This window comes from Bradyrhizobium sp. TM239, from assembly GCF_036247985.1.
In the GTDB taxonomy this organism is placed as follows: Bacteria; Pseudomonadota; Alphaproteobacteria; order Rhizobiales; family Xanthobacteraceae; genus Bradyrhizobium; species Bradyrhizobium ottawaense.
Genome location: NZ_BTIR01000002.1, coordinates 55192 through 167422, shown reverse-complemented (window position 1 = coordinate 167422; position 112231 = coordinate 55192). Strand labels below are relative to the sequence as shown.

At 64.2% G+C, this 112231-nt stretch carries 114 protein-coding genes (2 of these 114 running past the window's edge); 78 read left to right on the top strand and 36 right to left on the bottom strand.

What is annotated here, in order from left to right:
- The 3 genes from AABA84_RS05070 to AABA84_RS05060 all read right to left on the bottom strand — a co-directional run.
- Positions 1 to 340, bottom strand: partial view of a glycosyltransferase family 2 protein gene (locus tag AABA84_RS05070; protein WP_212249031.1) — the 5' end (the start) only. The gene continues 422 nt to the left of window position 1, outside the view; only the first 340 of its 762 coding nucleotides appear in the window; the start codon lies at positions 338 to 340; its stop codon lies beyond the left edge, outside the window.
- Between the two features lie 143 nt (positions 341 to 483).
- On the bottom strand, positions 484 to 990 hold the full coding sequence (locus AABA84_RS05065) for a hypothetical protein (RefSeq protein WP_338311540.1): 507 nt from the start codon (positions 988 to 990) through the stop codon (positions 484 to 486).
- 9 nt (positions 991 to 999) lie between these two features.
- On the bottom strand, positions 1000 to 1506 hold the full coding sequence (locus AABA84_RS05060; RefSeq protein ID WP_212249029.1) for a hypothetical protein: 507 nt from the start codon (positions 1504 to 1506) through the stop codon (positions 1000 to 1002).
- A gap of 156 nt (positions 1507 to 1662) precedes the next feature.
- Here AABA84_RS05060 and AABA84_RS05055 point away from each other — a divergent pair, with 156 nt between their 5' ends.
- Complete coding sequence (locus AABA84_RS05055; protein ID WP_445083400.1) at positions 1663 to 3333, top strand: hypothetical protein; 1671 nt, start codon at positions 1663 to 1665, stop codon at positions 3331 to 3333.
- On the opposite strand, the gene AABA84_RS05050 is transcribed toward AABA84_RS05055, so the two are convergent.
- The 19 genes from AABA84_RS05050 to AABA84_RS04960 form a co-directional block, all read right to left on the bottom strand.
- The gene (locus AABA84_RS05050) at positions 3323 to 4357 is read right to left on the bottom strand and encodes a Gfo/Idh/MocA family protein (RefSeq protein ID WP_338311538.1); all 1035 of its coding nucleotides are present in this window, start codon (positions 4355 to 4357) and stop codon (positions 3323 to 3325) included. The genes AABA84_RS05055 and AABA84_RS05050 overlap by 11 nt on opposite strands.
- Before the next feature lie 13 nt (positions 4358 to 4370).
- On the bottom strand, positions 4371 to 5564 hold the full coding sequence (locus tag AABA84_RS05045; protein ID WP_338311537.1) for a class I SAM-dependent methyltransferase: 1194 nt from the start codon (positions 5562 to 5564) through the stop codon (positions 4371 to 4373).
- Entirely contained in the window at positions 5557 to 6774 is a 1218-nt protein-coding gene (locus AABA84_RS05040; protein ID WP_338311536.1) for a class I SAM-dependent methyltransferase, read from the bottom strand. The genes AABA84_RS05045 and AABA84_RS05040 overlap by 8 nt, the downstream gene beginning before the upstream one ends.
- Before the next feature lie 281 nt (positions 6775 to 7055).
- The gene (locus AABA84_RS05035; protein WP_338311535.1) at positions 7056 to 9281 is read right to left on the bottom strand and encodes a hypothetical protein; all 2226 of its coding nucleotides are present in this window, start codon (positions 9279 to 9281) and stop codon (positions 7056 to 7058) included.
- A gap of 48 nt (positions 9282 to 9329) precedes the next feature.
- Entirely contained in the window at positions 9330 to 11618 is a 2289-nt protein-coding gene (locus tag AABA84_RS05030; RefSeq protein ID WP_338311534.1) for a hypothetical protein, read from the bottom strand.
- A 28-nt stretch (positions 11619 to 11646) separates the two neighbouring features.
- Positions 11647 to 12624 (bottom strand): lysylphosphatidylglycerol synthase transmembrane domain-containing protein, encoded by a 978-nt coding sequence (locus tag AABA84_RS05025; protein WP_338311533.1) that lies wholly within the window; start codon positions 12622 to 12624, stop codon positions 11647 to 11649.
- Between the two features lie 61 nt (positions 12625 to 12685).
- Entirely contained in the window at positions 12686 to 13261 is a 576-nt protein-coding gene (locus AABA84_RS05020) for a WbuC family cupin fold metalloprotein (protein ID WP_212249023.1), read from the bottom strand.
- Positions 13239 to 13904 (bottom strand): class I SAM-dependent methyltransferase, encoded by a 666-nt coding sequence (locus AABA84_RS05015; RefSeq protein WP_212249022.1) that lies wholly within the window; start codon positions 13902 to 13904, stop codon positions 13239 to 13241. Before AABA84_RS05015 ends, AABA84_RS05020 begins: the two co-directional genes overlap by 23 nt.
- Positions 13905 to 13932: 28 nt before the next feature.
- The gene (locus AABA84_RS05010) at positions 13933 to 14325 is read right to left on the bottom strand and encodes an LIC12192 family sporadic carbohydrate cluster protein (protein WP_212249021.1); all 393 of its coding nucleotides are present in this window, start codon (positions 14323 to 14325) and stop codon (positions 13933 to 13935) included.
- On the bottom strand, positions 14318 to 15124 hold the full coding sequence (locus tag AABA84_RS05005) for a sporadic carbohydrate cluster 2OG-Fe(II) oxygenase (RefSeq protein WP_212249020.1): 807 nt from the start codon (positions 15122 to 15124) through the stop codon (positions 14318 to 14320). The genes AABA84_RS05010 and AABA84_RS05005 overlap by 8 nt, the downstream gene beginning before the upstream one ends.
- On the bottom strand, positions 15121 to 16239 hold the full coding sequence (locus AABA84_RS05000; protein ID WP_212249019.1) for a DegT/DnrJ/EryC1/StrS family aminotransferase: 1119 nt from the start codon (positions 16237 to 16239) through the stop codon (positions 15121 to 15123). The genes AABA84_RS05005 and AABA84_RS05000 overlap by 4 nt, the downstream gene beginning before the upstream one ends.
- The gene (locus tag AABA84_RS04995) at positions 16229 to 17335 is read right to left on the bottom strand and encodes a DegT/DnrJ/EryC1/StrS family aminotransferase (protein ID WP_212249018.1); all 1107 of its coding nucleotides are present in this window, start codon (positions 17333 to 17335) and stop codon (positions 16229 to 16231) included. The genes AABA84_RS05000 and AABA84_RS04995 overlap by 11 nt, the downstream gene beginning before the upstream one ends.
- Positions 17336 to 17343: 8 nt before the next feature.
- Complete coding sequence (locus tag AABA84_RS04990; RefSeq protein WP_338311532.1) at positions 17344 to 18303, bottom strand: transketolase family protein; 960 nt, start codon at positions 18301 to 18303, stop codon at positions 17344 to 17346.
- A 10-nt stretch (positions 18304 to 18313) separates the two neighbouring features.
- Positions 18314 to 19162 (bottom strand): transketolase, encoded by an 849-nt coding sequence (locus AABA84_RS04985; RefSeq protein ID WP_338311531.1) that lies wholly within the window; start codon positions 19160 to 19162, stop codon positions 18314 to 18316.
- Positions 19137 to 20174, bottom strand: coding sequence for an aminoglycoside phosphotransferase family protein (locus tag AABA84_RS04980; protein ID WP_338311530.1), 1038 nt, complete (start codon positions 20172 to 20174; stop codon positions 19137 to 19139). Before AABA84_RS04980 ends, AABA84_RS04985 begins: the two co-directional genes overlap by 26 nt.
- Positions 20171 to 20782, bottom strand: coding sequence for a hypothetical protein (locus AABA84_RS04975; RefSeq protein WP_246550384.1), 612 nt, complete (start codon positions 20780 to 20782; stop codon positions 20171 to 20173). The genes AABA84_RS04980 and AABA84_RS04975 overlap by 4 nt, the downstream gene beginning before the upstream one ends.
- A gap of 5 nt (positions 20783 to 20787) precedes the next feature.
- Positions 20788 to 21789, bottom strand: coding sequence for an NAD-dependent epimerase/dehydratase family protein (locus AABA84_RS04970; RefSeq protein ID WP_038973056.1), 1002 nt, complete (start codon positions 21787 to 21789; stop codon positions 20788 to 20790).
- Between the two features lie 27 nt (positions 21790 to 21816).
- Positions 21817 to 23382, bottom strand: a complete 1566-nt coding sequence (locus tag AABA84_RS04965) for a PfkB family carbohydrate kinase (protein ID WP_212249013.1) — start codon at positions 23380 to 23382, stop codon at positions 21817 to 21819.
- 82 nt (positions 23383 to 23464) lie between these two features.
- Positions 23465 to 24481 (bottom strand): SDR family oxidoreductase, encoded by a 1017-nt coding sequence (locus AABA84_RS04960; RefSeq protein WP_338311529.1) that lies wholly within the window; start codon positions 24479 to 24481, stop codon positions 23465 to 23467.
- 165 nt (positions 24482 to 24646) lie between these two features.
- Here AABA84_RS04960 and AABA84_RS04955 point away from each other — a divergent pair, with 165 nt between their 5' ends.
- The 14 genes from AABA84_RS04955 (at position 24647) to AABA84_RS04890 (ending at position 45936) form a co-directional block, all read left to right on the top strand.
- Positions 24647 to 25234 carry an SIS domain-containing protein gene (locus AABA84_RS04955; RefSeq protein ID WP_338306314.1) on the top strand — a complete coding sequence of 196 codons (588 nt, stop codon included), beginning with the start codon at positions 24647 to 24649 and terminating at the stop codon, positions 25232 to 25234.
- A 12-nt stretch (positions 25235 to 25246) separates the two neighbouring features.
- On the top strand, positions 25247 to 26266 hold the full coding sequence (locus AABA84_RS04950; protein WP_212249010.1) for a lysylphosphatidylglycerol synthase transmembrane domain-containing protein: 1020 nt from the start codon (positions 25247 to 25249) through the stop codon (positions 26264 to 26266).
- An 85-nt stretch (positions 26267 to 26351) separates the two neighbouring features.
- On the top strand, positions 26352 to 27620 hold the full coding sequence (locus AABA84_RS04945; RefSeq protein WP_338311528.1) for a class I SAM-dependent methyltransferase: 1269 nt from the start codon (positions 26352 to 26354) through the stop codon (positions 27618 to 27620).
- 365 nt (positions 27621 to 27985) lie between these two features.
- Positions 27986 to 28177, top strand: a complete 192-nt coding sequence (gene secE, locus AABA84_RS04940; protein WP_026202711.1) for a preprotein translocase subunit SecE — start codon at positions 27986 to 27988, stop codon at positions 28175 to 28177.
- Positions 28177 to 28731 (top strand): transcription termination/antitermination protein NusG, encoded by a 555-nt coding sequence (nusG, locus tag AABA84_RS04935; protein WP_008136441.1) that lies wholly within the window; start codon positions 28177 to 28179, stop codon positions 28729 to 28731. Before secE ends, nusG begins: the two co-directional genes overlap by 1 nt.
- A 135-nt stretch (positions 28732 to 28866) precedes the next feature.
- Entirely contained in the window at positions 28867 to 29295 is a 429-nt protein-coding gene (gene rplK / locus AABA84_RS04930; RefSeq protein ID WP_006611824.1) for a 50S ribosomal protein L11, read from the top strand.
- Between the two features lie 6 nt (positions 29296 to 29301).
- Entirely contained in the window at positions 29302 to 29994 is a 693-nt protein-coding gene (gene rplA / locus AABA84_RS04925; protein ID WP_014494487.1) for a 50S ribosomal protein L1, read from the top strand.
- A gap of 90 nt (positions 29995 to 30084) precedes the next feature.
- Complete coding sequence (locus AABA84_RS04920) at positions 30085 to 31038, top strand: 2-hydroxyacid dehydrogenase (protein WP_338311527.1); 954 nt, start codon at positions 30085 to 30087, stop codon at positions 31036 to 31038.
- Between the two features lie 582 nt (positions 31039 to 31620).
- On the top strand, positions 31621 to 32139 hold the full coding sequence (gene rplJ / locus AABA84_RS04915; protein WP_212249007.1) for a 50S ribosomal protein L10: 519 nt from the start codon (positions 31621 to 31623) through the stop codon (positions 32137 to 32139).
- Between the two features lie 54 nt (positions 32140 to 32193).
- A complete protein-coding gene (rplL, locus tag AABA84_RS04910) occupies positions 32194 to 32571 on the top strand; it encodes a 50S ribosomal protein L7/L12 (protein ID WP_091957455.1) in 378 nt (125 codons plus the stop codon).
- Positions 32572 to 33056: 485 nt separating this feature from the next.
- Positions 33057 to 37175, top strand: coding sequence for a DNA-directed RNA polymerase subunit beta (gene rpoB / locus AABA84_RS04905; protein WP_212249006.1), 4119 nt, complete (start codon positions 33057 to 33059; stop codon positions 37173 to 37175).
- Between the two features lie 128 nt (positions 37176 to 37303).
- Positions 37304 to 41500: a DNA-directed RNA polymerase subunit beta' gene (rpoC, locus tag AABA84_RS04900; protein ID WP_212249005.1), complete on the top strand. Its 4197-nt coding sequence runs from the start codon at positions 37304 to 37306 to the stop codon at positions 41498 to 41500.
- 191 nt (positions 41501 to 41691) lie between these two features.
- On the top strand, positions 41692 to 43752 hold the full coding sequence (locus AABA84_RS04895) for an FAD-dependent oxidoreductase (RefSeq protein ID WP_338311526.1): 2061 nt from the start codon (positions 41692 to 41694) through the stop codon (positions 43750 to 43752).
- Positions 43753 to 43884: 132 nt separating this feature from the next.
- Positions 43885 to 45936 carry an ABC transporter ATP-binding protein gene (locus AABA84_RS04890; RefSeq protein ID WP_338311525.1) on the top strand — a complete coding sequence of 684 codons (2052 nt, stop codon included), beginning with the start codon at positions 43885 to 43887 and terminating at the stop codon, positions 45934 to 45936.
- Here AABA84_RS04890 and AABA84_RS04885 read toward each other — a convergent pair.
- On the bottom strand, positions 45858 to 47102 hold the full coding sequence (locus AABA84_RS04885; protein WP_338311524.1) for an FAD-dependent oxidoreductase: 1245 nt from the start codon (positions 47100 to 47102) through the stop codon (positions 45858 to 45860). The two genes, AABA84_RS04890 and AABA84_RS04885, sit on opposite strands and share 79 nt — an antisense overlap.
- A 685-nt stretch (positions 47103 to 47787) precedes the next feature.
- Here AABA84_RS04885 and rpsL point away from each other — a divergent pair.
- The 34 genes from rpsL (at position 47788) to AABA84_RS04715 (ending at position 69959) form a co-directional block, all read left to right on the top strand.
- Complete coding sequence (gene rpsL, locus AABA84_RS04880) at positions 47788 to 48159, top strand: 30S ribosomal protein S12 (RefSeq protein WP_007603006.1); 372 nt, start codon at positions 47788 to 47790, stop codon at positions 48157 to 48159.
- Positions 48160 to 48174: 15 nt separating this feature from the next.
- Complete coding sequence (gene rpsG, locus AABA84_RS04875) at positions 48175 to 48645, top strand: 30S ribosomal protein S7 (protein WP_166342284.1); 471 nt, start codon at positions 48175 to 48177, stop codon at positions 48643 to 48645.
- 30 nt (positions 48646 to 48675) lie between these two features.
- Complete coding sequence (fusA, locus tag AABA84_RS04870; protein WP_038950207.1) at positions 48676 to 50748, top strand: elongation factor G; 2073 nt, start codon at positions 48676 to 48678, stop codon at positions 50746 to 50748.
- Between the two features lie 40 nt (positions 50749 to 50788).
- The gene (tuf, locus tag AABA84_RS04865; RefSeq protein WP_008136415.1) at positions 50789 to 51979 is read left to right on the top strand and encodes an elongation factor Tu; all 1191 of its coding nucleotides are present in this window, start codon (positions 50789 to 50791) and stop codon (positions 51977 to 51979) included.
- Between the two features lie 83 nt (positions 51980 to 52062).
- Positions 52063 to 52371 carry a 30S ribosomal protein S10 gene (rpsJ, locus tag AABA84_RS04860; RefSeq protein ID WP_002712302.1) on the top strand — a complete coding sequence of 103 codons (309 nt, stop codon included), beginning with the start codon at positions 52063 to 52065 and terminating at the stop codon, positions 52369 to 52371.
- A gap of 52 nt (positions 52372 to 52423) precedes the next feature.
- Positions 52424 to 53140 (top strand): 50S ribosomal protein L3, encoded by a 717-nt coding sequence (gene rplC, locus AABA84_RS04855; RefSeq protein ID WP_018322262.1) that lies wholly within the window; start codon positions 52424 to 52426, stop codon positions 53138 to 53140.
- 1 nt (position 53141) lies between these two features.
- Positions 53142 to 53762 carry a 50S ribosomal protein L4 gene (gene rplD, locus AABA84_RS04850; protein WP_020508797.1) on the top strand — a complete coding sequence of 207 codons (621 nt, stop codon included), beginning with the start codon at positions 53142 to 53144 and terminating at the stop codon, positions 53760 to 53762.
- On the top strand, positions 53759 to 54061 hold the full coding sequence (locus tag AABA84_RS04845; RefSeq protein WP_063195096.1) for a 50S ribosomal protein L23: 303 nt from the start codon (positions 53759 to 53761) through the stop codon (positions 54059 to 54061). Before rplD ends, AABA84_RS04845 begins: the two co-directional genes overlap by 4 nt.
- A gap of 12 nt (positions 54062 to 54073) precedes the next feature.
- Positions 54074 to 54907, top strand: a complete 834-nt coding sequence (rplB, locus tag AABA84_RS04840; protein ID WP_091957434.1) for a 50S ribosomal protein L2 — start codon at positions 54074 to 54076, stop codon at positions 54905 to 54907.
- A 12-nt stretch (positions 54908 to 54919) separates the two neighbouring features.
- Entirely contained in the window at positions 54920 to 55198 is a 279-nt protein-coding gene (rpsS, locus tag AABA84_RS04835) for a 30S ribosomal protein S19 (protein WP_008136357.1), read from the top strand.
- 10 nt (positions 55199 to 55208) lie between these two features.
- Positions 55209 to 55595: a 50S ribosomal protein L22 gene (gene rplV / locus AABA84_RS04830; protein WP_008136353.1), complete on the top strand. Its 387-nt coding sequence runs from the start codon at positions 55209 to 55211 to the stop codon at positions 55593 to 55595.
- Between the two features lie 17 nt (positions 55596 to 55612).
- Positions 55613 to 56338 (top strand): 30S ribosomal protein S3, encoded by a 726-nt coding sequence (gene rpsC / locus AABA84_RS04825; protein WP_212249001.1) that lies wholly within the window; start codon positions 55613 to 55615, stop codon positions 56336 to 56338.
- Between the two features lie 30 nt (positions 56339 to 56368).
- Entirely contained in the window at positions 56369 to 56782 is a 414-nt protein-coding gene (rplP, locus tag AABA84_RS04820) for a 50S ribosomal protein L16 (protein ID WP_008136349.1), read from the top strand.
- Between the two features lie 5 nt (positions 56783 to 56787).
- Positions 56788 to 56994: a 50S ribosomal protein L29 gene (gene rpmC / locus AABA84_RS04815; RefSeq protein WP_026202715.1), complete on the top strand. Its 207-nt coding sequence runs from the start codon at positions 56788 to 56790 to the stop codon at positions 56992 to 56994.
- Positions 56995 to 57007: 13 nt separating this feature from the next.
- Positions 57008 to 57256: a 30S ribosomal protein S17 gene (rpsQ, locus tag AABA84_RS04810; RefSeq protein WP_007603028.1), complete on the top strand. Its 249-nt coding sequence runs from the start codon at positions 57008 to 57010 to the stop codon at positions 57254 to 57256.
- An 83-nt stretch (positions 57257 to 57339) separates the two neighbouring features.
- Positions 57340 to 57708: a 50S ribosomal protein L14 gene (gene rplN, locus AABA84_RS04805; protein WP_007603030.1), complete on the top strand. Its 369-nt coding sequence runs from the start codon at positions 57340 to 57342 to the stop codon at positions 57706 to 57708.
- Complete coding sequence (gene rplX, locus AABA84_RS04800) at positions 57708 to 58022, top strand: 50S ribosomal protein L24 (RefSeq protein WP_007603031.1); 315 nt, start codon at positions 57708 to 57710, stop codon at positions 58020 to 58022. Before rplN ends, rplX begins: the two co-directional genes overlap by 1 nt.
- Positions 58015 to 58572: a 50S ribosomal protein L5 gene (gene rplE / locus AABA84_RS04795; RefSeq protein WP_018322267.1), complete on the top strand. Its 558-nt coding sequence runs from the start codon at positions 58015 to 58017 to the stop codon at positions 58570 to 58572. Before rplX ends, rplE begins: the two co-directional genes overlap by 8 nt.
- A gap of 46 nt (positions 58573 to 58618) precedes the next feature.
- Positions 58619 to 58924 (top strand): 30S ribosomal protein S14, encoded by a 306-nt coding sequence (gene rpsN, locus AABA84_RS04790; RefSeq protein WP_212249000.1) that lies wholly within the window; start codon positions 58619 to 58621, stop codon positions 58922 to 58924.
- Positions 58925 to 58938: 14 nt separating this feature from the next.
- Entirely contained in the window at positions 58939 to 59337 is a 399-nt protein-coding gene (rpsH, locus tag AABA84_RS04785) for a 30S ribosomal protein S8 (RefSeq protein ID WP_027535303.1), read from the top strand.
- A 16-nt stretch (positions 59338 to 59353) separates the two neighbouring features.
- On the top strand, positions 59354 to 59887 hold the full coding sequence (gene rplF, locus AABA84_RS04780) for a 50S ribosomal protein L6 (RefSeq protein ID WP_212248999.1): 534 nt from the start codon (positions 59354 to 59356) through the stop codon (positions 59885 to 59887).
- Positions 59888 to 59898: 11 nt separating this feature from the next.
- Entirely contained in the window at positions 59899 to 60261 is a 363-nt protein-coding gene (gene rplR / locus AABA84_RS04775) for a 50S ribosomal protein L18 (protein WP_007603036.1), read from the top strand.
- Between the two features lie 44 nt (positions 60262 to 60305).
- A complete protein-coding gene (gene rpsE / locus AABA84_RS04770) occupies positions 60306 to 60902 on the top strand; it encodes a 30S ribosomal protein S5 (RefSeq protein ID WP_018322271.1) in 597 nt (198 codons plus the stop codon).
- Positions 60903 to 60926: 24 nt separating this feature from the next.
- Positions 60927 to 61133, top strand: coding sequence for a 50S ribosomal protein L30 (rpmD, locus tag AABA84_RS04765; RefSeq protein ID WP_212248998.1), 207 nt, complete (start codon positions 60927 to 60929; stop codon positions 61131 to 61133).
- 15 nt (positions 61134 to 61148) lie between these two features.
- Positions 61149 to 61634 carry a 50S ribosomal protein L15 gene (gene rplO, locus AABA84_RS04760; RefSeq protein WP_028141003.1) on the top strand — a complete coding sequence of 162 codons (486 nt, stop codon included), beginning with the start codon at positions 61149 to 61151 and terminating at the stop codon, positions 61632 to 61634.
- 150 nt (positions 61635 to 61784) lie between these two features.
- The gene (gene secY, locus AABA84_RS04755; RefSeq protein WP_028141002.1) at positions 61785 to 63116 is read left to right on the top strand and encodes a preprotein translocase subunit SecY; all 1332 of its coding nucleotides are present in this window, start codon (positions 61785 to 61787) and stop codon (positions 63114 to 63116) included.
- The gene (locus AABA84_RS04750) at positions 63113 to 64336 is read left to right on the top strand and encodes a preprotein translocase subunit SecY (protein WP_338311523.1); all 1224 of its coding nucleotides are present in this window, start codon (positions 63113 to 63115) and stop codon (positions 64334 to 64336) included. Before secY ends, AABA84_RS04750 begins: the two co-directional genes overlap by 4 nt.
- Positions 64333 to 65211 carry an adenylate kinase gene (locus tag AABA84_RS04745; protein ID WP_338306308.1) on the top strand — a complete coding sequence of 293 codons (879 nt, stop codon included), beginning with the start codon at positions 64333 to 64335 and terminating at the stop codon, positions 65209 to 65211. The genes AABA84_RS04750 and AABA84_RS04745 overlap by 4 nt, the downstream gene beginning before the upstream one ends.
- A gap of 187 nt (positions 65212 to 65398) precedes the next feature.
- Positions 65399 to 65767, top strand: a complete 369-nt coding sequence (gene rpsM / locus AABA84_RS04740) for a 30S ribosomal protein S13 (RefSeq protein ID WP_008549231.1) — start codon at positions 65399 to 65401, stop codon at positions 65765 to 65767.
- Positions 65768 to 65890: 123 nt separating this feature from the next.
- Positions 65891 to 66280 (top strand): 30S ribosomal protein S11, encoded by a 390-nt coding sequence (gene rpsK, locus AABA84_RS04735; protein WP_007603045.1) that lies wholly within the window; start codon positions 65891 to 65893, stop codon positions 66278 to 66280.
- A gap of 113 nt (positions 66281 to 66393) precedes the next feature.
- Positions 66394 to 67425, top strand: a complete 1032-nt coding sequence (locus tag AABA84_RS04730) for a DNA-directed RNA polymerase subunit alpha (protein ID WP_212248995.1) — start codon at positions 66394 to 66396, stop codon at positions 67423 to 67425.
- A 165-nt stretch (positions 67426 to 67590) separates the two neighbouring features.
- Positions 67591 to 68007: a 50S ribosomal protein L17 gene (rplQ, locus tag AABA84_RS04725; protein WP_094895374.1), complete on the top strand. Its 417-nt coding sequence runs from the start codon at positions 67591 to 67593 to the stop codon at positions 68005 to 68007.
- Positions 68008 to 68127: 120 nt separating this feature from the next.
- Positions 68128 to 68967: a c-type cytochrome gene (locus AABA84_RS04720; protein ID WP_212248994.1), complete on the top strand. Its 840-nt coding sequence runs from the start codon at positions 68128 to 68130 to the stop codon at positions 68965 to 68967.
- A gap of 203 nt (positions 68968 to 69170) precedes the next feature.
- Complete coding sequence (locus AABA84_RS04715) at positions 69171 to 69959, top strand: SDR family NAD(P)-dependent oxidoreductase (RefSeq protein WP_212248993.1); 789 nt, start codon at positions 69171 to 69173, stop codon at positions 69957 to 69959.
- 132 nt (positions 69960 to 70091) lie between these two features.
- On the opposite strand, the gene AABA84_RS04710 is transcribed toward AABA84_RS04715, so the two are convergent.
- The gene (locus tag AABA84_RS04710; RefSeq protein WP_212248992.1) at positions 70092 to 71105 is read right to left on the bottom strand and encodes a zinc-binding alcohol dehydrogenase family protein; all 1014 of its coding nucleotides are present in this window, start codon (positions 71103 to 71105) and stop codon (positions 70092 to 70094) included.
- Between the two features lie 135 nt (positions 71106 to 71240).
- On the opposite strand from AABA84_RS04710, the gene AABA84_RS04705 reads away from it, so the two are divergent.
- On the top strand, positions 71241 to 71618 hold the full coding sequence (locus AABA84_RS04705) for a winged helix-turn-helix transcriptional regulator (protein WP_212248991.1): 378 nt from the start codon (positions 71241 to 71243) through the stop codon (positions 71616 to 71618).
- Positions 71619 to 71813: 195 nt separating this feature from the next.
- Here AABA84_RS04705 and AABA84_RS04700 read toward each other — a convergent pair whose 3' ends face one another.
- Entirely contained in the window at positions 71814 to 73427 is a 1614-nt protein-coding gene (locus AABA84_RS04700) for an OprO/OprP family phosphate-selective porin (protein WP_338306305.1), read from the bottom strand.
- Positions 73428 to 73741: 314 nt separating this feature from the next.
- Between AABA84_RS04700 and AABA84_RS04695 the strand changes: the two genes are divergently transcribed.
- The 3 genes from AABA84_RS04695 to AABA84_RS04685 are packed head-to-tail and all read left to right on the top strand — an operon-like array spanning position 73742 to position 77749.
- On the top strand, positions 73742 to 75148 hold the full coding sequence (locus AABA84_RS04695; protein WP_338306304.1) for a DegQ family serine endoprotease: 1407 nt from the start codon (positions 73742 to 73744) through the stop codon (positions 75146 to 75148).
- A complete protein-coding gene (locus AABA84_RS04690; RefSeq protein ID WP_338311522.1) occupies positions 75145 to 76479 on the top strand; it encodes a replication-associated recombination protein A in 1335 nt (444 codons plus the stop codon). Before AABA84_RS04695 ends, AABA84_RS04690 begins: the two co-directional genes overlap by 4 nt.
- Before the next feature lie 52 nt (positions 76480 to 76531).
- Complete coding sequence (locus AABA84_RS04685) at positions 76532 to 77749, top strand: RluA family pseudouridine synthase (RefSeq protein WP_338311521.1); 1218 nt, start codon at positions 76532 to 76534, stop codon at positions 77747 to 77749.
- 256 nt (positions 77750 to 78005) lie between these two features.
- Here AABA84_RS04685 and AABA84_RS04680 read toward each other — a convergent pair whose 3' ends face one another.
- Positions 78006 to 78452, bottom strand: a complete 447-nt coding sequence (locus tag AABA84_RS04680) for a hypothetical protein (RefSeq protein WP_338311520.1) — start codon at positions 78450 to 78452, stop codon at positions 78006 to 78008.
- Between the two features lie 123 nt (positions 78453 to 78575).
- Here AABA84_RS04680 and AABA84_RS04675 point away from each other — a divergent pair, with 123 nt between their 5' ends.
- The 5 genes from AABA84_RS04675 to AABA84_RS04655 all read left to right on the top strand — a co-directional run bounded on the left by AABA84_RS04675 (position 78576) and on the right by AABA84_RS04655 (position 82905).
- Entirely contained in the window at positions 78576 to 79370 is a 795-nt protein-coding gene (locus AABA84_RS04675) for an ATP12 family chaperone protein (RefSeq protein ID WP_212248986.1), read from the top strand.
- 57 nt (positions 79371 to 79427) lie between these two features.
- Positions 79428 to 81029, top strand: a complete 1602-nt coding sequence (fliK, locus tag AABA84_RS04670; protein WP_338311519.1) for a flagellar hook-length control protein FliK — start codon at positions 79428 to 79430, stop codon at positions 81027 to 81029.
- On the top strand, positions 81026 to 81289 hold the full coding sequence (locus AABA84_RS04665; RefSeq protein WP_018322289.1) for an EscU/YscU/HrcU family type III secretion system export apparatus switch protein: 264 nt from the start codon (positions 81026 to 81028) through the stop codon (positions 81287 to 81289). Before fliK ends, AABA84_RS04665 begins: the two co-directional genes overlap by 4 nt.
- Positions 81290 to 81363: 74 nt before the next feature.
- Complete coding sequence (gene blaOXA, locus AABA84_RS04660) at positions 81364 to 82182, top strand: class D beta-lactamase (protein ID WP_338311518.1); 819 nt, start codon at positions 81364 to 81366, stop codon at positions 82180 to 82182.
- Between the two features lie 66 nt (positions 82183 to 82248).
- Positions 82249 to 82905, top strand: a complete 657-nt coding sequence (locus AABA84_RS04655; RefSeq protein WP_338306299.1) for a carboxymuconolactone decarboxylase family protein — start codon at positions 82249 to 82251, stop codon at positions 82903 to 82905.
- A gap of 40 nt (positions 82906 to 82945) precedes the next feature.
- Here the strand turns inward: AABA84_RS04655 and AABA84_RS04650 are convergent, their stop codons facing one another.
- The 3 genes from AABA84_RS04650 to AABA84_RS04640 form a co-directional block, all read right to left on the bottom strand.
- The gene (locus tag AABA84_RS04650) at positions 82946 to 83938 is read right to left on the bottom strand and encodes a dienelactone hydrolase family protein (protein ID WP_338311517.1); all 993 of its coding nucleotides are present in this window, start codon (positions 83936 to 83938) and stop codon (positions 82946 to 82948) included.
- Positions 83939 to 84014: 76 nt separating this feature from the next.
- Positions 84015 to 84608 carry a hypothetical protein gene (locus tag AABA84_RS04645; protein WP_338311516.1) on the bottom strand — a complete coding sequence of 198 codons (594 nt, stop codon included), beginning with the start codon at positions 84606 to 84608 and terminating at the stop codon, positions 84015 to 84017.
- A gap of 153 nt (positions 84609 to 84761) precedes the next feature.
- Positions 84762 to 85166 (bottom strand): DUF4260 domain-containing protein, encoded by a 405-nt coding sequence (locus AABA84_RS04640; RefSeq protein ID WP_212248980.1) that lies wholly within the window; start codon positions 85164 to 85166, stop codon positions 84762 to 84764.
- Positions 85167 to 85304: 138 nt separating this feature from the next.
- On the opposite strand from AABA84_RS04640, the gene AABA84_RS04635 reads away from it, so the two are divergent.
- Together AABA84_RS04635 and AABA84_RS04630 are read left to right on the top strand one after the other, a co-directional pair.
- Positions 85305 to 86837 (top strand): acyl-CoA carboxylase subunit beta, encoded by a 1533-nt coding sequence (locus tag AABA84_RS04635; protein WP_338311515.1) that lies wholly within the window; start codon positions 85305 to 85307, stop codon positions 86835 to 86837.
- A gap of 622 nt (positions 86838 to 87459) precedes the next feature.
- Complete coding sequence (locus AABA84_RS04630) at positions 87460 to 87807, top strand: hypothetical protein (RefSeq protein WP_212248978.1); 348 nt, start codon at positions 87460 to 87462, stop codon at positions 87805 to 87807.
- An 89-nt stretch (positions 87808 to 87896) separates the two neighbouring features.
- On the opposite strand, the gene AABA84_RS04625 is transcribed toward AABA84_RS04630, so the two are convergent.
- Positions 87897 to 88553, bottom strand: a complete 657-nt coding sequence (locus tag AABA84_RS04625) for a glutathione S-transferase family protein (RefSeq protein ID WP_212248977.1) — start codon at positions 88551 to 88553, stop codon at positions 87897 to 87899.
- Positions 88554 to 88683: 130 nt separating this feature from the next.
- Between AABA84_RS04625 and AABA84_RS04620 the strand changes: the two genes are divergently transcribed.
- Together AABA84_RS04620 and AABA84_RS04615 are read left to right on the top strand one after the other, a co-directional pair.
- Complete coding sequence (locus AABA84_RS04620) at positions 88684 to 88998, top strand: hypothetical protein (RefSeq protein ID WP_338311514.1); 315 nt, start codon at positions 88684 to 88686, stop codon at positions 88996 to 88998.
- 206 nt (positions 88999 to 89204) lie between these two features.
- A complete protein-coding gene (locus AABA84_RS04615) occupies positions 89205 to 89480 on the top strand; it encodes a twin-arginine translocation signal domain-containing protein (protein WP_212248975.1) in 276 nt (91 codons plus the stop codon).
- A 159-nt stretch (positions 89481 to 89639) separates the two neighbouring features.
- On the opposite strand, the gene AABA84_RS04610 is transcribed toward AABA84_RS04615, so the two are convergent.
- Both AABA84_RS04610 and AABA84_RS04605 read right to left on the bottom strand, forming a co-directional pair.
- Positions 89640 to 89888: a GCG_CRPN prefix-to-repeats domain-containing protein gene (locus AABA84_RS04610; RefSeq protein WP_026202719.1), complete on the bottom strand. Its 249-nt coding sequence runs from the start codon at positions 89886 to 89888 to the stop codon at positions 89640 to 89642.
- A 262-nt stretch (positions 89889 to 90150) separates the two neighbouring features.
- A complete protein-coding gene (locus AABA84_RS04605; RefSeq protein WP_212248974.1) occupies positions 90151 to 90849 on the bottom strand; it encodes a winged helix-turn-helix domain-containing protein in 699 nt (232 codons plus the stop codon).
- 247 nt (positions 90850 to 91096) lie between these two features.
- Between AABA84_RS04605 and AABA84_RS04600 the strand changes: the two genes are divergently transcribed.
- Genes AABA84_RS04600 through AABA84_RS04590 form a run of 3 tightly spaced genes read left to right on the top strand, consistent with a single transcriptional unit; the run spans position 91097 to position 92641 of the window.
- Positions 91097 to 91405: an NIPSNAP family protein gene (locus AABA84_RS04600; protein WP_212248973.1), complete on the top strand. Its 309-nt coding sequence runs from the start codon at positions 91097 to 91099 to the stop codon at positions 91403 to 91405.
- A gap of 24 nt (positions 91406 to 91429) precedes the next feature.
- Positions 91430 to 91780: an antibiotic biosynthesis monooxygenase family protein gene (locus AABA84_RS04595; protein WP_212248972.1), complete on the top strand. Its 351-nt coding sequence runs from the start codon at positions 91430 to 91432 to the stop codon at positions 91778 to 91780.
- Between the two features lie 51 nt (positions 91781 to 91831).
- Positions 91832 to 92641: an isocitrate lyase/PEP mutase family protein gene (locus AABA84_RS04590; protein ID WP_212248971.1), complete on the top strand. Its 810-nt coding sequence runs from the start codon at positions 91832 to 91834 to the stop codon at positions 92639 to 92641.
- Between the two features lie 63 nt (positions 92642 to 92704).
- On the opposite strand, the gene AABA84_RS04585 is transcribed toward AABA84_RS04590, so the two are convergent.
- Positions 92705 to 93097, bottom strand: a complete 393-nt coding sequence (locus tag AABA84_RS04585) for a hypothetical protein (RefSeq protein ID WP_028140977.1) — start codon at positions 93095 to 93097, stop codon at positions 92705 to 92707.
- Between the two features lie 175 nt (positions 93098 to 93272).
- Here AABA84_RS04585 and AABA84_RS04580 point away from each other — a divergent pair, with 175 nt between their 5' ends.
- Entirely contained in the window at positions 93273 to 93917 is a 645-nt protein-coding gene (locus AABA84_RS04580) for a trimeric intracellular cation channel family protein (protein WP_338311513.1), read from the top strand.
- Positions 93918 to 94066: 149 nt separating this feature from the next.
- Here AABA84_RS04580 and AABA84_RS04575 read toward each other — a convergent pair whose 3' ends face one another.
- Positions 94067 to 95290 (bottom strand): c-type cytochrome, encoded by a 1224-nt coding sequence (locus AABA84_RS04575; protein ID WP_338311512.1) that lies wholly within the window; start codon positions 95288 to 95290, stop codon positions 94067 to 94069.
- Positions 95291 to 95574: 284 nt separating this feature from the next.
- On the opposite strand from AABA84_RS04575, the gene AABA84_RS04570 reads away from it, so the two are divergent.
- From AABA84_RS04570 to AABA84_RS04530, 9 genes are all read left to right on the top strand, one after another.
- Positions 95575 to 99066, top strand: a complete 3492-nt coding sequence (locus tag AABA84_RS04570) for an indolepyruvate ferredoxin oxidoreductase family protein (RefSeq protein WP_338311511.1) — start codon at positions 95575 to 95577, stop codon at positions 99064 to 99066.
- A 912-nt stretch (positions 99067 to 99978) separates the two neighbouring features.
- A complete protein-coding gene (locus AABA84_RS04565) occupies positions 99979 to 101136 on the top strand; it encodes a thiolase domain-containing protein (protein ID WP_212248967.1) in 1158 nt (385 codons plus the stop codon).
- Positions 101136 to 101525: a Zn-ribbon domain-containing OB-fold protein gene (locus AABA84_RS04560; RefSeq protein ID WP_028154920.1), complete on the top strand. Its 390-nt coding sequence runs from the start codon at positions 101136 to 101138 to the stop codon at positions 101523 to 101525. Before AABA84_RS04565 ends, AABA84_RS04560 begins: the two co-directional genes overlap by 1 nt.
- 254 nt (positions 101526 to 101779) lie before the next feature.
- A complete protein-coding gene (locus AABA84_RS04555; RefSeq protein ID WP_212248966.1) occupies positions 101780 to 102640 on the top strand; it encodes a MaoC family dehydratase in 861 nt (286 codons plus the stop codon).
- Between the two features lie 163 nt (positions 102641 to 102803).
- Positions 102804 to 103682 carry an SDR family oxidoreductase gene (locus tag AABA84_RS04550; protein ID WP_038950419.1) on the top strand — a complete coding sequence of 293 codons (879 nt, stop codon included), beginning with the start codon at positions 102804 to 102806 and terminating at the stop codon, positions 103680 to 103682.
- 123 nt (positions 103683 to 103805) lie between these two features.
- The gene (locus AABA84_RS04545; RefSeq protein WP_338311510.1) at positions 103806 to 104759 is read left to right on the top strand and encodes a dihydrodipicolinate synthase family protein; all 954 of its coding nucleotides are present in this window, start codon (positions 103806 to 103808) and stop codon (positions 104757 to 104759) included.
- Positions 104760 to 104763: 4 nt separating this feature from the next.
- Complete coding sequence (locus AABA84_RS04540) at positions 104764 to 105579, top strand: NUDIX hydrolase (RefSeq protein ID WP_338311509.1); 816 nt, start codon at positions 104764 to 104766, stop codon at positions 105577 to 105579.
- An 80-nt stretch (positions 105580 to 105659) separates the two neighbouring features.
- Positions 105660 to 106574, top strand: coding sequence for a DMT family transporter (locus tag AABA84_RS04535; RefSeq protein ID WP_212248963.1), 915 nt, complete (start codon positions 105660 to 105662; stop codon positions 106572 to 106574).
- 120 nt (positions 106575 to 106694) lie between these two features.
- Positions 106695 to 109382: a PAS domain S-box protein gene (locus AABA84_RS04530; protein ID WP_212248962.1), complete on the top strand. Its 2688-nt coding sequence runs from the start codon at positions 106695 to 106697 to the stop codon at positions 109380 to 109382.
- Between the two features lie 9 nt (positions 109383 to 109391).
- Here AABA84_RS04530 and AABA84_RS04525 read toward each other — a convergent pair whose 3' ends face one another.
- Positions 109392 to 109745, bottom strand: coding sequence for a GrlR family regulatory protein (locus AABA84_RS04525; protein ID WP_212249165.1), 354 nt, complete (start codon positions 109743 to 109745; stop codon positions 109392 to 109394).
- Positions 109746 to 110004: 259 nt separating this feature from the next.
- Between AABA84_RS04525 and AABA84_RS04520 the strand changes: the two genes are divergently transcribed.
- Positions 110005 to 110502 (top strand): hypothetical protein, encoded by a 498-nt coding sequence (locus AABA84_RS04520; protein WP_338311508.1) that lies wholly within the window; start codon positions 110005 to 110007, stop codon positions 110500 to 110502.
- A 48-nt stretch (positions 110503 to 110550) separates the two neighbouring features.
- On the opposite strand, the gene AABA84_RS04515 is transcribed toward AABA84_RS04520, so the two are convergent.
- Entirely contained in the window at positions 110551 to 110934 is a 384-nt protein-coding gene (locus AABA84_RS04515) for a VOC family protein (protein WP_338311507.1), read from the bottom strand.
- 208 nt (positions 110935 to 111142) lie between these two features.
- Between AABA84_RS04515 and AABA84_RS04510 the strand changes: the two genes are divergently transcribed.
- Together AABA84_RS04510 and AABA84_RS04505 are read left to right on the top strand one after the other, a co-directional pair.
- Positions 111143 to 111727, top strand: coding sequence for a hypothetical protein (locus AABA84_RS04510; RefSeq protein ID WP_338311506.1), 585 nt, complete (start codon positions 111143 to 111145; stop codon positions 111725 to 111727).
- Between the two features lie 160 nt (positions 111728 to 111887).
- Positions 111888 to 112231, top strand: the 5' portion of a protein-coding gene (locus AABA84_RS04505) for a hypothetical protein (protein WP_212248959.1). It continues 124 nt past the right edge of the window; 344 of the gene's 468 nt are visible here — the first part of the coding sequence; the start codon lies at positions 111888 to 111890; the stop codon falls past the right edge of the window.

Below are 112231 nucleotides of genomic sequence, written 5' to 3'. Positions count from 1 at the left end.
TGAACATCCGGGCAATACCCTCGTTCTGGAAGGCGTGGTCGCCGGGAATGAGCGTGATGGCATCGAATTTCGCGCGCGACAGCGCGTATTCGAAGCCGGCACCGACACCTCGCGGCTCGGCGTTATGTTGCACGACGATGCGCGGCTCGCCGGCCGCGAACTCGTCCATGATCGCGCCGGTGGCGTCGGTGCTGCCGTCGTCGATCAGGAAGATCTCGAAATCGTCGAGCAGCTCGCGGGCGAGCGGCAGCACGCCGTCAATGGTGTCGGCGATCTTGTCCTGCTCGTTCAGTGCAGGGATGACGATCGTAAGCCGTTTTGCCGCCCTGGAAGGTGTCATCTTATGCCGCCCGTTGCCGGCCACTCTTTACTGGTGGAACCCCGGTGCAACTCTAGGTCATCTGGGCCAGGCGAACAATAAGGAGCCCGCAGATATGCCCTGCACAACCGTCATGAAACCGGCGATGTGTGTGTTCCCGGCAACTATTCGGAAAAATCATAGAGACTGGTATCGCCAATACCGAAGGCGCGGCGCAGCTGCCCGACGCGGCCTGCCATATTCCGGCCCGCCGCCGTCGCCGCGAAGCCGGAATCCACCGGTTCGACCAGGCCGCCGTCGACCAGGTTCCTAATTCGTCCCTGGAACAGATCTGGAACCTGCCGTTCGACGATCTCCGAAAGCGGAGCCCTCCGCTCGGGCCGGTCGACGACGCCGAGCAGAATGTCCAGGGACACCGATTTGTACACTGCGCCAAAAGCGAAGACGTAACCCATGACGCAAAAACCGAAAATCGACACGGCGTCCCAATACTGGAATTCCGGGACGACGAGGATTCCGAGCATCACGCCGAGACCATGGGTGAGGATCGCGGCGATCGCGAGCAGGGTCACGGCTCCAACCGGCCATCCGCGAGCGCGGGCCATGAGCTGCAAGGCAGGCGACAGCAGGGCGAAGGTGACGGCGGCGAGGAATCCGACAACGAAGGACATCGCGGCCTCTTACCCAAGGCCCGTTGACAGACGAACGAGTTTGACGAGACGCGCGACCGCCACGCCCTTGGCCGTCGGAGCCAGCCTGCCGTCTGCAATGGTCAACATCCCCGCGCCGACCAGGAGTTTCAGGCGGTTATGCGTGAAGGTGCCGAGATCTCCGCCCTGCATGTAGGCTACAGCCCATTGCTCCCAGGTGAGGGGACGCCCGGCCTTAACGAGTGCCGTGAGCAGCGTCAGTGTAAAGCCCCAGGCGAGCAGGCTGAACAGGATGTAGAAAAACATCATCGCGGTCGCGAGCAGGAACAGACCGCCAAGCACGTCGTCGAGATGGCGTTGACCGGGAAGCGCGATGCAGGCGATCACGTAGAGGGCCAAGATGCTGACGCAGCCGAGCCGGAAGCGGCGGCCGGATCCGCCGGTGGCGGCGATGCGCGCATAGCACAGCAACAGCAGCGGCAGCGCGACACTGAGACCAATCGCAGCGGCTTGCGCCGGGCCCGGTAGCATGTTCATTGCGGAAAATCGCCCCGGACGCCTCTCAGGCCCCAGCCAGAGCGAAAGTCTATAGGAGGTCGCATTTTTCCGGTCAAGGGAGCCCGCCATGGCCGCTCTTGCGGACGTCACGTGGGCGTGCGAATCCTTGCCGGCGCTGCCGTTCCTCCGTCCGAGATGTCCCCATTGCTGCGTGCGATAGTCGTCCTCCTCGTCGTGTTGTTGGCTGCGCATGCGCCGATGTTCCTCAACGACGGTCTCTTCATGGACGACTGGCTGGTGCTGAAGCCGCGTCCGGACTATTTCATCGACATCGATTTCCTGCTGAACGGCGCCGGTCATCCGATCTTCTACAGTTACGACACGTTCGCGAACTGGACGGGCGCCCCTGTCGTCGTGATGGTCTCGCTGGCGTTCGCCGGGATTGTCTTTGGCGCAACATCGCTCGCGCTCACCGCAACGCGTCTCGGCCTGCTCGACCGCGCCGAGGCGGTCGGTTTCGCGCTGATCGTCTGGACATATCCCGGCTATCAGCTGTGGGCGGGCAAGGCGAACGCGGTCTACGTCTTCAGCTTCGGATTGCTGTTCACCGGCGCATGGCTGTTGACGCTGGCCTTCAGCGCACGCGGCCTGCGGCGCGTGCTGCTTCGCGTGGCCTGTGCGCTCGTGTTCCTGCTGAGCTTCGCGCTCAACTCGACGATCGTGCTCTATGCCTTCGTGATGCTGGGTCTCTTCGTTGCGATTTGGCGGGGCGGGAAGGCGGCGGACGGCGTGGTTCGCCGCACATGGCTCGCAGCGTGGCGCTGTGCCCTGTTCTATCCGGAATTGATGCTGCTTCCTCTGATCTACTGGGGCACGCTCAATATCTGGTTCAAGCGGATCGGCGTATATGCGCAGCACTATGATGCCCATTTCCCGACGCTCGGCGAGTTGGCGAAGGGATGGTTGGCATTCTTCATCACCGGCTACAGGGACGTCCTGGGCCACGCGTTGCGCGCAGCGATCGCGGTCCCGGCGCTGTTCATTTTGGCCGCGGTGCTCGTCGGCATCGTCGTGCTGCTGCTGCGTTCGGGCACGAAGCCGGCCGCGTCCGGAACCGCGATCGCCTTGCCGCTCGTGCTCGCCATGGTCTTGTTCCTCGCATTGTCGTCGCCCTATCTGATCGCCGGCCTGCGGCCGTCCTCCACGCATTTCTACGAGAGCCGTCATCTGCTGATGTTCGGCGTGCCGTCGGCGCTGGCGTTTCTCGCATTCAAGCGGCTGGCCCAACGTTGGAGCAGTCCCAGTGTCGCCTTTGCGGTCATGTTCGGATCGGGCCTGATCATGTCGATCGGCATGCTGTGGAGCGACTACGTCTTCATGCAGGCGAGGACGCTGAAGCAGGAGGCCCTGACGCGCAACCTTGCCGGCCGGGCTCAGCCAGCGGCGACGGTTTATGCGCTCGATGACGGCTTTTTCGACTACCCGTCACGGCACGTGCCGTTCGGCCTCGCCGAGGTCACCGGCATGCTCCGCCTTGCCTGGGGCAATCAGCCCTTCTTCGGATTTGCACTGCGTGCCGAGCGGCCCGACATCCTGCGGGGAATGGACGAGGCGCGCACGGCGCCGGGAAGTGCATTCCATCATTTCGATCCGACGGGGCCGCAGGCGACGATCTCGTTCCAGCCGGGCCCTGGAGCGGCACCGAACCAGACCTTGGTGCGGAAGTATTACGCGTGCCGGTTGCTGGCGCGCTGCGATGTTGCAGAGTTTCTGGCTCAACTCGCGCAGGTGACGATCAAGCTTGGGCCCATCGCGGGCATTCTGCCGCTCGAGGGCGCAAGCAAGGATGTCGCGCCTAGCCGCTAGAGCGCTGTTTCCAGACGGTCTCCGCAAGCGCGATGTCGGTGATCGAATCTGCGCCGGAGGCCAAGGGTGCGGCTCGTGCGGCGATATCGGACACGAAGGCGTCGGCCTGGCGCCGGAATGCCCAGCTCGTTTCACCCGTCAGGTGCGTGCTTCGACCATCGTGATCGACAATGACCTGCGCCTCTTGCTCGGCAAAGGGCGGAGGCAATTCCAGGGTCACCGCGCCGCGCTCGAAATCGATCGTCAGCCCCTCGCGCCAGCTGCCCTCGGAGCCGTTCACGAGATCCAGCGTGCAGGCGATGCCGTCGAAGTCGAGCGCGATGCGCCCGGCACCCGAAGCCTCGATCGCGCTTTCGGCCACCGTCGGCGACGATCCGAGCAGGTAGCGCGCCAGATTGATGATATGGCTGAAGACGTTCAGAAAATTATCGTAGCCGGGACGCATCGCGCGCGGCATCCAGTCGGGACCATCCTGCCAGAGTTCGATCCCGTCCGGTCGCGCTTCGCCGGTCATCACGAAATTGTCGTGCGACCGGCCGGTGTCGCCGCCGAAGCACCAGCCTTTTGCCCGGACGATGCGTCCGAGCGACTGGTCTTCGCGCAGGCGCGTCAGCACCTGCAGCGCCCGCGCCACGCCGGCATCGTGACGCTTCATGTAGCCGATGCTGTAGACGAGGTTTTGCCGCCGCGCGGCGTCGACCAGCGAAATGGCCTGAGCCGTCGTGTAGGCCATCGGCTTTTCCGACAGCACGTGCCGGCCGCTGTTCAACGCGTCCAGGACGATCGGTCCGGTGGCGCGACGCTTGGTCACGACGACGACGGCGGACACCGCGCCGTCCGCAAGCAGCTCCCGGTGCGTGCCGTAAACCTGAGGGATGCCGAACCTCTGCGCCGCCGCGGCAGCCAAGTCCGGCCGGAGATCAGCGATTGCGACGACGCGGCAAGCGGAATTGGCAGCGAAATTGGCGAGGTGGCACATCTGACCGACCATGCCCGTTCCGATGATGCCAATGCCTGGCTTCACTGGCTATGATCCCTTAGCGCTTCCGGATCACGAGGAAATGCGCCGGTTGTCCCCACGTGTTGATGAAGGCCGGATCCGACTGGGTGAGGGCGGCGACCGTGGCCGCATCCCGCTGCCCGATCGCGGCAAAGATGCGATGGAAACTGTCGAGCGTCGCGATGATGGCGTCGATGTCGGCAGCATCGTCGGCGAGAATCTCCATGATGCGGATCGTGTCGCGCAGCGACGCAAGGCCCGCCACCACGCGCGGCAGGCTCTCGCCGAAGGGATCATCGATCATCCCGTCGACGTCGAGCACCAGCGCCTCGATCGATGCCGAGATCGCTTGCACGGTATCGGCCTTGCCGACCAGATAGAGCTTTCGCCCGCCGAGGAAGCTCAGGCGGCTGCGGTCGAGATGGCGCTTGGCGCGGTGCAGCTTGTCGTCACCGGACAGCACCTTCTTGTGCCAGTAGATGTCCAGGCTGTCGCGATAGGCGGGCCATGCCGAATGGATGTCGAACCCCTGGTCATGCGCCGCCGCGCACAAGGTGGCCGCGTCGAGGAAGTAGCGATGCCGGACGAACGGATTTTCGAGCACGTCCATCAGCCAGGATTCGAAGCTGCGGGTGTGCGGAATGCTGTTCCACTTCGCCTCGAACAGCATCTTGGCCGTCTCGAGCGCGGCGCGACCGGTCAACGCCTTGCCGGCCGCATGGATCGCCTTGAGCGCGAGCTCGAAGAAGCCGCCATAGCGCTCGTAATAGGACACGACGGCATAACCGTCCGGATTGAGCAAGCGGTGGAAGATGCCGAGCCATTTTTCGCTCGGCTGCACGGTGTAGATGAAGCCCTCGGCGTCGATGATGTCGAAGCGGCGATCGCTGCGGAAGCCCTCGACATCGGCCAATGCGAGCTCGCGAAGACGTTCGGTCAGGCTGAAATGCGCGAAGTAGGCTTCGATCTTCGGGTGCGCGAGCCGGTTCGGCTCGGCGAGCGTCATGTTCGCGCCCCAACCGGCAAACACCAAGGCGTTCTCGCCGGAATCGGGACCGAATTCGAGCACATCGGCATCGCGGAACAGCCGCGGCGGCAGCACCAGCTTGTCCGAAAACAGCTCGCGCCGCTGGCTGGCGTAGGCTTCGAGCTCGGCGGACGACTTGAAATTCCCGAACGTCGGCAGAACATCCTGACGTTCGTAATAGTTGAAGAGCTTGTCCTCAGCCATGCCGCGACCTTAGCGCCACCTCGAGACGATCGAGTTCGCTCCAGATGTCGTTCGGCGCGAAGATCGCAACGATCTCGAGCGGACGCTTCACGCTCTCGCGCAGCCGGCTGCTGACCTTGGCCTCGTTCTCCTCGTTCACGGCGAGAAGACAGACGAGCGGACCCGACTTGGCCGCGAGATCCTCGGGCGAACGGATCGGAATGCCGGTGCCGGGCAGGAACAGCCCCTGGCGCTCCTTCTGGTCGTCGACCGAGAGGTCGACGAGATCCGCCAGCTCGTGGGCGTTGGTGAAGGTGCAGGCGCGGCAGCCGGCGCCGTAGATGGCGATCTCGGCGCCGTTGGCGCGGGCTTTTTCGAGAATCGGGCGGAGACGCGCGCCATACTCTCTCGCACGCTGACCGAATTTCTCGCCAACGCCGGACGGCGCGGGCGGCGCCGTCACGGCGCCCTTGGCACGGCGGGCTGCGATCGCGAGGCTTCCGCCGCTGAAATTGTATTTCTTCACGGACACCGCCTCGAAGCCGTGGCGCGCCAGCAGCGCGAGCAGGGTCGGTTCGGTGAAATAGCTGACGTGCTCCTCCCACAGGACGGAGAGGTCTCCCTCCGTCGATCCGGGGGCGAAATCAGGCACGTCGATGAACAGCAGGCCGTCGTCGCTGAGCGCGATCTTGACGCAGTCGAAGAAGTTCTCGAAGTCGACGATGTGCTCAAGCACCTGGCGCGAGACGACGAGGTCGAATTTGCCGGACTGAGCGACAGCATCGTGGGCCATCGCCGGGCTGAGCATGTCGGCATAGACCTTGATGCCGCGCTCGCGGGCGATCTTGCCCGACACCGGATTGGGCTCGACGCCGACCATGATCTTGGTGCCGCGCTCGCGCAGCTTGTCCATGAACAGCCCGTCGTTGCATCCGATCTCGAACACGGACTGATGCTTGGAGAATTTCGCGATCGTGTCGAGCTCGTCGACCTGATGCGGTTCCGGCTTCCAGCTGCTGAAATTGTAGTTGAACTGCCGGTACAGAATCTCGGGATCGATCGGCTTGACGATCTGGGGCAGGCCGCAATCGCCGCAGGCCAGCACCTCGAACGGATATCGTTCATCCTGCTCGTTTCGGCTGTGCCGAAGCCGATGCGCAATCGGCATCAGTCCGAGGTCGATGACCGGACGCAGGTTGGTCGAATGGCAAAGGCGGCAATGGTCGGTCACGGCTTTAACTCTTTGCAGGAGCAGGTCTGGAATCGGCATTCCGAGCCATTACGGCCCGCGGCTGGCAGCCATTGTACGGCTATATAGGGCCACAGCGCGCACCTCAATTGATAAGTTGAGATCCCCCACGCTGTCCGCCGGCATCTTATCCGATCGTCGGACTCGCGAGAAAGCCCGCCGATTCGGCAGGATTTTGCGGTGACTATTCAGTGTGGGTCCGGCTTCGCGCGAAGAGTCTTGGCGCCCGCCGCGCCGCGGCGCGGGCGGAAGCGCACGGCTGCTCACTTTTCGGTAGAGTCATGCCGGGATCGCCACGCCGCAAGCGCCGCGATACCATCCCAATAGTCTTTGCCTGGACCGGTCACGCGGCTGCGGTTCCGCAGCGCGGTGATCGCTGCAACCTGTTCGTCGCTGATCGGCGCTCCCAGGCCATTCCACGTCAGCAAGATGTAATCGGCTCCGACGTGGAGAACGTCGAGATCGCGCGGCATGCTGTCGGAATCAAAAAGCGGGCTTTGCCCATGCGCCCAGAAATCCAGCCGGTCGCTCTCTATGTAAAAGGCATTCACATTGTGGCGGCGTAGGGCGACAATGCTGATTGGGGCGGGCCCAAGCAGGACGTCTCCATAATCGGGCAGAAACACCGGGTGCAAGGTATCCACGACCCGGCCAGATGGCAGGAGAGGGGATTCGGCGCAGGTCGGCAGAAAACGCAAAGCGGAATTGACGGGGAGGATGTGCCAGTCAGCTGGGACGTGACTTGAAACCTCCCGACAGCGGCGCGGATCGAGATCGTCAAAGGACGGCGAGGTGCTAACCAGGCCGATGCGACCGGTGACAAACGCCAAGGCGCCCTGCATGCGCACGCGCGTTATCTCGCCCTGCGACCTCGCAACTACAGTCGCGACAAGGGCCGCCAAACAGATCGTCACCATCGCAGAAGGCACGGAGACGAGGCGGAGTTGCAATTGACGCCGCCGAAAGAGATCGGCGAGCGGCACGATGATTGAAATGGCAATGAGCGGAGTTGCGACCGATCGGAAGGCCAGCATGCGCTCCAGACTTCCATGTGAAGTGAGTGTGATCAGGCTGATGACAGCGAGCAGGCAGAGAGCGAGGCCTACGACGAATGGGCCATTTCCTTGGGGTCGCCGCACTCTGAGCAAGGCTGCGCATGCGACAATGAAAGCCGGATATGTCCAGAAGTTCGTGCCAAAGAATAGGCTCCAGAGCACCTCCCGCAGGCGACCGACAGCGGCCACGATGTCGCGCATCGAAAATCCTGCATACTTGATGCCCTGCGCGTTGTTTACGTAGACCATGAGCTCCAGGCTCGAGATTTGGCGAAAGCGCTCCACGTTGATGAGCGGCATGAACACGCCGATCGGATTGACCTCGGCGATGCCGAGATAGATCTGGTTGACCAGAAGGCTGAGAGCCGCGGTGCAAAGTCCGATTGCGGCCACTCCGAGCGGCCGCGCGATTCCGCGCGGGCCATGAGCGAACCAGCCGGCGCCTGCTCCCGCTATCAAGAAAGCCGTGGCGATGATCGCCGCCTGGGGGACCATGATCGCGATGGACATCACGGCCGGCACCAGGGCCCGGAAGATCACGCGGGCCTTGGTGGTGGCATAGAGCGGCCCCGCCCAACAGACGAACAGGAGGAAGGCGCCGGTCTCATAGTGAAAGCGCCCCGTCTCCAATCCGATGAAGCTCGACCACATTGCGATCAGGGCCGCGCATCCCGGCAATATCCAGCCCGTTGTCAGCCGCGCCGCCATGCGATGGACCAGCGCCGCGATGGACAACAAGTAGACGACCGAGAGAACTTGATGAGCCGTCGGGCCACCGAAGCTCACGAGCAGCATGTCGGCCCCGTGGCCGCGGCCGAGCAAGAACCAGAACAGCTTCGGCTGTTCGGGGTCGAGCCAGAGGGTGTGGCGGTTCTGCAGGTCGGCGAGCAGCGGAAGATAAAGTTGCGGGATGTCGCCGCGGGTCGCGTCGAGCACGACGCCCTTCACGAGCAGAAGCACGACGGCCGACAAACCGATTAGTCCAACCAGCAGCCACTCCGCTGCCGTAGACGGTGACCAACGGCCGCGCGATGGACGTGCAAGGTGCCAGGCGATGATGCCCGTCAAGAACGGGATGGTGATCCACGCGAAGAGCAATCCCGCCGCACCGAGGCAAACGCCGATCAAGACGCACAGAGCAGCGCCGCCGAAGAACTGCAGCACGAGCAAATCGGCGGCGTCGAGGTCGCTGCCTTGGTCGAGCCGGTGAACGAGCAGGGCCCCCATTCCGACAAACGCAATAGCCACGTAGGGAGCGAGGACAGCGAGACACAAGCTGTTCCAGGCGACCAAGGGGCCACCGCTGAAAAGCTGGACCTCGGGAGGAACCTTGACCAGCAGGCCCAACGCCGCGATGAGGAATGGAGCCGTCATCAAGCCGGCGCGCACGCTTGCTCGCCAGCCTCCCCAAGACCAGCGTTTACCGGAGTGCATGTAGATCTCTCCGCTGAGGATCGCTTTCCGCCGTCAAATCAGCAACCCTCAGCGGCATTTGGACAACTGATCGAGAATCGCGAGGTCTCTTGGCTTGCCGTCTGGTGGCAACTGGCGCCTCACCACCTCAAAGGGCTCGACACCATAAGCCATTCGATAAATATCCTTCGATCTCGTCCTCAGCGTCGAGATTGCCGCTGCCGTTTCCGGAGTCAATGGCTGATCACCAGCCCGCCAGGTCAATAGCCAGTAATGCGGAGTCTCGGCGCGAACCGCAAAGCGTCTCGCCAGTTCTTCTTTCTGGAAGAGGTCTGAGAACCCATTCAGCCAAAAGTCGCAATTCTCCCTCTGGACGTAGAAGAGATTCACCCCCAACGCGCGAAGCGTGGCTTCCGCCGTATCGGCAGTCCCCAGCGCGACCTTCTTGAAATCGCGCGCGACATCGCTCTGATAGGTATGAATGACCTTGCCTCGCGTGAGGAGCGGCGAGAAATAGCATGGCACCAACGCGCGATAGCCGTTGAGAGGCAGAATGCGCTCAGCCCCCGTCGATTGCTGCAGTTCGTCACAGCGCTGCCAGTCCAGGCTGACACGGGGCAACTGGCGAAGGGGGCGCCCGGTCACAAAAGCGACGGTCCCGTCGTCCCTGAAGCTCTGCCAGGGATAGGAAAGGGTTGTCCAGGCGCAGGTGATCAGGAGCGCCAGAAGGGCCACATGAGGCGCGTAGCGCCCGGGGGACCAGGTTGAGGCCAACCGCCGCACGACGACCAGCACCCAACAGGCGATGGCCACGGTCACGAGCGGGAATAGCGCGGTGACATGAACGGATAGCCTGATCAGGCTCGGAATGTTCAGCGTCATATCCAGTAGCCGGACGCTGGCTACGTAGGCGATGATGATCAAGAGCCCCGCAGCATTGAACGACATTCGCGACTTCGAGGCGCCGGAGCGCTCCGGAAACAGCTTCGAGTCGATGTAAGCCACGGTGCAAGTCGCCGCCGCGAGAGCAATGGCAACGAGGAGAACGGACCTGACCTGCTTGAAGAAGGCGAACAACCCCGCCTTGCTGAGGAAGTCGCTGACCTCCAGCGACTGCGCCAGCACGAAATAGTCGAGAATATCGAGGCTTCCGAATTGTGAGAAACGCTCGACCGATGCGGCGCCCCGGAACAGCGAATACGGGTTGGTGGCCGGGATTCCGAGGTAGAGATAATTGACGGAGAAGGCCAGTATGCACCCGGCGATCGCTCCGACCCCGAGCAGCACGCCGGTCATGACGCCGGACAGGTCGCGCTGAAGCGCCTTGGTGAGCACTCCCAACGCCGAAATCAAGAAGACGAACGCGGCGTAGAGCGGATAGGAAGCGGCGACGGCAAAGGCGCAAATTCCGGCGGCGAGCCTGTCTCGACTTCGGGAAGAGCGGATGACGACCAGCAGGAAATAGACGAAGAATGCCGCTGTCTGAAGGTGGTACTTTCCAAACTCCATGATGTGGAGGCCGGGTGTAACGGCCGGCATCGTCCTCGGCCAAGCAAGCCCGAGAATTGCCAGGCCGAGTGCGATCGGGATCGCAGCGTCTTCGCACCGGCGTCCGAAAGCCTGGAATGGAAGAACGAGGCGGGCGAGTTCGAAAATGACAGCGCCGATCCCGACGAAATAGAGAAACGAAACGATCTGGGCGACGTGGGGCGGCAGGAACGTCGCCAGCAACAGGTGCAGCCCGTTTCCGTGACCGATCTCGAAGTCGGAGAAGATGGGATTGTCGGCCGCAAGCCAGATGCTGTGATTTCTCGCGACCTCCGCCAGATACGGGGCGTAGAGCTGTTGAACGTCGGTCGAAATGACATCGGGTATGATGGCGCGGTCGAGGAACACCGTCGCCAGAAGCCAAAGACCCAGCAGCGATGTTGCGATCAGCGGCAAAGTCACCGCGAGTTTCTGCGGCTTCCGAAAGCTGCGGCTGTCCCACAGCAGAACCGCGATCGCAAATCCGAGAACGATTTGTGGGTACAGGATGGAAAGAGCGCCTAGCCCAAATCCCGTCAAGATGAGTGTGGCCGCGCCGACAAAGAACTCGTCGACGCGCTGAGTGGGTTCGTGCCTGATGAGCGAGAACGTCAGGCGGCCGGTCGCCATGATGAACCAGCCGAGATACGGCGTCAGCACGATCCAGGCGAGGACGTAAAATCGCGTTGTCCAGCCACCGTCAAATAGCAGCGTTCGATAAGTGCCGTCGCGGTTCAGGCACCAGATGGAAAGAGCGGCCGGCGCGAAAATGAGCGCGCGCCACGACCATGTCTCGACGATGGTACGAAAACGCACCTCGGCAGATGTCATCGCCTGGTCTTGTCCGGCGTTGCCCATGCTAGACCGGCGCTGCATCGGTTCGTTCGGCGATGGCCCGCGCCTCCTCCGGGCTGAAGCCGGTGCGCTCGGGCGCGATCAGCCATACTAGCCCGCCGAACAGCCCGACGATCAGGCCGCCAAGACCCAGCAGGACCGATATCGCGAGCGCCTTGTCGGATGCGATCCCGGCGAGGCCAAGCGCAGCGACCATCGCGCCTTCGCGCACGCCCCAGCCTCCGATCGAGATGGGGACCGCGGAAGACAGGATGACGAGCGGGACCAGCACGAAGGCATCAAGTGCGGTGAGGGGCGCCTCCAGTCCAATCGCAAGGACATAGCAGGTCGCGACGGTGATCAGGTGGACGACAATGGCTGATACGATCAACATTGCCCGCCCTTCGGCCAGCAACGGAGCCCTGACCAGCATCGCGAATTGCACGATCCTGGCCGGCACGGCCGCGATCAGGCGCGGCGGCCACCGGTCCAGCGTCGCCAGGGCGATTGCGCCGAGGCATGCAGCCGCGAGAACGGTCACGATTGCGAATAGGAGTGAGTTGTCGCGGACACGAGGCAGCAGGAACGGCATTCCCGCCAGGACGATGAGGCCGAGCGCCAGCAGCGCCAGAAAGCGATCGGCCACGATGCTGCCGATCGTTTGCGACCATTGCACACCGTTCCGCCGCAGCATCCAGATCCGGACCGCGTCACCGCCCGCGGGCAGCACCTGATTGAAGAAGGTGCTGATGATCAGAATGCGCCAGCCGGCCAGCCATCGCAGGGGCACGCTCATGGCGCGGAGGATCAGGATCCAGCGGTGGCAGAGAATGAAGGTCTGGGCGAACAGCAGCAACACGGCAAGCGCCAGCATGTTCAAGTTGACGGCGAGAAGATCGGCTTTCAGGGACGACAAGTCCTGGCTGCGCAGGAGCAATACCAGAATCCCGATCGACACCGCGAACTTGACCAGGGTAAGCAGTGCTTTTGCAGGCGGCTTCATCGTCTGGTTTCGTCCTCGATCATTCACGGCGGGATCGTCGAGCAGCGAGTGTGGTCGAAATCTACCGTCGCGCCAGATGCTCCGCGGCGAGCGCGCCAATCCGTGTGACGTAGTCGTGGACCTCGGCAGCGTCGCCGCCATCGGGAGCCCAGTCGGGAAATGCGGTACGTGAGGGATCGAACGGGCCGGCGGTGGTTTCGTGGAACACCAGCCATTCCGAGGTGATCAGGATCGAGTGAAACACCTGCTCGGGCATGCGGTAATAGCAGCGCTTGCCCTGGCCGTAGGGCGCCATTTCGAGCACGTCGCGAATCCGGCCGTCATCCTCGAAGATCACCACCTGCGCGGTGCCCTCGATCACGTGAAACGATTCAGGTTTGCCAAAATGCTTGTGGGGCCGGACATAGGCCTCGCGATGATGCACGATCAGCATCTCGTGCAGGCCGGACGCGGGATCGGGGTGCGTGCACAGCCGGCTGCGCAGGCGCGGATTGCCGGCGGCGATGCGTTTCAGCTCCGCGATCGTGGCGTCGTCCGCCGTGACGATGGCATCGTCCGAATAGTACACTTCCGGATTCTGCGCGCGCAGCGACGTCGGCCGGCGCGGGCCGGCTTCATTCGAAGAAGATGAACCCATGGTCGCCCCGGTACCCGCATTTGTCGTAGATCCACGCCCAGGTTTCCGGGCCGTGGAAGCTCAGGCAAGTGAGCTGCCAGTAAAGAAGGTTGGCCTTCTCGCGCTCGTTGCGGAAGGATTCCACCATCAGATATTTCCCGGCGCCGCGTCCGACGCGCTCGATCTCGGGCACCGCCCGGAACACGTCCTCGAGCGGAAGGTTGTGCAGCACGCCGAGCGATACCACGAGGTCGAAGCTGTGATCGGGGTAGGGGAGCTCGACGGCACTGCCGACCTTCAGCTGTGGCCGCACCTCCTCCTTGGCGTTGGCGATGCCGTAGTCGGAGATGTCGATGCCGGCGATCCTGAGGTCAGGGACGAGCTGGGTGAACTCGTAGAGCAAATAGCCCTTGCCGCAGCCGACATCGAGCACGCTCATTCCCGGCTTGATGCCGTAGCGATCGATCAGGGTCTGGGCGAGCGGGCGCCAGCGTCCGTCGTAACGATAGCCGCCATAGCCGTAGCGCCGGTCGCCGTCCCAGTAGTCGGGACCCCACTGGCGCGCCACGGTGGCGGATTCCGCCTTGTCGTGCTCGACCACGCGCTGAACGTAGTTCCGCCTGGTCGACGCGTGCATCGGTTGGAGCAGGTTGATCTCGCTCATGGGGCCCAACCGGTGGTCCGCGGCATCATCACAGAATGGTCGCGTATTTATTGACCAGCAGAATGTCCTCGACGGCCTGGATGTCCTTCTGCGACGCCAGCGTGATGTCCTCGACGGCGGCGTGGAGGTCGCAGCCTTCGCGCAGCACGCGGTCGTAGATCTGTCGCCGCCGTGCCTCGTCGGGCGGCAGCATGAAGATGCTGTAGAGGATCATGCCATTCAGGCGGGGCAACTCGTCCAGGATGTCCTCAAGCACCATGTAGCTGCCGGGCATGATGTGCTCGACGGCGCTGAGCAGAAATTGCAGGTTCTTGCGCCGCGCGTAGTCGCGGATCACGATGTTCTGGACGTGCTGCGGGGTGCGGCTGCCGTTCAGCGGCCGGGCGCCGATATAGCCGCGATGGCCGGCTCGCTCAGCCATGGAAGCCTCCCGGCAGCTTGTACTGCATGCCGACCCGCGTCGCCGGACGCAGCAGGATCGGCTCGAAGAACTCGCCGAAGCGCTTGTCCGCGTAAGGCGACATGATGCTCTTGAACCGGCAGTTCATGCTCCAGCGCGTGCCGGGCTCCTCGTTGACGCGATTGCCGTGCATCAGGGTCTGGTTGAACAGCATCACGTGACCGTAGGGAATCTCGATGAAGGTCGCGTGCGGCTGGATCGTCTTGTACAGCTCCTCGGCGCTGCGCAAGCTTGCCATCCGGTCCTGCATGTCGCCGTTCAACGACGGCGGCAGCAGGTACATCGCCTTGGTGTGGTGGACGTCCACCAGCGGCACCCACACCACGACCTCGAACGGCGAGTCGCCCGACCAGACGTCGGAATGGGTGGCGAGCAGCGAGGAATCGTCGCCGGGCATCTGGATGCTGAGATTGACGCGGCGCTGCATGCAGAGCTCGTTGCCGACGATGGTCTCGATCGTCGAGCGCGCGAGACGGAAATAAGTCGGCCGAAACCACGCCTCGGCATTGAGGCCGTTGAAGACGTGCAGCCGCAGGCCGTTGAGATCGTCCACGCTCACCCGGGTGTGGATGCTGTCGAGCATCGCATAGGGATCGTTGCTGTGCGGCAGCTTGAGATAATCGGCCGCCAGCTCGGCGGCGCGCCGCTGGATCCGGTCGAGCCCGGCGCGATCGTCGGCCGGCGTGGTGACGAAGCCGTTGTCGATGAAGCGCTGCGCCAGCGCCTGCTCGTCGGCCTGAAGGAAGTCCGTATCCGTCATGCAAAATACTCCCGGGCGGTCGCGCAGATATAGCTGATATCGGCGGCCGACAGGAACTGGTTGATCGGAAGCGTGAGGATCTGATCCGCCTGCCGCTCGGTCACCGGGAACGCGCCGCGGCCTTGCCCCAGATGCGCCGCCGCCGGCTGCAAGTGGATCGGGACCGGATAGTGGATCGCGGTCTCGATGCCCTTTTCGGCAAGATATTTCTGGAAGTCGTTGCGGCGGTCGGTCTGCACCACGAAGGTGTGGAAGGTGTTGAACTCGATGTTGCGGCAGGGCGGAATGAACAGAGGCAGCCCGGCGAGCTCGGCGCGGTATTGCGCGGCGTTGCGCCGCCGCCGCTCGATCACCGAGGGCAGGTGACGCAGGCGAATGCGCAGCACCTCGGCCTGCAGCGTGTCGAGCCGTGATACGATGCCCCATTCCTGGACGTCGCTGCGGTTGATCAGGCCGTGATTGCGCAGCCGGCGGATTCTTGCGGCGAGATCGGCGTCGGCGGTGACGAGGAAACCGGCATCGCCTGCGGCATTGAGATTCTTCAGCGGATGGGCCGAGAAGCAGCCGAACGTGCCGATGGTGCCGCTCATCCGGCCGTCATAGGTCGAGCCGACCGCTTGGGCGCTGTCCTCGATCACGGCGAGCGCATGCTTGTCCGCGATCGCCATCAGCGGGGTCATGTCGGCCATGCGCCCGGTCAGATGCACCGGCATGATCGCCTTGGTGCGCGGCGTGACGGCGGCCTCGACCGCGGCCGGATCGATGTTCTGGTCCGGCAGCACGTCCGCAAAGACAGGCGTGGCGCCGACCGCGATGATCGCGGCGGTCGAGGCCACGAACGAATTCGGCGGGGTGATCACCTCGTCGCCGGGACCGATGTCGAGCGCCCGCAAGGAAAGGATCAGCGCGTCGGTGCCGGAATTCAGCGTCACGACATGGGGCGAGCCGAGATAGGCGGACAATTCCTCCTCGAGCTTTCCAACCGCCGCCCCGCCGATGAAATCGCCGCGCTGGAATACGCCTTCCACCGCCTGCATGATCTCGGTGCGCTCTTCCTCGAACTGGGCGGGAAGATTGACGTAACCGATGCGCCGGCGGCCGGTGTCAGTGTCCATGGCAGAACTTCCTGACGGTCTCGATGACGCGGTCCTGCTGTGCGCGCGTCAGATGCTGGTCGACGGGGAAGCTGATGACTTCCTTGGCGTGGCGGTCGGTGACCGGGAAGGTGCCCGGCGCGTAGCCGAGATGCTTGAGGCCTTCCTGCTGATACAGCGGGATCGGATAGTGGATCTTGGCCTCGATGCCGTTGTCTAGGCAGTATTGGTAGAGCTCGTCGCGGCGTTCGGCGAACACCATGTAGAGATGGTAGACGTGCTTCACGTTGGGCCGGCGCGGCGGGACGCGCAGGCCGGGCAGGCCGGCAAGGCCCGCGTCGTAATAGGCGGCATTCTCGATCCGGCGCCGCGTGATCTCGCTGGTCTGGCCGATCAGCCAGTTGCCGACGACGGCCTGCAAGGAATCGAGCCGCGAATTGCAGCCGAGGATCGCGATCTCGTCGCGGTTCTTCATGCCGTGGTTGCGGATCAGGCGGAGCTTCTCGTTCATGCCGTCGTCATTGGTGACGACGACGCCGGCATCGCCCCAGACGTTGAGGTTCTTGAGCGGATGCAGCGAGAAGCCGGCCGCGATGCCGTGGGTGCCGGAGCGCTTGCCGGCGAACTCCGACAGGATGCCCTGGCAGGCGTCCTCGACGACGGGGAGGTTGTGGCGCTGCGCGATCGCCATCAACTTGCCCATGTCGGTGACCTCGCCGGTCAGCTGAACCGGCATGATCGCCTTGGTCTTCTTGGTGATGGCGGCTTCGACCTGGTCGACGTTCATGCAGAAGGAATCGTCGCAGTCGACCAGCACCGGGGTGGCGCCGGTTTCCGCGATCGCGCCGACGGTGGCGATGAAGGTGTTGGCGGCGGTGATGACCTCGTCGCCATGACCGATGCCGAGCGCCTTGAGCGGCAGCTTGAGCGCGTCGGTGCCGGATCCGACGCCGATGGCGTGACGCACGCCGATCAGTTCGGCAAAGCGCTTTTCGAATTCGGCGACGGGCTTGCCAAGGGTGAAGTCTCCGGTCGCAACCAGCCGGCCGATCTCGGCCAGGATCGGGGCGGGGTCGGAGAATTGCTCGAGCAGGTAGGAATATCGAACGTCGTACATGTGACCCGTCAGGTGGAATGGAGTTGAGGAGCGGAGGTGCGCGACGCCGCGAGCGCGTGCTCGATCGAGGTCGCGATGGCGTTGGGCGCGAGGCCGTGCTTTTTCAGCAGCGAGTCCTGCGAGCCGTAATTGTGCATGAAGCGGTCCGGCAGCGACAGACGCAGCATCGCGGGCAGGCCGGAGCCGAGCTTGTCGATCAGCGTCTCCGCAACCGCACTGCCGAGACCTCCGGAGGGCACGTGCTCCTCCAGCGTTGCCAGGAGCTTGATGCCGCGGATTGCCTGCAGCAGCGCTTCGGTGTCGAGCGGCTTCACCGTATGCATGTGCAGGATGCCGGCGCGAATGCCTTGCGCGGCCAGCAGGTCGGCTGCGGCCAGCGCCCGCTGCAGCATGATGCCGGTGGTCACCATGAGGACGTCGCCCGGGGTGCGCATCAGGATGGCCTTGCCGATCTCGAAGCCGTGCTCGGCCTTCGAGACGATGGCGTCACCGCCCTTGCCGAGCCGGATGTAGATCGGTCCGGTCCAGTCGAGCGTCTTGTCCATCATGCGCGCGGCCTCGTCGGCGTCGCAGGGGCAGACCACCGTCATGTTCGGCAGCGCCCGCATGATGGTGATGTCCTCGATCGCCTGGTGGGTCGGACCGAGCGGTGCGTAGACCAGCCCGCCGCCATTGGCGATCAGCCGCACCGGCAGATTGTGCAGACAGAGATCGACGGCCACCTGCTCGTAGCAGCGGCGGGTGAGGAAGGTCGCGATGGTATTGACGTAAGGCACGAAGCCTTCCATCGCGAGACCGGCCGACATGCCGATGATGTGCGCTTCCGAAATGCCCTCGATCAGATGGCGCTTGGGAAACTCCTTGCTCATCGCACGCAGCGTGCCGGCGCCGGGATCGGAGCCGATGTAAAGCACACGCTCGTCGCGCGCGGCGAGCTTGTGGACCATGTTCATCGCGGTGTTGCGCATGGGGAGCCGATCAAAAATCGCCGACGGCGACGCGGATGGCGTCTAGCTCGCTGTCGGACAGCTTGTTCTTGTGATGCCAGTCGGCGTTGGATTCTGCGGGCGGCAGACCCTTGCCCTTGACGGTATGGCAGATCACCGCGGTGGGCTTGCCCGGAACGACAGGGACCTGCTTCAGGACGGTGCGCAGGGCGCCGACGTCGTGGCCGTTGAGCTCCTGCACGGCAAAGCCGAAGCTGCGCCATTTGTCCGCGAGCGGCTCCAGCGGCAGCACGTAGTCGGTGGGCCCATAGCTCTGGAGCTTGTTGTAGTCGATCATCGCGACGAGGTTATCGAGCCCGTGCTTGGCCGCGCCCATGGCGGCCTCCCACACCGATCCCTCGTTGATCTCGCCGTCGCCGAGCAGCACGAAGGTCCGGTAGCTGCGCTCGCGCATGCGGGCGGCGAGCGCAAGGCCGACGCCGATCGACAGGCCGTGTCCGAGCGCGCCGGTCGAGGCCTCGACCCCGGGCACCATGCCGTATTCGGGATGTCCGCCCAAGATACTGTCGGAGCCGCAGAAGCCGTCCAGCTCCGACAGCGGGAAGAAGCCGCGATCGGCGAGAAGCGCGTAGAGCGCGAGGCAACCATGTCCCTTGCTGAGGATGGCGCGGTCACGCTCGGGATCGCGCGGGTTCTGCGGATCGATCCGCAGGATGTCGTCGTAGAGCACGCGGACCATTTCGATCAGCGACAGGGCTGGACCGACATGGCCGCGTCCCGCGGAGCGGACAGAACCGAGGACCAGGCGGCGCAAATAGAGACTGCGCTCGTCCAGCGTGCAGGTGAGGGCGGCTTCAGCGTGGGGTGAGATCTGGATCACGTTGGCAAATCGTTTGATGAAGCCGGCGGGCTTTGTCGAGCTGACCGGCAAGGCGGACCGTCAGATCGCCACCTTGCGCAGCCAAGGCGCGCCGGGAGCGGCTTTCGGGCAAATAGGCATTCAGGACAATCAGGCACCAGATCGCCCCGAACACAGGATACAGTACGTCACGGCGGATCGCAAACGCGTCATCCCTAGCCGCAAAGGCTTGCGTGAGGCGTTCGATGAGGCGATTCGCGCTTGTTGCGGGCAGATCGCTGCCGGGGTGGATCGCGGTATCGGACAGCAGTTTGACCGGATCGTCCCAGCCGAAATATTCGAAGTCGATGAAGCGCAGGCGGCCGTCTTCGCCGCGCAGCGCGTTGTGCAGTCCGAAATCGGACGGGCTCAATGCGCGATGCGCGGGCAGAAGGTCCGCTGCGGGATCCCGCCCCAGTTCCGCATAGCGTTGGCGAAGCCTTCGGATGGCGACGGCCGTGCTGGGAACCAGGCTGCCGTCGATGAACGTACGCAGCTCGGGGTGATCCTGCGACTCGCGCGTCAACCCGTCGAGGCGCTGCTCGTACTGGGCGATGGCTTCCTCGGGTGAAAAGATGCTGGCTGACGCATTGCGCAAGGTCTGCGCACCTTCGGCGTCGCGCAGCTTCTGCAATCCGATCAGGAAATCGGCCAGCTGGTCGGCATCGTCGTCCCGGGGACGCAGCACCGCCGCGTCGCCGTCGAACCATTGATACAGCGCGCAGAACGCATCGGCGTCCTTTGCGATCGGCCGCGGCGTCGATGTAATCCCGTGGCGCGACAGAAACGTGAGCGCGTCATATTCCTGTCCGAGCCGATCGCGCCCGTCGGACGGATAATGCTTGAGGGCGAGGGGCGGACCCTCCGCCATCTCCAGCCGAAACACCCTGTTGTTGCCGCCGGACCGCGCCGGCTGGGCGGCCGCGACCCGGGCCCCGGCGAGGCGGCTGCCGATCGCCATCGCATCCGCTGCGCTGATGTCGGGCTCGCTCATGCCGCAAACACCTCGTCGCGGATGCCGGCCCATGTCGCGATCGGCTTGCAATGTTCGGGGTGCGTTGACTGCGAACGCGTGAACAGGATTGATCGCGTGCCCTTCGGGAAATGCGGCTGCTCGAAGACCTCGACGAGATCGTCGATGAAGATGTCCAGCTCCAGGCTCGCGAGCCTGTCGACCTTGGCGGCCATCGTGTCCTCGAAATAAACATCGCCGGTGGCCACCGCCGCTTCCGCAGCGTCGATGAGGCCGGCGCCACGCAGCCAGCCGCGTGCGGCCTCGCGCAGGTCAGTATGGTCGGGGTCCTGATGACCGAATCGGGTCTTGTGGCTGACGATGTACACCTTGGCGCCGGCCTGTCTGCACGCCACGAGGAATTCGCGAACACCCGGATAGATCTCGGCGCCGCCAATGCCCTTGCCGTAGACGAAGCCTTGCAGGCCTTGCCAGGCGAGCTCGCCACCCGTGCGGGATCGCAAGTAATCCCGCACATCGTTCTTCAGCCCCTCCCAGCCCTCCGGCACCAGGTCGCGCTGACGCGCCGCGGCGGCAAAGACCTTGTCGTAGCAAATGATCGTGTTGTCGAAATCGATGCCGATCCGCACGCCGCTCACTTCAGGCTGATGTTCTGCATCATCTTGATGTTGAAATACCGGGGATCGTTGAGCGAGTTCGGCAGGCGGCCGGACCTGAAGGCGTCCACGAGGCCGGACACGGCCTGTTCGATCGTGTGCGTCGGCGCGAATCCGAGCTCGCGGCGGATCTTCTCCGACGAGACGTGGTAGGAGCGCAGATCGTCGGTCGGCTCGACGGCGACCTCGACGTTGTTTCCGACCACCGATTTGACGATGTCGGCGATCTTCATCAGCGAGTGGTTCTCGTAGCCGATGTTGTAGGTCTTGCCGTCGATCTTCGCGTCATCCTGCTGCAGCAGGAACAGATAAGCCGCCGACATGTCCTCGATGTGCAGATTGGGCCGCTTCTGCGTTCCGCCGAACACACGGATGCGGCCGGTGTTGACCGCAAGGTTGGTCAGGATGTTGACGACGACGTCGAGCCGCTGCCGCGGAGCGTAGCCGCAGACGGTGGCGGGACGAACCGTGCAAGTGACGAAGCCTGACGCAGCCTCTTCGGCGAGGTCGGTCTCGCACATCGCCTTGAACTTGGAGTAATCCGTGAGCGGCTCGCAGGACAGTTCCTCGGTCACCTCGGCCTCGTCCTTGATGCCATAGACGCTCGACGAGGAGGCATAGATGAAGCGCTTGATGCCGGCCTTCTTGGCGGCGCGCACCATCGGACGGAAGCAGTCGTAGTTGATGGACTTGCCGAGCCCAGGATCGAGCTCGAACGAGGGGTCGTTGGAGATGCAGGCGAGGTGGATCACCGCATTGTTGCCGCGCAGGGCCTCGTTGATCGCGGCCTCATCGCGGATGTCGCCCTTGATCAGGCGAAGATTCGGATTGTTACGAACCGCGTCGAAGACGGATTCGCCGTACATGAACAGGTCGAGCACCGTGACCTTGTGGCCCGCTGCCAGCAACTGGGGAACCAGCACGCTGCCGACATAGCCGGCGCCACCGGTGACCATCACGTTCCATTTCTGATCAATCACTGTCGTTCTCCAGATTTCCGGTTCGCGTCACTTCAACAACGCGGTGACGAATTTGACCAGCGGCGCCTTCTCGACCGAGTTGCGGTGACCGACGATGCCGACCTTGATCGCGCCCGCCGCGTTGCCGATGAAGGCGACGTCCTCGATATTGCCGCCGGCCGCCACCAGCGGCGCCGTGATCGTCAGGAAGGCGTCGCCGGCGCCGACCGTGTCGACGACGGTCTTGGTGAAAGCGGGCACGCGCGCGACGCCGGTCTTCGACGAGAAGGGGTAGCAGCCGAAGGAGCCGTGCGTGATGATCATGTTGTCGCAATCGATCTTGCCGTGCAGGCGATTCTCGATCACCGACGCGATGTCGCTGAACTTGTCGGTCGCGGCCAGCCGCGCTTCCGGCGCGTCGATGCAGACGTAGTCGGCCCGCGGATATTTCGTGATCAGATTGTAGCCGTGGTTTCCGCTGTTGCTCTGGGCGTTGACCGCCAGGAACTTGGAGTTCTCGATCAGCGTGTCGATGGTGCTGGACGCGATCATGCCGTGACCGAAATCGGTGACGATCACCACGTCCCCGCCACGAACGCGCTCGGCGGTGATTCGGTCGATCTCCTTGCGCTCGGCCTCGTCGAGCGGCGTGTCGTCCATCGTGTAGACTTCGAAGAGCTTGTGCAGATAGCCCATCTCGACGTACCGCAGTTTACGGGTCGTCGGTCGGCCCTGAATGCGGATCGGCGTCAGCGTGACATTCGGGCGGACATGCGCGCGAATGAACTCCTCGGGGTAGTCGTTGCCACCCAGCGTCGTGACGATCTCCACCGACTTGCAGAAGCTCGCCACGTGATTGGCCGCGGCAATGACGCCGCCGGCAAACTGCTCGCCATTCTTGAGCAGGGTGGCGACGATGTTCTCCTTTGAAGCCTTCCCGAGCGCCGTGACGTACTGGTATTCGTCGATGATGGTATCGCCGACCAGCACGACGTGCATGTCCTGGATCTTGTCGATCAGCTTCAGCAGGCGTTCGGCGCCGCCGCCTTCGCGCACCTTCTGGAGGTAGTCGCGCAGGGGGGGATCGTAGATGTCGAAGTAGCGGTTCAGCAGCGACGACGAGCTGAAGGTGACGTCGCGCGTGAAGACGATTCGTCCGCCGTGACGTTCGACGGCCTCGCGCTCGGTCGCGATCTTGCCGGTGACGTCATCCTCGGGATTCTCGTAGTCCGAGCCCTTCACGTAGGTGTCGGGGCGCACGGCATCGAGGACCGGCTCGGCGCTGGAGGTCCGGTTGATGCCGACCCAGTCGACCGTGCCGAGCGCGGCCAGCATCTCGGCGCGCATGTTCTCCGGAAAGATCGGCCGTCCCGGGCCCTTGTTGACGAAACGGTCGGCGGTAATGGTCACGATGACCACATCGGCCTCGTTGCGCGCCGCCAGGATGTGCCGGACGTGGCCGAGATGCACCAGATCGAACACGCCGTGGCAGAGCGCGACGGTGAGGCCCTTTGCCTGCGCGGCGCGCGCAATCTCGCCCAGCTCCTCGATCGTCTTGATCTTGTCGTGCGGTGCCGGATGGCCGGTCGGCTTGTCTGTCGCAGCATTACCCATGTGGATTACCCAAAGCGCCGGCAGGTCTCAGATGGCCGGCCTGAATTGATCGACTCGCGGCAACGATATCCGGCGAGCCTGTTCAAGAGCTTGCCTTCTGCGGCGAGCCCTCGTCGTCACCGAGATATTTGAACCAGTCCTTGGTGGCGTCGGCGATCTTGTCGACCGTCCACAAGGGCGCGTCCTTGTACTGATCCATCGACTTCAGCATCGTCGCGACGCCGTCCTCGAATTTCACCTTCGGCGTCCAGTTCAGGACCCGCTTGATCTTGGTGATGTCGGCGTAGGTGCAATCGGGCTCGCCCGGACGCTTGGGAATGTGGACCTTGTCGCCGCCGAGAAGCTCGACCAGCCGGTTGACGCTGTAGGTGTTGTCCGAGCCGACGTTGAACATCTCGTGCGAGACATCGGAGCGCGCGGCGGTGACGAAGGCGTCCGCGACGTCGCTGACGAAGGTGAAGTCGCGCGTCTGCTCGCCGTCGCCGACCACCGTGAAAGGCTTGCCGGCGAGCTTCTGCGCCATGAACACGCCGAACACGGCACCGTAGGTGCCGGTGGTACGATGGCGCGGCCCATACACGTTGAACAGGCGCAGCGCGACCGCGGGCAGCTTGTAGACCTGACACCAGTGCATGACGCACTGTTCGCCGAGATTCTTGGTAAGCGCGTAGGGATACATCGGCCGGATCTCGGCGCTCTCGGGCGTCGGATAGACGTCGGGAATGCCGTAGCAGGACGACGACGCGGCGTAGACGAAGCGCTTGACGCCGGCGTGCCGCGCCGCTTCGAGAACATTGACCGTGCCGTCGACATTGGCGCGATGATAGGGGATCGGGGACTCGATCGAGGGAACGATGTCGGCCAGCGCCGCGAGATGGAAGACCCAGTCGATACCGTGGAAATACGGCTTGATCGACTCGAGGTCGATGACGTCGGCCCGCACGACTTTCAACTGGCTCGAACCGGCGCGTGCCGCCAGATTCTCGGGGCGCCCGATGACGAAATTATCGAGCGCGATGACCTCGTGACCGTCGTCGAGCAGACGGTCGACGAGGTGACTTCCAATGAAACCGGCGCCGCCAGTAACGATGCATTTCATGAGGAACATCCGTGACGCGAATGCCCAGCGAAACAGGCCCGCCAATGTTGAGTGAAACCCGAAAGCCGACTACCAGCCGCTCGCCGACTTTGCAAGTATTATACCTTTGCAATCCTTGGTAATAGCCGGTATCACCCGGTCATGTTGCAATCGAGCCGCCAGCCCATGCCCGCCGTGTCCGTCGATCCCGATCACAAGGCTTTTCTCGACGATTACGTGGGACGCCTCCATCGCGCGACGGCGGTCGACGACGGCGTTTTCGCCGCAATCTCCGCGACCCGCGCCATCTGGCTGCGCGCGCGCAACCAGGGCGGCCGCGTCATCTTCATCGGCAATGGCGGCTCGGCCGGCATCGCCTCGCATCTGGCGATCGATCTGGCGAAGAACGCATCGGTGCCTGCGCTCTGCTTCAGCGACGCGAGCATGATGTCGTGCCTTGCCAACGATTACGGATTCGAGGACTGGATCGCGCACGCCGTGCGGCTGAGCGCCCGCGCCGGCGACTGCCTCGTCGCGATCAGTTCGTCGGGCCGCTCGAAGAACATCCTCAATGCGGTTGCACAGGCGCGGTCGATGAAGCTCGACGTGATCACGCTGTCGGGGATGAATGCGGACAATCCGCTGCGCAATCTCGGCGACGTCAATTTCTTCGTCGATAGCCGCAGCTACAACATTGTCGAGACCACGCACCAGTTCTGGATGATGGCCGCGATCGACCTCGTGATCGGTCGCGCGGAATATCCGGCATCCTGAGGCGGGCATCCGATGCAGTCGCGGTTCAAACAGGCGGCCCTGTTTTCGGTAAAGCTGCTGCTGTCGATCGCGGTGCTGGTCTACATCGCGCGCGGTCTCGATCTGCAGCGGTTGCGCAGCCATCTCGTCTCGGTCGATCCCTTGCTGTTTGTCCTCGCGCTGGCGTTGATCTTCTTCCAGACCTTCGTGCTCAACGGCCGGTGGGAGCTGATCATGCGGGCGCTCGGCGTGTCGCTGGACTGGCTCGCGGGTTGGCGGATTCTCATGATCAGCCTCTGGTTCAATCAGGTGCTGCCGTCGTCGGTCGGCGGCGACGCAGTGCGGATGTGGCTGCTGCGCCAGCGCGGCGTGCAGTGGCCGGAAGCGGTCAAGGGCGTTGCGGCCGACCGCTTCACGGCGTTGATCGGGCTGATCGCGCTGATGGTGGCCGGATTGCCGTTCCTGTTGTCGCGCGTGTCCGATCACGCCGCGATTCTGGCCATCGGCGGGCTGACGCTGGCCGGCGTCGCCGGCACTGTGGTGCTGTTGACGCTCGATCGTCTGCCCAAGCGCCTCATCGCCCATCCGGCGATCGCAAGCTTCGTCCGGTTCGGAGCGCTGGTCCGGTTTCTCCTCCTGCAGTCCGAGCGCCGCGCTTTGCTGTTCGGGTCGGCGCTGCTCATCCATCTCGTGACTGCGGCGGCCTGCTTCGCCCTGGCGCGCGGTGTCGGAGCACAGCTTTCGGTGGTGGACGCCGGCATCCTGATTCCGCCCGTGGTGCTGTTGACGGCGGTCCCGATCTCGATCAGCGGCTGGGGCGTTCGCGAGGGGGCGATGGTCGCCTGCCTCGGTCTGGCGAATGTTCCTTCCGAGGAAGCGCTGTCGGTGTCGCTTCTGCTGGGCGCCATCAGCGTGATCATCGGGCTGGTCGGCGGCGCGATCTGGCTGGCAAGTCCGGAGCGCGGATCGTATTCAGCGGACAAGGCCGCCAAGGCGGCGGAGGAAGCCCCCAGCTACGACGGGCTGGGCAAGGAAGTCTCGAGCCACCCATGACCCGCTTGAGCCCGTTGCTGCCGGTCTGGTCTTCACGGGGTGGGATTGCCTCACCCGATCGCGTATCTCATTTTTCGGTTCCACGATGAAAAACCTGTTCTACGTCCGCCACACCTGCCGCCTCTGTCATTCGGACAAGCAGGAGCTGGTCGTCCCGATGGCAGGCATGCCGATCGGCACGCCGAACTTCCAGGTCCCGGACGCCAGCGTCGACGATCCGGTGTTCCGGGCCGCGGTGCCGATGGCGCTGCATCTGTGCAGGGATTGCGGCCACCTCCAGATCCTCCATGTCGGTAATCCCGAGATCCAGTACCGCAACTACGTCTACACCACCTCGCTCTCGCTCGGCCTGCGGGAGCACTTCGCGGGCTATGCCAACGACGTCGTCAGCCGCTTCGGCATCGCGCCGGGCTCGCTGGTCGTCGAGCTCGGCAGCAACGACGGATCGCTGCTCGGCTTCTTCAAGGAGCGCGGCATGCGGGTGCTGGGTGTCGATCCCGCTGTGGACATCGCGAAGCGCGCGACGGAAGCGGGGATCGAGACCATCGGCGATTTCTTCACCGATGCCATTGGTCACCGCATCCTGCAGAGCCACGGCGCGGCGAGCGTCGTGATCGCCAACAACATGATCGCCAATGTCGACAATCTCGATCCGCTGGTGATCGGGGTTCGCGACGTGCTCGCGCCGGACGGGTTGTTCGTCTTCGAAACGCAATACGGCGTCGACGTCACCGAGAAGAACCTGCTCGACACCGTCTATCACGAGCATCTGTCGTATTTTAACATCAAGCCGCTGATCCGTTTCTTTGCCCGGCTCGGCATGGAGCTGATCGACGTCCAGCACATCTGGACCAAGGGTGGCTCGATCCGCGTGACCGTGCAGCGCGCCGGTGGCGCCAAGAAACCGTCGGCCGAGGTCGCGCGCTTCGTCGCCGAGGAAGAGCGGCTTGGTGTGGATCAGCCGGCCTATTATGGGCCCTATGTGAAGAGGATCGCTGCGATCCGCGACGAGCTGGTCGCGATGGCTGATGCCGCCCATGCGCGCGGGCAGCTCGTTGCCGGCTACGGCGTCTCGGTCGGCACCACAACGCTGCTGCCGCAGTTCGGCCTGGAGAACAAGATCGACTTCCTGGTGGACGACGATCCCAAGAAGGGGAACGTGATGGCCGGCCCGGGTTACGACATCCCGATCCTGCCGCCTGCCGCCCTTTATGAGCGCAAGCCGGCGTTCGTCGTCGTCTTCGCCTGGCGCTACGTCGACCCGATCCGGGCCAAGCACGCCCGCTACTTCGCCGAAGGCGGAAAGTTCGTGGTGCCGCTGCCGGGCATTTCCATGGTCGATCGGGCCGACTGACCGCGCAACGGCGCCGAGGCGGGCGCTCCAGAGGAGCGTCCGGAAGGAACCGGTCGAACGCTGCGATCGCGGCTCGAACGGTCGGTGGATAAGCCTTTGATCCGCCTGGGCTCTGCCCTAGCGCCCAGGAAGGTCGGCTGGTCCAGTCGGGCCCTCTCTATCTTGACGTTTGGTCTCATCCGCAGTAGATACCCCGCACTCGCTGCCGGCCCGTTAGACGCGGATCTCCGGCGCGGCTTTGAAATCCCCGAACAATCGAGCCCGGTTTCCGGCTCATCCTTCGAGACAGAGGGCTGGGCCAACGGCGGCTGTTCGGATCCCTGAAATTCATGCGCGTCTGTCGACGGACGTTGGACATCAAAACGATGGCAGTCAGCCCGTTCAAGTTCTTGCAGGAAGTGCGCTCGGAGACCGCCAAGGTCACCTGGCCGACCCGCCGCGAGACCACGATCACCACCATCATGGTGTTCGTCATGGTCGCCGTGGCCTCGATCTTCTTCTTCGCCGCCGACCAGATCATCCGTGTCCTCATCACTTACCTTCTGGGCATTCACTGATGGCAACCGCAACCGCTCAACTGTCCGACAAGCGCTGGTACATCGTCCACGCCTACTCGAACTTCGAGAAGAAGGTCGCCGAATCGATCCGCGAGCAGGCCAAGCAGCGCGGGCTCGAGGAGCTGTTCGAGCTGGTGCTGGTTCCGACCGAGAAGGTCACGGAAGTGCGCCGCGGCCGCAAGATCGACGCCGAGCGCAAGTTCTTCCCCGGCTACGTGCTGGTGAAGATGAAGCTGACCGACGAAGCGTTTCACCTGATCAAGAACACGCCGAAGGTCACGGGCTTCCTCGGCGCTGAAAACAAGCCGATGCCGATCTCGGAATCCGAAGCCATGCGCATCCTGCACCAGGTGCAGGAAGGCGTGGAACGGCCGAAGGCGTCGGTGTCGTTCGAGATCGGCGAGAACGTGCGCGTGGCCGATGGCCCGTTCGCCTCGTTCTCGGGTGTGGTCGAGGAAATCGACGAGGCGCGCTCGCGCGTGAAGGTCGCGGTGTCGATCTTCGGCCGTGCCACGCCGGTCGAGCTGGAATTCGGTCAGGTCGAGAAGGTCTGACCGGGTAACGCGGGAAGCCGGCGAGGCTTCGCGCAAAGAGAGGCCGTGGGAGGGAGAGGGCGGTTGCCAGCCGCATCCGACCCAGACCACGAACCTGAAACCGCTGGCAGTCAGCCGGCACAACAGGAGTGATACATGGCAAAGAAAGTGACCGGATACCTGAAGCTTCAGGTCCCGGCCGGTGCGGCGAATCCTTCGCCCCCGATCGGTCCCGCGCTCGGTCAGCGCGGTCTCAACATCATGGAGTTCTGCAAGGCGTTCAACGCGCAGACCCAGAAGGAAGAGAAGAACACCCCGATTCCCGTCGTGATCACGATCTACGCCGATCGTTCGTTCACGTTCGAGATGAAGACGCCCCCGATGTCGTTCTTCCTCAAGCAGGCTGCCAAGATCCAGTCCGGCTCGAAGGCGCCGGGCCGTGACAAGGCCGGCAAGGTGACCAAGGCGCAGGTGCGCGAGATCGCCGAGAAGAAGATGAAGGATCTCAATTGCGATTCCATCGAGTCGGCCATGAAGATGGTCGAGGGCTCTGCCCGTTCGATGGGCCTGGAAGTGGCGGGGTAAGCGGTCATGGCAATCGGAAAGCGTTTGAACAAAGCCCGCGAAGGTGTTGACCGCGAAAAGCTTTACCCGCTCGCGGACGCCATCAAGATGGTCAAGGAACGCGCGAAGGCGAAGTTCGACGAGACCATCGAGGTCGCGATCAATCTCGGCGTCGATCCGCGTCACGCCGACCAGATGGTCCGTGGCGTCGTGACCCTGCCGAATGGCACTGGCCGTACGCTCCGCGTCGGCGTGTTCGCCCGCGGTGCCAAGGCCGATGAGGCCAAGGCTGCAGGTGCCGACGTCGTCGGCGCCGAGGACCTGGTCGAGAAGGTGCAGAACGGCTCGATCGATTTCGACCGCTGCATCGCCACCCCCGACATGATGCCGCTGGTCGGCCGTCTCGGTAAGGTGCTCGGCCCGCGCGGCCTGATGCCGAACCCGAAGATCGGCACCGTGACCATGGACGTCACCGGTGCGGTGAAGGGTGCCAAGGGCGGCTCGGTCGAGTTCCGCGTCGAGAAGGCCGGCATCCTGCAGGCCGGCGTCGGCAAGGCCTCGTTCTCCGAAGAGAAGCTGGTCGAGAACATCAAGGCTCTGGCCGATGCTGTCTCGAAGGCGAAGCCGGCCGGTTCCAAGGGCACCTACATCCAGCGCGTTGCGGTGTCCTCGACGATGGGCCCCGGCGTGAAGGTCGAGCCGGGCACCATCCTCGGCTAAGGTTTGGAAGTGACATGAGGCGAGGGGCGGAATTGGGCAACCGATTCCGCCCCTCGTCGTTTGTGGCAGGGCTCACCGGAAACAAGAACAATGGCTGACAAGGTCCTGATCTATTCGCGCTTTCCCAAGACCATGATGGCGCGTTTCGCCGAACGGTTCGAATTGCTCGACACCGGCGGCAAGCCTGCGCGCGAGATGTTTCCGGCCGACGAGCTCGGCGGGATCCGCGCGCTGCTGACCGCCGGCGGCTCGCCGCTCGGTGCCGAGGCGATGGACCTGTTCCCGAGGCTCGGCGCCATCGTCTGCTACGGCACCGGCTATGACGGCGTCGACTTGAAGGCGGCAGCCAGCCGCAACATCGCGGTCGGCCACAGCCCGGGCGCCAATGCGGCCTCGGTCGCCGACATCGCGATGACCCTGATGCTGGCGACGACCCGGCGGATCCTGGTCGCCGACCAATATGTCCGCAGCGGTGACTGGGCGGCGTCGAAGCAATCGCCGATGATGCGTCCCCAGGCGGGCATGCCCGGCCGCCGTATCGGCGTCTACGGCATGGGCGAGATCGGCCGCAAGATCGCAGGCCGCTGCGCCGCCTTCGAGAGCGAGGTCGGCTATTTCAGCCGCAGCAAGTACGATCTGCCCTATCAATATTTCCCGACGCTGGAGGCACTGGCTGACTGGTGCAGCGTGCTGATGATCGCGGTCCGGGCAGGGGCCGAGACCCAGCACGTCGTCAATGCAGACATCCTGGGGCGGCTCGGGGCGGACGGCTACGTCGTCAACATCTCTCGGGGCTCGGTGATCGACGAGAAGGCCCTCGTGGCGGCGCTGACCGACAAGACCATCGCCGGCGCCGGCCTCGACGTGTTCGAGAAGGAACCGCACGCGCCCGACGCCCTGACCGCGCTGCCGAACGTGGTGTTCGCCCCTCATATCGGCGGCCACACCCTCGAATCGCACGTCGCCATGCAGAACTGCGTGCTGGCGAACCTGACGGCGTTCTTTGAGGGCAAGCCGCTGCCTTACGGGGTCAAATCGGCCTGAATCGGTCGCTATCGGCCCGGATCAAGCCCCGCCGGCAACGGATTGGAACTGGTGTGAATTTTGCTCTTGGCAAGCAGGCTCCGAGCGGTTAAAGAACCGCTTCCGGACGTGCCGGCCTCGGCTGGCGCGTTCGTGCACGCATTCCGAAAACCCGACGCGACAGGAGATCATTCCTTTTCAGGACGTCCGCAAGGATTTGCCCGAAAAGGAAGGAAAACCCGTCGGTTGGTGGAATGCGGGCAGGGGTTGGACGGTTCGCCGGCCGACCCTGTCCTGTCCAAGACTGCAGGCGCCCGCGGGAAATTTCGATTTCTCAACGGCTTAATCGCATGGCCTGCATAGACGGGTGAAGACCGGATTTCACTTCGCCTTCCACCTTAAGGTGGTTGCGGAATGGGTTTGGTTCGGACCTCGACACGCCGTGGGCCCTGACGGGCTCCCGGAGGGCAGGCTTTGAATTGTCGTCTCGCCCGGCGCGTGTCCTGGGGGTTTTGGCCCTGAGGTTCAGGTTTTGGGTGGGACGATGGGTGCAACCCGGCGGTCCCGCTTCTCGCGATGACCGCCAACCGGAAAGAGCTTGCTGTGGAACGAGCGGCAAAAAAGGACGCGGTCGAACAGCTCAATGGGGTCTTCAAGACCACGAGCGTCGCGATCGTTGCCCAATATTCCGGCCTGACCGTTGCCCAGATGCAGAAGCTGCGGATGCAGATGAAGCAGGCTGGCGCCTCGGTGAAGGTCTCGAAGAACCGTCTCGCCAAAATTGCTCTTGAAGGCACTGACGTCGTTGCCATCGGCCCCATGCTGAAGGGACCGACCGTGATCGCCACTTCGAACGATCCGGTAGCGGCGCCAAAGGTCGCCGTCGAATTCGCCAAGGCGAACGAAAAGTTCGTCATCATTGGCGGCTCGATGGGAAAGACCGTCCTGAATGTCGACAGCGTGAAGGCGCTTGCCTCGCTGCCGTCGCTTGATGAACTGCGCGCCAAGATCGTCGGCCTCATCGTGGCCCCGGCGACCAAGATCGCTCAGCTCGCCAACGCGCCCGCGGGCAAGCTCGCGCGCGTCATCCAGGCTCATGCCTCAAAGGGCGAAGCGGCCTGACGCCCTTCGCAAAACTCAAACCCGAACCAGACTTACACGTAAGGAAACTGAACAATGGCTGACTTGCAGAAGATCGTTGACGACCTCTCGAGCCTCACCGTGCTCGAAGCTGCCGAACTGGCGAAGCTCCTCGAAGAGAAGTGGGGCGTTTCGGCTGCCGCGGCCGTCGCCGTGGCCGGCCCGGCCGGTGGTGGCGCTGCCGCCGCTCCGGCGGAAGAGAAGACCGAATTCACGGTCGTTCTCGCCAGCGCCGGCGATAAGAAGATCGAAGTCATCAAGGAAGTCCGCGCCATCACCGGCCTGGGCCTGAAGGAAGCAAAGGATCTCGTCGAGGGCGCGCCGAAGCCTGTCAAGGAAGGCGTGAACAAGGACGAAGCCGAGAAGATCAAGGCCCAGCTCGAGAAGGCTGGCGCGAAGGTCGAACTCAAGTAAGCAGCGCTTACTGGCGCGAGATCCCGGGCGGGCATCCGCCTCGCCGGGGATCTCGATCCACTCCTCGAAGGGGTGGGTCAGATGCAAAAGGCGTGCGACGGAACGTCCCGACGCAGGCCGAACACGAAAAAGTGTGTGGATTTGAGGGTTTACCCCTCGAATCTCCACTATTGTCGCCCCATATCGGTTCGGCAGCACGAAAGCGCGGTGGGCAGGGATGCCGGATTTCCCTGTAAGCCGTTGGGAGAGCAGGCTATTTCGGGCTTTTGCAGTCCGTGAAGACGATCGTTGTGACGGGCGGGCGTGCCTATGCGCCCCGCGCGTCGTTTTGCGTTTTGAAGGTCTGAAGAACAGATTCAGGACATGACGGCCTGAGACTGAGCTTCCGGCCCCCAAGGCGGGTTCGAAAAAATTCAACCCGGGGAGCGGCGGCAGCCGCGTTCCGGACGGCGCGCCCAGAGCGGGCGACGAAATGAGAGGCCACGATGGCGCAGCAGACATTCACCGGTCGCAAACGCGTTCGCAAGTTCTTCGGACACATCAAGGAAGTTGCCGAGATGCCGAACCTCATCGAGGTTCAGAAGGCGTCCTATGACCAGTTCCTGATGGTCGATGAACCCCAGGGTGGCCGTCTCGACGAAGGTCTGCAGGCGGTGTTCCGCTCGGTGTTTCCGATCTCCGATTTCTCGGGCACCTCGATGCTGGAATTCGTTCGCTACGAGTTCGAGCAGCCGAAATACGATGTCGACGAGTGCCGCCAGCGCGGCATGACCTTCGCGGCTCCCCTCAAGGTGACGCTGCGCCTCATCGTGTTCGATATCGACGAGGAAACCGGCGCGAAGTCGGTGAAGGACATCAAGGAGCAGGACGTCTACATGGGCGATATCCCGCTCATGACGATGAACGGCACCTTCATCGTCAACGGCACCGAGCGCGTCATCGTCTCGCAGATGCACCGCTCGCCCGGCGTGTTCTTCGATCACGACAAGGGCAAGACCCATTCCTCGGGCAAGCTGCTGTTCGCCGCCCGCGTGATCCCTTATCGCGGCTCCTGGCTCGACATCGAGTTCGACGCCAAGGACATCGTCTATGCGCGTATCGACCGTCGCCGCAAGATTCCGGTGACGTCGCTGATGTTCGCCCTCGGCCTCGACGGCGAGGCGATCCTGTCCACCTTCTACAAGAAGATCCTCTACAAGCGGACCAAGGAAGGCTGGCGCGTTCCGTTCGACGCCAACCGTTTCCGCGGCTATTCGACCGTCAACGACCTGATCGACGCCGATACCGGCAAGGTCGTGCTCGAGGCCGGTAAGAAGCTCACCGTTCGTGCTGCCCGTCAGCTTCAGGAGAAGGGGCTGAAGGCTCTGCGCCTGGCCGATGAGGAGCTGGTCGGCAATTACATCGCCGAGGACCTCGTCAACCCGAAGACGGGCGAGATCCACGCCGAAGCCGGCGAGGAAATCACCGACAAGTCGATGAAGGTGCTCAACGAGCACGGCTACAAGGAACTGCCGCTCCTCGACATCGACCACGTCAATATCGGCCCCTACATTCGCAACACGCTCTCGGCCGACAAGAACATGACGCGCGAGGACGCGCTGTTCGACATCTACCGCGTGATGCGTCCGGGCGAGCCGCCGACGCTGGATTCGGCGCAGGCCATGTTCCAGTCGCTGTTCTTCGATGCCGAGCGCTACGACCTCTCCGCGGTCGGCCGCGTCAAGATGAACATGCGCCTCGACCTCGATGCGCCCGACACCCAGCGTACGCTGCGCAAGGAAGACATCCTCTCCGTCATCAAGACGCTGGTGGACCTGCGCGACGGCAAGGGCGAGATCGACGACATCGACCATCTCGGCAACCGCCGTGTGCGCTCGGTCGGCGAGCTCATGGAGAACCAGTACCGCATCGGCCTGCTGCGCATGGAGCGCGCGATCAAGGAGCGCATGTCCTCGGTCGACATCGACACGGTCATGCCGCAGGACCTGATCAACGCCAAGCCGGCGGCTGCCGCCGTGCGCGAGTTCTTCGGTTCCTCGCAGCTCTCGCAGTTCATGGACCAGACCAACCCGCTCAGCGAGATCACCCACAAGCGTCGTCTCTCGGCGCTTGGACCGGGCGGTCTGACCCGCGAGCGCGCCGGCTTCGAAGTCCGCGACGTGCATCCGACCCACTACGGCCGCATCTGCCCGATCGAGACGCCGGAAGGTCCGAACATCGGCCTGATCAACTCGCTCGCGACCTTCGCGCGCGTGAACAAGTACGGCTTCGTCGAGACGCCGTATCGCAAGGTCAAGGACGGCCGCGTCACCGACGAGGTGGTGTACCTCTCGGCGATGGAAGAGGGCCGCTACACGGTCGCGCAGGCCAACGTGCCGCTGGACCCGAAGGGCCGCTTCACCGAAGACCTCGTGGTCTGCCGTCATGCCGGCGAAGTCTTGCCGGTGACGCCCGACAAGGTCGACTACATGGACGTGTCGCCGAAGCAGCTGGTTTCGGTGGCCGCGGCGCTGATCCCGTTCCTCGAGAACGACGACGCCAACCGCGCGCTGATGGGCTCGAACATGCAGCGCCAGGCGGTGCCGCTGGTTCGCGCCGAGGCGCCGTTCGTCGGCACCGGCATGGAAGGCGTGGTTGCGCGTGACTCGGGTGCCGCGATCGCGGCGCGCCGTTCGGGCGTGATCGACCAGATCGACGCCACCCGCGTCGTCATCCGCGCCACGGAAGATCTCGATCCGACCAAGTCGGGCGTCGATATCTACCGTCTGATGAAGTACCAGCGCTCGAACCAGTCGACCTGCATCAACCAGCGTCCGCTGGTGAAGGTCGGCGACATCGTCAAGAAGGGCGACATCATCGCCGACGGTCCGTCGACCGATCTGGGCGAGCTCGCGCTCGGCCGGAACGTGCTCGTCGCGTTCATGCCGTGGAACGGCTACAACTTCGAAGACTCGATCCTGCTCTCCGAGCGGATCGTGAAGGAAGACGTCTTCACCTCGATCCACATCGAGGAGTTCGAGGTGATGGCCCGCGACACCAAGCTCGGGCCTGAGGAAATCACCCGCGACATTCCGAACGTCTCGGAAGAAGCGCTGAAGAACCTCGACGAAGCCGGTATCGTCTACATCGGTGCGGAAGTCCGCGCCGGCGACATCCTGGTCGGCAAGATCACGCCGAAGGGCGAGAGCCCGATGACGCCGGAAGAGAAGCTGCTGCGCGCCATCTTCGGCGAGAAGGCTTCCGACGTTCGCGATACCTCGCTGCGCGTTCCTCCGGGCGTGCAGGGCACGATCGTGGAAGTGCGCGTGTTCAACCGTCACGGCGTCGACAAGGACGAGCGTGCGCTGGCGATCGAGCGGGAAGAGATCGAGCGTCTGGCCAAGGACCGCGACGACGAGCAGGCGATCCTGGACCGCAACGTCTACAACCGTCTTGCCGAGCTGCTCGAAGGGCGGCAGGGCATTGCCGGCCCGAAGGGCTTCAAGAAGGACACCAAGATCACCCGTGCGGTGCTCGAGGAGTACCCGAAGTCGCAGTGGTGGCTGTTCGCCTCGCCGAACGACAAGCTGATGGCCGAGATCGAGGCCATGCGGAAGCAGTACGACGAGTCGAAGAAGGGGCTGGAACAGCGCTTCCTCGACAAGGTCGAGAAGCTTCAGCGCGGTGACGAATTGCCGCCCGGCGTGATGAAGATGGTCAAGGTCTTCGTCGCGGTGAAGCGCAAGATCCAGCCCGGCGACAAGATGGCCGGCCGCCACGGCAACAAGGGCGTGGTGTCGAAGATCGTGCCGATCGAGGACATGCCGTTCCTCGAAGACGGTACGCACGCCGACATCGTGCTCAACCCGCTCGGCGTGCCTTCGCGCATGAACGTCGGACAGATCCTCGAGACCCATCTCGGCTGGGCCTGCGCCGGCCTCGGCAAACGTATCGGCCAGACCGTCGATGCGTACCTGTCGAAGCAGGACATCAAGCCATTGAAGGAGACCTTGAAGAAGGTCTACGGCGAGGACGAGACCATCAAGACGCTCAACGACAACGAGTTGATCGAGCTTGGCCATAATCTCAGCCGCGGCGTGCCGATCGCGACGCCGGTCTTCGACGGCGCCAAGGAAGCCGACATCGAGGAGATGCTGAAGCTTGCCGGTCTGGACGCTTCGGGTCAGTCGACCGTCTATGACGGCCGTACCGGCGATGCCTTCGATCGCAAGGTGACGGTGGGCTACATCTACATGCTCAAGCTGCACCATCTCGTGGACGACAAGATCCACGCGCGTTCGATCGGTCCGTACTCGCTCGTCACCCAGCAGCCGCTGGGCGGCAAGGCGCAGTTCGGCGGCCAGCGCTTCGGCGAAATGGAGGTGTGGGCGCTCGAGGCTTACGGCGCGGCGTACACGCTCCAGGAGATGCTGACGGTGAAGTCGGACGACGTCGCCGGCCGTACCAAGGTGTACGAGGCGATCGTGCGCGGCGACGACACGTTCGAGGCCGGTATTCCGGAATCGTTCAACGTGCTGGTCAAGGAAATGCGCTCGCTCGGCCTCAACGTCGACCTGCACAACTCCAAGGTTGGACCGGCGCCGACGTCGGAAGCGGCCGAGTAACACGACCTGTCATGCCCGGCCTTCGCGGCCGGGCATTGGCGCCCCTCCCGATGCCTTGAGGGCAGGGCGCCCTGCTAAGTGATTTTCGAATTTGCGGCCGGAGGCGACCGGCACGCGAGGAGAAGACGATGAACCAAGAAATTATGAATCTCTTCAACCCGACGACGCCGGCTCAGGTCTTCGACCAGATCCGGATCTCGATCGCGTCTCCAGAGAAGATTCTGTCCTGGTCCTACGGCGAGATCAAGAAGCCGGAGACCATCAACTACCGCACCTTCAAGCCCGAGCGCGACGGCCTGTTCTGCGCCCGCATCTTCGGGCCGATCAAGGATTACGAGTGCTTGTGCGGCAAGTACAAGCGCATGAAGTACAAGGGCATCATCTGCGAGAAGTGCTCGGTCGAGGTCACGCTGTCGCGCGTCCGGCGCGAGCGCATGGGCCATATCGAGCTCGCAGCCCCCGTCGCCCACATCTGGTTCCTGAAGTCGCTGCCCTCGCGCATCGGCCTCCTGCTGGACATGACGCTGAAGGATCTCGAGCGGATCCTCTACTTCGAATATTACGTCGTGCTCGAGCCGGGCCTCACCGCGCTGAAGGACCGCCAGCTGCTGTCGGAAGACGAGTATCTGAAGGCGCAGGACGAGTACGGCCAGGACAGCTTCACCGCCATGATCGGCGCGGAAGCGATCCGCGAACTGCTCAAGGGCATGGACCTCGAGAAGCTCGAAGCCACCTTGCGCCTCGAGATGCAGGAGACCGACTCCGACATCAAGCACAAGAAGCTCGCCAAGCGCCTGAAGATCGTGGAAGCGTTCCGCCACTCCGGCAACAAGCCGGAATGGATGATCATGACCGTGGTCCCGGTGATTCCGCCGGACCTGCGTCCGCTGGTGCCGCTGGACGGCGGCCGCTTCGCGACCTCGGACCTCAACGACCTCTACCGCCGCGTCATCAACCGCAACAACCGCTTGAAGCGGCTGATGGAGCTGCGCGCGCCCGACATCATCATCCGCAACGAGAAGCGCATGCTTCAGGAAGCGGTCGATGCGCTGTTCGACAACGGCCGCCGCGGTCGCGTCATCACGGGCGCCAACAAGCGCCCGCTGAAGTCGCTCGCCGACATGCTCAAGGGCAAGCAGGGCCGCTTCCGTCAGAACCTGCTCGGCAAGCGCGTCGACTATTCGGGCCGTTCGGTGATCGTGGTCGGTCCCGAGCTGCGCCTGCATCAGTGCGGCCTGCCGAAGAAGATGGCGCTTGAGCTGTTCAAGCCGTTCATCTATTCGCGGCTCGACGCCAAGGGCCTGTCCACCACGGTGAAGCAGGCCAAGAAGCTGGTCGAGAAGGAGCGGCCCGAGGTCTGGGACATCCTGGATGAGGTCATCCGCGAGCATCCGGTGCTGCTCAACCGCGCACCGACGCTGCATCGTCTCGGCATCCAGGCGTTCGAGCCCGTGCTGATCGAGGGCAAGGCGATCCAGCTTCACCCGCTGGTCTGCTCCGCGTTCAACGCCGACTTCGACGGCGACCAGATGGCCGTGCACGTCCCGCTGTCGCTCGAGGCGCAGCTGGAAGCGCGCGTCCTCATGATGTCGACCAACAACATCCTGCATCCGGCGAACGGACAGCCGATCATCGTGCCGTCGCAGGACATCGTGCTCGGTCTCTACTACGTCTCGATCATGCGCGAAGGCCTGCCCGGCGAGGGCAAGATCTTCGGCGAGATGGCCGAGCTCGAGCACGCGCTGCATGCGAAGGTCATCCACCTCCACACCAAGATCAAGTACCGGTGGCAGGGCATGGATGAGACCGGCAAGGTTTCGACGCGCTGGATCGAGACCACCGCCGGCCGCGTCATGCTCGGCAATCTGCTGCCGAAGAACCCGCGCATCACCTACGAGATCATCAACAAGCTGATGACCAAGCGCGAGATCTCGGGCGTCATCGACCAGGTCTACCGCCACTGCGGCCAGAAGGAGACGGTGATCTTCTGCGACCGCATCATGGCGCTCGGCTTCTACAATGCGTTCAAGGCCGGCATCTCTTTCGGCAAGGACGACATGGTCGTGCCGCACTCCAAGTGGAAGATCGTCGACACCACCCGTACGCTGGCGAAGGATTTCGAGCAGCAGTACAATGACGGTCTGATCACCCACGGCGAGAAGTACAACAAGGTCGTCGACGCCTGGTCGAAGGCCACGGAAGAAATCGCCAAGGCGATGATGAAGGAGATCTCCTCGACCAAGAAGACGGCGAGCGGGGCGGATGCCGACATCAACTCGATCTACATGATGGCTCACTCCGGTGCCCGCGGTTCGCCGGCCCAGATGCGCCAGCTCGCCGGCATGCGCGGCCTGATGGCCAAGCCGTCGGGTGAGATCATCGAGACGCCGATCATCTCGAACTTCAAGGAAGGCCTCTCGGTTCTCGAGTACTTCAACTCGACCCACGGCGCCCGCAAGGGTCTCGCGGACACCGCGTTGAAGACCGCGAACTCGGGCTACCTGACCCGTCGTCTCGTCGACGTCGCGCAGGACTGCATCATCACGCAGTCCGACTGCGGCACCAAGCTCGGCATCAAGATGCGCGCCATCGTCGATGCCGGCACCGTGGTTGCTTCGCTCGGTTCGCGCATCCTCGGACGCACGGCCTGCGAAGACATCCGTGACAGCTCGGGCAAGGTGATCATCAAGCGCGATACGCTGATGGAAGAAAGCCATCTGGACGCCATCCAGCAGGGTGGTGTGCAGGAGGTGAAGATCCGCTCGGCGCTGACCTGCGAACTCGTCAACGGCATCTGCGGCAAGTGCTACGGCCGCGACCTCGCCCGCGGCACGCCGGTCAACCACGGCGAAGCGGTCGGCGTCATCGCGGCGCAGTCGATCGGCGAGCCGGGCACCCAGCTCACGATGCGCACCTTCCACATCGGTGGTGCGGCGCAGCTCAACGAGCAGTCGTTCGTCGAAGCCAATTTCGACGGCAAGATCGTGATCAGGAACAAGGCCATCGCCCGCAACAGCGAAGGTCACCTGGTCGCGATGGTGCGCAACATGGTGGTGGCGATCGTCGATGCCGACGGCACCGAGCGTGCGACGCACCGCGTTCAGTACGGCTCGCGCCTGCATGTCGACGAAGGTGACATGGTCAAGCGCGGCCAGCGCATCGTCGAGTGGGATCCCTACACCCGTCCGCTCCTCACCGAGGTCGAAGGCACCATCGGCTTCGAGGATCTGGTCGAGGGGCAGTCGATCTCGGAAACGCTCGACGAAGCCACCGGCATCGCCAAGCGCGTGGTCATCGACTGGCGCTCGACCCGCGGCGGCGCGGACCTGCGTCCGGCCATCGTGGTCAAGGGCAAGGACGGCAAGGTGCTCAAGCTCGCCCGTGGCGGCGATGCCCGCTACATGCTGTCGGTCGACGCCATTCTCTCGGTCGACGTCGGCGCCAAGGTCAATCCGGGTGACATCCTCGCCCGTGTCTCGACCGAAAGCGCCAAGACGCGTGACATCACCGGCGGTCTGCCGCGGGTGGCGGAACTGTTCGAGGCCCGGCGTCCGAAGGATGCGGCGATCATCGCCGAAATCGCGGGCACCATCCGGTTCGGGCGCGACTACAAGAACAAGCGTCGCATCTCGATCGAGCCGATGGACAAGACCGACGAGGCGCGCGAGTACCTGATCCCGAAGGGCAAGCACATCCACCTTCAGGACGGCGACGTCGTCGAAAAGGGCGACTTCATCGTGGAAGGCAACCCGGCGCCGCACGACATCCTGGCGGTCAAGGGCATCGAGGAACTCGCGGCCTATCTGGTCAACGAGATCCAGGAGGTCTACCGGCTCCAGGGCGTGCTTATCAACGACAAGCACATCGAGGTGATTGTCCGTCAGATGCTCCAGAAGGTGGAAGTCACCGACCAGGGCGACACGGACATGATCTCGGGCGAGCAGGTCGACAAGATCGAGTTCGACGCGCTGAACGAGAAGGCCAAGGAAGAGGGCAAGAAGGTCGCCACGGGGACGCCGGTACTGCTCGGCATCACCAAGGCGAGCCTCCAGACCCGCTCCTTCTTCTCGGCGGCCTCGTTCCAGGAGACCACCCGCGTCCTCACGGAAGCGGCGGTCAACGGCAAGGTCGATCCGCTCGAAGGCCTCAAGGAGAACGTCATCGTCGGCCGGCTGATTCCGGCAGGCACCGGCGCCTCCATGGCCAAGATTCGCGAAGTCGCCATGAAGCGCGACAAGCTGATCCTGGACGAGCGCGAGAAGCAGGCGGCGGTCGTGTCGCCCGCGCCGGAAGCGGAGCTTCCTGCGCTGCCGCCCGCGGAATGATCGTTCATCCGTAGGACTACCGAGGACAATGAAAAGGCCGGCGAAAGCCGGCCTTTTTGTTGCTTTGCTTGTCTGTTGCGATGCGGGATCAACCTTTGTTCATCTTTCCTTCAGGCGCAAAAGCGCTTCTGCTAGGAGAGTTTAGACCGGTGGTCCCGTGAAGGGGGCGGGCCGGAGACCACGGAACTCACATGCTTGATCTCGCAATTGTAGGTGGCGGCCCCGGCGGGCTGATGAGCGCTTGGTATCTGAAGCGCAAGCTCGGCGATCTCTGTCGCGTCACCATCTACGAGGCCTCCGATCGGCTCGGCGGCAAGATCGTCACGCGCAAGTTCGATTCCGCGCCCGCGATGTACGAGGCCGGCGTTGCCGAGATCTACGACTACTCGATGACCGGGCCGGATCCGCTGCGCGAGCTGATCCAGCATTTCGGGCTGCAGACGATTCCGATGGATGCCGAGCAGGTGCAGTTCGGCGGCGAGCTCCTCAACGACGTGCCGGGCATGCGCCGCAAATACGGCGCCAAGACCGCCGCGGCGATCGAGGCGTTCCGCAAGCGCTGCACTGAAGCGATGTCGCCGATCGAATATTACGAGGGCGTCGGCGCGCACGACAACGAGAACCCCTGGGCCTACAAGACCGCCGAGCAGGTGCTCGACGAGGAGGTCGAGGACGAAACCGCAAAGCGCTTCTTCAAGGTGATGGCGCGCTCCGACATCGCGACCGAGAGCCACAACACCAACGGCCTCAACGCGCTCAAGAACTATCTGATGGATGTCGACGGCTATATCGGCCTTTATTCCATCCAGAACGGCAACGAGCAGCTGATCGAGTGCCTGCAGTCGGAGGTCAACGCCGACATCCAGCTCAATCACCGCGTGCTCGCCGTCGGCAAGGCACCGACCGGCCGCTACCAGCTCAAGATGATGAACGGCAAGGGACCGGAGACGCGCGACTTCGATCTCGTGCTGGTCTGCCTGCCGCATTCCTGGCTCGCCACCGTCGGCTGGGAAGGCGAGCAGCTCCGCAAGTCGATGGTCAAGCACGTCTCCTATTTCGACCGTCCCGCGCACTATTTGCGCGTCTCGATCCTTTTCGACACGCCGTTCTGGGGCGAGAAGATTCCCGGCGCCTGGTTCATGTCGGAGGCCTTCGGCGGTTGCTGCGTCTACAACGAGGGCGCGCGCCACGACGTCGGCAAGCACGGCGTGCTGAACTGGCTGATTCCCGGCTCCGACGCGCTGGCCTTCGCCAATCTGTCGGACCAGGAGCTGATCGATGCCGCGCTGAAATCGCTGCCGGCCTCGCTCGGCGATGCGCGCTTGCATTTCATGGAAGGCAAGATCCATCGCTGGCTGTCGTCGGTGAACGCGATACCGGGCGGCCTGCCGGTGCGCGACGTCATGACCAATCACCGGCCCGAGCCGAAGGAGCATCCCGGCATCGTGGTGGTCGGCGACTATCTGTTCGACTCGACGCTGAACGGCCTGCTCGACTCCTCGGATGCGGCGACCGACATCATCCTGACCGAGATGATGCGCCTGCGCCGCGAGCGCGCGCAGGACGACAAGCCGCTCTCCGACAAGATCGACCGCGACTATTTCGAGAATTATCGCGGCCTCGGCCCGTATCAAGAAGCATGGCGCCAGTTCACCGATCCCGATTACCTCACCCGGCTGCTCGGCATCGTCTGGGGCAAGGCGAAGGGCGCCAGGCTGCTCGTCGCGGGTTCGGCCAGCGGCGAACTGGTCGGCGCGCTGCGCGAGCGCGGCATCGATGCCTTCGGCATCGAGAACAACCGCACCATCCACGCCAGGACGCCGAAGGCGCTGAAGAAGTACAACAAGCTCGGCTCGATCACCGACATGCCGTTCAAGGACGGCGCGTTCGACTTCGTGTTCGAGACCAGCCTTTGCCACGTTTCCCCGAAGCAGGTGGTCCGCGCCATCAAGGAGCTGAACCGCGTGGTCAAGACCGGCCTCGTGTTCGGCTCGATCACCTCGGACATGGCTCCGGCGCTGATCGACCGCTACGACCTCCTGCGTGGAGTCAAGAAACTCGGCACCTGGTGGGAATGGTCCGAACTGTTCTTCGGCAATGGTTTCGACCTCTCGATGCACCGCAAGGATTGCACCGACGCGCTGTGGGAGGCGACGCTCGCCGCCAACAAGGGGCCGGGGCAGTGGTACGCCGACGCCGACAGCTTGCGCTATTCCTTCTTCGACAAGGTCGAGGAGGAGGACGAGGACTAGCCGCGGTCGCATTGAATTCGCCAATTGTTTTTGCCGAATTCATCCTGATCGCATAGAATCGGTGCGATAGCGGCTTTCCGCTATGTCCTGCTTTCTCTGCGGTCATGCCGGCCGTCAGCATCGGTTGGTTTCATGGCATCCAAGCCTTTCTCGCCCGACGACAAGCCTCTTTCGCCCGACAAACAGAAGCTCGCCGCCGAACAGGCGGCCGAGCTTGACGACAAGCTCGCCTCGGCTGCCAAGCCGGACCTCGAAGACGACGAGGATGCCGAAGACGAGGCGGACGACGAGCTGGAGCTCGACGACGACGACGATGAGGACGAGGACCTCGTCGTCTTTACCGCGCGCGAAGCCGCCGGCGCGCTCGCGACCATCGTCGGGTTCGTCAAGCCATTCCTGGCCAATTACAAACGGATGCTGTCATTCGTGGCGTTCGGCGTCTTCGTAGAGACGCTGTTCAACGTCATCATGCCGCTCAGCCTCAAGTTCCTGATCGACGACGCGCTCGGGGAGGAGGACTTCCAGGCGCTGTACAAGATCCTCGGCGTGCTTGCCGTCGCCGGCATCTTCACCTCGATCGTCGCGGTCTGGTACGAGCGCTGGGACGCGCGATTGGCGGCCTGCATCATCTCCGACGTCCGCAAGCGCCTGTTCGAGCACGTCCAGGACCTGCCGGCGGCCTATTTCGGCCGCACCAAGCGCGGCGAGATCCTGTCGCGCTTCTCCGTCGACCTCTCGGCCTTCGAAGGCTCGGTCAAGACGTTTGCCAACAGCGCCGCGCTGCCGTTTCTGGAATTGATCGCCGGCATCATCCTGATGGTGTTCCTGAACTGGCAGCTCGCGGCGGTCGCGCTGCTCGTGTTCCCGATCACGCTGATCGGCCCCCGGATCCTGACGCCCAAGGCGGTGCAGGCCAATTACGAGCAGAAGCTCAACGAGAGCGCGCTGCTCGGCATGGTGCAGGAGAACGTGGCGGCGCAGGCCGTGATCAAGGCGTTCAGCCTGCAACGCAAGATGTTCGGCTTCTTCACCTTCCGCAACCACGAGGCGCGCGACAAGATCGCCTCAGCCGCGTTCCTGTCGACCATGGTGGAGCGGACGGTCACCATCTCGGTGCTGATGCTGCACCTCGTGGTGCTCGCGATCGGCGCTTATCTTGCCACCAAGGGCCAGATCACCATCGGCACCTTTGTCACCTTCGAGAGCGCGTTCTGGGAGGTCTCCTACAACATCGCCCATGTGATGCATTTCATCCCGGTGTCGATCTCCTCGGCCGCGGCGATCCGGCACATGCAGGAGCTGCTGGACGAGCCGACCCGCGCTGCCGACCGCCCCGGCGCGCCCGATTTGCCGCGCATCACCAACGACATCACGTTCGATCACGTCACCTTCCAGTATGAGGGCAGTCAGACCCCGGTGCTGGACAATCTCAGCCTCAAGCTCAATGCGGGCAAGCGCATCGCGATCGTGGGCCCGAGCGGCTCCGGCAAGAGCACGTTGCTCAACCTGATCCTGCGGCTCTATGTGCCCGACGAAGGCCGCGTCACCATCGACGGCGTCGACGTCCGCAAGGTGACGCTGGATTCGCTGCGCCGGAGCATGGCGGTGGTGTTCCAGGAGAACATGCTGTTCAACATGTCGATCCGCGAGAACATCCGGCTCGGCAAGGAGGGCGCGACCGACGAGGAGGTGGAGGAGGCCGCCAAGAAGGCCGAGATCCACCGCTATATCATGAGCCTGCCGCAGCGATATGACACGCCGGTCGGCGAGCGCGGCGACACCCTGTCGGGCGGTCAGCGCCAGCGCATCGCGATCGCGCGCGCGGTCATCCGCAACCCTTCCGTGCTGCTGCTGGACGAAGCCACCTCGGCGCTGGACCAGACCACGGAAGCCGCGATCAACCGCACGCTGCTCAAGGTCGCCAAGGGCCGCACCATGATCTGGTCGACCCACCGCCTGACCTCGGTGGTGGAGATGGACGAGATCATCGTGATCTCAGGGGGCCGGGCGATCGAGCGAGGCTCGCATGCCCAGCTGCTCGCCAAGAACGGTACCTATCGCAAGCTGTGGAACGACCAGATCCACCAGCCGCACGGCGCGGCTGCTCACGCCGACGACGGCAGGGACGATGAGGACGAAGACGACCTCGAGGATGATGAGGATGAGGACGACGAGGAGGAATGACCGAGCAAGTTCGGCTCCAGCTCGAAGGCGCCTCCAAGCGGCCGCAGCAGGCCCTGAACCGACCAGGCGATGAAGCGGGCCCAGCGCTGCGCCGTCCAGTAGGAGCTCGTGCCGATCGAGACTGAGCGGAAGTCGAACGCCTTCGCCGCCGACCATTCGTCGCAGGCCCGCTTGACCGGATCTGCGTAGAAGGCAGCGATCTTGGCCGCACCCATCCCGTCGCAAGCGAGCCACTCCGGGATGTGGAGGCTGCAGAGCCGCTCGACGTCGGTGAAGACCTTGTCGCAGCCGGTGCCGGCGACAGGGCAGGAGGTCGCGAAGGCATCGCCCATCAGCACGAGGCCGGGCTGGCCGCGGCAATCATTCACATAGAGATCGACCGGGCGGATCTTGATCTCGCCTGGGATCTCGAACGGGCCGGTGATGGCCTTGAGCCGGGGCAGGGCCGCATCCAGCGTCTCGGTCGGGGCGCGGCGCAGCTCGCGCAGCCAGGGATCGTCGAAGGCGCGATAGACGAACAGATTGGCACGCATTCGCGTGCCGACCGGAAACAGCGTGATGTACGGGATGCGGTCGCTCGGACGTTCGGAGAAGTAGGTCAGAGCCGGGAAGGCGAATGCTGGGCACCCGACCGGAACGATGTCGAACCCGATCGAGATCGAATGGCAGGCGCTGATGACTTTTCGGGTGATACCGAGCTGGTGGCGCAGGCCGACATTCAAGCCATTGGCGAGCACCACCAGGCGGGCAGAGATCGTCTCGTCATTGGAGAGCGCAACCCTCTGCCGCTCCTCGCTCGTCTCGACGGCGATGGCCTTGGCGCAGATGCGCTCGACGGAAGCGGGGATTTCGTCGCGGACGGCGTTGACCAGGGAATCGTAGCGGATGTTGAACTGCCGGCTCGGCGCCTTGTCGAGCAGGCGGCCGAAGCGGGCGATCCAGTTCTCGCCGGTAAAGGTCGCGCGGCGCAGCACTGATTCTGCGATTCCGGTCTTCAGGAATCGCCCAACCTGCTCCCGGCCACTGAGTTTCTCGACGCGAAAGTCCGCCGGATAGCTCTCATGCGGATCGATCAGGACGGTCGAAATGTCGGCCCGGCCGAGCATGGCGGCGGCCGTCGAGCCTGCCAATCCCCCGCCGATGATGGCAATGTCGGTGTACCGCATGGCGCCCATTTCCTGCCGAAGGGCCCAGATTGGCGCATCAACAGGAAAAAAAGCCTTAGCCCTGGTCATAAAAGTACTTTTCGCCCGGGTATAATAATTCTCAGGCTGGCGGAACCGAGAGTCCGTTCCCATATCGGAGTGGTGCGGCGAGCGCGGCAAACAGCGATTTTGACAGGCTCCTGAAGCGCTTCGTGACTGTCGTTTCGCCTTGACTTGATCGATTCTCACGCATAGAAAGCGCCTCACTTAACGACAGGCGGTGAGCATCGCCAGCGTCGGAACGGGCCACCCGCTAGATCCCCTAGGACTAAAACCACAAGGGATCGCTCAAGGCGGGCACCAACCTCGACGAATGCCGCTCAGACGCTGTCGATCATAGCTAGGCAATGCCAGTGCGATTCTAGTTCTCTTGAGCTTGTTCTCTTGAGATCGAATTCGGATGCATGACCTCAGTGCGCGGGCCGCGGCTTTATGCTGCCGGCCTCAATACTGCGGTCCTCTGTGGCGTCGAAGCGCTTTCCGCCCGTTGATGGGGCGGTTGGCGCGATTTCGCTTTGTGCGGATTGTTCCGCGGAAGGCGGCCTCGTCGGGCGGGTAGCTCGAAAGAATTTGCAGTCCCGGCAGCGGGCTGCGGCAAGACAGCGGATCCGGAAGGGTCTGCGACAGAACAAAGGGTAAGGCCAGGATGCCGACGATCAACCAGCTGATCGCTCAACCGCGTGAAGTGCAGAAGTCGCGCAAGAAGGTGCCGGCGCTGCAGCAGTCGCCGCAGAAGCGTGGTGTTTGCACCCGCGTCTACACCACGACCCCGAAGAAGCCGAACTCGGCGCTTCGTAAGGTCGCCAAGGTGCGCCTGACCAACGGCTTCGAGGTGATCGGCTACATCCCCGGTGAGGGCCATAACCTCCAGGAGCACTCGGTGGTCATGATCCGCGGCGGTCGCGTCAAGGATTTGCCCGGCGTGCGCTACCACATCCTCCGCGGCGTTCTGGATACCCAGGGCGTCAAGAACCGTAAGCAGCGTCGTTCGAAGTACGGCGCGAAGCGTCCGAAGTAAGCGGGAACCAGGTCCATGTCTCGTCGCCACTCAGCGGAAAAGCGCGAAGTCCTTCCCGATCCGAAGTTCGGGAACATCATCGTCACGAAGTTCATGAACTCGGTGATGTACGCCGGCAAGAAGTCGGTCGCCGAAGGCATCGTCTACGGTGCGTTCGGTATCATCGAAGCCAAGACCAAGCAGAGCCCGCTCGGCGTGTTCGAGCAGGCACTCGAGAACGTCATGCCGACGATCGAAGTGCGCTCCCGCCGCGTCGGCGGCGCGACCTACCAGGTTCCGGTCGAAGTTCGTTCGACCCGCCGTCAGGCGCTGGGCATCCGCTGGCTGATCTCGGCTGCGCGCGACCGCAACGAGAAGACCATGACCGAGCGGCTCTCGGCTGAGCTCCTGGACGCGTCGAACAACCGTGGCAACGCCGTCAAGAAGCGTGAAGACGTGCACCGGATGGCGGAAGCCAACCGCGCCTTCTCGCACTATCGCTGGTAACGGCGACACACGGAATCTAAGGAACACCTCATGCCCCGCGTTCATGCCATAGAGAATTACCGCAACTTCGGTATCATGGCGCATATCGATGCCGGCAAGACCACGACCACCGAGCGCATCCTCTATTACACCGGCAAGAGCCACAAGATCGGCGAAGTGCACGAAGGTGCTGCGACGATGGACTGGATGGAGCAGGAGCAGGAGCGTGGCATCACGATCACCTCGGCTGCGACCACCGCGTTCTGGGCCGGCAAGCGCCTGAACATCATCGACACCCCCGGCCACGTCGACTTCACCATCGAAGTCGAGCGTTCGCTGCGCGTGCTCGACGGCGCCGTCTGCGTGCTCGACTCGAACCAGGGCGTCGAGCCCCAGACCGAGACCGTCTGGCGCCAGGGCGACAAGTACAAGGTTCCGCGCATCGTCTTCGCCAACAAGATGGACAAGACCGGCGCCGATTTCTTCAAGTGTTTGGCCGACATCGTCGACCGCCTCGGCGCCAAGCCGATCGCGATCCAGCTTCCGATCGGTGCCGAGAACAACTTCAAGGGTCTCGTCGACCTCGTGAAGATGCAGGGCATCATCTGGAACGATGAATCGCTCGGCGCGAAGTTCGACTATGTCGACATCCCGGAAGATCTGGTCGAGCAGGCCAAGGAATACCGCGAGAAGATGGTGGAAGCCGCCGTCGAGCTCGACGACGACGCCATGGCAGCCTATCTCGACGGCAAGGAGCCGGACGAAGAGACGCTGAAGCGGCTGATCCGCAAAGCGGTCCTGACCGGCGCGTTCTATCCCGTGCTGTGCGGCTCGGCCTTCAAGAACAAGGGCGTTCAGCCGCTGCTCGACGCCGTCGTCGACTATCTGCCGTCGCCGATCGACGTGCCCGCGATCAAGGGTACCGACGATCGCGGCAACGAAGTCGTGCGCAAGGCGGACGACAAGGAGCCGCTCGCGCTGCTCGCGTTCAAGATCATGGACGACCCGTTCGTCGGCACCATCACCTTCTGCCGCATCTACTCCGGCGTTCTGCAGAGCGGCACCGGCGTCGTGAACTCGACCCGCGAGAAGAAGGAGCGCATCGGGCGCATGCTCTTGATGCATGCGAACAACCGCGAAGACATCAAGGAAGCCTATGCCGGCGACATCGTCGCGCTGGCCGGCCTGAAGGAAGCGCGCACCGGTGACACGCTGTGCGATCCCGACAAGCAGGTGATCCTCGAGAAGATGGAATTCCCCGAGCCGGTCATCGAGATCGCGATCGAGCCGAAGTCCAAGGCCGACCAGGAAAAGCTGGGCGTGGCGCTGGCCAAGCTCGCTGCGGAGGATCCGTCCTTCCGCGTGTCGACCGACCAGGAGTCCGGCCAGACCATCCTCAAGGGCATGGGCGAACTCCATCTCGACATCAAGGTCGACATCCTCAGGCGTACCTACAAGGTCGACGCCAACATCGGCGCGCCCCAGGTTGCGTTCCGTGAGCGCGTCACCAAGAAGGCCGAGGTCAAGTACACCCACAAGAAGCAGACCGGCGGTACCGGTCAGTTCGCGGAAGTGTCGATCGTGGTCGAGCCGAACGAGCCCGGCAAGGGCTATGAGTTCGAGTCCAAGATCGTCGGTGGTGCGGTTCCGAAGGAATACATCCCCGGCGTGGAAAAGGGCCTCAACAGCGTGATGAGCTCTGGTGTCGTCGCGGGCTTCCCCGTGGTCGACGTCAAGGTTCAGCTCGTCGACGGCAAGTATCACGACGTCGACTCGTCGGCGCTGGCCTTCGAAATCGCATCGCGCGCGGCATTCCGCGAAGCCTTGCAGAAGGGCAAGTCCGTCCTGCTCGAGCCGATCATGAAGGTCGAAGTGGTGACCCCGGAAGACTACACCGGCTCGGTCATTGGCGACCTGAATTCGCGGCGCGGTCAGATCCAGGGTCAGGACATGCGCGGCAACGCCAACGTCATCAATGCGATGGTGCCGCTCATGAACATGTTCGGTTACGTGAATAACCTGCGCTCGATGAGCCAGGGTCGCGCAACCTTCACCATGCAGTTCGACCACTACGCAGAAGCGCCGGCCAACGTGTCGGCAGAAGTCCAGAAGAAGTTTGCCTGATTGTCGTCGGTCACGAACTGACGATTGAACGGAGAGTCAAATGGCCAAAGCAAAGTTTGAACGTAACAAGCCGCACTGCAACATCGGCACCATCGGTCACGTCGACCATGGCAAGACGTCGCTGACCGCGGCGATCACCAAGGTTCTCGCCGAAGCCGGCGGTGCGACGTTCACCGCGTACGACCAGATCGACAAGGCGCCGGAAGAGAAGGCGCGCGGCATCACGATCTCGACCGCGCACGTCGAGTACGAGACGCCGAACCGCCACTACGCCCACGTCGACTGCCCCGGCCACGCCGACTACGTCAAGAACATGATCACCGGCGCCGCCCAGATGGACGGTGCGATCCTGGTCGTGTCGGCCGCTGACGGCCCGATGCCGCAGACCCGCGAGCACATCCTGCTCGCCCGCCAGGTCGGCGTGCCCGCGCTCGTCGTGTTCCTCAACAAGTGCGACATGGTCGACGATCCGGAACTGCTTGAGCTCGTCGAGCTCGAAGTCCGCGAGCTGCTCTCGAAGTACGACTTCCCGGGCGACAAGATCCCGATCATCAAGGGCTCGGCGCTCGCCGCTCTCGAAGATTCCGACAAGAAGCTCGGCCACGACGCCATCCTCGAGCTGATGAAGAACGTCGACGAGTACATCCCGCAGCCGGAGCGTCCGATCGACCAGCCGTTCCTGATGCCGGTTGAAGACGTGTTCTCGATCTCGGGCCGCGGCACTGTCGTGACCGGTCGTGTCGAGCGCGGCATCGTCAAGGTCGGCGAGGAAATCGAGATCGTCGGTCTCCGTGCGACCCAGAAGACCACCGTCACCGGCGTCGAAATGTTCCGCAAGCTGCTCGATCAGGGCCAGGCCGGCGACAACATCGGTGCGCTGCTCCGCGGCACCAAGCGCGAAGACGTCGAGCGCGGCCAGGTGCTGTGCAAGCCGGGTTCGGTCAAGCCGCACACCAAGTTCAAGGCTGAGGCTTACATCCTCACCAAGGAAGAGGGCGGCCGCCATACCCCGTTCTTCACCAACTACCGTCCGCAGTTCTACTTCCGCACCACCGACGTGACCGGTGTCGTGCACCTGCCGGAAGGCACCGAGATGGTGATGCCGGGCGACAACATCGCGATGGAAGTGCACCTGATCGTGCCGATCGCGATGGAAGAGAAGCTCCGCTTCGCGATCCGCGAAGGTGGCCGCACCGTCGGCGCCGGCGTCGTCGCCTCGATCATCGAGTAATTACGAGAATAGGGATCGGCGAGTAGCGAATGGTGACATTCGCTATTCGCTATTCGCCACCCCACTGAAGAGAGACCACGGCAATGAACGGCCAAAACATTCGTATCCGTCTCAAGGCGTTCGACCATCGTATCCTCGATACGTCGACCCGCGAGATCGTGAACACGGCGAAGCGCACCGGCGCGCAGGTCCGCGGACCCATTCCGCTGCCCACCCGCATCGAGAAGTTCACCGTCAACCGTTCGCCCCACGTCGACAAGAAGAGCCGCGAGCAGTTCGAGATGCGCACTCACAAGCGCTTGCTCGATATCGTCGATCCGACCCCGCAGACCGTCGATGCTTTGATGAAGCTCGACCTGGCCGCCGGTGTCGACGTCGAGATCAAGCTCTAAGATTTTTGGATCCCGTTCGCGCAAGCGGACAGAAAGAACAGGAAGCAAGCCGATGCGCTCCGGAGTGATCGCACAAAAGGTCGGGATGACGCGGGTCTTTACAGAGGCCGGCGAACATATCCCCGTGACCGTGCTGAAGCTCGGCAATTGCCAGGTCGTGGGCCACCGTACCGAAGAGAAGAACGGTTACGTCGCGCTCCAGCTTGGTTCTGGTGCCCGCAAGACCGTTTACATGCCCAAGGCGGAGCGCGGCCAGTTCGCGGTCGCCAAGGTCGAGCCGAAGCGCCGGGTCGAGGAATTCCGCGTCACCGCGGATGCCATGATCCCGGTCGGCGCCGAGATCCTCGCCGACCACTTCGTCGTCGGCCAGTTCGTCGACGTCACCGGCACCTCGGTCGGTAAGGGCTTCGCCGGCGGCATGAAGCGCTGGAACTTCGGCGGTCTGCGCGCCACCCACGGCGTCTCGGTCTCGCACCGCTCGATCGGTTCGACCGGTGGCCGTCAGGACCCCGGCAAGACCTGGAAGAACAAGAAGATGCCCGGCCACATGGGTGTCGACCGCATCACCACGCTCAACCTTCGCGTCGTTCAGCTCGATGTCGAGCGTGGCCTGATCCTCGTCGAAGGCGCCGTTCCCGGCTCCAAGGGCGGCTGGATCCGCGTGCGCGACGCCGTCAAGAAGCCGCTGCCGAAGGAAGCTCCGAAGCCCGGCAAGTTCAAGGTTGCCGGTGGCGAAGCCGAGGCTGCGGCCCAGCAAGAGGGTGCGTGAGATGGAATTGAAGGTCACCACCCTCGAAGGTAAGGAAGCCGGCTCGGTCCAGCTCTCCGACACCATTTTCGGCCTCGAGCCGCGCCAGGACATCATTGCGCGTTGCGTGCAGTGGCAGCTCAACAAGCGTCAGGCCGGCACGCACAAGGCCAAGGGTCGCGCCGAGATCTGGCGCACCGGCAAGAAGATGTACAAGCAGAAGGGCACCGGTGGTGCTCGTCACGGCTCGGCCCGCGTGCCGCAGTTCCGTGGCGGCGGCCGTGCCTTCGGTCCGGTGGTGCGTTCGCACGCCACCGACCTGCCGAAGAAGGTCCGCGCGCTGGCGCTGAAGCATGCGCTCTCGGCCAAGGCCAAGGACGGCGATCTCGTCGTGATCGAGAAGGCCGCGCTGGAAGCCGCCAAGACCAAGGCGCTGCTCGGTCACTTCTCGGGTCTGGGTCTGACCAACGCGCTGATCATCGACGGCGCCGAGCTCAACAACGGCTTCGCCGCTGCGGCCCGCAACATCCCGAACATGGACGTGCTGCCGATCCAGGGCATCAACGTCTACGACATCCTGCGCCGTCAGAAGCTCGTTCTGACCAAGGCCGCCATCGATGCGCTGGAGGCGCGCTTCAAATGACGAAGAACATCGAGGCTCGCCACTACGACGTGATCCTGTCGCCGGTCGTGACCGAAAAGGCGACGATCGCCTCGGAGCACAACAAGGTGCTGTTCAAGGTCGCCGCCAAGGCGACGAAGCCGCAGATCAAGGAAGCGATCGAGAAGCTGTTCGACGTCAAGGTCAAGAGCGTCAACACGCTGGTCCGCAAGGGCAAGACCAAGATCTTCCGCGGCAATCTCGGCTCGCAGTCGAACTCCAAGCGCGCGATCGTGACTCTCGAAGAGGGTCACCGGATCGACGTGACCACCGGTCTGTAAGGTCGCACGACGATGGCACTGAAGACATTCAATCCCACGACGCCGGGCCAGCGCCAGCTGGTCATGGTCGATCGTTCGGCCCTCTACAAGGGCAAGCCGGTCAAGGCGCTGACCGAGGGCAAGCACTCCTCGGGCGGCCGCAACAGCACCGGTCGCATCACCGTGCGCTTCCGCGGCGGTGGTCACAAGCGGACGCTGCGCACCGTCGATTTCAAGCGTGAGAAGATCGACGTTCCCGCGACCGTCGAGCGGCTGGAATACGATCCGAACCGCAGCGGCTTCATCGCGCTGATCAAGTATCAGGACGGCGAGCAGGCCTACATCCTGGCGCCGCAGCGCCTCGCCGTGGGTGACACCATCATCGCCGGCAACTATGTCGACGTGAAGCCGGGCAACGTCATGCCGCTCGGTAACATGCCGGTCGGCACGATCATCCACAACATCGAGCTCAAGATCGGGAAGGGCGGCCAGCTCGCCCGTTCCGCGGGCACCTATGCCCAGCTCGTCGGCCGTGACCAGGACTACGTGATCATCCGCCTGAACTCGGGCGAGCAGCGCCTGGTGCACGGCCGTTGCCGCGGCACGATCGGCGCGGTGTCGAACCCGGATCACATGAACACCTCGATCGGCAAGGCCGGCCGCAACCGTTGGCTGGGCCGCAAGCCGCACAACCGCGGTGTTTCGATGAACCCGATCGACCATCCGCACGGCGGTGGTGAAGGTCGTACCTCGGGCGGTCGCCACCCGGTCACCCCGTGGGGCAAGCCGACCAAGGGCAAGAAGACCCGCACCAACAAGTCGACCAACAAATTCATTCTCCTAAGCCGCCACAAGCGGAAGAAGTAAGGAACGCCGGACATGGTTCGTTCAGTCTGGAAAGGCCCGTTCGTCGAGGGTTCTCTGCTCAAGAAGGCAGATGCCGCCCGTGCGTCCGGCCGTCACGACGTCATCAAGATCTGGAGCCGTCGCTCGACGATCCTGCCGCAGTTCGTCGGCCTGACCTTCGGCGTCTACAACGGTCAGAAGCACGTGCCGGTGGCCGTCAACGAGGAAATGGTCGGTCACAAGTTCGGCGAGTTCTCGCCGACCCGGACCTTCCATGGCCACTCCGGCGACAAGAAAGCCAAGAAGGCTTGAGGATTAAACGATGAGCAAACCTAAGCGCGAACGGAGCCTCGCCGAAAACGAGGCCAAGGCGGTCGCCCGGATGCTGCGGGTGAGCCCGCAGAAGCTCAACCTGGTCGCCCAGCTCATTCGCGGCCGGAAGGCAGCTGCTGCGCTCGCCGATCTGCAGTTTTCGCGCAAGCGGATCGCGGTCGACGTGAAGAAGTGCCTGGAATCGGCTATCGCCAATGCCGAGAACAACCACGATCTCGACGTCGACGATCTCGTCGTGGCGCAGGCCTTCGTCGGCAATGGCCTCGTGATGAAGCGCTTCGCAGCCCGCGGCCGTGGCCGCTCGGGCCGTGTCTACAAACCGTTTTCGCAGCTGACGATCATCGTTCGTCAGGTCGAAGCCGAAGCAGCCGCCTAAAGGCGCAGGAGAACACGATGGGTCAAAAGATCAATCCGATCGGTCTGCGTCTCGGCATCAACCGTACCTGGGATTCCCGCTGGTTCGCCGGCAAGCAGGAATACGGCAAGCTGCTGCACGAAGACGTCAAGATCCGTGAGATCCTGCACAAGGAGCTCAAGCAGGCGGCCGTCGCCCGCATCGTGATCGAGCGTCCGCACAAGAAGTGCCGCGTCACCATCCACTCGGCTCGTCCGGGCGTGGTGATCGGCAAGAAGGGCGCCGACATCGACAAGCTGCGCAAGAAGGTCGCGGACATCACTTCGTCCGACGTCGTCATCAACATCGTCGAAATCCGCAAGCCGGAGCTCGATGCGACGCTGGTGGCCGAGTCGATCGCGCAGCAGCTCGAGCGCCGCGTGGCGTTCCGCCGTGCCATGAAGCGCGCCGTTCAGTCGGCGATGCGTCTGGGCGCGGAAGGCATCCGCATCAACTGCTCGGGACGTCTGGGCGGTGCGGAAATCGCGCGCATGGAGTGGTACCGCGAAGGTCGCGTGCCGCTGCACACGCTGCGCGCCGACATCGACTACGGCGTTGCGACCGCGTTCACGACCTTCGGCACCTGCGGCGTCAAGGTCTGGATCTTCAAGGGTGAGATCCTCGAGCACGATCCGATGGCCCAGGACAAGAGAATGGCCGAAGGCGAGACGGGTGGCAGTGGTGATCGTGGTGGCCGTCAGCGCCGCGATACGGCTGTAGCCTAAAGCCGCACAGGAATTTGAGGGCTTAAAGCCATGATGCAACCTAAGAAAACGAAGTTCCGGAAGGCGCATAAGGGCCGCATCCACGGCGTTGCGTCTTCGGGCGCGACGTTGGCGTTCGGCCAGTTCGGCCTGAAGGCGACCGAGCCTGAGCGCGTCACCGCGCGCCAGATCGAAGCCGCTCGCCGCGCGCTGACCCGCCACATGAAGCGCGCCGGCCGCGTCTGGATCCGCGTGTTCCCCGACGTTCCGGTGTCGAAGAAGCCGGCCGAAGTCCGCATGGGCTCCGGCAAGGGTTCGCCGGAATTGTGGGTCGCCCGCGTCAAGCCGGGCCGGGTGCTGTTCGAGATCGACGGCGTCAACACCCAGACGGCGCGTGAGGCGCTGACCCTGGCGGCCGCCAAGCTGCCGATCAAGACGCGCTTCGTCGAGCGCATTGCGGAGTAATGGCCATGGCCCAGATGAAGATCGAAGACATCCGCGCGATGAGCCCCGACCAGCAGGACGACGCCGTCCTGAACCTGAAGAAGGAGCGCTTCAACCTGCGCTTCCAGCGCGCCACCGGGCAGCTCGAGAACACCTCGCGCCTGCGCGAGGCCCGCCGTGACATCGCCCGGATCAAGACCGTCGCCGCGCAGACGCGCGCGAAGAAGAAGTAAGAGGCTTACGAAGATGCCGAAACGTACTTTGCAGGGCGTGGTCGTCAGCGACAAGCAAGCCAAGACCATCGTGGTGCGCGTTGATCGCCGCTTCACGCACCCGATCTACAAGAAGACGATCCGCCGTTCGAAGAACTACCACGCGCACGACGAGAGCAACGAGTTCAAGCCGGGCGACATGGTGTGGATCGAGGAATCGAAGCCGATTTCGAAGTTGAAGCGCTGGGTCGTGATCCGGGGCGAACACAAGAAAAGCGCCTGATCTGTCGGCTTTAGCCGACTGACTTCAGGGAAATGTTGAGCGCCGGCTGGGCTGGCGCAAAGAGAAGAGGACGAGGTGCATCAATGATTCAGATGCAGACCAACCTCGACGTGGCCGACAATTCTGGCGCACGCCGTGTCATGTGTATCAAGGTGCTCGGGGGCTCCAAGCGCCGCTACGCCACGATCGGCGACATCATCGTCGTTTCGATCAAGGAAGCAATTCCGCGTGGCAAGGTGAAGAAGGGCGACGTGATGAAGGCCGTCGTGGTGCGCGTCCGCAAGGACATCCGCCGCGCCGACGGTTCGGTCATCCGCTTCGACCGCAACGCCGCCGTCCTGATCAACAACCAGTCCGAGCCGGTCGGCACCCGTATCTTCGGGCCCGTGCCGCGCGAGCTGCGCGCGAAGAACCACATGAAGATCATCTCGCTCGCGCCGGAGGTGCTGTGATGGCTGCCAAGATCCGCAAGGGCGACAAGGTCGTCGTGCTGACCGGCCGCGACAAGGGCCGCACCGGCGAAGTGTTCGAAGTGCGTCCCGACGCCGGCACGGCGCTGGTGCGCGGCATCAACATGGTCAAGCGTCACCAGAAGCAGACGCAGGCCCAGGAGGGCGGCATCATCTCGAAGGAGTCGCCGATCCAACTGTCCAACATCGCGTATGTCGGCAAGGATGGAAAGCCGACCCGCGTCGGATTCAAGATTCTGGCGGACGGCAAGAAGGTCCGCATCGCCAAGAGCTCGGGAGCTGAGATCGATGGCTGAGGCCGCTTACACGCCGCGCCTGCGCGCGGAATACGACGCGAAGATCCGCACGGCCATGACCGAGAAGTTCGGTTATGAGAACGTCATGCAGGTTCCGCGCCTGGACAAGGTCGTGCTGAACATGGGCGTTGGCGATTCCGTCAACGACCGCAAGAAGGCCGAGACCGCCGCTGCCGAGCTGACCCAGATCGCCGGCCAGAAGGCGATCGTGACCTATTCGCGTATCGCGATCGCGACCTTCAAGCTGCGTGAAAACCAGCCGATCGGCTGCAAGGTCACGCTGCGCAAGGCCCACATGTATGAGTTCATCGATCGCCTGGTGACGGTCGCGCTGCCGCGCGTCCGCGACTTCCGCGGCCTGAACCCGAAGAGCTTCGACGGCCGCGGCAACTACTCGCTCGGCATCAAGGAGCACATCATTTTCCCCGAGATCGACTTCGACAAGGTCACGGAAGCCCGCGGCATGGACATCACCGTCTGCACCACGGCCAAGACCGACGAAGAGGCGAGGGCCTTGTTGACCGCTTTCAATTTCCCGTTCCGGCAGTGAGACGCTGACCTAAAGCCTCTCAAACGCGGATACCCAGGAGCCAAGCATGGCAAAGAAGAGTTCAATCGAGAAGAACAACCGGCGCAAGCGGATGGTGAAGAACGCCGCCCCCAAGCGCGAGCGGTTGAAGGCGATCATCGCCGACAAGACGCTGCCGATGGAGGAGCGGTTCGCCGCCACCCTGAAGCTGGCGGAAATGCCGCGCAACTCGTCGGCAACCCGCATCCGCCTGCGTTGCGAGCTGTCGGGTCGTCCGCGCTCGAACTACCGCAAGAACAAGCTGTCCCGCATCGCGCTGCGCGAACTTGGCTCCAAGGGCATGGTCCCGGGCCTCGTGAAGTCCAGCTGGTAAGGAGGGTCGTTTAGATGTCTACGCACGATCCAATCAGCGATCTGATCACCCGTATCCGCAACGCGCAGATGCGCGCCAAGAGCAAGGTCTCCACGCCTGGTTCGAAGATGCGCGAGAACGTCCTCGAAGTGCTGAAGTCCGAGGGCTACATCCGCGGTTACGCCACGCTCGAGCATTCCTCGGGCCGCAGCGAGATCGAGATCGAGCTGAAATATTTCGACGGCGAGCCCGTCATCCGCGAGATCGAACGTGTCTCCAAGCCCGGGCGTCGCGTTTACGCCTCGGTGAAGAACCTGCCGCGGGTCAACAACGGGCTCGGCATTTCGGTGTTGTCGACGCCGAAGGGAATCATGGCCGACCACAGTGCGCGTGAAGCGAACGTGGGCGGTGAAGTTCTCTTCACGGTGTTCTGAGAAGGATTTTTGATCCATGTCACGAGTTGGCAAAAGGCCTGTTCCGGTTCCGTCGGGTGTGACCGCGACCGTCGATGGGCAGATCGTCAAGATGAAGGGGCCGAAGGGCCAGCTTCAGTTCGTCGTCCATGACGACGTCGAGGTGAAGCTCGAGAACGGCCAGGTCAAGGTGAACCCGCGGGTCGAGACCAACCGCGCGCGGGCGCTGTACGGTACCGCTCGCGCCCAGGTCGCGAATCTGGTCGAAGGCGTTACCAAGGGCTTCGAGAAGAAGCTCGAGATCACCGGCGTCGGTTACCGCGCCGCGATGCAGGGCAAGAACCTGCAGCTCGCGCTCGGGTACAGCCACGACGTGGTCTATGCGATCCCGGAAGGGATCACGATCACGGTGCCGAAGCCGACCGAGATCACGGTAACCGGCAGCGACATCCAGCGCGTCGGCCAGGTCGCCGCCGAGATTCGCTCCTATCGTCCGCCGGAGCCCTACAAGGGCAAGGGCGTGAAGTATGTTGGCGAATTCATCTTCCGCAAGGAAGGCAAGAAGAAGTAACGGAGCCGGTCATGTCGAAAGCCAAGGTTACGAATGCCCGGCGCAAGCGCAGTGTACGGCTGAAGCTGCGCCGCTCCGGTGGCGGCCGTCCGCGCCTGTCGGTGTTCCGCTCGTCCAAGCACATCTACGCCCAGGTCATCGACGACCTGAAGGGCGAGACGCTGGCCTCTGCCTCCTCGCTCGAGAAGTCGATGCGCGACGGCGGCAAGACCGGCGCCGACATCGATGCGGCGAAGGCGGTCGGCAAGCTGCTGGCCGAGCGCGCCGCCGAGAAGGGCGTCAAGGAAGTCGTGTTCGATCGCGGCAGCTACCTCTATCACGGGCGCGTCAAGGCTCTTGCCGATGCAGCGCGTGAGAGCGGGCTGAGCTTCTAACAGAATTTGAGGATTGAGGCGCAAGCCTCTGAAGGATTGGAAAAATGGCAGAACGCGAACAACGTGGTGGACGCGATCAACGCGGCGGCGGCGGACGTGAACGCAGGGAGCGCGAGGAGCGCGACAGCGAGTTCGTCGACAAGCTCGTCCACATCAACCGCGTGGCCAAGGTCGTCAAGGGCGGCAAGCGCTTCGGTTTTGCAGCCCTGGTCGTGATCGGCGACCAGAAGGGCCGCGCCGGCTTCGGTCACGGCAAGGCGCGCGAAGTGCCGGAGGCGATCCGCAAGGCCACCGAGTCCGCCAAGCGCAATCTGACCCGCGTCTCGCTGCGCGAGGGCCGCACGCTCCATCACGACATCGCCGGCCGTCATGGCGCGGGCCGTGTCTACCTGCGTGCAGCTCCGGCCGGTACCGGCATCATCGCCGGCGGCCCGATGCGCGCCGTGTTCGAGACGCTCGGCGTCCAGGACGTGGTCGCCAAGTCGATCGGCTCGTCGAACCCCTACAACATGGTTCGCGCGACCTTCGACGCACTGAAGCATCAGGATTCGCCGCGTTCGGTCGCAGCCCGCCGCAACATCAAGGTGTCCACTCTGCAGTCGCGCCGTATCGGTGGCGATGCCGAGGCGGCTGCCGACTAACGGAAGCTTTCGGAGTAGACTCCCATGGCCAAGAGTGCCGTTACGACCGCAAAGACGATCAAGCTCGAGCAGACGGGCAGCGCGATCCGCCGCCATCACTCGCAGCGCTCGACGCTGATCGGGCTCAAGCTCAACAAGATCGGCCGCACCAGCGAACTGCCGGATACTCCGGCTGTCCGCGGCATGATCGAGAAGGTTCACCATCTCGTCCGCATCGTCGACGAGAAGTAAATAAGGAGAAGGGCGATGAAGCTCAGCGATATCGCCGACAACGCCGGCTCGCGCAAGAAGCGTATGCGCGTCGGCCGTGGCATCGGTTCGGGCAAGGGCAAGCAGTCCGGCCGCGGCGGCAAGGGTCAGACCGCGCGTTCGGGCGTGCGCATCAAGGGTTTCGAAGGCGGCCAGATGCCGATGCATCGCCGTCTGCCCAAGCGCGGCTTCAACAACATCTTCCGCGTCGAGTTCGCCGAGATCAATCTCGACCGGCTCCAGGAAGCGGTCGATGCCAAGAAGATCGACGCCGGCAGCGTCGTGAACGTCGAGGCCTTGGTGAAGGGCGGCGTGCTGCGCCGGCCTAAGGGTGGCCTGCGGCTGCTCGGCCGCGGCGAGCTCAAGTCCAAGCTCAACATCGAAGTCCACGGCGCCACCAAGACCGCGATCGCCGCGGTCGAGAAGGCCGGCGGCTCGGTGAAGATCCTCGCCCCTGCCAAGGAAGAAGGCGAGGCGGCGTAACAACTGCGTCATTGGCCCGCGGCTCGCGGGCCTTTACGCGTGCGGGACGTGGACTTATCGAAGCCGAGCCCCAGATAATGTCCGGTGTCCGGTATAATGTAGCCCGGCCGCGGGCATGACGGCGCAATAGGCGGCGGGAGAAAGTCCAAGATGGCCTCTGCAGCGGAACAACTGGCAGCCAATCTTAATTTCGGTGCGTTTGCCAAGGCTGACGAACTGAAGAAGCGCATCTGGTTCACCCTGGGGGCGCTGCTCGTTTATCGGCTCGGGACCTACATCCCGCTCCCCGGCATCGATCCCAATATCTGGGAGCAGGTGTTCCGTTCCCAGGCGGGTGGCATCCTCGGCATGTTCAACATGTTCGCCGGCGGCGGCATCCACCGCATGGCGATCTTCGCACTGAACATCATGCCGTATATCTCGGCCTCGATCATCATCCAGCTCCTCACCACCGTCTCGCCGCAACTCGAGGCGCTGAAGAAGGAAGGCGAGTCCGGCCGCAAGCTGCTGAACCAGTACACCCGCTATCTCACCGTGATCCTGGCCGCGTTCCAGTCCTACGGCATTGCGGTGGGCCTCGAGGGCGCCGGCAACGTCGTCAGCGACCCCGGCCTGTTCTTCCGCCTGTCCACGGCGATCACGCTGACCGGCGGCACCATGTTCCTGATGTGGCTGGGCGAGCAGATCACCTCGCGCGGCATCGGCAACGGCATCTCGCTGATCATTCTCGCCGGCATCGTCGCCGAGCTGCCCGCCGCGCTCGCCAACATGCTCGAGCTCGGCCGTCAGGGCGCGATGTCGACCGGCCTGATCCTGGTCGTCATCATCATGGCGGTCGCCGTGATTGCCTTCATCGTGTTCATGGAGCGCGCGCAGCGTCGCCTCCTGATCCAGTATCCGAAGCGCCAGGTCGGCAACAAGATGTTCGAGGGCCAGTCCTCGCATCTGCCGCTCAAGCTCAACACCTCCGGCGTGATCCCGCCGATCTTCGCGTCCTCGCTGCTGCTGCTGCCGACCACGGTGGCGAACTTCAACGCGGGCAGTGGGCCGGAATGGTTCCAGTGGATCACCACCCAGCTCGGCCATGGCCGTCCGCTGTTCCTGATCATGTATCTGGCGCTGATCGTGTTCTTCGCCTTCTTCTACACCGCGATCGTGTTCAACCCGACCGAGACCGCGGACAATCTGAAGAAGCACGGCGGCTTCATTCCGGGCATCCGTCCCGGCGAACGCACCGCGGAATACATTGACTACGTGCTCTCGCGCATCACTGTGCTCGGCGCGGTCTATCTGGCGATCGTCTGCTTGATCCCGGAAATCCTGATCTCCTACGCCTCGGTGCCGTTCTACTTCGGCGGTACCTCGCTGCTGATCGTGGTCAGCGTCACCATGGATACGGTGGCGCAGGTACAGGGCTATCTGCTGGCGCATCAGTATGAAGGCCTGATCCGCAAGTCGAAGCTGCGCGGCCGCCGTAGATGAGCAGGGAGCTCGCGCGCCGGATCGCTTTCACGATTGGCGCGCTGCTCCTTTTCAGGCTTGGCACCCAGGTCCCGTTCGTCGGGATGGGGGCGCCGAGCCCGTCGTTCTCAGGCGAACATGTGGTTCGCTTTTCGATCTTCGCGCTCGGTATCCTTCCCTATCTGACGGCCGCGATCGTGGTCCGGCTTGTCTCGCTGGTATCGCGGCGCTTGAGCTCACTCGAGAGGTCGGGCGAGCGCGGCCGGCGCAGGATCTCCGGCTACACGCTGATCGTGACCCTGGTCTTCACCACCTTCCAGGCCTACGGCTACGCCTCGACCATCCGGACAATTCCGGCGCTGGTCCCCGATCCCGACGCATGGCCCGTGCTCGCGGCCACGGCCTCGATCGTGGGTGGCGTGTTCGTCCTGGTCTGGCTCAGCGAACAGATCACCCGCCACGGCATCGGCAATGGTCTGGCGCTGCTGCTCAGCGTCAATATTCTCGTTCATGTCCCGGTCGACATCGCCGGCATCGCACGCCTTCTGCAGGACGGCCAGGTATCCGGCAGTGTAGTGCTGTTCCACGCGCTGGTCTGGATCGGGGTCGTCGCCCTGATCGTCTTCGTCGAAGGTGCGCGACGCAATGTCCGTGTCGAGTTCGCCGAGCGCAGACTTGGAGGCAGACTTGGAGATCGCCTGCTGCCCGCGCGAGCAGCGGTTCTCCCGATCAAGATCAACAGCGCAGGTTTTCTGGTGCCGGCCACCGTGGCGCCGTGGATCCTGTTTCTGCCGGTGGCTGGTTTGGCCTACATCTTTGGTGCCGATACGCCGTGGGTCGCAGCCGCCTACCGGCAACTTGGGTTTGGCATGCTGGCCCATTCAGTCCTTGGATCGGTTGCGATCTTTGTGCTGGCCTTCATCTACACCGCCTACGTCGTCGATCCCGAGCACGCGGCCAAATCCCTGGCCGCGCGCGACGGCACGATTCCCGGTGTCGCGCCGGGCGAGGCGACCGCCAACTATCTCGACCGCGTCGTGTCATTGACGACAGTCGTCGGAGCCGTCTACCTGACTGTGTTGCAGTTGATTCCGGAGGTCTTCGAGCTTTACGGGATCGGGCTGCCTTATAGTATGATGATCAATGGCGGTGGGGCGCTGGTTGTGGTTTGCACCGCTCTTGATATCAAAACACAGGTGCGCGACGTATCGCTCACCAATCCGGGGGGCGTACGCCGATGAGAATTATACTTCTGGGACCGCCGGGGTCGGGCAAGGGGACCCAGGCGCAGTTGCTGGTGCAACGCTATGGCATCGTCCAGCTCTCGACCGGCGAGATGCTGCGTGCCGCGGTCGCGGCCGGTACGCCGGTCGGGCTGAAGGCCAAGGAGATCATGGCCAGCGGTGCTCTCGTGCCCGACGAGGTCGTGGTCGGAATCATCTCCGATCGGATCGACCAGCCGGATGCCCGCAACGGCTTCATCCTCGACGGTTTCCCGCGCACCGTGCCGCAGGCCGAGGCGCTGGACGAGCTGCTCAAGCACAAGCACCTCAAGCTCGACGCCGTGATCGAGCTCCGCGTCAACGAGAGCGCGCTCCTGAACCGTGTCGAGACCCGCGTCGCCCAGATGCGTGAGCGCGGGGAGGAGGTCCGACTCGACGACACCCCGGAGGTCCTGGCCAAGCGGTTAGCCAATTACCGCAACCAGACGGAACCGCTGATTCACTATTATTCCGAGCGGCGCAAGCTCTCGACCATCGACGGCATGATGGCCATCGACGAGGTCACCCGCGCCATCCACCGCCAGCTCCTGGCGCTGGGGGCGGTCGAACCCAAGACCCATACCAAGAGCGCGGCCAAGGCTGCGCCGGCTAAAAAGACCAAGGCGGCGAAGAAAACGGCCAAAAAACCGGCGAAAGCAGCCAAAAAGGCCGCCAAATCGGCCAAGACCGCCAAACAGGCGGCCAGGAAAGCCGTTAAGAAAGCCGTCAAAGGTGCGAAGAAGGCGACCAGGAAAGCGGCCAGAAAGGCAGCCAAAACGACCGCCAAGAGGGCTGTCAAGAAGGGTGCCAAAAAGGCCGCAAAAAAGGTCACGAAAAAGCGAGCTAAGCGCTAGCAGCGGTTGACGAAAGCCCCCTGAATCCCCTAATAAGCCCCGCATCCAAGTCGGATAGTTTCAAACGATGCCGGGCCCCAGGAAGACCAGGGGTGGGCGTCGTGTTCGCGTTTGTGAACACCTGCCCGAGAAACCAAGCACTTAAAGACCGGTTCCTGACGAGGGATCGGCAACAGGAGAGAAGGCCGTGGCCCGTATTGCCGGCGTGAACATCCCGACCAACAAGCGCGTGCTGATCGCGCTCCAGTACATCCACGGCATCGGCCAGAAGATCGCCGGTGAGATCCTGGAGAAGGTGAAGATCCCCGTGGATCGTCGCGTCAATCAGCTGAGCGACGCCGAAGTGCTCCAGATCCGCGAAGTGATCGACCGCGACTATCTCGTCGAGGGCGACCTGCGTCGTGAGGTCGGCATCAACATCAAGCGTCTGATGGACCTCGGCTGCTATCGCGGCCTGCGTCATCGTCGCGGCCTGCCGGTGCGCGGTCAGCGCACCCACACCAATGCGCGCACGCGCAAGGGTCCGGCCAAGGCCATCGCCGGCAAGAAGAAGTAAGTTTTCGAATCCAAATCGCGGCGTGTGGCGAACAGGGATGACCCGTTCGCCACGCGCCTTTCGTTCCACAGGTGTAGCCGCTGGCATTACGGCGGCGTTTGAGATCTTCAGGAAAGGTAATCTATGGGCAAGGAAGCCACCCGCGTTCGTCGTCGTGAGCGCAAGAACATCGCCTCCGGCGTCGCGCACGTGAACTCGTCGTTCAACAACACGACCATCACCATCACCGACGCGCAGGGCAACACGATTGCCTGGTCTTCCGCCGGCACGATGGGCTTCAAGGGCTCGCGCAAGTCGACCCCGTACGCCGCGCAGGTTGCCGCCGAGGACGTGTCCAAGAAGGCCCAGGAGCACGGCATGCGCACGCTGGAAGTCGAAGTCGCAGGTCCCGGTTCGGGCCGCGAATCGGCGCTCCGCGCGCTTCAGGCCGCAGGCTTCACCGTGACCTCGATCCGTGACGTGACCACGATCCCGCACAACGGTTGCCGTCCCCGCAAGCGTCGGCGCGTTTGATTAAGAGGTTGCGGGCGCATCGGCGCCCGCAATGACTTTTGTAAGAAGCCGCAGGTGCGACCTGCGGCCTTTCTCCAACGCCAGTGTCTGCAACGGCAGTTCGACTGGCCTGTATGGGTGAAACAGTGACGATCCAGAAAAATTGGCAAGAACTGATTCGGCCGAACAAGCTCCAGATTCAGCCCGGCAGCGATCCCTCGCGTTTCGCGACCATCGTCGCCGAGCCGCTCGAGCGCGGCTTCGGCCAGACGCTCGGCAACGCGCTGCGCCGCATCCTGCTCTCCTCGCTCCAGGGCGCGGCGGTGCAGTCGGTGCACATCGACGGCGTGCTGCACGAGTTCTCCTCGATCGCGGGCGTCCGTGAGGACGTCACCGACATCGTGCTCAACATCAAGGACATCTCGATCAAGATGCAGGGCGAAGGCCCCAAGCGCATGGTCGTGAAGAAGCAGGGCCCGGGCGTCGTCACCGCCGGCGACATCCAGACCGTCGGCGACGTCGTCGTGCTCAACCCGGACCTCCAGATCTGCACGCTCGACGAGGGCGCCGAGATCCGCATGGAGTTCACGGTCGCCACCGGCAAGGGCTACGTGCCCGCCGAGCGCAACCGTCCCGAGGATGCGCCGATCGGCCTGATTCCGGTCGACAGCCTGTACTCGCCGGTTCGCAAGGTCTCCTACAAGGTCGAGAACACCCGCGAGGGCCAGATCCTCGACTACGACAAGCTGACCATGACGATCGAGACCAACGGCGCGCTGACGCCGGATGATTCCGTGGCCTATGCCGCGCGCATCCTCCAGGACCAGCTCAACGTGTTCGTCAACTTCGAAGAGCCGCGCAAGGAAGTCGCCCAGGAGATCATCCCGGACCTCGCCTTCAACCCGGCCTTCCTCAAGAAGGTGGACGAGCTCGAACTGTCGGTGCGTTCGGCCAACTGCTTGAAGAACGACAACATCGTCTACATCGGCGACCTCGTGCAGAAGAGCGAAGCGGAAATGCTCCGCACTCCGAACTTCGGCCGCAAGTCCCTGAACGAGATCAAGGAAGTGCTGGCCCAGATGGGTCTGCATCTCGGCATGGAAGTGCCGGGCTGGCCGCCGGAGAACATCGACGAGCTCGCCAAGCGCTTCGAGGATCACTACTGAGAATTCGTCGTTCCGGGGCGGCTCGCAGAGCCGAACCCGGAACCTCGAGATTCCGGATCGCCGCTTCGCGCTGTCCGGAACGACACCATGGGCGAACGCAGGCAGCCCACCTGAGCAACATGTCCGACGAACCGTCGTGGCAGTTTTTACGTAAGGAATAGTCACATGCGTCACGGCAAGGTTCATCGGAAGCTCAACCGAACTGCCGAGCATCGCCGCGCGATGTTCGCCAATATGTGCGCCGCGCTGATCAAGCACGAGCAGATCGTCACCACGCTGCCGAAGGCGAAGGAACTCCGTCCGATCGTCGAGAAGCTCGTCACCCTCGGCAAGAAGGGCGGGCTGGCCATGCGCCGCCAGGCCATCTCCGAGATGCGCGACAAGGACCAGGTGAAGAAGCTGTTCGACGTGCTGGCGGCTCGCTACAAGGACCGCCAGGGCGGCTATACCCGCATCATCAAGGCCGGCTTCCGCTACGGCGACAATGCCGCCATGGCCGTGATCGAGTTCGTCGATCGCGACGTCGACGCCAAGGGCCAGGATTCCGGTCCGGTGCAGGAGAAGGAAGCCGAGGCGGCGTAAGCCGATCGGTCCTTGAGTTTTCGAAAGCGGCGCCCTTGGGCGCCGCTTTTTTGTATGGCGCGGCGACATCTCATGCCGCGCACCGATTTGTTGAACGCGATTCTGGCCCGGGGGGCTGCAATGAGGATTGTGTTTGGGATTGCGCTGGCGCTTGCGATGTCGCCGGCCTCGGGCGAAACGCTGGTCGAGCGCGGCGCCTATCTCGTCAACAGCGTGATGGTCTGCCACAACTGCCACACGCCGCGCGGACCGCAAGGGCTCGATCTCTCGCGCGCACTCTCGGGCGGCAGCCAGATCTTCGACGCGCCGGCGTTCAAGGTCTCCGGCTCCAACATCACGCCGGACAAGGACACCGGCATCGGCAGCTGGCGTGAAGCCGAGCTGAAGCGGTTTCTCGTCAGCGGCATCAGGCCGAACGGAACCAGGGTCGCGCCGATCATGCCGACCGCGTTCTACACGGTGCTGACGAGCCGCGATCTCGACGCGCTCGCGGCATACCTGGGCTCCGTGCCGCCGGTGCGCCATGAAACACCGGCGCCGGAATACAAGACCGCGCTGAAGCCGGAGATGCCGACCTATGCCGGCCAGCAGGCAACCGATGCGGAGCTGACCGACAAGCTCGCGCGCGGCCGTTATCTCCTGACCATCGCCCATTGCCTGGAATGCCACACGCCCGAAGGCCCCTCGGCCGTGCACGATTTCGCGTCAGCAAGCGGCAAGGGCGGCCGGACCTTCAGGGGACCTTGGGGCGATTCCGTCTCTCCCAACATCACCGCGGATTCCGCCGCAGGCCTCGGGCAGTGGAGCGACGACGAAATCAAACGTGCGATTGCGCAAGGCATCGCGCGTGACGGCCACAAGCTCAAGCCGCCGATGGCCTATGCTGCCTATGCCAGCATGACCGCACAGGATCTCGATGCCATCGTCGCGTTCGTCCGGACGCTGCCGGCGAAGAAATAGGTGCCGTAGGGTGGCCAAAGGCTCGCTCCTCGCGCGCCGTGCCCACCGCTCCATCTGTACCCCGCCCTGGCGGGGTAGGCACGCTGCGCTTTGCCTACCCTACGATCCTTTCGGTGCGACGAAATCCTCACGCGTCGGTGAGCGTCGATTGCATCCTCCCGTGCACCGCACGATATGCGCTTCAACATCAGAGGAGATATCGCATGAACATCGACCTTTCCGGAAAGACCGCCCTCGTGACCGGCTCGACCGCCGGCATCGGCCACGCCATCGCCAGAGGCCTCGCAGCCTCCGGCGCGAGCGTCGTGATCAACGGGCGCGGCCAGGACAAGGTCGATGCGGCGGTGCGCAAGCTGGAAGGGACGGGCGCGAAGGTGCGCGGTATCGCCGCCGACGTCTCGACCGCAGCGGGCTGCAAGGCGCTCGTCGCGGCGCTTGGCGAGGTCGACATCCTCATCAACAACGCCGGTATCTTCGAGCCCAAGGATTTCTTCGAAATTCCGGACGAGGACTGGAGCCGCTTCTTCGAGGTCAACGTCATGAGCGGCGTGCGGCTGTCGCGCGCTTACCTGAAGGGCATGCTCAAGCGCAATTGGGGCCGCATCGTCTTCATCTCCTCGGAGTCCGGGCTCAACATTCCCGTCGAGATGATCCACTACGGCGTGAGCAAGACGGCCCAGCTCTCGGTCGCGCGCGGCCTCGCGCAGCTCACGCGCGGCACCGGCGTCACCGTCAATTCCGTGTTGCCGGGCCCGACCATGTCGGAGGGCGTCGAGACCTTTGTGAAGGATCTCGCAAAGCAGAACGGCCAGTCTGTGGACGAGGCCGCAGCCAATTTCGTCAAGCAGCATCGTCCGAGCTCGCTGCTGCAACGCTTCGCCAGTGTCGACGAGATCGCCAACATGGTGGTCTATGTTGCGTCGAAGCAGGCGTCCGCGACCAATGGTGCGGCGCTACGGGCCGAGGGCGGCATCGTCAATACCATCGCCTAGGTGAGGCGGTAGGGTGGGTTAGCCCTGCAGATGCGCGAAGCGCATCTGCTCGGCGTAACCCACCACTGGTACTATTCGCGGACGCAGAAGAGGTGGGTTACGCCGCGCTAACCCACCCTACGAGACCTTCGCCTACCACCCCTCGAGCACGATCTTGCCGCGCGACTTGCCGCTCTCCAGCAGCGCATGCGCGCGCTTGAGGTTGGCGGCGTTGATCGTACCGAAAGTCTGGTCGAGCGTGGTGCGCAGCACGCCCTTGTCGATGAGGTCGGCGACGTCGTTCAGCAGATGATGCTGCGCGATCATGTCTGATGTCTGGAACGAGGAGCGCGTGAACATCGATTCCCAATGCACCGAGATCGCCTTGCCCTTGAACGTGCTCATGGTGAATTCCGGGGGATCGTCGATCAGGCCGAACCGACCCTGCGGCGCCATGAACTCGGCGATCGCCTTGTAGTGCTGATCGGTGAAGGTGAGGCTCGCCACCAGGGCTACCGGCGGCAGTTTCAGTTTTTCGATCTGCTCCTTCATCGGCTTGCCGTGGTCGATCACCGCATGCGCGCCGAGATCGAGACACCATTTTTGCGAGTCCGGCCGCGTCGCGGTCGCAACCACCGTCAATCCGGTGAGGCGGCGGGCGAGCTGGATCAGGATCGAACCGACGCCGCCGGCGCCGCCCGTGATCAGCAGCGTGCGCGGATCGACGCTCTTGCCGGGCACCGCGCCGAGCCGGTCGAACAGCAATTCCCAGGCGGTGATGGAGGTGAGGGGAAGAGCGGCGGCCTGCGCAAATGACAGGCTCTTCGGTTTGTTGCCGACGATGCGCTCGTCGACCAGGTGGAATTCGGAGTTGGTGCCCTGGCGCAGGATCGAGCCGGCGTAGAACACTTCGTCCCCCGGCTTGAACAGCGTGACCTCGGGCCCGACGGCATCGACCACGCCGGCCGCGTCATAACCCAGGATCTTGGTCTCGCCCTCGGGCGGCGCTGCGCGCTTGCGCACCTTGTAATCGACCGGATTGGCCGAGATCGCCTTCACGGCGACGCGGACGTCGCGCCCTTTGGGCTCGGGCTTTGCGGTTTCGAAATCGATCAGCGAATCCGGGTTCTCGATCGGAAGCGATTTCTTGTAGCCGACGGCTTTCATGGCTTGTCTCCATCAGATGGTGCGCAGCTTGGCATGGGCGCGCCTGGCCTGCTAACTGTCCCGCTAGCTCCAATTTGGCAAGTACTGTAAATTTGGGGATATAGTCCCTGTTTGGATACTATTGGGAAAACAAGCATGAAACGGAGCAATTTTGCCCGGCGCCCGGGCTGCTCGGTCGAAGCGACGCTGGATCTGATCGACGGCAAGTGGAAGGGCGTGATCCTCTATCACCTGCAGAGCGGCACCCAGCGCTTCGGCGAATTGCGCCGCCGGATGCCCGGCATCACCCAGCGCATGCTGACCAAGCAGCTTCGCGCGCTGGAGGAGGACAAGCTCGTCATCCGCAAGGTCTATGCCGAGGTGCCGCCGCGCGTCGAGTATTGCCTCTCCGAACTCGGCGAGAGCCTCAAACCGGTGATCGATATCCTGAAGGCCTGGGGCGAGAGCCATCAGCAGCGTCAGTCCTGCGCACCGGCGCCGGCCGTGGTGAAGAAGCCGAAGCGCGCGGCGTAAATTGTAGAGAAGTTGGCGCTGCATTTTCGGTGTCGTCCCGGCCTAGTGCGCAATTGCGCACGGGGGGCCGGGACCCATAACCCCAGGGAGGAGTTATAGCGCGAGCTGGTAACTCCGAGTCTTCGCCAAACTACTCCCTGTGGTTATGGGTCCCGGGTTCGCGCTCGCGCGCGCCCCGGGACGACGTCCATGGCCTCAGAACGCGAACTGCGTGCGCATCGCGACCGCATCGAACTTCGAGCCGACATCTGCGGTCGCGACCGGCGAGGCTTGCCTCGACACCGTGCCATGCAGATAGTCGAGCATGAAGCGGACGTTGCCGTTGACGTACCAGTTGAGCGCCAGCGTGTAGACGGTTTGCCGGCCGCCGGCGATGCCGGTCGCTGTGCCCAACTGATTGTTGAGGTCGACCGTCGAGAAGCGCCCCGCGATCTCCCACGCACCCCAGCCGCCGCCTTCGAGCGAGAACGGATGCGCCGGCTTGACGCCGCTATAGGCCGCGTTCGCCGCGTTGTAGCTGCGGCCTTCGCCCGTCAGCACGTAGCCGGCCTGCGCGTAGCCACCCTGGAATTTCAGGCTGGGTGCGCCGACCAGCGGCACGCCGGTGTTGGCGGTCCGGTCGACATTGTACCAGAAATATTCGCCCTGAACGATGAGCGGACCGTAGGTTGCGGCCGCTTCGACACTATAGACTTGCGCGCCCGAGACATTCGCAATTGCGCCGGTCGAGATCAGCGTGGTCGGGTCGAGACGCAATTCCGGACGATCGCTGAGCGTGACGGTTTGCGTGTTGGCGATGAGATTGCGCGGCGGCTGGATCAGCCACTGGGCGTCGGCACCGATATGCACCGAGTAGTCCTTGCCGCTGATGGGGTTGCCGGCAACGCGCGCCACAGCGCCATATTGCTCGCTCGTGCCCGCCGGCGCCGCGCTCGAAGCCGAGTGGATTGCGCCGGTCGACGGCCCCGTGACATAGCCGCCGATCCAGAGCTGGTCGTTGTACCAGCGCGTACCGGCTGCGGAGCGGAAGTCGCCGGCAGCGATGTTGGTGGCGATGATGCCGGCCGAGGCGCGCTCCATGAACATGATCTCGTTGGAGCTCGTGGCCTCATCGAGCGTGTAGGGCACGTCCATGATGCCGGCTTCGATCGCCATCTTGCCGCCGAACGGCTTCAAGCCGGTGTAGCTGAGATAGGCGTTTTCGACGCCGGAGACGCCGCCGCCCGGCAGTGATCCAGGGGCCGTGCCGCCAAAACCGTCGGACGAGCCGCCGAAATCGTAGACTAGTGCGAAGTTCCAATCATTGAAGAATTTGCCGGTGACGCCGATGCGCGCGCGGCGGACGTTCTGGCCGCTGTCGAGCTTCTGCGGCACGGTCGCTGCCGTGTTGGGACGATAGTCATAGCCGCCGACATCCCAGTGCAGACGGCTGGTGATGGCGACGCAATTGGCCTGGTCGGCGGTGCAGATGGTCGGCCGGTTGTTCGGCATGGTCACGACCACGCCGGATGCAGGCGCCGGCCCCTTGACGGGGATCGCCGCGTTCGCGTTGGCCACCACCGCCTTCGCCTCCGAGCGCGCTTCGGCTTTGGCCTCGGCCTTTGCTTCGGCTTTGGCTTTTGCCGTGGCCGCCGCGTTCGCGGCGGTCTGGCTCTGGAGCTTGTCGAGCTTCTGCTCCAGCATCTTCAACTGTTGTTTGAGCAGTGCGATCTCCTGTTCGCTGCTGCTTGCTGATTGGGCCTGGGCCTGCGAGGCCGCCAACGCGCCGGCGAGGCCAATCGCCGTGGCTGCAATCCTTGTCCTGCTCACGTCATGACTCCATCGTTTGACCAATTTCCCCAAGTCGCAGGCGGTGAGGCTAGGAACGATTGATGACTGCCCCGCGACGACGCGCGTCGATTGCGTGGTTCCCACTGATGCAAATTCGCCGCAACCGAATCCACCGTGAGCAAGGATGCAAGATGATGCGCGTCATGCCAATCCACGAGGCGAGACAAATCGCCGTTTCGCACGCTTGGCTTGCAGGCCGCAGACGTCGGACGGAGGCCGAATATTGCCGCCCGGCGCCCTTCTATTGGGGAACGAACGCGCCTATATTCCGGCGTCTTTTCCAAGAGGTAGGAATGTTTCGATCGATCCGGACCGCCGTCGTCACGGCATTGTGCATAGGCTTTTCCGCCCACTTCAACCCGGCTGCGGCGCAGGACCGTCGGGTCCCGTCGTCGCCGGCCGAGCTGCGGCTGTCCTATGCGCCGATCGTGCAGCGGGTGCAGCCGGCCGTGGTCAACGTCTATGCCGCCAAGGTGGTGCAGAACCGCAACCCGCTGCTGGACGATCCGATCTTCCGCCGCTTCTTCGGCGTGCCGGGCCAGCAGCCCGAGCAGATGCAGCGCTCGCTCGGCTCCGGCGTCATCGTCGATGCGTCCGGCCTCGTCGTCACCAACGTCCACGTCATCGAGGGCGCGGATCAGGTGAAGGTGTCGCTGTCGGACAAGCGCGAGTTCGAAGCGGAGATCCTGCTGAAGGATACGCGCACCGATCTTGCCGTGCTGCGCCTGAAGGACACCAAGGAGAAATTCCCGACCCTCGATTTCACCAATTCCGACGAATTGCTGGTCGGCGACGTCGTGCTCGCGATCGGCAATCCCTTCGGCGTCGGCCAGACCGTGACTCACGGCATCATCTCGGCGCTGGCGCGCACGCAGGTCGGCATCACCGATTATCAGTTCTTCATCCAGACCGATGCGGCGATCAATCCCGGCAATTCCGGCGGCGCGCTGGTCGACATGAGCGGCAAGCTCGCGGGCATCAACACCGCGATCTATTCGCGCTCCGGCGGCTCGCAAGGCATCGGCTTTGCAATTCCTGCCAACATGGTGCGTGTCGTCGTTGCCTCCGCCAAGAGCGGCGGCAAAGCGGTGAAGCGGCCGTGGCTCGGGGCAAGATTGCAGGCGGTGACGCCCGAGATCGCCGAAAGTCTCGGCCTGCGCTCGCCGACCGGCGCACTGGTCGCGAGCGTGGTGTCGAACGGCCCCGCCGCGAAGGCGGGCCTGAAGTCGTCCGATCTCATCACCGGGATCGATGGCCAGACCGTGGATGATCCCAATGCCTTCGACTATCGCTTCGCCACCCGTCCGCTCGGCGGCAGCGCGCAGATCGACGTGCAGCGCAGCGGCAAGCCGCTCAAGCTGACGGTGGCGCTGGAGACCGCGCCCGACACGGGCCGTAACGAGCTCGTCGTCACCGCGCGATCGCCGTTCCAGGGCGCCAAGGTTTCGACCATCACGCCGGCGGTGGCCGACGAGCTGCATCTGGATGCAGATACCGAGGGTGTCGTGATCACCGATCTCGGCGGCGACAGTGCGGCCGCGAATGTCGGCTTCCAGAAGGGCGACATCATCCTGGCGGTCAACAACCAGAAGATCAGCAAGACCGGCGACCTCGAGAAGGCGGCCGGAGAGCGCCCGCGGATCTGGCGCATCACGCTGGTGCGCGGCGGCCAGCAGATCAACGTCACGCTGGGCGGATGAGTCCGAAGCGACCACAGACGCCAACGCTCTTTGCCGCGGCGGGGCTCGACCACGAGGCCCCGCATCCGCTGCCGGACCGGCTGCGCCCGCGCGCGCTGTCGGAGGTCGTCGGCCAGGACCACATCCTCGGTCCCGACGGCGCGCTGACGCGCATGCTGGAGACGCGCACGCTCGGCTCGCTGGTGTTCTGGGGCCCGCCCGGCACCGGCAAGACCACGGTGGCGCGGCTGCTGGCGGATGCGACAGATTTGCATTTCGAGCAGATCTCCGCGGTGTTCTCCGGCGTCGCCGATCTGAAGAAGGCGTTCGACGCCGCGCGCGCCCGCCGCGAGATGGGCAAGGGCACGCTTCTGTTCGTCGATGAGGTGCATCGCTTCAACCGCGCCCAGCAGGATTCGTTTCTGCCCGTGATGGAAGACGGCACGGTGGTGATGGTCGGCGCTACCACCGAGAACCCGTCCTTCGAGCTCAACGCGGCGTTGCTCTCTCGCGCGCGCGTGCTGGTGTTCCGCTCGCTCGATGCCGCCGCGATCGAAAAGCTGTTCGCGCATGCCGAGGCGGTCGAGGGCCGCAAGCTGCCGCTCGATGCGGAGGCGCGCGCTGTGCTGGTGCGCATGGCCGATGGCGACGGAAGGGCGTCGCTGACGCTCGCCGAGGAGGTCTGGCGTTCGGCGCGGGCGAACGAGATCTTCAATGCCGCCCAGTTACAGGATATCCTGCAGCGCCGCGCCCCGATCTACGACAAATCGGCCGACGGCCATTACAATCTGATCTCGGCGCTGCATAAGTCGGTGCGAGGCTCCGATCCCGATGCCGCGCTGTATTATCTCTGCCGCATGCTCGATGCCGGCGAGGACCCGCTGTTCCTGGCCCGCCGCGTCGTGCGCATGGCGGTGGAGGACATCGGCCTTGCCGATCCGCAAGCACTCGTGATCGCCAATGCGGCCAAGGATGCCTTCGATTTCCTCGGCCATCCCGAAGGCGAGCTCGCCATCGCGCAGGCCGTGGTCTATCTCGCCACCGCGCCGAAATCGAACGCGGTCTACACCGCCTTCAAGGCTGCGATGCAGACGGCAAAGCAGGCCGGCTCGCTGCTGCCGCCAAAACACATCCTCAATTCCCCGACCAAGCTGATGAAGTCCGAAGGCTACGGCGCGGCCTACGAATACGACCACGACGCCCCCGATGCTTTCTCCGGCCAGGACTACTTCCCGGAAGCCCTGGGCCGCCAGACTTTCTACGACCCGCCCGAGCGCGGCTTCGAGCGCGAGATCAGGAAGCGGCTGGACTACTGGGCCAAGCTGCGCAAGGAGCGGGGCGGCTCGCGCTAGAAATGGCCATTTCGCCGTGACGGGAGCCGGCTTTTAGGGTAGGCAGGCAGCCATGAGCCGCCGCATCAAGAGAATGAACCCAAAGCCCCGTTCGCGTGACGAGCGCGACGATTCGCGTCCGTTCAAGGCGCGCACCGCAAAGAAAGCGGGACCGCGGCCGGGCGGCAAGCCAGGGACGAAGCCGCCGCGCTTTGCGGCGGAGCGTCCTGAGCGGCGCGCGCCCAAAGCTGCCGCCCAGGAAAGACCTGCGCCCGAAAAGCCCGTCGAGGCGCTGCTGCCGACCAAGGTGCAGACCGTCAAGGTGACCGCCGACGAGAACAACATGCGCGTCGATCGTTTCCTCGAGGCGCGCTTTCCCGGCCTATCGTTCTCCCACATCCAGCGCGTCGTCCGCAAAGGCGAGTTGCGCGTCGACGGCAAGCGCGTCGACAGCAAGGACCGTCTGGAGGAGGGCCAGAGCGTCCGCATTCCGCCGCTGAAGCTGGACACGCCGAAGGCCGTCGACGAGCTGTCGGAAGCCGCGCAAAAGACGCTTGCCGCGCTGAAGGAGATGACGTTGTACGAGGACGACGACGTCCTCGTGCTCAACAAGCCGTTTGGGCTTGCCGTGCAGGGCGGCTCCGGCACGACGCGGCACATCGACCAGATGCTGGAGGTGATGCGCGACTCCAAGGGGCAGAAGCCGCGGCTTGTGCACCGGATCGACAAGGACACGTCCGGCTGCCTTCTGATCGCGAAGACCCGTTTCGCTGCCTCGCATCTGACCGGTGCGTTCCGCTCACGATCGGCGCGGAAAACCTATTGGGCGCTGGTGCCGGGCCTGCCCAAGCCGAAGCAGGGCCGCATCTCGACCTTCCTTGCCAAGGAAGAGAGCGAGGACGACACCATCATGCGCATCGCCCAGCATGGCGACGAGGGCGCAAGCCACGCGGTGACCTATTACGCAGTGGTCGAGACCGCCGGCAACAAGCTGACCTGGGTCTCGCTGAAGCCGGTGACAGGGCGCACCCACCAGCTGCGCGCCCACATGGAGCATATCGGCCATCCCATTGTCGGCGATCCCAAATATTTCAACATCGAGAACTGGCAGCTGCCGGGCGGCCTGCAGAACCGGCTGCATCTGCTGGCGCGCCGCATCGTCATTCCGCATCCGCGCGGCGGCGTGATCGACGCCACCGCGCCATTGCCGCCGCACATGCAGCAGTCGTGGAATCTGCTGGGGCTTGATGCGGCCCGGTTCGACCCGATCGAGAACGCGCCGGAGGAGTAGGGGGCTGAATGGGGCAGGCGATGTCTGCCTCGTTCTCAGGTGTCATCGCCCGCGAAAGCGGGCGATCCAGTATTCCAGAGGCCGGCGTTAGGGAGCTCGCTCTCACCACACCCGCCGCGGCGTACTGGATGCCCCGCCTGCCGCCTGCGCCAAAGCTTCGGCGCGCCCAAGACCGAAACCTCGGCGAAGCCTTGGCGTAGCCGGGTCGCGGAGCATGACAGCGGTGTTTGTGGTTGCGACTGGTAACTATGCGTGATCACTTCCGAAACTGCTCCAGAAACATCCGCAAGCTGTCATGCGCGCTTTCGATATCCGTGATCAGCCAGCCATCGGCGCCGTTGACCAGGACGAAGTTCAGCGCGACCTTCCGGCCGCGATTGTCGAAATTCGCGGCGACGTAGGTCTTGTCGTATTGCCTGCGGACAACCGCGATTGCGACCGGACCGAGCTTCCAGCTCCGGCTCTGCACCAGGAAGTCGTAGGGCTCGACCCGCGGCGCGGACCAGGCCCTGCGGAGGCTTGGATCGAAGAACTGCCGGGTGGTGGCCGCATCCCGCGGCAGGCCCCTGGACAGCTCCGGCGCTCCTTCGCCGTAATGGGCATAGACATTCCGGACCAGCGATTCCGGGGTGCGAAAGCCGGCCTCCGCGGCGGCCAGCCAGAGCCCCGCCAACAGGGCCACAAGGCCCGCAAGTTCCCTCATGCCCGCTGCTCGCTTTATCGGCCGCAAGTCTTGGCTTAAGACGGTCTTGGCTTAAGACGGTCTTGGCTTAAAACGGTCTTATCTTAAAAGCCTAGCATCGAGCGACCAGGACCGAAAACTCACATGCGCGAATTGTTCGAAGAAGCAGCAAGCCAGCCTCCGCCGGATCCGCGGGAATCGGCGCGCGCGTCGGCGCGCACGCCGCTGCGCAAGCGCTTCTACAAGGAGGCCGGCGTCACCGAGGCCGAGGGCGGTTTTGCCATCACGCTCGATGGCAAGCCGATCCGCACGCCGTCCGGCCGCCAGGTGGTGATCCCTGCGCGGACGCTCGCCGATGCCGTGGCCGCGGAATGGGCGGCCCAGAGCGAGACGATTGATCCCGTGACCATGCCGCTGACGCGGGTCGCCAACAGCGTGGTCGAGGGCGTGATCGACCGCGTCGAGCTCGTCAGCGACGACCTCGCGAAATATTTCGAGTCCGATTTGCTGTTCTATCGTGCCGGCCATCCCGAAGGGCTGGTCGCCCGCGAGGCCGCGCATTGGGATCCCGTGCTGTTCTGGGCCGCGGAGACGCTGGGCGCGCATTTCATCCTGTCCGAGGGCGTCATGCATGTGAAGCAGCCTGACGAGGCGGTCGAGGCTGCGCGCACGGCGCTGCCGGGGGACGCCTGGTCAGTCGCCGCACTCCACGTGGTGACCACCCTGACCGGCTCGGCGCTGCTGGCGCTGGCGCTGGCTCATGGCGTGCGCGACGCCGGCCAGGTCTGGGCCGCCGCCCATGTCGATGAGGACTGGAACATCGACCAATGGGGCGGAGACGAGGAGGCGGCCAGCCGCCGGGCCACGCGTCTTCGGGATTTCGAGGCCGCCGTGGCGGTTCTGGCGGCGGTAAAGGCGTCCGCAGCCGAAGGTCCTTAACGAGAGGTTTACGACGGCGGCCTTAGGGTGTGGCCAGCGCTCCATGGGCCCCCTGAGATGCCGACGCCGGTCACTTCCATCGTTCCCGTCAGTGCCGCCAGCCCCGTAGCTGATGCGACGACGCCGGACCTCGTGCTGCAGGCGGGCAGCGTCGTCGATGCCAGGGTCGTCAGCGTGATGGCCGACAATCTGGTGCGGATCGTGATCGCCAACCTGTCGATGGACGTGATGTCCGAGGTGGCGCTGACGCCCGGGCAGAATCTCCAGCTGGCGGTGTCGCAGAACGACGGCACGATCAGGCTCGCCGTGATGAACGGGGCAGGCGAGGCCACTCCCGATCAGATCACGCTGACGCCGCGTGCGGCCTTGCTGGTGGAAAGCCCGCCGCTGGCGCCATCCGCGACCGCGACGCGCAACATGCTGACGCCATTGGAGCAGGTCGCCGTCACCGCGGCCTCGGCCGAGGCCGTCACAAAACAGGGTAGCCAGGCGCCGCTGTTCGCCAATCTGGCATCCGTCGTCACCGGCAGCGATCTGCCTGCGGGCTTGAAGCAGGCGGTGCTGGACGTGCTGGCGCAGCAGACGCCGCTCAATCCCGGGCTCGATGGCGCCGATGTCGAATCCGCGTTCCAGAAATCCGGCTTGTTCTTCGAGGCTTCGCTGGCCGCGGGCGCGAGGCCGCCCGCCGGCACGACGCCCGACCTGAAGGCGGCGCTGCTGGTGCTGCGCCAGACGCTGACCACGCTCGAAACCGCCCTGCCACAGGGCGCTGCAATTCCGGCTGCGACGACGGGGACACCGCAGGTCGCCACCGCGCCGACCCAGGCCGCAGGTGAGGCCGCGCAGTCCGCGTCCGCGTCCGGCCCCGAGATCGCGCAGACGCCGCGCAACGCCAATCTCGCGGCCGCCGTGCTTGCGGACGTTGCTGGCAACGCTCAGCAGGCCGCGATGCCGCGCACCATGTCCGCGGGCCTTGCCGCGAGCCTGCTGCAGGAGGCCACGCAAAACCTGCCGCGCCTGACCGGCAACGTTCCCGGCTCGAACAAGACCGTGCCCGACGGCCATAGCTTCGAGGCAGCCGCACGCGCGGCGCCACCGCCGTTCCGCGGTGCATTGCCTTCGCCGCAGGCGATCGCCTCGCCCTCGCTCGCGCCGGACACGCCGCTTTCCGCAACCGTGCATCGCCTGCTCGACGACACCGATGCCGCGATCGCGCGGCAGACATTGTTGCAGGTCGCTTCGCTGCCCAATCGCACCGACGCCAGTGGTCACCGCATCGACCCGGCCGTGCCGCAGTGGAATTTCGAGATTCCCTTTGCAACGCCGCAGGGCACCGCGATGGCGCAGTTCGAGATCTCGCGCGATGGCGGCAATGAATCCGCCGATCCCGCCAAGCGCGCCTGGCGCGCGCGCTTCTCGCTCAACGTCGAGCCGGCCGGCCCCGTGCACGCGCTGATCACGCTGAACGGCGACAAGACGTTCGTGCGGATGTGGGCGGAGCGGCCGGCGACGGTCCAGCAGCTCCGCGCCGGCATCGGTGAGCTCAACCAGGCGCTGACTCGGGCCGAGCTCAAGCCCGGTGACATTCTGGTCCGCGAGGGCACGCCACCTCAACCCGCACCGGCCCGCGCCGGCCACTTCCTGGATCGGGCGACATGAGCGATCCATCCAAGCTCGCTATCGCGCTGCATTACGAAAAAGGTACCAACGCGCCCGTCGTCGTCGCCAAGGGCAAGGGCACGATCGGCGAGAAGATCGTCGAGATCGCCAGGGCCCACGACATCCCGATCGAGGAAAACGAGGTTCTGGCCGGGGCGCTGTCCAAGGTCGAGCTCGGCGAGGAGATTCCGCCGGACCTCTACAAGGCCGTCGCCGAAGTGCTGGTGTTCGTGCTGCGGCTGTCGGGCCGGGGGCGATAGACCTTATCCGTCATCGTTTCACCACGTAGCCGCTGCAGGGTTGGGCGACCTTCATCGTTCAACGGATATCGCTCTTGCTCACCCGCCGTTCTACCCTCGGCCTTCTCACCGCAGCCGTCACTCTGCCATCGCGCGCCCTCGCTCACGTCGCGCCGCCGCGCAACGAGATCCGCGACAGCCTTGCAAAGCGCTTCACCGACCTCGGCACATCCGGCACCTTCGTCGGCTACAAGGTGGAGGACTATCTGATCGTCGCCAGCGACAAGGAGCGCTCGGGCGAGGGGAAGCTGCCGGCCTCGACCTTCAAGATCCCGAACTCGCTGATCGCGCTGGAGACCGGCGTCGTCACTGATCCCGACAAGGACGTGTTTGCCTGGGACGGTGTGAAGCGGTCGATCGAAGCCTGGAACAAGGATCACACGCTGCGCAGTGCGATCGCCGTGAGCGCGGTGCCGGTCTATCAGGAGATCGCGCGACGGATCGGGCAGGAGCGGATGCAGAAATATGTCGACGAGTTCGACTATGGCAACCGTGACATCGGCGGCGGCATCGACCAGTTCTGGCTCACCGGGGCCTTGCGCATCGATCCGGTCGAACAGATCGATTTCGTCGACCGGCTGCGGCGCCGCACGTTGCCGGTCAGCAAGCGTAGCCAGGATCTCGTTGCCGACATCCTACCGGTGACAAAGGTGGGCGACAGCGTCATCCGCGCCAAGTCGGGCTTGCTTGGGGCCGAGCGCGGCGAGCCGTCGCTGGGCTGGATGGTGGGGTGGGCGGAGAAGGGCGAGGCGCACACGGTGTTTGCGCTCAACATGGACTGCAAGGAGTCGCGTCTCGTCGGCGAGCGCATGACGCTGACGCAAGCCTGCCTTGCCGAGATCGGTGCGATATAGCGCTGTCGCGCCAGCGCCGCTCGACTAGCATCCTTCCGGCCAAGAACGAAAACCGGGAGGATCACAATGAACTCAACACCGCTCTGGCTGTCGTCGCTCACGCTTGCCGCAGTTGGCGGTTGGCTTGCCGCGACCATGTTCGCAGCACCTGCGACCAGCAAGGAGCCGCGCTTTCCGCAGCTGACCATGGATCAGTTAGATGCCAAGCAGAAGCCGCTCGGCGAGCAGATCATGAAGGTGTCGAGCGTCGGCATTGGTGGCCCCTACAATCCCATGATCCGCAGCCCGGTGCTCGGCCAGCGCCTGTTCGACCTGTTCCACTATCTGCGCTGGGAAACGTCGGTCCCGGTCAAGCTCAACGAGTTTGCGATCCTGATCATCGGGCGGCAGTGGCGCTCACAGGTCGAGTGGTTCGCGCACGCGCCGCTGGCGGCGAAGGCAGGCCTCTCGTCCGACATCATCGCGGAGCTGAAGGCCAACAAGCGGCCGTCGAAGATGGCCGAGGATGAGGCCGTGGTCTACGATTTCGTCACTGAGCTCACCACATCCAGGAAGGTCACCGACGAGACCTACGCGCGCGCGAAGAAGATCTTCAACGACCAGCAGATCGTCGATCTCACCGCGCTCGCCGGCAATTACGTGATGGTCGCGATGCTGCTCGCCATGGCGGAAGAGACGGTGCCGCCGGACAAGCAGGAGCCGTTCAAGCCGGGCGAGCCGTAAGACTCGTCATTGTTGTTGCGAGCACAGCTCTCTCCACCGCCTAACCCAACTTGAACAACACCTGCAAAAACTCCTCCACCGCCTTGCGCGACTCGGCGGCTGTCTTCGGATTGCCGCCGACATGCGGGTTCAGCTCGACGCAGGCGTCCTTGTAGGTGAAGGGCGCGTTGGTATCGCCGTTCATCAGCACGCCGCCGTCGCCTTCCCTGATTCGGCAATTGCGTACGGTCTGCGAATTGGCTGATACGGCCACGGTGTTGGCACCAAGCAGGCCGCTGTCGAACCCGTGCGCGCTATCAGGATATTCCGTCAGCACCACGTCGCGCCCCGCGGCCTTGAGCCGCTCGACGAAATCCTTGCAGCTCTTGACGGGGTTGTAGTCATCAGGCGTGCCGTGGAAGATGCGGATCGGGCGCGCCGCGACCTCGTCGTCACTCCGATACGTCGTCGAGCAATCCGGATAGAACGGGATGTAGGCGGCGAACTGGATGCCGGATTTGTTCCAGAGCTTGTTGAAGCGCGCGAGGCTCGCATAGAGCGTCGCCTGTCCGCCGCGGGAGAAGCCCATCAGGACGATGCGGTCCGGATCGACGCGCGGGTGTTTCGCCAAGATTTCCAGCGAGCGGTAGATGTCGACGATCAGGTTGAGCCGGCCGAGGAGCGCCTGGTTCGGCCCGACCACCGTCAGCCCGCGGCCGGTGAAACCGTCGATCACGAAGGTCGAGATGCCCATGGCGTTGAACGCGTGCACCCAGGCCTCGGTGGTGGCGCCGACGCCGCTTGAGCCGTGCATCAGCACCACGACGGGAAGCTTGCCCGTGCCCTGCGCGACGCGGAATTCGCCCGCCACCGTCACTGGCTTGCCGGCCGCCGCATCGCCGCTGAGAAATTGCTGGTCGGAGAGAGTGAGCGAGGGGATCGGAGAGATCTCGGCCCGGGTGGCGACTTCCTTGGGCAGGGATTGCGCGCTTGCCAGCTCAGTTGAAACGCAAAGCGCGATGAGCGCGGCAGCGACGCGGAATGCCGTCGGCATCGGATCCTCCCTGATGATTTTGAGCCAGTAGAACAAGGCGCCTGCGCACTGTCAATTTGACAAGGGGGCGACCGTCTCAGGCGGTGTCGGTCTTCTTCGCCGTCAGCGCCTGGTCGATCGCAAAGCCGCCGATCTCGCTCATTGCCTGCGAGATCACATCGCCCTTGCGGGCAAAGCTGGCGGAGAGGAAATCGAACTGCGTCCGCGCCAGCCGCAGCACATCGATCGGCACCGAGACCGCGGTCGCGTTGAAGCTGTCGACGGAGGCGCGCAAGCCGTCCAGCTCGGTCGTGAGCTTGCCGATATGGCTCTCGGCATTCTGCATCACACAGATCAGCTTGCCGCGCTCCGCATCGAAGGCGGCGCGCTCGGCGGCGGCTGCCGCGGTGACCTCGGCAAGCTGCGCCCGCAGCACCTCGATCTGGCCGACCATGGCATCGGAGGCAAGCTCGGCGGCCTCGCGCAGCTCGGCGTTGCGCGTGCTCGCATCCTGCTGCTCATGATAGAGCCGTTCGGCCGACATCGCCCGCTGTGCCAGCGACTCGATCAGGCTCGCGGCACGCAGCAGCATCTGGCCGTTCCGCCCCGACACCATGCTGGCCATGCGCCGCAGGAAGTCGATGGTTTCGGACGACGAGTTCGGCGGCAGGGGGACGACCGTCGCGGACATCTCGGTGATGCTTGCGTGATGCTCGAGCCAAGGCGTAATGACCGCCGCCGTACCAACTGGGCTCACGCAACATTCGGCGCCTGATCGCGAGGTCGAAGCAAGCCTGAATCGGCAGGCCCGGTCAACCGGGCCGGGCCACCAAAATTGCCGACGTCAGGCGTCCTTTTGCCGCCCGATCCGACCGAGATGGGTGAAGCCGAACCCGGCGGAATATTTCAGGCCATAGCCGAGGGCCCGGTCGATGCCGATATGGGCGAGCCAGATCAAGGCGATGGACAAGGTGAGCGGCGAGCCGAGGCCAAAGCCCAGCGTCAGCAGCGACACCGGTGCCATGTAGCTGTGGGCGGCGTTGTAGACCAGCGCGCCGAATTTCGCGTCGGACAGGTATGCCAGGAAGCTGAGATCGGGGACGAAGAAGAGCAGGGCAAAGACCAGCCAGGAGCCGTCCCAGGCCCAGTAAAGCATCATCATCCCGACAAACAGGGTAAGGCCCTCCAATCGTAACAGGATGTTGACGCCGCCCGTCGCCGCACCGGTCTCGGCCATTCTCTCGTCCATGCTCGCCTCCCGGGCAAAACTTTGTAATCTCTCACGCTTTTAGCCCGGACAGGGCAGCCCTGCGGCGCGGAAAGGCGCTTTCCGGTCCGCAAAATGCCGTGTTAGAACCCCGCATCACTTAAGAACTGGCGGGAGCAAATGAAACACATCCTGGACGCCCTTGAAGATCGTCGCGCCGGCGCAAAGCTCGGCGGCGGGGAGAAGCGCATCGAGGCGCAGCACGCCCGCGGCAAGCTGACCGCGCGTGAGCGAATCGAGCTGCTGCTCGACAAGGGGTCGTTCGAGGAGTTCGACATGTTCGTCGAGCACCGCTCCACCGAGTTCGGCATGGAGAAGAACAAGGTGCCCGGCGACGGCGTCGTTACCGGGTGGGGCACCGTCAATGGCCGCAAGACGTTCGTGTTCGCCAAGGATTTTACGGTGTTCGGCGGCTCGCTCTCGGAGACGCACGCGCTGAAGATCACGAAACTCCAGGACATGGCGATGAAGGCGCGGGCGCCCATCATCGGCCTCTATGACGCGGGCGGCGCCCGCATCCAGGAGGGCGTCGCTGCGCTCGCCGGCTATTCCTACGTGTTCCGCCGCAACGTGCTCGCCTCCGGCGTGATCCCGCAGATCTCCGTCATCATGGGCCCCTGCGCCGGCGGCGACGTCTATTCGCCCGCGATGACCGATTTCATCTTCATGGTGAAGAACACCAGCTACATGTTCGTCACCGGCCCGGACGTCGTGAAGACCGTGACCAACGAGGTCGTCACCGCCGAAGAGCTCGGCGGCGCCTCGGTGCACGCCACGCGCTCTTCGATCGCCGACGGCGCGTTCGAGAACGACGTCGAGACGCTGCTGCAGATGCGGCGTCTGATTGACTTCCTGCCATCCAACAACACCGACGGCGTGCCGGAATGGCCGAGCTTCGACGACATCGGCCGCGTCGACATGTCCCTGGACACGCTGGTCCCCGACAATCCGAACAAGCCCTACGACATGAAGGAATTGATCCTGAAGGTCGTGGACGAGGGTGACTTCTTCGAGATCGCGGATGCCTTTGCGAAGAACATCGTCACCGGCTTCGGCCGCATCGCCGGCCGCACGGTCGGCTTCGTCGCCAACCAGCCGATGGTGCTGGCCGGCGTGCTCGACTCTGACGCCTCGCGCAAAGCGGCGCGCTTCGTCCGTTTCTGCGATGCCTTCAACATCCCGATCGTCACCTTCGTCGACGTCCCGGGCTTCCTGCCCGGCACCGCGCAGGAATATGGCGGCCTGATCAAGCACGGCGCCAAGCTGCTGTTCGCCTATTCGCAGTGCACCGTGCCGCTGGTGACCATCATCACCCGCAAGGCCTATGGCGGCGCCTTCGACGTCATGGCGTCCAAGGAGATCGGCGCCGACATGAACTACGCCTGGCCGACCGCCCAGATCGCGGTGATGGGCGCCAAGGGCGCGGTCGAGATCATCTTCCGCAGTGACATCGGCGACCCCGACAAGATCGCCGCGCGCACCAAGGAATACGAAGACCGCTTCCTGTCACCCTTCATCGCCGCCGAGCGCGGCTACATCGACGACGTCATCGTGCCGCACTCGACCCGCAAGCGCATCGCAAGGGCGCTGGCCATGCTGAAGGACAAGAAGGTGGAAACGCCGGCGAAGAAGCACGACAATTTGCCGTTGTGAGGGAAGGGCAGGTCGGTGGCAATTTGGCGTCGTCGATCGAGACTACGGCGGCGCGCCATTGGATCGTGCGGCCTGATATTGAGCGTGTCGTCGGCAGTCCTGGCGATGGACATACCGTGCTTCGCGCAAGACAGCGAGATGTCCGTCACCGCCCGGACGTCGGAGGAGACCGTTATCGAAGGCTACGCCGACGCCGACAATACGTGCGCGCCGATCGAGCTCCCCCAGCTCTTGCTCATGAAGTCACCAGAACATGGAATCGTCTGTTATCGTATTGAGGATTTCGAGGTGGCGGGCGACTCTGGAAGGGATCAAGCCTGTATCGGGCGCTGGATCCGCGGCATAAGCATCTTCTACCTGGCACGACCTGGTTATAGCGGGCCGGATAGTCTGCGATACGAAGCGATCACCGATCGAAGGCGGGACCGAGTGGCTGTTCGCGTCAGGGTCTTGCCCGACCCTGCCAACGCTTCCGATGCAGCGGCCAGCCCTGGTGATTCTTCGCGCGAGCCTGCTATGTCGCTTGGGCCTCTCCCTGCGTGCGTTGTGCCGGTGTCCTAGGCGCTACCGTGCCCTGTAACCGAAGTTCGTTTGTCCCCCGATCTGCTCGCTCACGAATCCAATGACCGCATCCGATCCGACCGACGAAATCTCCGACATCGAAGATCGCATCGAGCGGCTCGCCGAGATCGCCGAGCGGTGCCGGAAGTACATCCTGGCGTCCAAGATCGCGATCGGTGGCGGGGCGGCGCTGTTGTTGATCACGATCCTCGGTGTGTTTGGCTTCGGTCAGACCGCAGCGCTCGGGTCGATCGCGCTGGTGCTGGGCGGGATCGTGTCGCTCGGCTCGAACGTCAGTACATTGCGGCAGACGGACGATGCCATCAGCGCTGCGGAGGCGCGCCGTGCGGCGTTGATCGGCAGCATCGACCTGCGCGTGGTCGCCGATGCGCCGCTGAAATTGGTGTGAGGTGTAGGGCGGATTAGCGACAGCGTAATCCGCCAATGTCTTTATCGCCGGATGCAGGCGTTGGCGGATTACGCTGTCGCTAATTCGCCCTACGCACCGGTGCGTGCCTTATCCGCGGCGGCGAAATGCGCCATCTGGTCGGCATGGGCCTTGATGAACGCCGGGCGGGCCGTCGCGCGCGCGACGTAGGCGCGGCAGGCGGGACTGTCGGCCAGCCCGCCGAAACCGTCGACGACGCGCAGCACGTCCGACATCAGGATGTCGGCGACGGAGAAGGGGCCGGCCAGCCATTCGCGGCCGGCCAACACCGGCTCGAGATGCTTGAGCCGGAGCTTGAGGAAGTCGTCGACGAATTTCCACGCCGCCGTGTCGGTCGGATGTCCCATGAATTTCGACATTCCCCAGGGCAGGCTCGCCATCTCCACCGAATTGAGCGCGGCGAACACCCATTCCGTCGTCTCGGCCCGGCCGCGCGGATCGGTCGGCATCAGCTTCGCACTGAGCCCGCCAAGATGCAGCAGGATCGCGCCGGTCTCGAAGATCGAGAGGTCGCCGTCGGTCAGCCACGGCACCTGGCCGAAGGGCTGGTGGGCGAAATGTGCGGCGCCGCGGTCGTCGAATGGAGCGCTCGCGACGCGATAGGGCAGCGCGGCCTCTTCGAGCGCCCAGCGCACGCGAAGGTCGCGCACGAATCCTCGCGGCGGTTCGGGAACCCAATTGAAGGTGGTCAGGGTGAGGTCGGCCATTTGCTGTCTCCGTGTCCTGGTTCGAAACGAAGGACGAGCGACGGACGCGCATTCCGACACCCGCGCCAACTCTTTTTGTCGGCGGCGGGTTATCCGGCTAGGCTCGCGCCCAACAACAGGAGGAAACCCGATGCCATCAGCTTTCTTCGTCGTCCGCGCCACCGTCTCCGATCCCGCCCAGCGCGCTGCTTTCGACAGATGGTACGAGTCGGAACATGTGCCCGACGCGGTGAAAGCATTCGGCGTGAGCAAAGCCTGGCGGTTCTGGAGCCTGGACGATCCCTCGCTGCATCAGGCGATGTATCAGTTCGATGACGAGGCCAGGCTTGCGGCGATGCTGAAGGGCGATGCGCTCAAGCAGCTCGTCGCCGATTTCAACCGCGACTGGCCCGACGTCAAGCGCTCGCGCGAGACGCTCCTGCTGGCGCAGGAGTTTGCGAAGTAGCGCGGTCCTGTAGCCCGGATGGAGCGCAAGCGTAATCCGGGGTCTTCGCCCGAAGCACGAATCCTGGATTGCGCTACGCTCCATCCAGGCTACGAATTCTCCACCTCACTTCATTTTTGAATCTGAACACAGGATTCAGCCTTGGTTCATGTCGTGACCGCGACACTCCCTCTGCATCACTTGCCAGGTAGCCTAGAGGACATGTCATGGAGCGCCGGAACTTTTTGAAACTTGCATTGGGAGTGACGGCGGGCGCCGCCGCCTTCGCCGCGACCGCGCAGGCCGCACCGTTGTCGCCGCAGCCGGTCGGCGATCCCGCGCGCATGCCGCAAGGCAATCCCGCTGCTCATCCTGCCGTCACCACCGGCGAGGAAGCCGCCAAGCTGACGCCGGAACAGGTTCACTGGCATGGCCGCCACCGGGGGTGGGGTCACCGTCATTGGGGCTGGCGTCGCCGCCGCTGGCATCGCCGTCACTGGTAAGCCGCGGCAAGCCGCGAATTGGACGGGGATCGCAGCCGCGGTCCCCGTTTCGATTCCAGGCCGCTCAAATTCCACGGCGGACGAATCGTCGGCAGCAAGCCGGAAACGAAAATGGCCGCGCAGGCTGAACCTGCGCGGCCATCTTGCGATGCAAAGAGATCAGAACGGGCGGCAGCGGCCGGCGTACCAGCGGAAGCCATAGGGGCAAACGCGCGCGCGCGGCACGACGACGACGGGCGGAGCGACCACCACGGGGGCGGGGCGCACGACGACCGCGCCGCGCATCGGGCGGCAGCCACCGTAGGCGCCACGATACCAACCCGGGCCGCAACCCTGCGCGGCGCTGGCGGCCTCGCTGAAACCGACAACCGCACTGGCGAGCATGGCGGCGGCGAACAGGTATTTCATGTGATCTTCCTTCTCGTCCTTGGGGCAGGTCTTTTGGGGGCAGGTCTTTGGGGCAAGTCTTTGGAGCAAGTCTTTGGAGCAAGTCTTTAGCGGCTTGGCGCTTGCGGCGCACAATGAATCAAAAGACACGATTCGACATGTTAAATTTTGCAACACGCCGACACGGTGCGATCCAAATCTGCCAATCATGACCTGAATGCGGCATGAACGTTCCCTGCGTGCGGCTTGGCGCGACAAGGTACTGGCGCCGGCGGCCGGCTCGTCAGTCCTTCCCGTCGCCGAACAGCGCGGCAAACTGCTTCTCGCCGGTGCGGGTGAAGTTGACGACGCGGCTGCCGGGCGTGGCGTCGCGCGCCGCCCATTTCAGCTCGGCGAAGCGCTGCATCATGGCGGCCCCCAGCGTGCCGGCGAGATGATGGCGCCGTTCGCTCCAGTCGAGGCAGGCCTTGCACACGGGCCGCCGCGGATGGGTGAGCATGCCGGGCGAGATCTGCAGATGCTTGGCGAGGAAGCGTTCGCCCTCGGCCGTCAGCTCGATGTCCTGCTTCTTCTGCCTGACCAGATTCCGCTCGCGCAGGGAATCGAGCATCTGCACGCCGAGATCGCCGGCGAGGTGGTCGTAGCAGATCCGCGCGCGCCGCAGCGCCGGGTCCTTCGGCCCGGTGCGCACGCGCATGTGGCCGGTGCGCGCGGCAAGGCCTGCAAGGCCTTCGAGCACGCTGGCGACGTCGTCGTCGGTGAGGCGATAGTAGCGGTGGCGGCCCTGCTTCTCCGGCTCGACCAGCCCGCCGGCCTCGAGCTTGGCCAGGTGCGAGCTCGCGGTCTGCGGCGTGATCCCGGCCTCCTGCGCCAGCTCGCTCGCCGTGAGCGCCCGGCCGTTCATCAGCGCTGTGAGCATGTTGGCGCGCGCGGGATCGCCGACCAGCGAGGCGACCAGGGCGATGTCGGGTCCTGATTTCATGCTTCGATGGTAGCCGAAGCATTGTGGTCGGGCAAGGGCGTAGCCTCTCACCAAGTCGTCATTGCGCGCGCAGCGAAGCTGTGGGGTGGGCAAAGGAGCGTAGCGACGTGCCCATCAACCGTGCTTGCGAAGAAGCGAGGTGGGCACGCTTCCGCCTTCGCTCTTCGAGCTACGGCGGACAAGTCGCTTTGCCCACCCTACGAGACTTCGCGGCTTGCAGTGACGACGGAAACCCAGGAGCGCCTTCATGTCCGTCACCGTCTTCATCCGCTACCAGCTCGATCCGTTCAAGCGCGCGCAGTTCGAGGAATATTCGAAGCGCTGGCTCACCATCATCCCGAAATGCGGCGGTGACCTGATCGGTTATTTCATGCCGCATGAGGGCACCAACAACATCGCCTTCGGGCTGATCAGCTTCGAGAGTCTGGCCGCGTACGAGGCCTATCGCGCCCGGCTGCGGCAGGACGCGGAGGGATTGGCGAATTTCCATTTCGCCGAGGAACACAAATTCATCCTCGCCGAAGAGCGCACCTTCCTGCGCAAGGTGGTATTGTAGGTCCAATAGCAGCAGGAGATGTCCATGATCGCCGTGATCTTCGAGGTCTGGCCGAAGCCGGAACACCGCCAGGACTATTTCGACCTCGCAGCCGATCTGAAGCCGATCCTGCAAACCATCGACGGCTTCATCTCGGTCGAGCGTTTCGAGAGCCTGACCGAGAAGGGCAAGATCCTGTCGGTGTCGTTCTGGCGGGACGAGGCGGCGGTGCAGGCCTGGCGCAACACGATGGAGCACCGCCGCACCCAGGCCAAGGGCCGCGCAAAAATCTTCGCCGACTATCATTTGCGCATTGCCAGCGTCGTCAGGGACTACGGCATGAATGATCGCGACGAAGCGCCGAAGGACAGCCGCGCCGTGCATGACGCGCACTAGCGTTCGTATTCACGCGCGCCTATGTCTGCGCGGCCAACAAGGGAGAAAAACATGCACGTCACGACCGCGGACAAGCGCGCGACCTTCAGGAAGATGCACGAGAGCGGCTGCTTCATCCTGCCCAATCCGGTCGATATCGGCAGCGCCAAGGCGTTGCAGCATCTCGGTTTCAAGGCGATTGCGTCATCGAGCGCGGGCTTTGCCTGGACGGTCGGCAAGGCTGACAACCACGTCAACGTCGAGGACGTTTGTCAGCATCTGGCAGCATTGAGCTCGGCTGTCGACATCCCCGTCAACGCCGATTTCGAGGGCGGCTTTGCGGTCGAGCCGGACAGGGTCGCGGACAATGTCGAGCGCTGCGTGCGCACCGGCGTCGCCGGCCTGTCGATCGAGGATTCCACCGGCGACAAGGACAAGCCGCTCTACGATCGCGCGCTCGCGGTCGAGCGCATCAAGGCCTCGCGCAAGGCGATCGGCGACAGCGGCGCGCTGCTGGTCGGCCGCTGCGAAGCCTATCTGTGGGGCGTGACCGACTTGAAGCTCGTCATCGACCGGCTCACCGCTTACGCCGACGCCGGCGCCGATTGCCTCTATGCGCCGGGCCTGAAGACCCGCGAGGACATCGCTGCCGTGGTGAAGGCGGTGCATCCAAAGCCGTTCAATCTCTTGATCGGCGCGTCCGGCCTGTCGCTGAAGGAAGCCGAGGATCTCGGCGTGCGCCGGATCAGCGTCGGCGGCTCGCTCGCCCGCGCCGCCTGGGGCGGCTTCATGCGTGCGGCAAAGGAGATGGCGGAGAAGGGGACGTTCACCGAGCTCGGCAGCGGTTATCCCGGCGGCGAGCTCAACAAGATGTTCGGCTAGGGACGCAACGAAAAAGCGGCGGGACTTTTTGAGTCCCGCCGCTTCACGCGCTATTGCGAAGTGTTACTTCGCGCCGTCAGACGGCTTCTGGGTGTCCGGGGCCGGCTTGGTCGGCGCCGCACCCGTCGTTACGCCCGGCTCGGTGTTGTTGCGCGGCGTCACGTCGCGCATACCGGGAGGCGCAGCCGGATTGGCAGGAGGCGCCTGCTGTGCGGTCTGCGTCGCCGGCGCGTTGCTGGCCTGGTTGCCAGTGGTCGTATTGTTCAGGCCGTAGAACACGGCACCCAGCACCAGTGCAATCGCAACGGCGAATAACGCAACCTTGCCGCTGGAGGCGGGGCCTTCGCCAAGCTCGGGATCGGCCTGAAGGTCGCCATCCCGGCGCGCCGCGCGAAGATACTCATCGTCGGCGAGGTTCGGGCGGTACGGATCGTTGGGAAAACGGTCGTCAGCCATCGATTGATCTCCTCGGTTATGACGCCCGGACAACCCGTGGATGCGAGATTCTGTTCCGCGCCTCCTTATGCTTTCGTCGCATGTTGCCCCGCCACCGGGAATCGGGAACCTGTTCATTCGGGAACTGACGCGAGTTCCATGGCTGCGACGAGGACAAGCGCGAGGGAACAAGCCAATGTGGAGTTTGCCGCCAAGCGATACCGTGCTGCATTTCCTGTCCCTGGTTGCGATAGCCGCCCAGGGCATGACGGCTGCACTTGCTGCCGGACGCCGCAGCATGGACTGGTTAGGTGTGTGCTTCCTCGGCTGCATCACCGCGCTTGGCGGCGGCACGTTGCGCGATCTCTTCCTCGGGCACTATCCGTTGGTTTGGGTCGCCAATCCGATCTATCTGGCGCTGGCCGGTGGTGCGGCCTTCCTCACCATTCTGTTCGCGCGCCTCGTGCACCGGCTGAAGGTCGCCTTCCTCGTGCTCGACGCCATCGGGCTCGTCGTCTTCACCATGGCCGGCTGCGACGTCGCCTGGCAGATGGATGCTTCGCTGCCGATCGTGATCGTCTCGGGCATGGTGACCGGCTGCGCCGGCGGCGTGTTGCGCGACGTGCTCTGCAACGACGTGCCGCTGCTGTTCCGATCCGAACTCTACGCCAGCGTCTCGGTGGTGACGGGATTGTTCTACGCCACCGCCTTCGGCCTCCATGTCAACGCCGAGCTCTGGACCATCCTGACCTTCGTGTTCGGCATCAGCTTCCGCCTGCTGGCGGTGCGCTACAAATGGGAGATGCCGAAATTCGTGTTCACCGGGGATGAGGACAGGTAGAGGTTACGTGACCTCACCCCATCCACATCGTCATTGCGAGCGTGGCGACTTGTCCGCCGAAGCCTTGGGCGAAGGCGGAAGCAATCCAGGATCTTTCCGCGGAGGGACTCTGGATCGCTTCGCTGCGCTTGCAATGACGGGGGATGGAGCTACTCCTGCTTCCTGGCCTTCGCCACCTGCGACGGCGTCACCAGTGGCGCGGCGTTGCCCCAGGCGTTGCGGATGTAGTTCGTCACCGCCGCGATCTCCTCATTGGACAGCTGCTTGGCGTAGGGCGGCATCTCGCCGGTGTTGGGCGCGCGCGCGGTGGTCACGGTGTGGGCGCCGTCGAGAATGATGCGCAAAGTCGAGGACGGATTGATCGATTGCAGCAGCGCATTGCCCGGCAGCGGCGGATAGATCCGTGGGGCTCCGGAGCCGTCGGCTTCATGGCAGGCGATGCAGAGCTTTGTGTAGACCGCCTGGCCCGCCTTCATCTCGGCATCATCAGGCGGCGTCACGATCGTCTCACGCCGCGTCGGCGGCAGGCCTTTCAGGTACACCGCGATCGCACGCACATCGGCATCGCTCATCTTCGAGGTCGAGTCGACGACGACCTCCGCCATCAACCCGCCGGCATGGCTCCTGGCGTTGCGCCCGCTCTGCAGATATTCGGCAATGTCGGCCGCGCTCCACGACTTCAGCCCCGTGCGGGAAGCGCCATCGAGGCGCGGGGCAAACCAGCCACCGACCTCGTTGCCGGACAGGGCTTGCGCGTCCCTGTCGGCGCCGAAATAATTCTTCGGCGTGTGGCAGGCGCCGCAATGACCGAGCCCGGTGACGAGATAGCCACCTCTGTTCCAGGCCGCGCTCTTGCTCTGGTCCGGCTCGAACAGGCCGGGCTTGAAATACATCGCGTTCCAGACCCGCATCAGGCCGCGATAGCCGAACGGCCAGCGCAGTTCCGGCGGCTTGTTGCGGCTGACGATGGGCGCGAGCGTGCCGAGATAGGCGCGGATCGCCAGCGTGTCGTCCTTCGTCATTTTCGTGAAGTAGGGATAGGGGAACGCCGGATAGTAGTTCGAGCCGTCGGGCGCGACGCCGGTGCGCAATGCGCGGGTGAAATCGGCATCCAGCCAGGCGCCAATCCCGGTGTCGCGGTCCGGGGTCAGGTTCGGCGCATAGATGGCGCCGAAGGGCGTATCGATGCGCTTGCCACCCGCGAATGGTTTTGCCGGATCGGCGGTGTGGCAGCCCGCGCAGTCGCCGGCCTCGACCAGCGTCTTGCCGTAGGCGATCAGCTCCGGCGACGGCTCGGCGGCGCGGGCTGCGCTTGCAACCGCACTGCACAACGCCAAACCGGCAAGAGCCAAGCCAGCCAGAATCGTCCGCATCGAAAGTCTCTCCTGCGACCAATCGCCCGCATCCGGCACGACAGGGGCATCAGTTCGTTTCGCCACAGTGGGGGTATGGTGACACAAATTGAAAATGCCCAGCGTGTTTCAGGCCACGAAGTTGCGATTTTTACCCGGCGCTCCCTTTGGTCCAGATTTGTGATGCGGATCCTGAAATATCCGACATAGAGTGGCGAAACTGGTCGGCGCGCCCTAGCTAAAAACAACGGGAAGGCAACGGCTTAAGTCAGCAAGACCTGAACAGGGCGCAAAAAGAGGACGGCATGGGCATCAACCAGGGTCCGATCAGTCTCGATCAAAAATATACCCAGGAAACCGGGCATGTCTTCACCACGGGCATCCAGGCCCTGGTCCGCCTGCCCATGGCCCAGATCCGGCGCGACCGTGCCAGCGGCCTCAACACCGCGGGCTTCATCTCCGGCTATCGCGGCTCGCCGCTCGGCGGCTACGACCAGCAGCTGTTTGCCGCCCGCAAGCATCTCGAGCAGTACAACATCAAGTTCCAGCCCGGCGTGAACGAGGATCTCGCGGCCACCGCGGTCTGGGGCTCGCAGCAGCTCAACCTCTCGCCCGGCGCCAAATATGACGGCGTGGTCGGCATCTGGTATGGCAAGGGCCCCGGCGTCGATCGCTGCGGCGACGTGTTCCGCCATGGCAATGCCGCGGGCTCGGCCAAGAACGGCGGCGTGCTGTGCCTTGCCGGCGACGACCATGGCGCAAAATCGTCGACCGTCCCGCATCAATCCGACCACGCCTTCATGTCGGCCTTGATGCCGTATCTCTATCCCTCGAGCATCCACGAGATGATCGAGATGGGTCTGCTCGGCATCGCCATGTCGCGCTATTCGGGCTGCTGGGTCGGCATGAAGGTGATCACGGAGACGGTGGAGACCACTGCCGAGATCGACCTCACCGACGAGATGAAGCCCTTCATCATCCCCGCCGATTTCGAGATGCCGCAAGGCGGACTCAATCTGCGCTGGCCCGACGACCGCTTCGAGCAGGACCGCCGCCTGCAGGACTACAAGGGCTTTGCCGCGATCGCCTTTGCGCGCGCTAACAGGGTCAACCGCGTCACCATGGATTCGCCGAACGCCCGCTTCGGCATCATGGCGTCGGGCAAGAGCTACGAGGATGTCCGTCAGGCGCTGCGCGAGCTCGGGATCACCGAAGAGGTCGCCGCCAAGATCGGCCTTCGCCTCTACAAGATCGGCATGCCGTGGCCGCTGGAGCCGGAAGGCGTGCATGAATTCGCCGTCGGCCTGGAGGAGATCTTCATCGTCGAGGAGCGGCGCGAGATCGTCGAGAACCAGGTCAAGCAGGTGCTGTTCAACTGGCGTGACGACGTGCGCCCGCGCATCGTCGGCAAGATGGACGAGCACGACAAGCGCTTCCTGACCTTCGCTGCCGAGCTCAGCGTCGCCTCGCTTGCGACCTCGCTCACCGAGCGACTTCTCAAGCTCGATCTCAACCCCGAGATCGCTTCGATGCTCCGCGCCAAGGCCGACTGGTTCAACGGCCGCCAGGCGAGCCAGATGCAGGCGGTCGCCCCCGTCTCCCGCACTCCGTATTTCTGCTCCGGCTGCCCCCACAACACTTCGACGAAAGTTCCCGAAGGCAGCCGCGCGCTGGCCGGCATCGGCTGCCACTTCATGGCGCTGTGGATGGACCGCTCGACCGAGACCTTTACGCATATGGGCGGCGAGGGCGTGCCGTGGGTCGGCATCGCGCCCTTCACCAACGAGAACCACATCTTCGCCAACCTCGGCGACGGCACCTATTTCCACTCCGGCCTGCTCGCCATCCGTCAGGCGGTGGCGTCCAAGACCAACATCACCTACAAGATCCTCTACAACGATGCGGTGGCCATGACCGGCGGCCAGCGCCATGACGGGGACCTCTCGCCGCAGCAGATCACCTTCCAGCTCCACGCCGAGGGCATCCGCGAGATCTATCTGGTCTCGGAGGCGCCCGACACCTATCCCGCCGACACCATCGCGCCCGGCGTGAAGAAGTATCACCGCGACGAACTCGACAACGTCATGAAGATGTGCCGCGAGTACAAGGGCACCTCGGCGATCGTGTTCGTGCAGACCTGCGCCGCCGAAAAGCGCCGCCGCCGCAAGCGCGGCCTGATGGAGGATCCGGCGCGCCGCGTCATGATCAATCCGGCCGTCTGCGAAGGCTGCGGCGATTGCTCGGTGCAGTCGAACTGCATCTCCGTCGAGCCGCTGGAGACCGAGTTCGGCCGCAAGCGCGCCATCAACCAGTCGTCCTGCAACAAGGACTATTCCTGCCTCAAGGGTTTCTGTCCGTCCTTCGTCACCGTCGACGGCGGCAAGCCGCGCCACCGCGCACCTAGCGAGCTTGCCGATATCGGCGAGCTGCCGGAGCCGGCGTCGCGGCCGACACTCGACAAGCCCTATAACATCGCGGTCGGCGGTGTCGGCGGCACCGGCGTGCTCACCATCGGCGCGCTGCTCGGCATGGCCGCCCATATCGAGGGCAAGGCCTCGATGATCCTCGACATGTCGGGCCTCGCGCAAAAAGGTGGCGCGGTGCTCAGCCACGTCCGCCTGTCGGATCATCCGGCCGAGGTGACCTGTTCGCGCATCGTCACCGGCACGGCTGACCTCGTGCTCGCCGCCGATGAGGTGGTCGCGGTCGCCAAGGACACGATCTCGCTCTGCGACTCCACCCGGACCCGCGGCATCATCAACAGCCACGTCATTCCGACCGCCGATTTCGTCCTCAACCGCGACTTTAACTTCCAGACCCGCAAGCTGAACGAGCTCTTGGAAACGGCGCTGCACAAGGACTCCGTCTTCTTCGATTTCACCAAGCCGGCCGAGCAGCTGCTCGGCGATGCCATCGCCACCAACATGATGATGATGGGCTATGCCTATCAGAAGGGCCTGTTCCCGCTGTCGGCGGAATCGATCGAGCAGGCCATCGAGGTCAACGGCGTCTCGATCAAGATGAACAAGGAAGCCTTCCGCCTCGGCCGCCTTGCGGTCGCCGACCCCACGCGTCTTGCCGACATGCTGAAGGGCACCGATGAAGTCGTTGCGCCGAAGACCCTGGAAGCGATGACGCTGGATGAAGTCATCGAGCACCGCGCCAAGCACCTCACTGCCTATCAGAACAGCCGTCTCGCCAAGCGCTACCGCAAGCTGGTCGACCAGGTGCGCGATGCCGCGGCGAAGGGCGGCTATGGCGATGCGTTGCCGCGCGCGGTCGCGGTGAACTACGCCAAGCTGCTGGCCTACAAGGACGAGTATGAAGTCGCGCGCCTCTATACCGACGGCGCCTTCGCGCAGCAGCTCCGCGATCAGTTCGAAGGCGACTTCAAGTTCAGCTTCAACCTGGCGCCGCCGATCCTCGGCGGCGGCCTCGACGCGCTGGGACGTCCGAAGAAGCGCGCCTTCGGCCCGTGGATGCTCAACGTCTTCGGCGTGCTCGCGAAGCTCAAATTCCTGCGCGGCACGGCGCTCGACATCTTCGGCCGCAGCGCCGACCGCAAGCTCGAGCGCGATTTGATCGCCGGCTACGAGAAGGACGTCACGACCGTGCTTGGTCTCTTGTCGCCGGTCACGATCGATACCGCCGTGGAGTTGCTCTCGCTGCCCGATCGCATCCGCGGCTACGGCCCGGTGAAGGAGAAGGCGGTGGCGGATGCGAAGGTGCGCTACGCCCAGCTCGCGGCGGACCTCGCGAGCCCGCCGCCCGCGCCGCGGCAGATCGCGGCGGAGTAGGGAGGTCTCGTAGGGTGGGCAAAGGCGCAACGCGCCGTGCCCACGACCTCTCCATGATTGCGCAAAAGACGTGGGCACGCTTTCGCTTTGCCCACCCTACGACACCATCCGTTGCGTCGGCGCCGGGCAAAACACCCATTCCGTGGGTCAATCCGCCGGCATAAAAACATTCCGCTTTACCGAAATTCGGAATTGTCGTATCACCCCGCCATCCCATCCCTCTCAAAGGGGCGTATCGCGATCGTCACGAAACGCGGGGTGGGTGGCGGTGGACGCGGGCTGCGTCGCACGAGGCAATGTCTCGTGCACGACGGGCGCGGTCTCGCGTACGGCAAAATCGTGTGGTCCTGACGCCCGCAGGCTGGCGTCAAGTCTTGCGAGCAATTGCAAGGCGACGGGGGCAATAGTGCATCGCTCCCCGGGGAGAGCGCGACATAAGCCGTAAAGCTACTGCGCAGGGAAGGCCGGATGTTCGGCTTCACCTGTATGCCGCTGTGCAGCCTCTTGTAGCGCAATCTTCGCACAGTGGACCGTGGGTGCCCGGCCGGCACCCGGTCTTCCCTGCGCCCTCTGTTTTTCGAGGGAGGCAAGACGGACGCAAAGCTCGGGCGAACGCGCCGCGAGGATGCGGAATTGTGTCTGCAGTGCAGGTCTCTTGCCCCGGACGCAGCGCAGCGCTTCTTCAGCGTGCGCTGCAGAGCCGGGGCCCATCCCGCGACGAGTGCGGTGTGGCATGTGTCCCGGCTCTGCGCAGCAGCGTTGCACGCTGCAGCGCGTCCGGGACGCGAAAGATCACCCCACTTGCGCCCACCCGCTACCCTCTCGCGCGACGGAATATTTCCGCGCTTGCCAACAGGGCCACCGCGGTTCAGAAAAACGGGGCAATAAGAAACGCGAGCGGAGACCTCTGTTTTGACCATCAAGGGCAAAGCCTACATTGCCGGGATCTATGAGCACCCGACCCGGCATGCGCCGGACAAATCCACCGCCCAGCTTCACGCTGAGGTCGCCAAGGGCGCGATCGAGGATGCCGGGATCAGCAAGGACGACGTCGACGGCTATTTCTGCGCGGGCGATGCTCCGGGCGGCGCCTGGCCGATGGTCGATTATCTCGGGCTCAACACCAAGAAGCTTCGCCACGTTGATTCCACCGAGACCGGCGGCTGTTCCTACATCATCCATCTCGGCCATGCCGCTGAAGCGATCGCGGCGGGCAAGTGCTCGATCGCGCTGATCACGCTGGCCGGCAAGCCGCGCACCGGCGCGATGCCGCCGCGTGCGGCCGGCGCCGAGGTCGATTTCGAAACCGCTTATGGTGCGACCACGCACAATGCCTATGGCATGTGTGCCATGCGCCATATGCACGACTATGGCACCACGAGCGAGCAGCTCGCCTGGATCAAGGTCGCAGCCTCCCATCACGCGCAATACAATCCGCATGCGATGCTCAAGGACGTCGTCACCGTCGAGGACGTCTTGAACTCGCCGATGATTTCCGATCCGCTTCACCGCATGGATTGCTGCGTCGTCTCCGACGGCGGCGGCGCGCTGATCGTGACGACGCCCGAGATTGCGAAGAGCTTGAAGAAGCCGCTGGTCAAGCTGATCGGCCATGGCGAGGCCATGAAGGGCCCGCGCGGCGGCAAGGATCTCGATCTCACTTACTCCGCCGGCATCTGGTCAGGCCCGCGTGCGTTCGAGGAAGCAGGCATCACGCCGAAGGACATCAAATACGCCTCGATCTATGACAGCTTCACCATCACGGTGCTGATGCAGCTCGAGGACCTCGGGTTCTGCAAGAAAGGCGAGGGCGGCAAGTTCGTCGCCGACGGCAATCTGATCTCGGGCGTCGGCAAGCTGCCGTTCAACACCGATGGCGGCGGCCTCTGCAGCAACCATCCCGTCAACCGCGGCGGCATGACCAAGATCATCGAGGCCGTCCGGCAGCTGCGCGGCGAGGCGCATCCGAAGGTGCAGGTCAGGAATTGCGATCTCGCCATCGCCCACGGCACCGGCGGCCTCCTGGGTGTTCGCCATGCCGCGTCGACGGCCATTCTGGAGCGCGTGTGATGAGCGAAGCGAAAAAGTATCCGGCCCCGGTGACGAACCCCGAGACCGCCGCGTTCTGGGACGCGGCCAAACAGGGCAAGTTCATGATCAAGCGCTGCACGGCGTGCGGCGAAGCGCATTACTTCCCGCGTTCGATCTGCCCGTTCTGCTACTCCGACAAGACGGTGTGGGAAGAGGCTTCGGGCGAGGGCACGATCTACACCTGGAGCCTGATGCGGAAGTCGCCGACCGGTCCTTACGCCATCGGCTATGTCACGCTGAAGGAGGGGCCGTCGGTGCAGACCAACTTCGTCGACTGCGATCTCGAGAAGCTCAAGATCGGCCAGAAGGTGAAAGTGGTGTTCAAGCCCACCGACGGCGCACCGCTGCCGTTCTTCACGCCGGCCTGATTGCTTTCTTCCTTCCCCCTTGCGGGGGAAGGTGGCATAGGCCGCCTCTGGCGGCCGTTCTTAAAAGACGCCGAAGCGGAGCTTCGGCTTTGGCGCCGGATGAAGGGTTTCTCTCCACAGAGAGATTGCTCGCTGCGGAAGCAACCCCTCACCCAAACGAGTTTGCCGCACGGCTCTCGCAGCCCTCTCCCGCAAGGGGAGAGAGCACTTCGACTGGCAGCGGCGCATAAGAGTCCGGAGAGGAAACAAACAAGATGTCCGCCAGATACGAAGAACTCAAAGGCCTGAAAAACCTCGGCCAGAAATACGCCTACACCGACCGCGAGGTGATGCTCTATGCCTACGGCATCGGGCTCGGCGCCGATCCCATGGACGAGAAGGAGCTCGCTTTCGTCAACGAGGGCACGCTGACGCCGAGACCGCTGAAGGTGGTACCGACGTTTGCGTCCGTCGCCGCGTGGGGCGCGGGCCCCGGCGAGATGAACCTCAACCGCGTCATGGTGGTCGACGGTGAGCGCGACATCACCTTCCACCAGCCGCTGCCGGTGGCTGCGCACATCACCGCGGACTCCTCCGTCGTCGAGGTCTACGACAAGGGCAAGGACAAGGGCGTCGTCATCGCCCACCAGACGGTGCTCAAGAACGAGAAGGGCGAGAAGCTCGCGACACTCGTTGCTTCGCGCTTTGCCCGCGGCGACGGCGGCTTCGGCGGGCCGAGCCTGACCCAGCCCGATCCGCACAAGATCCCCTCGCGCGCGCCCGACAAGACCATCGACATCATCACGCGCCCGGATCAGGCGCTGGTCTATCGCCTCTGCGGCGACCGCAACCCGTTGCACAGTGATCCCGAGTTCGCCAAGAAGGCCGGCTTCCCGCGCCCGATCCTGCACGGCATGTGCACCTACGGCATCACCTGCCGCGGCGTGCTGCAGACCTATGCCGACTACGACGCCAGCGCCTTCCGCCAGCACGTCGCGCGGTTCTCCTCGCCGGTCTATCCCGGCGAGACCGTGACCATGGACCTCTGGAAAGACGGCAACACGATCTCGTTCGAAGCCAAGGTGAAGTCGCGCGGGGTGACGGTGATCAAGAACGGCAAGACGGTGCTGGGTTAGGCCAGTCTCGTGCCCCGGACGCAGCGCGGCGCTCCTTCAGCGGTGCGCTGCAGAGCCGGGGCCCAGAGGCCGCAGCAAAGAACTGGGTCCCGGCTCTGCGACGCAGCGTTTCACGCTGCATCGCGTCCGGGACACGAAACAATAAAAACAGGGAGAAGCCACCATGGGACTACTCGATGGCAAGGTCGCGCTGATCACCGGCGCTGGCGGCGGGCTGGGTGAGGCCTATGCGAAGCTGTTCGCGCGGGAAGGGGCCTCGGTCGTCGTCAACGATCTCGGCGGGCCCCGCGACGGCTCCGGCGCCGACAAGTCGATGGCGCAGCTCGTGGTGGACGCAATCACGGCCGAGGGCGGCAAGGCGGTCGCCAACGGCGCCGACATCTCCACCATGGAGGGCGGCCAGTCGGTGTTCGACGACGCCATCAAGCACTTTGGCCGCGCCGACATCCTGGTCAACAATGCCGGCATTTTGCGCGACCAGACCTTTGCCAAGGCCTCCGAGTCCGACTGGGACAAGGTCATCAAGGTGCACCTGAAGGGCACCTTTTGTTGCACCATGCCGGTGTTTCGCTGGATGCGGGAAAACGGCGGCGGCGTCATCGTCAACACCTCCTCGACCTCGGGGCTGATCGGCAATTTCGGCCAGACCAATTACGGTGCGGCCAAGGGCGGCATCTGGGGCCTGTCCAACGTGCTGGCGATCGAGGGCCGCAAGTACAACATCCGGATCTGGACGCTGGCCCCGGGCGCCCTGACCCGCATGACCGCAGACCTGCCCCGCTATAAGGAGAACCCCTCGGCGGCGCTGGGGCCGGACGGCATCGCGCCGGCCGTGCTATACATGGTCAGCGACTTGTCGGGCGACCAGACTGGCAAGGTGCTGGGCGTGTCCGGGCCCCGCGGCGTGCGCGAGATGCGGATGATGGAAATGGAAGGCTGGAAACCGCCGCACACGGGCTGGAAGGCCCAGGACATCGCCGATCATGCCAAGGAGATCTTCTTCTCCGAGGAGCAGATCAAGATGGGCGCGCGGCGGTTTTAGGAGCCGTCATGCCGGGGCACGCGAAGCGTGAGCCCGGGATCCATACTCCGGATCGTGGTTATGGATTCCGGGCTCGCGACTGCGTCGCGCCCCGGAATGACAATAGAGAGAGACGAGGACTAGATGAAACTCACCGCCGACGCCAAGGGCACTTTCGCAATCGCGCCGACGCCGTTCCACGACGACGGCCGGATCGACGAGCGCTCGATCGACCGCCTGACCGATTTCTACGAGGAGGTCGGGTGCGACGGCGTCACGGTGCTGGGCATCCTTGGTGAGGCGCCGAAGCTGGACGCCACCGAGGCCGAGCAGGTCGCGGTGCGCTTCGTCAAACGCGCCAGGAAGATGCAGGTGATCGTCGGCGTCTCCGCGCCGGGCTTTGCCACCATGCGCTCGCTGGCCAGGGCCTCGATGGACGCGGGCGCAGCCGGCGTGATGATCGCGCCGCCGCCCTCGCTTCGCACCGACGACCAGATCGTCGGCTATTTCAAGCAGGCGGCGGAAGCCATCGGGCCTGATGTGCCCTGGGTGCTCCAGGACTATCCGCTGACGCTCACGGTGGTGTTTACACCGGCCGTGATCCGCAAGATCGTCATGGACAATCCGAACTGCGTGATGCTCAAGCATGAGGACTGGCCGGGGCTGGAGAAGATCACGACGCTGCGCGGCTTCCAGAAGGACGGCTCGCTCCGTCCGCTCTCGATTCTCTGCGGCAATGGCGGCACGTTCCTGGACTTCGAGATGGAGCGCGGCGCCGACGGCGCCATGACCGGTTACGCCTTCCCGGAGCTTCTGATCGACGTCGTGAACCTCTCCAAGGCCGGCAAGCGCGATGCCGCGCATGATCTGTTCGACGCGCATCTGCCGCTGATCCGCTACGAGCAGCAGCCCGGCGTCGGCCTGACCATCCGCAAATACGTGCTGCAGAAGCGCGGCATCATCGCCTCCAGCGCCCAGCGCAAGCCCGGCGCGACCATCACGGCGACGGCGAAAGCGGAGGTCGAGTACCTGCTGTCGCGCGTCGCCCGCGTCGACAAGCGCGCCAATCTCGGCCCGCAATCCAGCGCCGCGGGTTAGTCGCATGGCCGAGACATCAGCATCACGCCCGGCCTCGACGATCCTCCTGCTGCGCGACGGCCCCACGGTCGACGGCAAGAGCCGCGACGAAATCGAAGTCTTCATGATGGTCCGCCATCATCAGATCGAGTTCAACTCGGGCGCGCTGGTGTTTCCCGGTGGCAGCGTCGATGCCGGCGACAACGAGATCGTCGCGCGCTCCGACCTGTATTCGGGCGGTGAGGGCCTCAGCGAGGCGGATCGTGGTTTTCGCATCGCCGCGATCCGCGAGACCTTCGAGGAGAGCGGCATCCTGTTGGCGCGGGCGAAGGGGACGGGTGCGCCTGTCGATGCCAGGCGTGCTGGCGAGATCGCCGACAAGCACCGCGTCGCGCTCAACGAGCACAAGGTCAGCTTCCTGAGCATCCTGGTCGACAACGACCTTCAGCTCGCGCTCGACACGCTGGTGCCTTACGCGCACTGGATCACGCCGGAGGGCATGCCGAAGCGCTTCGACACCTGGTTCTTCCTCGCCGCCGCGCCGCCCGATCAGCTCGGCGCCCATGATGGCCGGGAGTCGACCGATTCGATCTGGATCTCGCCGCGCGAGGCGGTGGAGGGCGGCGAGAGCGGCCGCTTCAAATTGCCGTTCCCGACCACGCGCAATCTGATCCGCCTCGCCAAGCAGGGCAGCGTGGGCGCCGCGCTGGACCATGCCCGCGGCATGTCGATTGTCACGGTGATGCCCGTGATGACCAAGACCGAAACCGGCCGCCAGCTCCGCATTCCCCGCGAGGCCGGCTATGACGGCGAGGTGTTCGAGGTCGGCGCGGTGGGCTAATACACTTCGACACGCAACGAACTATCTGCGACCGTAGACGCGCTAGGTTCCGTCTCTGACAACGGGACGGAGCGTGCGAAATGGACAGCCGGCAGGACACCAACATCGCCGGCGAGCTGGCGCTCCTGGTCGCGCTCGCAACGCTCTGGGGCGGCTCCTACACCTTCATCAAGCTCGGCGTCGCCACCATTCCCCCGATCACCTTGATCGCGGCGCGAACCGCGATTGCGGGCCTCCTGCTGCTGGCCGTCATGTGGCTGCGCGGCATCAGGATGCCCACGGACGCAGCGACCTGGCAGCGCTTCGCCTTCCAGGCCGTGCTCAACAGCGTCATCCCCTGGACGCTGATCGCCTGGGGCGAGCGCCACGTCGATGCAGCGCTCGCCACCATCCTCAACTCGGCCGGCCCGATCTTCACCTTCCTGCTCACGGCTGTCGTGACCCGCCACGAGGCGACGACATCGCGCAAGCTGTTCGGCGTGGTCGCCGGCATGGCCGGCATCCTGCTGATCGTCGGCGTCGATGCCTTCCATGACATGGGCAGCGGTCTCGTCGCGGAGGCGGCCATCGTCGCCGCCACCATCTGCTACGCCTGCGCCGCGATCTTCGGCCGCAGCTTCAAGGGCCTCGATCCCATGGCGCCCGCGGCCGGCTCGCTGCTGGCGGGGGCGGCGGTCCTGATCCCGGCCTCGCTGGTGGTCGAGCAGCCCTGGACGCTGTCGCCTTCGCCGAGTTCGCTGCTGGCGCTGCTCGCGCTCGCGGTGTTCTCGACGGCCGCGGCGTTTGCGATCTATTTCCGCCTGATCCAGACCCTGGGCTCGGTCGGCACCACCGCGCAGGCCTATCTGCGGGTGCCCATTGGCGTTGCCATCAGCGTCGCCTTCCTCGGCGAGAGCCTGAGCCGGACCGCCTGGATCGGGCTTGCCTGCGTCGTCCTCGGCGTCGCCGCCATGACGATCCCGGCCCGGCGGCAGGCAAGCGTCAAACCGTCATAGTTCGGGGAAGGGGGCTCCGAGGCCCACAATATTAAGGATAATCGGCGGCCCGCGGCATGTTTCCCCGGGGCCGCAATACGTCGTATATTGGGCCTCCAATATCCCGGTCCTCAAAGCCCAATGTCCGCCGAATTGACGCCGACCCCTGAGAAAAAGCGAACATTCTCGCTCTCCATCGGCCAGCTCACTTTCGGCAGCTTCCTGTTGGTGCTGGCGGTGATCATCGTCACGTCGACCGCGAGCGTGATCGCGATCCGGCACATCGACACCACCTTCGCCGAGCTGCAGCGGCTCCAGAGCGTCGGCGACCTCGCCGAGGACATCGATCGCCGCATGAACGAGTTGCGGCTTGCCGCGCGCGACTTCGTCACCGATCCCGGCGCCGGCATCCAGTTCAAGCAGGTGGGCGAGGCGGCCTCGACGCTCAGCGACATCCTGAAGAAGACCCGCATCGAGCTCGCGCCCGAGCAGCAGGACATGATCGACGGGGTCACCGAGCGGCTTGCGACTTATCGCAACGGCCTCGAGCGGATATCGACCCTGATCGATCGCCGCGCCCAGCTGCTCGCCGGCCTGCCGCCGCTGCGCGACCAGTTCGATGTGGCTGTCTCCGGCACCGCCGACCGTGAGCTGGCCTCGCGACTGTCGGAGGCGCAGAGCCGGATCGCGCTCGGGCTGCTTGCGCGCAACCCGTCCGCGGCGGAGCAGGCGGCGCAGAATATGCGGGCCCTGAACATTGTCGATGCCAGGCTGAGATCGGCGGTGAACGACTATGCCGAGGCCATCATGGCCGTGGCCGTTCGCGAGCGGCAGATCGCCGACATCGACCGCGAGGTGCTGGGAACCGAGGGCCGGCTGATCGGTCGCGTCACCGAATTGCTGCGTGAAGTCAGCGACCGGCGCGGCCATGTGCTGTCGCGCGATTTCGCCCGGACGCTGACGGAAGCGCGATGGCAGAGCATCGTGCTCGGCACCATCGGCGTTCTGATCGGTATCGCCGCGGCGTTGTTCGTGGTGCGCAGGACGGTGCGCCCGCTCGCCCAGATCGCCCGCTCGATCCGCGCGCTTGCGGCGGGCCGGAAGGACACCTCGATCCCGTCGGCCGACCTCGACAACGAGATCGGCGACATCGCCCGTGCAGCCGAAGTGTTCCGACGCGCGCTGGAGGAAGCCGACACGGCGCGCGAGGCGGCGGTGCGCGCGCTTACCGAACAGCGCCTCGCCGAAGAGAGCTACCGAAAGCTGTTCGAGGGCTCGGTCGACGGCATCTACGTCACGACGCCGGCCGGCGATCTGCTCAACGCCAATCCGGCGCTGGCGCGGATGATGGGCTATGACAGCCCGCAGCACCTCATCGACAGCATCAACGACATCGCCCACACCATCTACGTCCATCCCGAGGCACGCGTCGAATACCAGCGGCTGATGGCGCGCGACGGCATGGTGCGCGAGTTCGAGTACCAGGTGCGCCAGCGCAGCGGCGACATCCTGTGGCTCTCGGACAGCGCCACCGGCGTGCGCGACGAGCAGGGCAACATCGTCCGCTATGAGGGCACGCTGCGCGACATCACCGACCAGAAGCGGGCGGAAGACGCCATCGCCGAAGGCCGGCGCCTGCTCCAGCAGGTCATCGACACCGTGCCCGCGGTGATCAACGTCAAGGACCGCGACCTGCGCTATGTGCTGATGAACCGCTACATGGCCGGCATCTTCGGCATCGAACCCGGCGACGCGCTCGGCCGCACCACGGCGGACCTGATGTCGCGCTACGGCGCGGCCAAGACCGACGAGAACGACAAGCGCGTGCTCAGCATCCGCAAGGGGCTCGGCTTCTATGAGGAGGAGTACAAGGATAGCTCCGGCAACATGCGGCAATGGCTGGTCAACAAGCTGCCGCTGCTCGATGCCGAGGGCGAGATCGAGCGGATCGTCACCGTCGCGCTCGACATCGGCGAACGCAAGCGCGGCGAGCAGGAGATGCGCAAGGCCAAGGAGTCCGCCGAGACCGCGCTGCGCAATCTGCGCGAGACCCAGGCCTCGCTGATCGAGGCCGAGAAGCTCGCCGCGCTCGGGCGCCTCGTTGCCGGCGTTGCCCACGAGGTCAACAATCCCGTCGGCATCAGCCTCACGGTCGCCTCCGCGCTGGAGCGCAAGACGGCGATGTTCACCTCCGAGGTCGAGCGCGGGGAGCTGCGCCGCTCCACGCTCAACGACTTCCTCAACACCAGCCGCGACGCATCCTCGCAGCTCGTCTCCAATCTCAACCGCGCCGCCGAGCTGATCCAGTCGTTCAAGCAGGTCGCCGCCGACCGCAACTATTCGGACCAGCGCAGCTTCGATCTCGGCGATCTCACCGAGCAGGTGGTGATGAGCCTGAGGCCGGGCCTGCGCAAGCACAACCTGACGCTCAATGTCGAGTGCCAGCCGGATCTGACCATGAACAGCTATCCCGGCCCATACGGCCAGGTGCTGACCAATCTGTTTCTCAATTCGGTGGCGCACGCCTTCCCGGACGGGCGGCCGGGGACCATCGACATCCAGGTGCGCGAGTCCGGCAAGGACAATGTCGAGATCATCTTCTCCGACAATGGCTGCGGCATGTCGCTCGACGTCCGCCGGCGCGCCTTCGATCCGTTCTTCACGACGCGGCGCGACCAGGGCGGCACGGGTCTTGGATTGCACATCGTCTACAGCATCGTCACCAACCGGCTCGGCGGGCGGCTCGATCTCGATTCCGAACCGGGCAGCGGCACTCGCATCCAGATCATCCTGCCGCGCACGGCGCCGCTGGAGCAGGCTGCCGAGTAGCTCGTGCGTTTAGTCGATGTCGGCGAGCTTGTGCAGCGTCGCGCCAAAAATCTGGCTGGCCTTGCCGACGAGAGCCGTGCCCGTCATCTCCGCGCGTGTGTCCGTGAAGGTGCCGCTGAGGCCGATGCCGACGGGGGCAGGGCCGCCGAACAGCGGATTGTCGTCGCCCCGCGGCGAGGTGTGTCGTTGCACCAGCACTTCGCCTTTGAAGGTGTTGTTGTCCTTCACCACGTAGCTGCCGGTGTAATAGAGGTAGGCATCGCCGCCAAGAATCTTGCCGTCGTGAAAAAGAATCACGCCACTGCCCTTGCCGACCCGGCCATCGAGCAGGTTCACGTGAATCGAATAGAGGCCGTTCTTCATAACGTCCCGCAGGCCGGCCGCCATCGCCCAACGGCGTAACCGGTCCGGCTTTTATGCCAAAGCGTATCGCCTCGCGCAACGCGGCAGTTTGCCGGCCGGCCATGGGAGGTTGCCGCCGCAAGCCGTAGTTGTCCCGGCTTGTGCGTGACGCCGTCATGACGGTCTGATGATAGGGCGAGGCCGATCGCCTACGAATCAAGATTGGCCCGCGAAATGCATAACAATTGTTGCACTGGCCGCGGGGTGCTGGAGCAAGACGATGAGCAACTGGATCGATTCCGGCGGCGATGAGCCGCGTCTGTACAGTGTGCGTCCTACGAATTGCAAAAGCGAACGATGGTGTTCCGGCGGCGCAACATACTGGCGAAGCGCGGCAAGACTGGCAGGTGCCCTGGTCTTGGTTGCGCTCGCAGCCCCCTTCGGGCACGCGCGCGACCGCGGCCAGTTCGTCAACACCAATGCGGATTTGAAAGCCTGGTTCGACGGCCTGCGCAGCGGCAAGGGGCCGTGCTGCTCCGATGCTGACGGTTCGGCGCTCTCGGATACCGACTGGGACAGCAAGGACGGGCACTATCGTGTCCGCCTCCCGCGCTATGGCTCCAGGCTCGAAGGGCAGCCGCAGGAACTCGTCTGGGTCGACGTCCCCGAGGAGGCCGTGATCTCCGAGCCCAACCGGGTGGGGCGCACCATGGTATGGCCGATCTACGGCTATATGGGCGTCAGCATCCGCTGCTTCATGCCCGGCAGCATGACTTAGCCGTGCCGGCGGCGTGTCGTCTGGTGTGATGATGCGGCTTGCGCCGGATCAGGTATATTTCTTGTCGCGCTCGAGCAGCTCGATGGAGATGCCTTCGGGGCCGCGGATGAAGCAGATGCGCACGCCGGGCCGGATGGTCGTCGGCTCGCGCGTGAAGGTGACACCCTTGGCCTTGATCTCGGCCGCAACGGCATCGATGTCCTTCACCGTCAGGCCAAAATGGTCGAGGCCCTGATGCGGGTGCGGAGGCGGCGGGTTGACGGCGTTGTCGCCCTCGAGCGGCGCGATGAAGATCCTGGCGCCGCCAAGGTTCACGTCGATCCGTCCCGGCGCATGCACGATCTCGCCACCGAGGATGTCCCGCAGCCAGGCCGCCGTGGCCTCCGGATCGGGGCTGCGCAGATGGACGTGATCCCAAGTGACGATTGGCATTTCAATTCTCCCAACGGGCCTTCGCGATGTTGCAGCGCATGTTAGCGGCCGCAAGCGGTGATCGCCACCGTCCTTGCCGATTCGCAACTGCGCGGGAACCTTAGTTCGTCTTCCGGATTAAGGTAAGCAGTGGCGGAATCCGTCGTTGCGAGTCCGTCATTGCGAGTCCGTCAGTGAATGTGCTTCGGCCGCGATCGGTGATGCAACCATGAACGCCAGGCTCGACCGGATCGGATTGGGGCGCTTCGCCGGGACCGGCGAACGACTGGCGCGGGCCGTGACAATCGCGAGCGTCTCATTTGGCCGCAGCCTTCTGTGGCTGCTGGCGGCCATCATTGTCGGCTGCGGCGTCTGGATGCTGCTGCCGCTGTCCAAGGGAAAGAGTGCTGAGGCGGTGAAGGCGGAGCTGGCGGCCGTCGAGCCGGCTCCTTCGGGCGATGCGGCCGCAACGGTGTCGCCGGTCTCGGAAGCCCAGGCACTGGCCAAGTCACCCGCCGTGGCAGAACTCGGTCGCTTGCGGATTTCATCGCAGACCTGGCGCCGCGGCGGCCTTGGCTCGAGAGCCCTGGTGACGTTCACGCTGCGAAATGACAATGACTATGCCGTAAAGGATATCGAGATCGTCTGCGCCTTTGCGCGGCGCGACGGCAGTCACCTCACCGACCGCAGCCGCGTGCTGGCGGATCCGGTCAGCATGAAGAGCCGCAAGACCTTCGCGCATATCCCGATCGGCTTCGTCAACGTGAATGCCGATCAGGCGAAATGCTCGCTGGTTGCAGCACATCGTGCTTAACGGCGGCATGTTCCGGTAGCGGAAAAGTTACCCTCCTTGGTCCTTGGCGAAAAAACCTCGCATCGCCATTTGAACCGAACGGCTGGGCCAGGAACAAATTAACAGATCGCCTGTTGAGGCGGAGAGCCCACGCGGGGATGCGGGGGGCGGAGCGCGGCCCATGCCCATCTTTCGGTATTTCCTCTTTGTCGGTGGAGCTTTGCTCACACTGCTGTTCGCGGCAAATTTCGTTTATCCGGCGGCGCCCGTGGCGCGAGCCGTTGCGACCGCGAGCAATGATCAGCCCCTGATCCGAATCCGGTCGGATCGGCACCTGCCTGAGCGCGTCGTCCTCGACACCAGCCAGCCGACGATTGCTGCGCCCGCGGTGAAGACCGCCGCTGTTGTGGCTCCCCAGCCGCCGGTGCAGGAGGCCCAGTCGGCGGCATTGGCCGAGCTGTCGGCCAAGGCGCGGGTGCGCGAGACCTTCGCCCAGTTCACGCCGGGTGCGAAGGCCGATACCGC

Excerpts from the sequence above, each read along its gene's own strand:
- AABA84_RS05065 (WP_338311540.1), bottom strand. The coding sequence starts at position 990 with ATGTCCTTCGTTGTCGGATTCCTCGCCGCCGTCACCTTCGCCCTGCTG.
- AABA84_RS05060 (WP_212249029.1), bottom strand. The coding sequence starts at position 1,506 with ATGAACATGCTACCGGGCCCGGCGCAAGCCGCTGCGATTGGTCTCAGT.
- AABA84_RS05055 (WP_445083400.1), top strand. The coding sequence starts at position 1,663 with ATGTCCCCATTGCTGCGTGCGATAGTCGTCCTCCTCGTCGTGTTGTTG.
- AABA84_RS05045 (WP_338311537.1), bottom strand. The coding sequence starts at position 5,564 with ATGGCTGAGGACAAGCTCTTCAACTATTACGAACGTCAGGATGTTCTG.
- AABA84_RS05035 (WP_338311535.1), bottom strand. The coding sequence starts at position 9,281 with ATGCACTCCGGTAAACGCTGGTCTTGGGGAGGCTGGCGAGCAAGCGTG.
- AABA84_RS05030 (WP_338311534.1), bottom strand. The coding sequence starts at position 11,618 with ATGACATCTGCCGAGGTGCGTTTTCGTACCATCGTCGAGACATGGTCG.
- AABA84_RS05025 (WP_338311533.1), bottom strand. The coding sequence starts at position 12,624 with ATGAAGCCGCCTGCAAAAGCACTGCTTACCCTGGTCAAGTTCGCGGTG.
- AABA84_RS05020 (WP_212249023.1), bottom strand. The coding sequence starts at position 13,261 with ATGGGTTCATCTTCTTCGAATGAAGCCGGCCCGCGCCGGCCGACGTCG.
- AABA84_RS05015 (WP_212249022.1), bottom strand. The coding sequence starts at position 13,904 with ATGAGCGAGATCAACCTGCTCCAACCGATGCACGCGTCGACCAGGCGG.
- AABA84_RS05010 (WP_212249021.1), bottom strand. The coding sequence starts at position 14,325 with ATGGCTGAGCGAGCCGGCCATCGCGGCTATATCGGCGCCCGGCCGCTG.
- AABA84_RS05005 (WP_212249020.1), bottom strand. The coding sequence starts at position 15,124 with ATGACGGATACGGACTTCCTTCAGGCCGACGAGCAGGCGCTGGCGCAG.
- AABA84_RS05000 (WP_212249019.1), bottom strand. The coding sequence starts at position 16,239 with ATGGACACTGACACCGGCCGCCGGCGCATCGGTTACGTCAATCTTCCC.
- AABA84_RS04995 (WP_212249018.1), bottom strand. The coding sequence starts at position 17,335 with ATGTACGACGTTCGATATTCCTACCTGCTCGAGCAATTCTCCGACCCC.
- AABA84_RS04990 (WP_338311532.1), bottom strand. The coding sequence starts at position 18,303 with ATGCGCAACACCGCGATGAACATGGTCCACAAGCTCGCCGCGCGCGAC.
- AABA84_RS04980 (WP_338311530.1), bottom strand. The coding sequence starts at position 20,174 with ATGAGCGAGCCCGACATCAGCGCAGCGGATGCGATGGCGATCGGCAGC.
- AABA84_RS04965 (WP_212249013.1), bottom strand. The coding sequence starts at position 23,382 with ATGGGTAATGCTGCGACAGACAAGCCGACCGGCCATCCGGCACCGCAC.
- AABA84_RS04960 (WP_338311529.1), bottom strand. The coding sequence starts at position 24,481 with ATGAAATGCATCGTTACTGGCGGCGCCGGTTTCATTGGAAGTCACCTC.
- AABA84_RS04955 (WP_338306314.1), top strand. The coding sequence starts at position 24,647 with ATGCCCGCCGTGTCCGTCGATCCCGATCACAAGGCTTTTCTCGACGAT.
- AABA84_RS04950 (WP_212249010.1), top strand. The coding sequence starts at position 25,247 with ATGCAGTCGCGGTTCAAACAGGCGGCCCTGTTTTCGGTAAAGCTGCTG.
- AABA84_RS04945 (WP_338311528.1), top strand. The coding sequence starts at position 26,352 with ATGAAAAACCTGTTCTACGTCCGCCACACCTGCCGCCTCTGTCATTCG.
- secE (WP_026202711.1), top strand. The coding sequence starts at position 27,986 with ATGGCAGTCAGCCCGTTCAAGTTCTTGCAGGAAGTGCGCTCGGAGACC.
- nusG (WP_008136441.1), top strand. The coding sequence starts at position 28,177 with ATGGCAACCGCAACCGCTCAACTGTCCGACAAGCGCTGGTACATCGTC.
- rplK (WP_006611824.1), top strand. The coding sequence starts at position 28,867 with ATGGCAAAGAAAGTGACCGGATACCTGAAGCTTCAGGTCCCGGCCGGT.
- rplA (WP_014494487.1), top strand. The coding sequence starts at position 29,302 with ATGGCAATCGGAAAGCGTTTGAACAAAGCCCGCGAAGGTGTTGACCGC.
- AABA84_RS04920 (WP_338311527.1), top strand. The coding sequence starts at position 30,085 with ATGGCTGACAAGGTCCTGATCTATTCGCGCTTTCCCAAGACCATGATG.
- rplL (WP_091957455.1), top strand. The coding sequence starts at position 32,194 with ATGGCTGACTTGCAGAAGATCGTTGACGACCTCTCGAGCCTCACCGTG.
- rpoB (WP_212249006.1), top strand. The coding sequence starts at position 33,057 with ATGGCGCAGCAGACATTCACCGGTCGCAAACGCGTTCGCAAGTTCTTC.
- rpoC (WP_212249005.1), top strand. The coding sequence starts at position 37,304 with ATGAACCAAGAAATTATGAATCTCTTCAACCCGACGACGCCGGCTCAG.
- AABA84_RS04895 (WP_338311526.1), top strand. The coding sequence starts at position 41,692 with ATGCTTGATCTCGCAATTGTAGGTGGCGGCCCCGGCGGGCTGATGAGC.
- AABA84_RS04890 (WP_338311525.1), top strand. The coding sequence starts at position 43,885 with ATGGCATCCAAGCCTTTCTCGCCCGACGACAAGCCTCTTTCGCCCGAC.
- AABA84_RS04885 (WP_338311524.1), bottom strand. The coding sequence starts at position 47,102 with ATGCGGTACACCGACATTGCCATCATCGGCGGGGGATTGGCAGGCTCG.
- rpsL (WP_007603006.1), top strand. The coding sequence starts at position 47,788 with ATGCCGACGATCAACCAGCTGATCGCTCAACCGCGTGAAGTGCAGAAG.
- rpsG (WP_166342284.1), top strand. The coding sequence starts at position 48,175 with ATGTCTCGTCGCCACTCAGCGGAAAAGCGCGAAGTCCTTCCCGATCCG.
- fusA (WP_038950207.1), top strand. The coding sequence starts at position 48,676 with ATGCCCCGCGTTCATGCCATAGAGAATTACCGCAACTTCGGTATCATG.
- tuf (WP_008136415.1), top strand. The coding sequence starts at position 50,789 with ATGGCCAAAGCAAAGTTTGAACGTAACAAGCCGCACTGCAACATCGGC.
- rpsJ (WP_002712302.1), top strand. The coding sequence starts at position 52,063 with ATGAACGGCCAAAACATTCGTATCCGTCTCAAGGCGTTCGACCATCGT.
- rplC (WP_018322262.1), top strand. The coding sequence starts at position 52,424 with ATGCGCTCCGGAGTGATCGCACAAAAGGTCGGGATGACGCGGGTCTTT.
- rplD (WP_020508797.1), top strand. The coding sequence starts at position 53,142 with ATGGAATTGAAGGTCACCACCCTCGAAGGTAAGGAAGCCGGCTCGGTC.
- AABA84_RS04845 (WP_063195096.1), top strand. The coding sequence starts at position 53,759 with ATGACGAAGAACATCGAGGCTCGCCACTACGACGTGATCCTGTCGCCG.
- rplB (WP_091957434.1), top strand. The coding sequence starts at position 54,074 with ATGGCACTGAAGACATTCAATCCCACGACGCCGGGCCAGCGCCAGCTG.
- rpsS (WP_008136357.1), top strand. The coding sequence starts at position 54,920 with ATGGTTCGTTCAGTCTGGAAAGGCCCGTTCGTCGAGGGTTCTCTGCTC.
- rplV (WP_008136353.1), top strand. The coding sequence starts at position 55,209 with ATGAGCAAACCTAAGCGCGAACGGAGCCTCGCCGAAAACGAGGCCAAG.
- rpsC (WP_212249001.1), top strand. The coding sequence starts at position 55,613 with ATGGGTCAAAAGATCAATCCGATCGGTCTGCGTCTCGGCATCAACCGT.
- rplP (WP_008136349.1), top strand. The coding sequence starts at position 56,369 with ATGATGCAACCTAAGAAAACGAAGTTCCGGAAGGCGCATAAGGGCCGC.
- rpmC (WP_026202715.1), top strand. The coding sequence starts at position 56,788 with ATGGCCCAGATGAAGATCGAAGACATCCGCGCGATGAGCCCCGACCAG.
- rpsQ (WP_007603028.1), top strand. The coding sequence starts at position 57,008 with ATGCCGAAACGTACTTTGCAGGGCGTGGTCGTCAGCGACAAGCAAGCC.
- rplN (WP_007603030.1), top strand. The coding sequence starts at position 57,340 with ATGATTCAGATGCAGACCAACCTCGACGTGGCCGACAATTCTGGCGCA.
- rplX (WP_007603031.1), top strand. The coding sequence starts at position 57,708 with ATGGCTGCCAAGATCCGCAAGGGCGACAAGGTCGTCGTGCTGACCGGC.
- rplE (WP_018322267.1), top strand. The coding sequence starts at position 58,015 with ATGGCTGAGGCCGCTTACACGCCGCGCCTGCGCGCGGAATACGACGCG.
- rpsN (WP_212249000.1), top strand. The coding sequence starts at position 58,619 with ATGGCAAAGAAGAGTTCAATCGAGAAGAACAACCGGCGCAAGCGGATG.
- rpsH (WP_027535303.1), top strand. The coding sequence starts at position 58,939 with ATGTCTACGCACGATCCAATCAGCGATCTGATCACCCGTATCCGCAAC.
- rplF (WP_212248999.1), top strand. The coding sequence starts at position 59,354 with ATGTCACGAGTTGGCAAAAGGCCTGTTCCGGTTCCGTCGGGTGTGACC.
- rplR (WP_007603036.1), top strand. The coding sequence starts at position 59,899 with ATGTCGAAAGCCAAGGTTACGAATGCCCGGCGCAAGCGCAGTGTACGG.
- rpsE (WP_018322271.1), top strand. The coding sequence starts at position 60,306 with ATGGCAGAACGCGAACAACGTGGTGGACGCGATCAACGCGGCGGCGGC.
- rpmD (WP_212248998.1), top strand. The coding sequence starts at position 60,927 with ATGGCCAAGAGTGCCGTTACGACCGCAAAGACGATCAAGCTCGAGCAG.
- rplO (WP_028141003.1), top strand. The coding sequence starts at position 61,149 with ATGAAGCTCAGCGATATCGCCGACAACGCCGGCTCGCGCAAGAAGCGT.
- secY (WP_028141002.1), top strand. The coding sequence starts at position 61,785 with ATGGCCTCTGCAGCGGAACAACTGGCAGCCAATCTTAATTTCGGTGCG.
- AABA84_RS04750 (WP_338311523.1), top strand. The coding sequence starts at position 63,113 with ATGAGCAGGGAGCTCGCGCGCCGGATCGCTTTCACGATTGGCGCGCTG.
- AABA84_RS04745 (WP_338306308.1), top strand. The coding sequence starts at position 64,333 with ATGAGAATTATACTTCTGGGACCGCCGGGGTCGGGCAAGGGGACCCAG.
- rpsK (WP_007603045.1), top strand. The coding sequence starts at position 65,891 with ATGGGCAAGGAAGCCACCCGCGTTCGTCGTCGTGAGCGCAAGAACATC.
- AABA84_RS04730 (WP_212248995.1), top strand. The coding sequence starts at position 66,394 with ATGGGTGAAACAGTGACGATCCAGAAAAATTGGCAAGAACTGATTCGG.
- rplQ (WP_094895374.1), top strand. The coding sequence starts at position 67,591 with ATGCGTCACGGCAAGGTTCATCGGAAGCTCAACCGAACTGCCGAGCAT.
- AABA84_RS04720 (WP_212248994.1), top strand. The coding sequence starts at position 68,128 with ATGAGGATTGTGTTTGGGATTGCGCTGGCGCTTGCGATGTCGCCGGCC.
- AABA84_RS04715 (WP_212248993.1), top strand. The coding sequence starts at position 69,171 with ATGAACATCGACCTTTCCGGAAAGACCGCCCTCGTGACCGGCTCGACC.
- AABA84_RS04710 (WP_212248992.1), bottom strand. The coding sequence starts at position 71,105 with ATGAAAGCCGTCGGCTACAAGAAATCGCTTCCGATCGAGAACCCGGAT.
- AABA84_RS04705 (WP_212248991.1), top strand. The coding sequence starts at position 71,241 with ATGAAACGGAGCAATTTTGCCCGGCGCCCGGGCTGCTCGGTCGAAGCG.
- AABA84_RS04695 (WP_338306304.1), top strand. The coding sequence starts at position 73,742 with ATGTTTCGATCGATCCGGACCGCCGTCGTCACGGCATTGTGCATAGGC.
- AABA84_RS04690 (WP_338311522.1), top strand. The coding sequence starts at position 75,145 with ATGAGTCCGAAGCGACCACAGACGCCAACGCTCTTTGCCGCGGCGGGG.
- AABA84_RS04685 (WP_338311521.1), top strand. The coding sequence starts at position 76,532 with ATGAGCCGCCGCATCAAGAGAATGAACCCAAAGCCCCGTTCGCGTGAC.
- AABA84_RS04680 (WP_338311520.1), bottom strand. The coding sequence starts at position 78,452 with ATGAGGGAACTTGCGGGCCTTGTGGCCCTGTTGGCGGGGCTCTGGCTG.
- AABA84_RS04675 (WP_212248986.1), top strand. The coding sequence starts at position 78,576 with ATGCGCGAATTGTTCGAAGAAGCAGCAAGCCAGCCTCCGCCGGATCCG.
- fliK (WP_338311519.1), top strand. The coding sequence starts at position 79,428 with ATGCCGACGCCGGTCACTTCCATCGTTCCCGTCAGTGCCGCCAGCCCC.
- AABA84_RS04665 (WP_018322289.1), top strand. The coding sequence starts at position 81,026 with ATGAGCGATCCATCCAAGCTCGCTATCGCGCTGCATTACGAAAAAGGT.
- AABA84_RS04655 (WP_338306299.1), top strand. The coding sequence starts at position 82,249 with ATGAACTCAACACCGCTCTGGCTGTCGTCGCTCACGCTTGCCGCAGTT.
- AABA84_RS04650 (WP_338311517.1), bottom strand. The coding sequence starts at position 83,938 with ATGCCGACGGCATTCCGCGTCGCTGCCGCGCTCATCGCGCTTTGCGTT.
- AABA84_RS04645 (WP_338311516.1), bottom strand. The coding sequence starts at position 84,608 with ATGTCCGCGACGGTCGTCCCCCTGCCGCCGAACTCGTCGTCCGAAACC.
- AABA84_RS04640 (WP_212248980.1), bottom strand. The coding sequence starts at position 85,166 with ATGGACGAGAGAATGGCCGAGACCGGTGCGGCGACGGGCGGCGTCAAC.
- AABA84_RS04635 (WP_338311515.1), top strand. The coding sequence starts at position 85,305 with ATGAAACACATCCTGGACGCCCTTGAAGATCGTCGCGCCGGCGCAAAG.
- AABA84_RS04630 (WP_212248978.1), top strand. The coding sequence starts at position 87,460 with ATGACCGCATCCGATCCGACCGACGAAATCTCCGACATCGAAGATCGC.
- AABA84_RS04625 (WP_212248977.1), bottom strand. The coding sequence starts at position 88,553 with ATGGCCGACCTCACCCTGACCACCTTCAATTGGGTTCCCGAACCGCCG.
- AABA84_RS04620 (WP_338311514.1), top strand. The coding sequence starts at position 88,684 with ATGCCATCAGCTTTCTTCGTCGTCCGCGCCACCGTCTCCGATCCCGCC.
- AABA84_RS04615 (WP_212248975.1), top strand. The coding sequence starts at position 89,205 with ATGGAGCGCCGGAACTTTTTGAAACTTGCATTGGGAGTGACGGCGGGC.
- AABA84_RS04610 (WP_026202719.1), bottom strand. The coding sequence starts at position 89,888 with ATGAAATACCTGTTCGCCGCCGCCATGCTCGCCAGTGCGGTTGTCGGT.
- AABA84_RS04605 (WP_212248974.1), bottom strand. The coding sequence starts at position 90,849 with ATGAAATCAGGACCCGACATCGCCCTGGTCGCCTCGCTGGTCGGCGAT.
- AABA84_RS04600 (WP_212248973.1), top strand. The coding sequence starts at position 91,097 with ATGTCCGTCACCGTCTTCATCCGCTACCAGCTCGATCCGTTCAAGCGC.
- AABA84_RS04595 (WP_212248972.1), top strand. The coding sequence starts at position 91,430 with ATGATCGCCGTGATCTTCGAGGTCTGGCCGAAGCCGGAACACCGCCAG.
- AABA84_RS04590 (WP_212248971.1), top strand. The coding sequence starts at position 91,832 with ATGCACGTCACGACCGCGGACAAGCGCGCGACCTTCAGGAAGATGCAC.
- AABA84_RS04585 (WP_028140977.1), bottom strand. The coding sequence starts at position 93,097 with ATGGCTGACGACCGTTTTCCCAACGATCCGTACCGCCCGAACCTCGCC.
- AABA84_RS04580 (WP_338311513.1), top strand. The coding sequence starts at position 93,273 with ATGTGGAGTTTGCCGCCAAGCGATACCGTGCTGCATTTCCTGTCCCTG.
- AABA84_RS04575 (WP_338311512.1), bottom strand. The coding sequence starts at position 95,290 with ATGCGGACGATTCTGGCTGGCTTGGCTCTTGCCGGTTTGGCGTTGTGC.
- AABA84_RS04570 (WP_338311511.1), top strand. The coding sequence starts at position 95,575 with ATGGGCATCAACCAGGGTCCGATCAGTCTCGATCAAAAATATACCCAG.
- AABA84_RS04560 (WP_028154920.1), top strand. The coding sequence starts at position 101,136 with ATGAGCGAAGCGAAAAAGTATCCGGCCCCGGTGACGAACCCCGAGACC.
- AABA84_RS04555 (WP_212248966.1), top strand. The coding sequence starts at position 101,780 with ATGTCCGCCAGATACGAAGAACTCAAAGGCCTGAAAAACCTCGGCCAG.
- AABA84_RS04550 (WP_038950419.1), top strand. The coding sequence starts at position 102,804 with ATGGGACTACTCGATGGCAAGGTCGCGCTGATCACCGGCGCTGGCGGC.
- AABA84_RS04545 (WP_338311510.1), top strand. The coding sequence starts at position 103,806 with ATGAAACTCACCGCCGACGCCAAGGGCACTTTCGCAATCGCGCCGACG.
- AABA84_RS04540 (WP_338311509.1), top strand. The coding sequence starts at position 104,764 with ATGGCCGAGACATCAGCATCACGCCCGGCCTCGACGATCCTCCTGCTG.
- AABA84_RS04535 (WP_212248963.1), top strand. The coding sequence starts at position 105,660 with ATGGACAGCCGGCAGGACACCAACATCGCCGGCGAGCTGGCGCTCCTG.
- AABA84_RS04530 (WP_212248962.1), top strand. The coding sequence starts at position 106,695 with ATGTCCGCCGAATTGACGCCGACCCCTGAGAAAAAGCGAACATTCTCG.
- AABA84_RS04525 (WP_212249165.1), bottom strand. The coding sequence starts at position 109,745 with ATGAAGAACGGCCTCTATTCGATTCACGTGAACCTGCTCGATGGCCGG.
- AABA84_RS04520 (WP_338311508.1), top strand. The coding sequence starts at position 110,005 with ATGAGCAACTGGATCGATTCCGGCGGCGATGAGCCGCGTCTGTACAGT.
- AABA84_RS04515 (WP_338311507.1), bottom strand. The coding sequence starts at position 110,934 with ATGCCAATCGTCACTTGGGATCACGTCCATCTGCGCAGCCCCGATCCG.
- AABA84_RS04510 (WP_338311506.1), top strand. The coding sequence starts at position 111,143 with ATGAACGCCAGGCTCGACCGGATCGGATTGGGGCGCTTCGCCGGGACC.